This is a genomic window from Bacillus sp. 2B09 (genome assembly GCF_003946835.1).
Lineage (GTDB): Bacteria > Bacillota > Bacilli > Bacillales > Bacillaceae > Bacillus > Bacillus altitudinis.
This window is the reverse complement of the sequence record NZ_RPSG01000001.1, coordinates 684,646-799,988: the sequence shown is the minus strand read 5'-3', so window position 1 is coordinate 799,988 and position 115,343 is coordinate 684,646. Positions and strand designations below refer to the sequence as shown.

General features: G+C 41.0%; 112 protein-coding genes, 1 pseudogene, 1 riboswitch and 1 other annotated feature (2 of these 115 only partly in view). Of the genes and pseudogenes, 79 read left to right on the top strand and 34 right to left on the bottom strand.

The window, feature by feature from the left end:
* On the top strand, window positions 1–631 hold the 3' portion of the coding sequence (locus EBQ12_RS04120; protein WP_046526643.1) for a D-TA family PLP-dependent enzyme. Its footprint begins 476 nt before the window's first position; 631 of the gene's 1,107 nt are visible here — the last part of the coding sequence; its start codon lies beyond the left edge, outside the window; its stop codon occupies window positions 629–631.
* A 301-nt stretch (window positions 632–932) separates the two neighbouring features.
* A complete protein-coding gene (locus tag EBQ12_RS04115; RefSeq protein ID WP_017360234.1) occupies window positions 933–1,415 on the top strand; it encodes a hypothetical protein in 483 nt (160 codons plus the stop codon).
* Between the two features lie 30 nt (window positions 1,416–1,445).
* On the opposite strand, the gene pdxR is transcribed toward EBQ12_RS04115, so the two are convergent.
* A complete protein-coding gene (gene pdxR, locus EBQ12_RS04110) occupies window positions 1,446–2,885 on the bottom strand; it encodes a MocR-like pyridoxine biosynthesis transcription factor PdxR (protein ID WP_050827116.1) in 1,440 nt (479 codons plus the stop codon).
* A gap of 143 nt (window positions 2,886–3,028) precedes the next feature.
* Between pdxR and EBQ12_RS04105 the strand changes: the two genes are divergently transcribed.
* The 7 genes from EBQ12_RS04105 to EBQ12_RS04070 all read left to right on the top strand — a co-directional run bounded on the left by EBQ12_RS04105 (window position 3,029) and on the right by EBQ12_RS04070 (window position 9,601).
* Window positions 3,029–4,198 carry an MFS transporter gene (locus EBQ12_RS04105; protein WP_125589115.1) on the top strand — a complete coding sequence of 390 codons (1,170 nt, stop codon included), beginning with the start codon at window positions 3,029–3,031 and terminating at the stop codon, window positions 4,196–4,198.
* Between the two features lie 62 nt (window positions 4,199–4,260).
* Window positions 4,261–4,539: a barstar family protein gene (locus tag EBQ12_RS04100; protein ID WP_125589112.1), complete on the top strand. Its 279-nt coding sequence runs from the start codon at window positions 4,261–4,263 to the stop codon at window positions 4,537–4,539.
* Window positions 4,540–4,697: 158 nt separating this feature from the next.
* Window positions 4,698–5,648, top strand: coding sequence for an ABC transporter permease (locus EBQ12_RS04095; RefSeq protein WP_125589110.1), 951 nt, complete (start codon window positions 4,698–4,700; stop codon window positions 5,646–5,648).
* Window positions 5,641–6,591 carry an iron chelate uptake ABC transporter family permease subunit gene (locus EBQ12_RS04090; RefSeq protein ID WP_125589108.1) on the top strand — a complete coding sequence of 317 codons (951 nt, stop codon included), beginning with the start codon at window positions 5,641–5,643 and terminating at the stop codon, window positions 6,589–6,591. The genes EBQ12_RS04095 and EBQ12_RS04090 overlap by 8 nt, the downstream gene beginning before the upstream one ends.
* Window positions 6,582–7,340, top strand: coding sequence for an iron ABC transporter ATP-binding protein (locus tag EBQ12_RS04085; RefSeq protein WP_081114757.1), 759 nt, complete (start codon window positions 6,582–6,584; stop codon window positions 7,338–7,340). Before EBQ12_RS04090 ends, EBQ12_RS04085 begins: the two co-directional genes overlap by 10 nt.
* A 22-nt stretch (window positions 7,341–7,362) precedes the next feature.
* Complete coding sequence (locus EBQ12_RS04080; RefSeq protein WP_125589106.1) at window positions 7,363–8,307, top strand: siderophore ABC transporter substrate-binding protein; 945 nt, start codon at window positions 7,363–7,365, stop codon at window positions 8,305–8,307.
* 337 nt (window positions 8,308–8,644) lie between these two features.
* Entirely contained in the window at window positions 8,645–9,601 is a 957-nt protein-coding gene (locus EBQ12_RS04070) for an LCP family protein (protein WP_007499147.1), read from the top strand.
* A 34-nt stretch (window positions 9,602–9,635) separates the two neighbouring features.
* Here the strand turns inward: EBQ12_RS04070 and EBQ12_RS04065 are convergent, their stop codons facing one another.
* Window positions 9,636–10,070 (bottom strand): hypothetical protein, encoded by a 435-nt coding sequence (locus tag EBQ12_RS04065; protein ID WP_008348634.1) that lies wholly within the window; start codon window positions 10,068–10,070, stop codon window positions 9,636–9,638.
* Window positions 10,071–10,156: 86 nt separating this feature from the next.
* The gene (locus EBQ12_RS04060) at window positions 10,157–10,519 is read right to left on the bottom strand and encodes a YhjD family protein (RefSeq protein WP_017360224.1); all 363 of its coding nucleotides are present in this window, start codon (window positions 10,517–10,519) and stop codon (window positions 10,157–10,159) included.
* A 159-nt stretch (window positions 10,520–10,678) separates the two neighbouring features.
* On the opposite strand from EBQ12_RS04060, the gene EBQ12_RS04055 reads away from it, so the two are divergent.
* Together EBQ12_RS04055 and lepB are read left to right on the top strand one after the other, a co-directional pair.
* On the top strand, window positions 10,679–11,296 hold the full coding sequence (locus EBQ12_RS04055; RefSeq protein ID WP_017366969.1) for a TVP38/TMEM64 family protein: 618 nt from the start codon (window positions 10,679–10,681) through the stop codon (window positions 11,294–11,296).
* Window positions 11,296–11,808 (top strand): signal peptidase I, encoded by a 513-nt coding sequence (gene lepB / locus EBQ12_RS04050; RefSeq protein WP_007499139.1) that lies wholly within the window; start codon window positions 11,296–11,298, stop codon window positions 11,806–11,808. Before EBQ12_RS04055 ends, lepB begins: the two co-directional genes overlap by 1 nt.
* Before the next feature lie 35 nt (window positions 11,809–11,843).
* Here the strand turns inward: lepB and EBQ12_RS04045 are convergent, their stop codons facing one another.
* Window positions 11,844–12,986 (bottom strand): AbrB family transcriptional regulator, encoded by a 1,143-nt coding sequence (locus EBQ12_RS04045; protein ID WP_048002596.1) that lies wholly within the window; start codon window positions 12,984–12,986, stop codon window positions 11,844–11,846.
* Window positions 12,987–13,260: 274 nt separating this feature from the next.
* Here EBQ12_RS04045 and EBQ12_RS04040 point away from each other — a divergent pair, with 274 nt between their 5' ends.
* Genes EBQ12_RS04040 through EBQ12_RS04030 form a run of 3 tightly spaced genes read left to right on the top strand, consistent with a single transcriptional unit; the run spans window position 13,261 to window position 14,983 of the window.
* Complete coding sequence (locus EBQ12_RS04040; protein WP_007499135.1) at window positions 13,261–13,683, top strand: BlaI/MecI/CopY family transcriptional regulator; 423 nt, start codon at window positions 13,261–13,263, stop codon at window positions 13,681–13,683.
* Entirely contained in the window at window positions 13,676–14,515 is an 840-nt protein-coding gene (locus EBQ12_RS04035) for a M56 family metallopeptidase (protein WP_035392496.1), read from the top strand. Before EBQ12_RS04040 ends, EBQ12_RS04035 begins: the two co-directional genes overlap by 8 nt.
* Window positions 14,516–14,572: 57 nt before the next feature.
* A complete protein-coding gene (locus tag EBQ12_RS04030; protein WP_008348626.1) occupies window positions 14,573–14,983 on the top strand; it encodes a DoxX family protein in 411 nt (136 codons plus the stop codon).
* 191 nt (window positions 14,984–15,174) lie between these two features.
* On the opposite strand, the gene EBQ12_RS04025 is transcribed toward EBQ12_RS04030, so the two are convergent.
* Window positions 15,175–15,621, bottom strand: a complete 447-nt coding sequence (locus tag EBQ12_RS04025; RefSeq protein WP_007499129.1) for a ferritin-like domain-containing protein — start codon at window positions 15,619–15,621, stop codon at window positions 15,175–15,177.
* A gap of 166 nt (window positions 15,622–15,787) precedes the next feature.
* Here EBQ12_RS04025 and addB point away from each other — a divergent pair, with 166 nt between their 5' ends.
* The 5 genes from addB to EBQ12_RS04000 are packed head-to-tail and all read left to right on the top strand — an operon-like array spanning window position 15,788 to window position 27,889.
* A complete protein-coding gene (gene addB, locus EBQ12_RS04020; RefSeq protein WP_125589101.1) occupies window positions 15,788–19,297 on the top strand; it encodes a helicase-exonuclease AddAB subunit AddB in 3,510 nt (1,169 codons plus the stop codon).
* The gene (gene addA, locus EBQ12_RS04015; RefSeq protein WP_125589099.1) at window positions 19,275–22,979 is read left to right on the top strand and encodes a helicase-exonuclease AddAB subunit AddA; all 3,705 of its coding nucleotides are present in this window, start codon (window positions 19,275–19,277) and stop codon (window positions 22,977–22,979) included. Before addB ends, addA begins: the two co-directional genes overlap by 23 nt.
* 25 nt (window positions 22,980–23,004) lie before the next feature.
* On the top strand, window positions 23,005–24,180 hold the full coding sequence (gene sbcD, locus EBQ12_RS04010) for an exonuclease subunit SbcD (protein ID WP_008348619.1): 1,176 nt from the start codon (window positions 23,005–23,007) through the stop codon (window positions 24,178–24,180).
* On the top strand, window positions 24,177–27,572 hold the full coding sequence (gene sbcC / locus EBQ12_RS04005; RefSeq protein ID WP_125589097.1) for an exonuclease subunit SbcC: 3,396 nt from the start codon (window positions 24,177–24,179) through the stop codon (window positions 27,570–27,572). Before sbcD ends, sbcC begins: the two co-directional genes overlap by 4 nt.
* Before the next feature lie 17 nt (window positions 27,573–27,589).
* Window positions 27,590–27,889, top strand: coding sequence for a hypothetical protein (locus EBQ12_RS04000; RefSeq protein ID WP_017360217.1), 300 nt, complete (start codon window positions 27,590–27,592; stop codon window positions 27,887–27,889).
* A 47-nt stretch (window positions 27,890–27,936) separates the two neighbouring features.
* Here the strand turns inward: EBQ12_RS04000 and EBQ12_RS03995 are convergent, their stop codons facing one another.
* From EBQ12_RS03995 to EBQ12_RS03960, 8 genes are all read right to left on the bottom strand, one after another.
* Entirely contained in the window at window positions 27,937–28,155 is a 219-nt protein-coding gene (locus tag EBQ12_RS03995) for a spore germination protein (RefSeq protein WP_003211468.1), read from the bottom strand.
* Window positions 28,156–28,177: 22 nt separating this feature from the next.
* Window positions 28,178–28,612, bottom strand: a complete 435-nt coding sequence (locus tag EBQ12_RS03990; RefSeq protein ID WP_057079723.1) for a spore germination protein GerPE — start codon at window positions 28,610–28,612, stop codon at window positions 28,178–28,180.
* Window positions 28,612–28,788 carry a germination protein GerPD gene (locus EBQ12_RS03985; RefSeq protein ID WP_003210893.1) on the bottom strand — a complete coding sequence of 59 codons (177 nt, stop codon included), beginning with the start codon at window positions 28,786–28,788 and terminating at the stop codon, window positions 28,612–28,614. The genes EBQ12_RS03990 and EBQ12_RS03985 overlap by 1 nt, the downstream gene beginning before the upstream one ends.
* Window positions 28,785–29,399, bottom strand: a complete 615-nt coding sequence (locus EBQ12_RS03980; protein WP_008348607.1) for a spore germination protein GerPC — start codon at window positions 29,397–29,399, stop codon at window positions 28,785–28,787. Before EBQ12_RS03980 ends, EBQ12_RS03985 begins: the two co-directional genes overlap by 4 nt.
* A 31-nt stretch (window positions 29,400–29,430) precedes the next feature.
* On the bottom strand, window positions 29,431–29,664 hold the full coding sequence (locus EBQ12_RS03975) for a spore germination protein GerPB (RefSeq protein ID WP_017360215.1): 234 nt from the start codon (window positions 29,662–29,664) through the stop codon (window positions 29,431–29,433).
* A gap of 14 nt (window positions 29,665–29,678) precedes the next feature.
* Window positions 29,679–29,900, bottom strand: a complete 222-nt coding sequence (locus EBQ12_RS03970; RefSeq protein ID WP_003211745.1) for a spore germination protein — start codon at window positions 29,898–29,900, stop codon at window positions 29,679–29,681.
* 127 nt (window positions 29,901–30,027) lie between these two features.
* Window positions 30,028–30,189, bottom strand: coding sequence for an aspartyl-phosphate phosphatase Spo0E family protein (locus tag EBQ12_RS03965; RefSeq protein ID WP_008348605.1), 162 nt, complete (start codon window positions 30,187–30,189; stop codon window positions 30,028–30,030).
* A gap of 122 nt (window positions 30,190–30,311) precedes the next feature.
* Window positions 30,312–31,406, bottom strand: coding sequence for a CotH kinase family protein (locus EBQ12_RS03960; protein WP_007499119.1), 1,095 nt, complete (start codon window positions 31,404–31,406; stop codon window positions 30,312–30,314).
* A gap of 202 nt (window positions 31,407–31,608) precedes the next feature.
* On the opposite strand from EBQ12_RS03960, the pseudogene EBQ12_RS19680 reads away from it, so the two are divergent.
* From EBQ12_RS19680 to EBQ12_RS03940, 4 genes and pseudogenes are all read left to right on the top strand, one after another.
* Window positions 31,609–31,659: pseudogene (locus tag EBQ12_RS19680) on the top strand (hypothetical protein); the annotation flags it as partial.
* A 328-nt stretch (window positions 31,660–31,987) separates the two neighbouring features.
* Complete coding sequence (locus EBQ12_RS03950; RefSeq protein ID WP_125589093.1) at window positions 31,988–32,314, top strand: hypothetical protein; 327 nt, start codon at window positions 31,988–31,990, stop codon at window positions 32,312–32,314.
* A gap of 18 nt (window positions 32,315–32,332) precedes the next feature.
* Complete coding sequence (locus EBQ12_RS03945) at window positions 32,333–33,238, top strand: fumarylacetoacetate hydrolase family protein (protein ID WP_125589090.1); 906 nt, start codon at window positions 32,333–32,335, stop codon at window positions 33,236–33,238.
* A gap of 91 nt (window positions 33,239–33,329) precedes the next feature.
* Window positions 33,330–33,698 (top strand): YisL family protein, encoded by a 369-nt coding sequence (locus EBQ12_RS03940; RefSeq protein ID WP_007499115.1) that lies wholly within the window; start codon window positions 33,330–33,332, stop codon window positions 33,696–33,698.
* Window positions 33,699–33,736: 38 nt separating this feature from the next.
* Here the strand turns inward: EBQ12_RS03940 and EBQ12_RS03935 are convergent, their stop codons facing one another.
* Window positions 33,737–34,264, bottom strand: coding sequence for a DUF2777 family protein (locus tag EBQ12_RS03935; RefSeq protein WP_025207116.1), 528 nt, complete (start codon window positions 34,262–34,264; stop codon window positions 33,737–33,739).
* A gap of 156 nt (window positions 34,265–34,420) precedes the next feature.
* Between EBQ12_RS03935 and asnB the strand changes: the two genes are divergently transcribed.
* The 4 genes from asnB (at window position 34,421) to EBQ12_RS03915 (ending at window position 40,231) form a co-directional block, all read left to right on the top strand.
* Window positions 34,421–36,262, top strand: coding sequence for an asparagine synthase (glutamine-hydrolyzing) (gene asnB / locus EBQ12_RS03930; RefSeq protein ID WP_024720029.1), 1,842 nt, complete (start codon window positions 34,421–34,423; stop codon window positions 36,260–36,262).
* A 147-nt stretch (window positions 36,263–36,409) separates the two neighbouring features.
* Window positions 36,410–37,927, top strand: coding sequence for a phytoene desaturase family protein (locus EBQ12_RS03925; protein WP_008348593.1), 1,518 nt, complete (start codon window positions 36,410–36,412; stop codon window positions 37,925–37,927).
* Window positions 37,924–39,399 (top strand): phytoene desaturase family protein, encoded by a 1,476-nt coding sequence (locus EBQ12_RS03920; RefSeq protein ID WP_125589088.1) that lies wholly within the window; start codon window positions 37,924–37,926, stop codon window positions 39,397–39,399. Before EBQ12_RS03925 ends, EBQ12_RS03920 begins: the two co-directional genes overlap by 4 nt.
* Window positions 39,392–40,231: a phytoene/squalene synthase family protein gene (locus EBQ12_RS03915; RefSeq protein WP_024720032.1), complete on the top strand. Its 840-nt coding sequence runs from the start codon at window positions 39,392–39,394 to the stop codon at window positions 40,229–40,231. The genes EBQ12_RS03920 and EBQ12_RS03915 overlap by 8 nt, the downstream gene beginning before the upstream one ends.
* A gap of 245 nt (window positions 40,232–40,476) precedes the next feature.
* Here the strand turns inward: EBQ12_RS03915 and EBQ12_RS03910 are convergent, their stop codons facing one another.
* Window positions 40,477–41,853, bottom strand: a complete 1,377-nt coding sequence (locus EBQ12_RS03910) for an MATE family efflux transporter (protein WP_125589086.1) — start codon at window positions 41,851–41,853, stop codon at window positions 40,477–40,479.
* 113 nt (window positions 41,854–41,966) lie between these two features.
* On the opposite strand from EBQ12_RS03910, the gene EBQ12_RS03905 reads away from it, so the two are divergent.
* The 3 genes from EBQ12_RS03905 to EBQ12_RS03895 all read left to right on the top strand — a co-directional run bounded on the left by EBQ12_RS03905 (window position 41,967) and on the right by EBQ12_RS03895 (window position 43,747).
* Entirely contained in the window at window positions 41,967–42,833 is an 867-nt protein-coding gene (locus EBQ12_RS03905; RefSeq protein ID WP_125589223.1) for an AraC family transcriptional regulator, read from the top strand.
* Window positions 42,834–42,847: 14 nt separating this feature from the next.
* Entirely contained in the window at window positions 42,848–43,408 is a 561-nt protein-coding gene (locus EBQ12_RS03900) for a GNAT family N-acetyltransferase (RefSeq protein ID WP_035392472.1), read from the top strand.
* 63 nt (window positions 43,409–43,471) lie between these two features.
* Window positions 43,472–43,747 carry a hypothetical protein gene (locus EBQ12_RS03895; RefSeq protein WP_008348576.1) on the top strand — a complete coding sequence of 92 codons (276 nt, stop codon included), beginning with the start codon at window positions 43,472–43,474 and terminating at the stop codon, window positions 43,745–43,747.
* A gap of 168 nt (window positions 43,748–43,915) precedes the next feature.
* Here EBQ12_RS03895 and EBQ12_RS03890 read toward each other — a convergent pair whose 3' ends face one another.
* On the bottom strand, window positions 43,916–44,452 hold the full coding sequence (locus EBQ12_RS03890) for a serine O-acetyltransferase (RefSeq protein ID WP_125589084.1): 537 nt from the start codon (window positions 44,450–44,452) through the stop codon (window positions 43,916–43,918).
* A 387-nt stretch (window positions 44,453–44,839) separates the two neighbouring features.
* Between EBQ12_RS03890 and EBQ12_RS03885 the strand changes: the two genes are divergently transcribed.
* Genes EBQ12_RS03885 through EBQ12_RS03860 form a run of 6 tightly spaced genes read left to right on the top strand, consistent with a single transcriptional unit; the run spans window position 44,840 to window position 53,150 of the window.
* Window positions 44,840–46,186 carry an aspartate aminotransferase family protein gene (locus EBQ12_RS03885; RefSeq protein ID WP_017360200.1) on the top strand — a complete coding sequence of 449 codons (1,347 nt, stop codon included), beginning with the start codon at window positions 44,840–44,842 and terminating at the stop codon, window positions 46,184–46,186.
* A complete protein-coding gene (locus tag EBQ12_RS03880; RefSeq protein ID WP_125589082.1) occupies window positions 46,173–47,669 on the top strand; it encodes a pyridoxal phosphate-dependent decarboxylase family protein in 1,497 nt (498 codons plus the stop codon). The genes EBQ12_RS03885 and EBQ12_RS03880 overlap by 14 nt, the downstream gene beginning before the upstream one ends.
* Window positions 47,666–49,447, top strand: a complete 1,782-nt coding sequence (locus tag EBQ12_RS03875; RefSeq protein WP_125589080.1) for an IucA/IucC family protein — start codon at window positions 47,666–47,668, stop codon at window positions 49,445–49,447. Before EBQ12_RS03880 ends, EBQ12_RS03875 begins: the two co-directional genes overlap by 4 nt.
* On the top strand, window positions 49,444–49,998 hold the full coding sequence (locus tag EBQ12_RS03870; protein ID WP_125589078.1) for a GNAT family N-acetyltransferase: 555 nt from the start codon (window positions 49,444–49,446) through the stop codon (window positions 49,996–49,998). Before EBQ12_RS03875 ends, EBQ12_RS03870 begins: the two co-directional genes overlap by 4 nt.
* The gene (locus EBQ12_RS03865; RefSeq protein ID WP_017366992.1) at window positions 49,973–51,322 is read left to right on the top strand and encodes a lysine N(6)-hydroxylase/L-ornithine N(5)-oxygenase family protein; all 1,350 of its coding nucleotides are present in this window, start codon (window positions 49,973–49,975) and stop codon (window positions 51,320–51,322) included. Before EBQ12_RS03870 ends, EBQ12_RS03865 begins: the two co-directional genes overlap by 26 nt.
* 13 nt (window positions 51,323–51,335) lie before the next feature.
* On the top strand, window positions 51,336–53,150 hold the full coding sequence (locus EBQ12_RS03860) for an IucA/IucC family protein (RefSeq protein WP_125589076.1): 1,815 nt from the start codon (window positions 51,336–51,338) through the stop codon (window positions 53,148–53,150).
* A gap of 45 nt (window positions 53,151–53,195) precedes the next feature.
* On the opposite strand, the gene EBQ12_RS03855 is transcribed toward EBQ12_RS03860, so the two are convergent.
* From EBQ12_RS03855 to EBQ12_RS03835, 5 genes are all read right to left on the bottom strand, one after another.
* Complete coding sequence (locus EBQ12_RS03855; protein WP_125589074.1) at window positions 53,196–54,053, bottom strand: GNAT family N-acetyltransferase; 858 nt, start codon at window positions 54,051–54,053, stop codon at window positions 53,196–53,198.
* Between the two features lie 149 nt (window positions 54,054–54,202).
* Complete coding sequence (locus EBQ12_RS03850) at window positions 54,203–55,138, bottom strand: anti protein (protein WP_125589072.1); 936 nt, start codon at window positions 55,136–55,138, stop codon at window positions 54,203–54,205.
* A gap of 117 nt (window positions 55,139–55,255) precedes the next feature.
* A complete protein-coding gene (metH, locus tag EBQ12_RS03845) occupies window positions 55,256–58,684 on the bottom strand; it encodes a methionine synthase (RefSeq protein WP_125589070.1) in 3,429 nt (1,142 codons plus the stop codon).
* Window positions 58,668–60,509 carry a bifunctional homocysteine S-methyltransferase/methylenetetrahydrofolate reductase gene (locus EBQ12_RS03840; RefSeq protein WP_008348554.1) on the bottom strand — a complete coding sequence of 614 codons (1,842 nt, stop codon included), beginning with the start codon at window positions 60,507–60,509 and terminating at the stop codon, window positions 58,668–58,670. The genes metH and EBQ12_RS03840 overlap by 17 nt, the downstream gene beginning before the upstream one ends.
* A gap of 78 nt (window positions 60,510–60,587) precedes the next feature.
* Window positions 60,588–60,706, bottom strand: a riboswitch (SAM riboswitch).
* An 81-nt stretch (window positions 60,707–60,787) separates the two neighbouring features.
* Window positions 60,788–61,279, bottom strand: coding sequence for a YajQ family cyclic di-GMP-binding protein (locus EBQ12_RS03835; protein ID WP_076821901.1), 492 nt, complete (start codon window positions 61,277–61,279; stop codon window positions 60,788–60,790).
* Window positions 61,280–61,505: 226 nt separating this feature from the next.
* Here EBQ12_RS03835 and EBQ12_RS03830 point away from each other — a divergent pair, with 226 nt between their 5' ends.
* The 3 genes from EBQ12_RS03830 to EBQ12_RS03820 all read left to right on the top strand — a co-directional run bounded on the left by EBQ12_RS03830 (window position 61,506) and on the right by EBQ12_RS03820 (window position 65,135).
* On the top strand, window positions 61,506–62,354 hold the full coding sequence (locus EBQ12_RS03830) for a CvfB family protein (RefSeq protein WP_017360190.1): 849 nt from the start codon (window positions 61,506–61,508) through the stop codon (window positions 62,352–62,354).
* A 157-nt stretch (window positions 62,355–62,511) separates the two neighbouring features.
* On the top strand, window positions 62,512–63,489 hold the full coding sequence (locus EBQ12_RS03825) for a BMP family lipoprotein (protein WP_125589068.1): 978 nt from the start codon (window positions 62,512–62,514) through the stop codon (window positions 63,487–63,489).
* The gene (locus tag EBQ12_RS03820) at window positions 63,486–65,135 is read left to right on the top strand and encodes a methyl-accepting chemotaxis protein (protein ID WP_125589066.1); all 1,650 of its coding nucleotides are present in this window, start codon (window positions 63,486–63,488) and stop codon (window positions 65,133–65,135) included. The genes EBQ12_RS03825 and EBQ12_RS03820 overlap by 4 nt, the downstream gene beginning before the upstream one ends.
* Before the next feature lie 41 nt (window positions 65,136–65,176).
* On the opposite strand, the gene EBQ12_RS03815 is transcribed toward EBQ12_RS03820, so the two are convergent.
* Window positions 65,177–66,034: a DegV family protein gene (locus EBQ12_RS03815; protein WP_008348544.1), complete on the bottom strand. Its 858-nt coding sequence runs from the start codon at window positions 66,032–66,034 to the stop codon at window positions 65,177–65,179.
* 142 nt (window positions 66,035–66,176) lie between these two features.
* Between EBQ12_RS03815 and EBQ12_RS03810 the strand changes: the two genes are divergently transcribed.
* Both EBQ12_RS03810 and EBQ12_RS03805 read left to right on the top strand, forming a co-directional pair.
* A complete protein-coding gene (locus tag EBQ12_RS03810) occupies window positions 66,177–67,019 on the top strand; it encodes a YitT family protein (RefSeq protein ID WP_007499067.1) in 843 nt (280 codons plus the stop codon).
* 14 nt (window positions 67,020–67,033) lie between these two features.
* Window positions 67,034–67,489: a BsuPI-related putative proteinase inhibitor gene (locus EBQ12_RS03805; protein ID WP_125589064.1), complete on the top strand. Its 456-nt coding sequence runs from the start codon at window positions 67,034–67,036 to the stop codon at window positions 67,487–67,489.
* 40 nt (window positions 67,490–67,529) lie between these two features.
* Here EBQ12_RS03805 and EBQ12_RS03800 read toward each other — a convergent pair whose 3' ends face one another.
* The 3 genes from EBQ12_RS03800 to EBQ12_RS03790 all read right to left on the bottom strand — a co-directional run bounded on the left by EBQ12_RS03800 (window position 67,530) and on the right by EBQ12_RS03790 (window position 68,771).
* On the bottom strand, window positions 67,530–67,721 hold the full coding sequence (locus EBQ12_RS03800; protein ID WP_008348541.1) for a DUF3813 domain-containing protein: 192 nt from the start codon (window positions 67,719–67,721) through the stop codon (window positions 67,530–67,532).
* Window positions 67,718–67,870 (bottom strand): hypothetical protein, encoded by a 153-nt coding sequence (locus EBQ12_RS03795; protein WP_008348539.1) that lies wholly within the window; start codon window positions 67,868–67,870, stop codon window positions 67,718–67,720. Before EBQ12_RS03795 ends, EBQ12_RS03800 begins: the two co-directional genes overlap by 4 nt.
* Before the next feature lie 88 nt (window positions 67,871–67,958).
* Window positions 67,959–68,771, bottom strand: a complete 813-nt coding sequence (locus tag EBQ12_RS03790; RefSeq protein WP_039167379.1) for a Cof-type HAD-IIB family hydrolase — start codon at window positions 68,769–68,771, stop codon at window positions 67,959–67,961.
* A gap of 137 nt (window positions 68,772–68,908) precedes the next feature.
* Here EBQ12_RS03790 and EBQ12_RS03785 point away from each other — a divergent pair, with 137 nt between their 5' ends.
* The 13 genes from EBQ12_RS03785 to EBQ12_RS03725 all read left to right on the top strand — a co-directional run bounded on the left by EBQ12_RS03785 (window position 68,909) and on the right by EBQ12_RS03725 (window position 83,382).
* A complete protein-coding gene (locus tag EBQ12_RS03785) occupies window positions 68,909–69,694 on the top strand; it encodes an alpha/beta fold hydrolase (RefSeq protein ID WP_125589062.1) in 786 nt (261 codons plus the stop codon).
* Window positions 69,695–69,740: 46 nt separating this feature from the next.
* Window positions 69,741–70,049, top strand: coding sequence for a metal-sulfur cluster assembly factor (locus EBQ12_RS03780; protein ID WP_003211530.1), 309 nt, complete (start codon window positions 69,741–69,743; stop codon window positions 70,047–70,049).
* Between the two features lie 117 nt (window positions 70,050–70,166).
* Window positions 70,167–71,612 carry an FAD-binding oxidoreductase gene (locus tag EBQ12_RS03775; RefSeq protein WP_035700263.1) on the top strand — a complete coding sequence of 482 codons (1,446 nt, stop codon included), beginning with the start codon at window positions 70,167–70,169 and terminating at the stop codon, window positions 71,610–71,612.
* On the top strand, window positions 71,609–72,157 hold the full coding sequence (locus tag EBQ12_RS03770; RefSeq protein ID WP_008348533.1) for an MFS transporter: 549 nt from the start codon (window positions 71,609–71,611) through the stop codon (window positions 72,155–72,157). Before EBQ12_RS03775 ends, EBQ12_RS03770 begins: the two co-directional genes overlap by 4 nt.
* A gap of 138 nt (window positions 72,158–72,295) precedes the next feature.
* On the top strand, window positions 72,296–73,333 hold the full coding sequence (gene argC, locus EBQ12_RS03765) for an N-acetyl-gamma-glutamyl-phosphate reductase (RefSeq protein ID WP_206428009.1): 1,038 nt from the start codon (window positions 72,296–72,298) through the stop codon (window positions 73,331–73,333).
* A 20-nt stretch (window positions 73,334–73,353) separates the two neighbouring features.
* Complete coding sequence (gene argJ / locus EBQ12_RS03760) at window positions 73,354–74,574, top strand: bifunctional ornithine acetyltransferase/N-acetylglutamate synthase (protein ID WP_007499060.1); 1,221 nt, start codon at window positions 73,354–73,356, stop codon at window positions 74,572–74,574.
* 14 nt (window positions 74,575–74,588) lie between these two features.
* The gene (gene argB / locus EBQ12_RS03755) at window positions 74,589–75,365 is read left to right on the top strand and encodes an acetylglutamate kinase (RefSeq protein WP_017360181.1); all 777 of its coding nucleotides are present in this window, start codon (window positions 74,589–74,591) and stop codon (window positions 75,363–75,365) included.
* Window positions 75,362–76,513: an acetylornithine transaminase gene (locus EBQ12_RS03750; RefSeq protein WP_125589058.1), complete on the top strand. Its 1,152-nt coding sequence runs from the start codon at window positions 75,362–75,364 to the stop codon at window positions 76,511–76,513. Before argB ends, EBQ12_RS03750 begins: the two co-directional genes overlap by 4 nt.
* A gap of 69 nt (window positions 76,514–76,582) precedes the next feature.
* Window positions 76,583–77,644: a carbamoyl phosphate synthase small subunit gene (locus EBQ12_RS03745; RefSeq protein ID WP_017360179.1), complete on the top strand. Its 1,062-nt coding sequence runs from the start codon at window positions 76,583–76,585 to the stop codon at window positions 77,642–77,644.
* On the top strand, window positions 77,637–80,717 hold the full coding sequence (locus EBQ12_RS03740) for a carbamoyl phosphate synthase large subunit (RefSeq protein ID WP_125589056.1): 3,081 nt from the start codon (window positions 77,637–77,639) through the stop codon (window positions 80,715–80,717). Before EBQ12_RS03745 ends, EBQ12_RS03740 begins: the two co-directional genes overlap by 8 nt.
* A complete protein-coding gene (gene argF, locus EBQ12_RS03735; protein WP_125589054.1) occupies window positions 80,714–81,664 on the top strand; it encodes an ornithine carbamoyltransferase in 951 nt (316 codons plus the stop codon). Before EBQ12_RS03740 ends, argF begins: the two co-directional genes overlap by 4 nt.
* A 103-nt stretch (window positions 81,665–81,767) precedes the next feature.
* Complete coding sequence (locus EBQ12_RS03730; RefSeq protein ID WP_008348517.1) at window positions 81,768–81,947, top strand: YjzC family protein; 180 nt, start codon at window positions 81,768–81,770, stop codon at window positions 81,945–81,947.
* Between the two features lie 169 nt (window positions 81,948–82,116).
* A complete protein-coding gene (locus EBQ12_RS03725; protein ID WP_007499050.1) occupies window positions 82,117–83,382 on the top strand; it encodes an MFS transporter in 1,266 nt (421 codons plus the stop codon).
* Window positions 83,383–83,501: 119 nt separating this feature from the next.
* On the opposite strand, the gene EBQ12_RS03720 is transcribed toward EBQ12_RS03725, so the two are convergent.
* The gene (locus EBQ12_RS03720) at window positions 83,502–83,696 is read right to left on the bottom strand and encodes a YjzD family protein (protein ID WP_008348514.1); all 195 of its coding nucleotides are present in this window, start codon (window positions 83,694–83,696) and stop codon (window positions 83,502–83,504) included.
* A 212-nt stretch (window positions 83,697–83,908) separates the two neighbouring features.
* Between EBQ12_RS03720 and EBQ12_RS03715 the strand changes: the two genes are divergently transcribed.
* The 4 genes from EBQ12_RS03715 to EBQ12_RS03700 all read left to right on the top strand — a co-directional run bounded on the left by EBQ12_RS03715 (window position 83,909) and on the right by EBQ12_RS03700 (window position 86,565).
* The gene (locus EBQ12_RS03715) at window positions 83,909–84,649 is read left to right on the top strand and encodes a hypothetical protein (RefSeq protein ID WP_125589052.1); all 741 of its coding nucleotides are present in this window, start codon (window positions 83,909–83,911) and stop codon (window positions 84,647–84,649) included.
* 75 nt (window positions 84,650–84,724) lie between these two features.
* Window positions 84,725–85,300, top strand: coding sequence for a nad binding enzyme (locus tag EBQ12_RS03710; protein ID WP_125589050.1), 576 nt, complete (start codon window positions 84,725–84,727; stop codon window positions 85,298–85,300).
* A gap of 90 nt (window positions 85,301–85,390) precedes the next feature.
* Complete coding sequence (locus tag EBQ12_RS03705) at window positions 85,391–86,356, top strand: BMP family ABC transporter substrate-binding protein (protein ID WP_125589049.1); 966 nt, start codon at window positions 85,391–85,393, stop codon at window positions 86,354–86,356.
* A gap of 11 nt (window positions 86,357–86,367) precedes the next feature.
* The gene (locus EBQ12_RS03700; RefSeq protein ID WP_008348507.1) at window positions 86,368–86,565 is read left to right on the top strand and encodes a ComZ family protein; all 198 of its coding nucleotides are present in this window, start codon (window positions 86,368–86,370) and stop codon (window positions 86,563–86,565) included.
* A gap of 11 nt (window positions 86,566–86,576) precedes the next feature.
* Here EBQ12_RS03700 and EBQ12_RS03695 read toward each other — a convergent pair whose 3' ends face one another.
* Window positions 86,577–86,810, bottom strand: coding sequence for a hypothetical protein (locus tag EBQ12_RS03695; RefSeq protein WP_008348506.1), 234 nt, complete (start codon window positions 86,808–86,810; stop codon window positions 86,577–86,579).
* A gap of 169 nt (window positions 86,811–86,979) precedes the next feature.
* Between EBQ12_RS03695 and EBQ12_RS03690 the strand changes: the two genes are divergently transcribed.
* The 9 genes from EBQ12_RS03690 (at window position 86,980) to EBQ12_RS03650 (ending at window position 96,822) form a co-directional block, all read left to right on the top strand.
* Window positions 86,980–87,918, top strand: coding sequence for a beta-ketoacyl-ACP synthase III (locus EBQ12_RS03690; RefSeq protein ID WP_007499042.1), 939 nt, complete (start codon window positions 86,980–86,982; stop codon window positions 87,916–87,918).
* A 21-nt stretch (window positions 87,919–87,939) separates the two neighbouring features.
* Window positions 87,940–89,181 carry a beta-ketoacyl-ACP synthase II gene (gene fabF, locus EBQ12_RS03685; RefSeq protein ID WP_060780964.1) on the top strand — a complete coding sequence of 414 codons (1,242 nt, stop codon included), beginning with the start codon at window positions 87,940–87,942 and terminating at the stop codon, window positions 89,179–89,181.
* A gap of 77 nt (window positions 89,182–89,258) precedes the next feature.
* Window positions 89,259–90,050: a DUF2268 domain-containing putative Zn-dependent protease gene (locus EBQ12_RS03680; RefSeq protein WP_060780965.1), complete on the top strand. Its 792-nt coding sequence runs from the start codon at window positions 89,259–89,261 to the stop codon at window positions 90,048–90,050.
* Window positions 90,051–90,223: 173 nt separating this feature from the next.
* Entirely contained in the window at window positions 90,224–91,204 is a 981-nt protein-coding gene (locus EBQ12_RS03675) for an ABC transporter ATP-binding protein (RefSeq protein ID WP_017367010.1), read from the top strand.
* Between the two features lie 23 nt (window positions 91,205–91,227).
* The gene (locus EBQ12_RS03670) at window positions 91,228–92,223 is read left to right on the top strand and encodes an ABC transporter ATP-binding protein (RefSeq protein ID WP_029575386.1); all 996 of its coding nucleotides are present in this window, start codon (window positions 91,228–91,230) and stop codon (window positions 92,221–92,223) included.
* An 85-nt stretch (window positions 92,224–92,308) separates the two neighbouring features.
* Window positions 92,309–93,943 carry a peptide-binding protein gene (locus EBQ12_RS03665; RefSeq protein WP_125589047.1) on the top strand — a complete coding sequence of 545 codons (1,635 nt, stop codon included), beginning with the start codon at window positions 92,309–92,311 and terminating at the stop codon, window positions 93,941–93,943.
* A gap of 77 nt (window positions 93,944–94,020) precedes the next feature.
* Window positions 94,021–94,971, top strand: coding sequence for an ABC transporter permease (locus EBQ12_RS03660; protein WP_007499031.1), 951 nt, complete (start codon window positions 94,021–94,023; stop codon window positions 94,969–94,971).
* 33 nt (window positions 94,972–95,004) lie between these two features.
* Entirely contained in the window at window positions 95,005–95,904 is a 900-nt protein-coding gene (gene opp4C / locus EBQ12_RS03655; RefSeq protein ID WP_017360169.1) for an oligopeptide ABC transporter permease, read from the top strand.
* 165 nt (window positions 95,905–96,069) lie between these two features.
* Window positions 96,070–96,822, top strand: a complete 753-nt coding sequence (locus tag EBQ12_RS03650; RefSeq protein WP_025207150.1) for a YjbA family protein — start codon at window positions 96,070–96,072, stop codon at window positions 96,820–96,822.
* A 35-nt stretch (window positions 96,823–96,857) separates the two neighbouring features.
* On the opposite strand, the gene trpS is transcribed toward EBQ12_RS03650, so the two are convergent.
* Entirely contained in the window at window positions 96,858–97,853 is a 996-nt protein-coding gene (gene trpS / locus EBQ12_RS03645) for a tryptophan--tRNA ligase (protein WP_008348488.1), read from the bottom strand.
* A gap of 53 nt (window positions 97,854–97,906) precedes the next feature.
* Window positions 97,907–98,125, bottom strand: a binding site (T-box leader).
* 44 nt (window positions 98,126–98,169) lie between these two features.
* Window positions 98,170–98,433 carry a DUF3899 domain-containing protein gene (locus EBQ12_RS03640; RefSeq protein ID WP_223255625.1) on the bottom strand — a complete coding sequence of 88 codons (264 nt, stop codon included), beginning with the start codon at window positions 98,431–98,433 and terminating at the stop codon, window positions 98,170–98,172.
* A 449-nt stretch (window positions 98,434–98,882) separates the two neighbouring features.
* Here EBQ12_RS03640 and EBQ12_RS03635 point away from each other — a divergent pair, with 449 nt between their 5' ends.
* The 8 genes from EBQ12_RS03635 (at window position 98,883) to spxA (ending at window position 106,305) form a co-directional block, all read left to right on the top strand.
* Window positions 98,883–100,541, top strand: a complete 1,659-nt coding sequence (locus EBQ12_RS03635; protein WP_035392439.1) for a peptide ABC transporter substrate-binding protein — start codon at window positions 98,883–98,885, stop codon at window positions 100,539–100,541.
* A gap of 109 nt (window positions 100,542–100,650) precedes the next feature.
* Window positions 100,651–101,580, top strand: coding sequence for an oligopeptide ABC transporter permease (gene opp3b / locus EBQ12_RS03630; RefSeq protein WP_035392438.1), 930 nt, complete (start codon window positions 100,651–100,653; stop codon window positions 101,578–101,580).
* Window positions 101,580–102,608: an oligopeptide ABC transporter permease gene (opp3C, locus tag EBQ12_RS03625; RefSeq protein ID WP_035392435.1), complete on the top strand. Its 1,029-nt coding sequence runs from the start codon at window positions 101,580–101,582 to the stop codon at window positions 102,606–102,608. The genes opp3b and opp3C overlap by 1 nt, the downstream gene beginning before the upstream one ends.
* A gap of 18 nt (window positions 102,609–102,626) precedes the next feature.
* Window positions 102,627–103,688, top strand: coding sequence for an ABC transporter ATP-binding protein (locus EBQ12_RS03620; RefSeq protein ID WP_035392433.1), 1,062 nt, complete (start codon window positions 102,627–102,629; stop codon window positions 103,686–103,688).
* A complete protein-coding gene (locus EBQ12_RS03615; protein ID WP_373467165.1) occupies window positions 103,657–104,607 on the top strand; it encodes an ABC transporter ATP-binding protein in 951 nt (316 codons plus the stop codon). The genes EBQ12_RS03620 and EBQ12_RS03615 overlap by 32 nt, the downstream gene beginning before the upstream one ends.
* 105 nt (window positions 104,608–104,712) lie before the next feature.
* Entirely contained in the window at window positions 104,713–105,000 is a 288-nt protein-coding gene (locus tag EBQ12_RS03610; protein ID WP_074042100.1) for a hypothetical protein, read from the top strand.
* A gap of 137 nt (window positions 105,001–105,137) precedes the next feature.
* Window positions 105,138–105,716, top strand: coding sequence for a GNAT family N-acetyltransferase (locus tag EBQ12_RS03605; protein WP_024720065.1), 579 nt, complete (start codon window positions 105,138–105,140; stop codon window positions 105,714–105,716).
* 193 nt (window positions 105,717–105,909) lie between these two features.
* Complete coding sequence (spxA, locus tag EBQ12_RS03600) at window positions 105,910–106,305, top strand: transcriptional regulator SpxA (RefSeq protein ID WP_003211421.1); 396 nt, start codon at window positions 105,910–105,912, stop codon at window positions 106,303–106,305.
* Window positions 106,306–106,345: 40 nt separating this feature from the next.
* Here the strand turns inward: spxA and EBQ12_RS03595 are convergent, their stop codons facing one another.
* Window positions 106,346–107,011 carry a TerC family protein gene (locus EBQ12_RS03595; protein ID WP_007499010.1) on the bottom strand — a complete coding sequence of 222 codons (666 nt, stop codon included), beginning with the start codon at window positions 107,009–107,011 and terminating at the stop codon, window positions 106,346–106,348.
* Window positions 107,012–107,275: 264 nt separating this feature from the next.
* Here EBQ12_RS03595 and mecA point away from each other — a divergent pair, with 264 nt between their 5' ends.
* The 4 genes from mecA to pepF all read left to right on the top strand — a co-directional run bounded on the left by mecA (window position 107,276) and on the right by pepF (window position 112,911).
* Entirely contained in the window at window positions 107,276–107,941 is a 666-nt protein-coding gene (gene mecA / locus EBQ12_RS03590) for an adaptor protein MecA (RefSeq protein ID WP_008348474.1), read from the top strand.
* Window positions 107,942–108,026: 85 nt separating this feature from the next.
* Window positions 108,027–109,547, top strand: coding sequence for a cardiolipin synthase (gene cls, locus EBQ12_RS03585; protein WP_008348473.1), 1,521 nt, complete (start codon window positions 108,027–108,029; stop codon window positions 109,545–109,547).
* 162 nt (window positions 109,548–109,709) lie between these two features.
* Window positions 109,710–110,870 carry a competence protein CoiA gene (locus EBQ12_RS03580; RefSeq protein ID WP_074042168.1) on the top strand — a complete coding sequence of 387 codons (1,161 nt, stop codon included), beginning with the start codon at window positions 109,710–109,712 and terminating at the stop codon, window positions 110,868–110,870.
* A 214-nt stretch (window positions 110,871–111,084) separates the two neighbouring features.
* Complete coding sequence (gene pepF / locus EBQ12_RS03575; RefSeq protein WP_282900478.1) at window positions 111,085–112,911, top strand: oligoendopeptidase F; 1,827 nt, start codon at window positions 111,085–111,087, stop codon at window positions 112,909–112,911.
* Window positions 112,912–113,142: 231 nt separating this feature from the next.
* Here the strand turns inward: pepF and EBQ12_RS03570 are convergent, their stop codons facing one another.
* From EBQ12_RS03570 to EBQ12_RS03555, 4 genes are all read right to left on the bottom strand, one after another.
* On the bottom strand, window positions 113,143–113,316 hold the full coding sequence (locus EBQ12_RS03570) for a hypothetical protein (RefSeq protein WP_008348466.1): 174 nt from the start codon (window positions 113,314–113,316) through the stop codon (window positions 113,143–113,145).
* Window positions 113,317–113,612: 296 nt separating this feature from the next.
* Window positions 113,613–114,524, bottom strand: a complete 912-nt coding sequence (locus EBQ12_RS03565; protein ID WP_007499002.1) for a ClpXP adapter SpxH family protein — start codon at window positions 114,522–114,524, stop codon at window positions 113,613–113,615.
* Entirely contained in the window at window positions 114,521–114,919 is a 399-nt protein-coding gene (locus EBQ12_RS03560) for a globin domain-containing protein (RefSeq protein ID WP_007499001.1), read from the bottom strand. The genes EBQ12_RS03565 and EBQ12_RS03560 overlap by 4 nt, the downstream gene beginning before the upstream one ends.
* A 277-nt stretch (window positions 114,920–115,196) precedes the next feature.
* On the bottom strand, window positions 115,197–115,343 hold the 3' end of the coding sequence (locus tag EBQ12_RS03555; protein WP_008348461.1) for a lytic transglycosylase domain-containing protein. The gene runs 618 nt beyond the window's last position; 147 of the gene's 765 nt are visible here — the last part of the coding sequence; its start codon lies off the right edge, out of view; it ends in the stop codon at window positions 115,197–115,199.

The following is a 115,343-nucleotide window of genomic DNA, read 5'->3' as shown; positions in this document are numbered from 1 at the left end:
TGCCGTTCATTTAAAGGGGATTTTTTCTCATGATGGCCATACATATCAAGCGGAAAGTAAAGCACATTGCCGGACATTATACAAGGAGGCTGTAAATCGAACGCTCCGTTTTGCGCAGATTGCAGAAGAAGCTGGTATGCCGATAGAGGTCGTCAGTATTGGATCAACACCGCCATTTTTATTTCAATTTGATATCCCAAAAGGAGTCACAGAAATACGGCCAGGCACATACATCTTGATGGATGCTTCCCAGTCCAATGTAATCGGCACATATTCACATTGTGCAGCATCTGTGCTGACGACGGTCATTAGTAAACCGACAGAGCGCCGGGTGATTACAGATGTAGGGGCCAAGGGGCTGACGGCACAAACACGTACAAAAGGGCTGACCAAAACAGAGGGCTTAGGCAAAGTGAAAGAATATGATGATGTATTTGTTTCAAGCGTATTTGACGAGCATGCCATTATCTATCATGAAGGCTTTCGTCAAAGTGTACAGATCGGTGAGAAGGTGCAAATTATTCCGAATCACATCTGTCCTGCTGTGAATCTTCATGAAAAAGCATACCTCATTCAAGATGGCGAAGTGGTAGAAGAGCTGGAGATTGCTTGTAAAGGAAAGCTGCAATAAATGGGTAGGATCATAAAAGGCGCCGAAAGGGGTCTTTTTTATTGGAGAAAAAATGGCGAAGATGAATTAGATTGAAACCAAATGTGCCTTTCTCGTCGTCTATTGACTGTATCATCATGAAATGGCAGGGAAATGTGAACCATTAGAAGGATTTTCATTCATTTCCGCATAAATCACAGAAGTGATACATGCGGTCTGTTACAATAAAAATAAGTCATTTCTTGCAAGGTGTTCGTATGAGGTAAAAGTTGATCATATTTGACCGATATGAACAAATGGGAAAGAGAAATGGGGGCCGTGTATGAAAAAACGATGGCATTTGATGCTGCTATTTACCGTGACAGTGACACTACTCACGGCCTGCAATCAAGCAGGTCAGCCGCCTTCAAAACAAAACACAAAAGAAGCTGCGTATGAACAATGGGTTCAGCGTTATATGGATGAGTTAAATGAAGCATATGAAAACATGACCGATCAATTTATTTCGGATGGACATGGAAAAATTCAAGTCAATGACAAATTGACAAAAGCAACGAAAGCATTCGACCGTGTCATTCAAAAAGGGCTTACTCATCAAGAAGTGCCAGCTGTGTATCAAAAGGCAGACAAACAATTAAAGACAGGTCTTGCTTCATTTGAAAAAGGAATGAGCAAGGTAGAGCAGCTGTTGAAGCGTCCTGATCAAGAAAAGCTGTTTATGTCAGCCACTCAATATTTTCAAGATGGATTGCAAGAGACAGCCTCTTTCATTGAAGAAGTAGGAAACGTTCAGCAATCACAATGAAAAGCCTGGAAGAGAGACTTCCAGGCTTTTTTAGATGTGCAGTGTTTGCTTTAATCGGCGTACACCTTCTTGAATCATGGCTTCATCCGTACAGGCAAAACCAAGCAGCAACCCTTTCCTTTTGCTTTCATAACAATAGGGGCTTAATGGATAAATGCCGACACCTGCCGCTTTTGCGGCCTCAATCGTACCTTGTTCATCAAAGTCTGATGTTCCTTCCAAAAAGACGTGAAGGCCTGTATCGGTTCCATATAAACGGAAGTGTTTGTCAAAGTGATGTGTCAAAAGAGCATCCATCATCGCTGCCTGCCGTTTTTTATACACCTGTCTCATCCGCCTGACATATCGCGTAAACTCGCCTTCTCTGAAAAAAGAGGCAAGGGTGATTTGCTCCATGATCGGCAGCTGTCTTTGAATAAGTGATTGCAGTGCAGCGATTTCTTTGATGACTGCTTTGGAGCCGATGATGGCAGCAAGGCGGATGCCTGGTGCAAGCACCTTGGAAAAACTGACAATATAGATCACATGATCGGGTGCTTCTGAAAATAAAGAAGGAAGCGGTCCGCCATGATAACGATAATCCCCATCAAAATCATCTTCTAATATGTAAGATTGAGCCTTCGCAGCAAACTGCAACAGCTCCCGTCTTCTATTGACGCTCATACAGACACCGGTTGGCCGCTGATGAGAGGGCGTTACAGCGATCAGCTTTGTACGTTCTGGCAATGTATTCACCATCATTCCTTCTTCATCGACTGGTGCGGGGTAAATATTCATTTCGCGATGTAAAAAGGACAACCTAGCTCCAGGAAAACCAGGATCTTCAACAGCGACTGTATCTCCTTTTTTGAGCATGACTTGTGAAATCAAGTCAATGGCTTGTTGTGTTCCCCCTGTTAACACCATTTGGTCTTCTTCTATATCAATGCCGCGTTCAACGGATAAGTATTGGCGAATTTCTGAACGCACTTCCCATAATCCATGCGGAGAAGAATAGCCCCAATCTTTCATATTTAAACGCTGTAATGCTTTTAGAAGCGAGCGTTTCCATATGTTTTGAAAATGGTCGTCGATGGCTGGTTCTTGATGGCGGAAATCAATCTCAAGTGTGTCATGAAATTGATTGGCCGAGAGCCAGTGATCCATTTGTTTTTCAGCCTCGTCAAAGTGAGGTCTTGTCGGAAGTGCAAAAGGCGGTTCGTTTTGATGTGGGGGAGAAGCAGCATAGTGATCACTTGAAATGACCTTTGTTCCGCCTCTTCTAGAGGTGCTGACATAGCCTCTTGCCAGCAGTTCATCATAGGCAAGCTGTACGGTGGATCGAGATACGTTGAGCTCTTGTGCCAATACTCTTGTCGGAGTCAACTGATCATCAGGATTCAGTGTGTTTGTATGAATTTTTTGAATGATGCCATTGACGATTTGCTGCCAGAGCGGGGTAGAGCTGGAACGGTCTAAATGAATGTACACAGTGCACCTTCTTTCCTTTGTCATGTCATCATTGATGATGACATGGAATTATGGACTGGTCAATAGCTTCATTTTTGGATGTGGGAAGAAATCCAAATGATGTGTACACTGGTTCATATCATTTACACAGAGGAGAGAGTCCCATGATTCCTGCATCAAAAGAAGAAACAGCACAGCTATCCATGATTCCGTTTGTGTTCGTTTTATTTAGCCTTTTTATGATTACAACAGCAGTGAACCTGCAAGTCCCTCTTTATACGGAATATGCAGAGCAGGCAGGATACGGAAAGGCGTCAACAGCCCTTGTGTTTGCTGCGTATGTTTTCGGACTGATTCCAGTATTACTGTTACTTGGCGGCATGTCTGACCGGGCTGGACGAAAACCGATTTTATTGATCGCACTTTGTTTTTCATTATGTGCCACCCTGCTCATGATCGTGCATCCGACCATACAAATGCTCTTTGTCGCCCGGCTGCTGCAAGGAGTGGGACTTGGGTTAAGTGTTGGCACATGTACTGCCTACTTGATTGCTTTATATCCAGAGAAATCGGGCTGGATCCCAACGTTTATCGCATTATGCAGTTCAATTGGATTTGGAGGAGGTGCTCTTTTTACAGCGATTCTTTCTTTTGAGCGAGTGTCACTGACGCCTCTTAGCTATTGGATTGTGTTGGTCTTGATCATGTTGACGATTGTTGCTGTATTCTTTTTGGTGCCGCCTGTACAAGGGGATGCAAGTAAACCGCTCATGAACATGCCGAGGTTTCCAAAAGGAACAATGCCTGCGAACATAGCCATTGCTATCGCATGGTCTGTGTGCGGTCTTGTCATTTCGATTTTGCCAGCACAGCTTAAATTAAATGGCTATGAATTGTGGGTAGGCCCGGCGCTGTTTTTTATTAATATGGCAGGTGTTCTGATGCAGCCCTTTGTCCGAAAGATGAATAGCAGTGCAGCGCTTCGTATCGGTTTTATTTGTCTTCCGTGCGGATATGGCCTGCTGTTATTCGGTGCTAATAGCGGGTCTATATTCCTTGTCCTTGCTGGAACTCTTTTAGCGGGTACAGCTTGCTATGGATTTACTTACTTAGGCGGTCTCCAGCTGATTGTTGAGAAAGGGAAGAAGGAAGCGGCTAGAGCCGTTGCTGGGTATTACTTGTTTGCGTATCTAGGTCTTGGCATACCAAGTGTGTTCGTTGGTCTCTTTGCTGATATGTACGGTACTCAGACAGTGTTAACGCTCTTTTTCATGCTCGTGCTGGCTGCCTGTCTGATCTTGCTTAGTTTAAGTTTCACAGAGAGGCAAAAGTGAAATGGATTCTTTCTCTTTCCTCTCCAATTCGTTTAAAATAAAGACAGAAGAGGGGGAGGGAAATGAAAAAAGTACAGCTAAATGGTGCGATGTGCAGATCACAAGAGGAGCTTCATGATCAACTAAAAACAGTGTTACAACTTCCTGATCATTACGGGAAAAATCTTGATGCCCTTTGGGACTGTTTAACAGGAGAAGTGAGCTTGCCTATAGAGCTGACATGGATTCATTATCAAGCAAGCAAAGACGAGCTTGGTGATGATGCAGAGAATTTGCGGCAGTTATTTCAAGAGGCTGAAGAGGAACTGCAAGGGCAGTTTCAATTGAATATTGAAGCGTAAAAAAGCAGCTGATCCTAAAAGCTGTTTTTTTATGCGGTTTTCACCCTTTCTCATTCTACTATTGAATATTTCACTAAATATGATAATATATGAACTGCCGTTAATTGATAATGATAATCATTTGTGGCAGAGAGCTTGATAGAAAGTGTGAACCCTGTATGAAGTTGTACCAATTAAGTTTGTTGTTTGTGTGTTTGGCATGTGCGTCGCTGTTTGTCGGAGTACAGGACCTGTCTCTTTTACAGTTGTTTCATCTATCAGATGAACAAATGAACACCTTATTTTCAAGTCGCATCCCGCGGCTGATGAGTATTGTGCTTGCTGGCATGAGCCTGAGCTTATGCGGTTTTATCATGCAAAGCATGACGAGAAATAAATTTGTCTCTCCAACGACTGCAGGAACAATGGATTGGGCCAAGCTGGGTATTTTAACCGCCATGCTTGTTTTTACACAAGCAAGCCCGCTGATGAAAATGGTGATTGCGTTTTTATTTACGTTAGCTGGCAATCTATTATTCTTAAAAATTCTACGCCATATTAAGGTGAACGATACGATCTACGTACCGTTAGTCGGCTTAATGTTTGGCGGAATTGTTAGTTCAATTTCCACGTTTATAGCCTATAAATATGATTTGATCCAAAACGTATCCGCATGGCTGCAAGGGGATTTTTCTCTTATTGTTCAGGGGCGTTATGAACTGCTCTATGTGAGTGTTCCTCTATTGATCATCGCGTATTTATATGCTGACCGCTTTACAGTGGCTGGTATGGGTGAGAGCTTTGCCGTCAATTTAGGTTTAACGTATAAACGTGTCATGGCAGTTGGTTTGGTGATTGTTTCGATGATTACTTCTGTAACGATTTTGACTGTTGGCATGCTACCTTTCCTCGGCTTAATCATTCCGAATATTGTATCGATCTACCGAGGGGATCACTTGAAAAAGAGCCTGCCGCATACGGCTTTATTAGGGGCCATTTTTGTGCTCATATGTGACGTGCTCGGACGGGTGATCATTTATCCATATGAAATATCTGTCGGGCTTATGGTCGGCATCATTGGAAGTGCGATCTTCCTGTACATGTTATTAAGGAGGAAGCGCTATGCATAAGATACGAACATTATTTCTCATTGCAGCCATTGCAGCCGTATTCGTTGTCATCTTCGTCACCTTTCAAATGGGGTACTGGGAGTACACAGTGCCGAGCCGTTTAAAAAAGGTGCTTGCCATGACTTTGACAGGAGGCGCGATTGCCTTTTCCTCTGTTGTGTTTCAAACATTGACCAATAACCGAATCTTAACGCCAAGCATTTTAGGGTTAGACGCGCTTTACTTGTTTTTGCAAACGGCGATTATTTATCTTTTTGGATCGACCAATTTGATGATCGCGAATAAGAACCTGAATTTCTTTCTCTGCGTTGGATTAATGATTCTGTTTTCTGTGCTGCTCTATACGGTCATGTTCAAGCGCAAAAACAAGCATATTTTCTTACTCCTGCTTGTCGGGATTGTGTTTGGAACATTGTTCAAAAGTCTTTCTTCCTTTATGGAAATGCTCATTGACCCGAATGAATACCAAGTCGTACAGGACAAGTCCTTTGCCAGCTTTAATCACATGAACACAGATATTTTACTCTTCGCTTCTCTTTTATTTGCGGTACTTTGTCTTTATATATGGACCTTCCGCGCGAAATTAGATGTCATGTCGTTAGGAAAGGAACAGGCTGTGAATCTCGGGATTGACTATGACAGGATCACAAAAAAGATGCTGATCGTCATTGCCGTCCTTGTTTCTATTGCGACGGCCCTCGTCGGCCCAATTACGTTTCTTGGCTTACTCGTTGTAAATGTGGCAAGAGAGCTGTTTCGTACATATCGGCACACGTACTTGCTATTAGGCTCGTTTTTCATTAGTGTCATTGCGCTTGTAGGCGGGGAATTTCTTGTGGAAAAGGTATTTACGTTTCAAACACCGCTTAGTGTGCTAATTGATTTAGTCGGCGGACTGTATTTTATTTATCTACTTTTAAAGGAGAGTCGTTCATGGTCGTGATGAAGGGAGTCAGTAAGACATATAACGGAAAAACAGTGCTTCACGAAACAACTGTCAGTGTAAAAAAAGGACAGCTGACCTCTCTCATTGGTCCAAATGGCGCAGGCAAAAGTACGCTTTTGTCCATCATGAGCCGCCTGATTCAACCTGATACTGGGGAAGCTTGTTTAGAGGACAAACCTTATCGTGCCTACTCTCCTCAGGAGCTTGCGAAAAAAATGAGCATCTTGAAGCAGTCGAACCACATGAGTGTGCGTCTGACCGTTCGTGAGCTTGTCAGCTTTGGCCGCTTTCCTTACTCTCAAGGCCGCTTGACAAAAGAAGATGAGAACATGATTGATGTGTCGCTTCAATACATGAGACTCGTCGAAATCCAGCATCAATATTTAGATGAACTAAGCGGCGGACAAAGGCAGAGAGCCTTTATTGCCATGGTGCTGGCTCAGGATACGGATTATATTTTCTTAGATGAGCCTTTAAACAATTTAGATATGAACCATTCAGTTGAAATGATGAAGCTGTTTCAGCAGCTCGTGAAAGATCTTGGAAAAACGATTGTTGTTGTTCTCCATGATATTAACTTTGCATCTGTCTATTCAGATCACATCGTCGCCTTAAAAGAGGGTCAGGTGGTCAAAGAAGGAAGCGTTGATGAAGTGATTCAAACAGAAGCACTTGAACACATTTATGACATGCGCATACCGATCGAAGTCATTCGTGGTGAGCGTATTTGCTTATATTTTTCTTGAAAAAATGAAGAGGTGATCAATCATGAAAAAATGGATTTGGATGATAACAGTATTAACAGCGATTGCTGTCCTTGCTGCCTGTGGTAACCAAGGAAAAACAGCGGGAACGAATGAGGAAACCGTAACAGTAAAGGATATGTTGAATAAAGACGGTGTGAAGATCAAGAAAAACCCGAAAAAAGTCGTCGTTTTTGATATGGGAAGTCTCGATACACTTGATAAGCTTGGTGTCAACGTGACAGCCTTACCAAAACAAGTGATTCCTCACTATTTATCTAAATATGAAAGTGACAAATATGAGAATGTCGGCGGGTTAAAAGAGCCAAACTTTGAGAAAATTGCAGAGATGAAGCCTGACTTGATCATTATTCAGCACCGTCAAGCAGATGCATTTGATGAATTTTCTAAAATTGCTCCGACGATTTATATGGATGTAGATAACGCAAACTATATGGAATCATTTAAAAAGAATGCTGAAACATTAGGAAAGATTTTTGATAAGGAAGACAAAGTCAAAAAAGAACTTTCTGCCATTGACCAAAAAGTGGCTTCATTAAAGAAACAAGCCAAAGAGTTAAAGAAAAATGGACTCGTCATTATGGCGAACGACAGCAAAATGACGGCATTTGGTCCTAAGTCAAGATATGGTCTGATTCATGATGTATTTGGGATTACACCAGCAGATCAAAAGCTAGAGCCATCTGATAAACATGGACAAAGCATTTCGTATGAGTATATGGTCAAAACGAACCCAGATTACTTATTTGTCGTGGATCGCGGCGCGGCAATTGGAGAAGAAACGTCTGCGAAACAGCTTGTTGAAAATGATTATGTGAAATCAGTCAAAGCGGTTAAAAACAATCATGTGGTGTATTTAAACTCTGACATGTGGTATTTAGCAGGCGGCGGCCTTGAATCATTGAATGCGATGATTGATGAAGTGAAAAAAGGAATTGAACAAAAGTAATGGTTGAAAAGCTGCTCATTTTGAGCAGCTTCAGCGTGTAGACAAACCCTCGCATTCGGTGTCAGTCCTGCGTGCTGGTGCTCACGAATGTGAAATTCGCTCCGCGCCAGTACTCGTCCTTCCTAGACTGCAAAGGTTTTCTATCACGATGAAAAGAAGACAAAGGGCTAAAATCAAGTTCATTTTAGCCCTTTGTCAGCAATCTGAAGCTGCTCATTTTGAGCAGATTTTTTATTGTGGATACATAAAAATATGTTGCATGCAGGAAACTTTCATCAAAATATGTTATAGTGGAACCTACATTGTGAGACTAAGATAGAGTGAGGGTTCGGAAAGGATGAAGGAGAAAACAAGATCAAAAAGAAGGCTAAGACCTTGGGTGAAAGTCGTGCTGTTTATCATGGCATTTGTCATGATCATGGCAGTATCTGTCACAGGATACGCATACTATAAAATTTCAAAAGCGTCGAATAAAGCGCAAGTATCTTTAGAAAGAGGAGAGACCTCGCAAAAGCGTGTGAAAGCTTTTGATCCAGGAAAGGATAGCTTTTCGGTGCTGCTCTTAGGGATTGACAGCCGTCCAGGTGAAACGGTAGACGAAGCAAGAAGTGATGCGGTCTTACTGGCGACGGTGAATCGAACAGACAAAACGATCAAGCTCCTAAGTATTCCTCGTGATTCTTATGTTGATATACCGGGGAGAGGATATGATAAAATTGCTCACGCCCATGCGTTTGGGAGTGCAGATTTATCAGTCAAAACGGTAGAGAATTTGTTAAACATCCCGGTAGACTATGTGATTGCAGGAAACTTTAAGGCGTTTCAAGACATTGTCGATGAGCTAAATGGAATTGACGTAACGATTGAAGATGAAGGCATTGCAAAACAAATGGAAAAGGATTCAAAAGGAAAAGTTCATGTGGAAACAGGCACGCATACGCTCAGTGGTGAAGAAGCATTAGCGTTTGTGAGAACGAGAAAGGCAGATAGTGATCTCATGCGCGGAAAGCGCCAAATGGAAGCACTTCAAGCCATCTTTGAAAAATCCAAATCCATTTCTTCCATACCGTCTTATGACAACATCATTGATACACTTGGGGATAACGTCTCCACCAATTTATCCATGAAGCAGTTGATCGGTCTATTCCCTTTACTGAGTTCATTAAAATCAGTGGATACCATTCAGTTAAAAGGGCACGATTACCAGCCTGGGAATGTGTATTACTTTGAGTTAGATGGACCAGGATTAGAAGAAGTGAGACAAGAGCTGAGAAAACAGCTCGAATTGTCATAATGGAGAAAGAGCCTGCCACTGTGGCAGGCTGTTTTTAATAATAGAGGGTTGCAGGCATCGTTGGGTACCACACACCATTTAAAGCAAGCGCCCAGCCATACACCTTTTGACCTGATTCAATCTTGTCCTTTACCGAAGTGAGCGCTTCGTATGAAGAGACTTGATAAGCCTGTCCGGTTTTTTTAGCGACAATGACCGATAGAATATTGTCATTGAATACACTTGGCTCTTCGTCCGTACTCGTCCAAGCAATTCGATTATAGTAATTCATGTTAAAAGGATTTTCGAGTGCTTTCACTTCAAACTTCACTCGTTTTCCAACGATAGAAACCGTTGTATAGGCTACACTTGTTATTTGTGCAGATGTTGCTGGGGCTTGTTTTCCTGTTTGCAGTGGTTCTAATGCTGACACTGTGCTTGGCACAAGTAATCCTGCTGCTAAGGTGAGTGCTGTTATTTTTTTGAACATTAGTTTTTAACCTCCTAATTTTTGGTATAATAATCAATTCGCCAAAAACTGAAGAGTTCCTTCTATAAATGTAAAATATAACCATATTATTTTCCTGAATGGAGGAAATAATGGGTGAGCATTTCTTCTACACGATGACGTATACGGGGATTAAAATATTTATGCTTTTCTTCATAGCCATTGATCAGAAATAAATATGTCGTAAATCCTTCATCGTGTTCAATTTGCTGTACGTTCATTTTTTCTTTACGCAACTGTTGTTTCAGTTGATAAAGGGCTTTTTGTGCTTCTTTTAATGAAGAGGTGACTAGCTGAATATATGGTTCATTTAGTTTGAATGTTTGATGTTTTTTAAGGTACGTCAAATCACGATTGAGGATGGAGATGACCATTGGAAGAAAGATGGCTTGTTCCATCATCTGAAGTTGTACGCTTGATAATCTCGTCATGTCCATGCCTGCTTTCTTTATATATAGAACATTTGTTCTTATTTATTATATCGGATGAGTTAAAAAATCTCAAGGGGGGGCTGAGAGGGATTCATTTGTATATTTTTATGTTTTCCATGTAAAATGAAAGATAGACAAACCTTGAAGGAGTCAAACAAGTTGCCATTATTTCTTTCTATATTTACTCATGAAAATATCACATCATTTTTTGAAAGCTACAAGGCTTTTGGACCCATTGTGGCTATATTACTCCCTTTAATAGAAGCATTTCTACCGTTTTTACCTCTCGTGGCATTTGCGGTGGCCAATGCAAATGCTTTTGGGCTATGGGAAGGCTTTTTATTGACCTGGATTGGTGCAAGTGCAGGGTCTATCCTTGTCTTTTTACTGATCAGAAAATTTGGACAGATGAGGATGTTGAACTTTATTAGCAGACACCCTTCTATTCAAAAGCTAATGCTTTGGGTTGAAAAGCGGGGATTTGGTCCGTTGTTTATTTTACTCTGCTTTCCTTTTACACCGTCTGCTGCAGTTAATGTCGTAGCAGGTCTATCAAGAATCAGCGTCTGGCAGTTCTCATTAGCTGCTTTATCAGGGAAGTGTGTCATGCTCTTTATTATTAGTTTTATCGGCTATGACATTTCAGCTTTAGTAAAGAATCCGTTAAGAAGTGTTTTTGCGGTTCTAGTCATTGCTTTATTATGGTATGTTGGAAAGAGAGTAGAAAATAGGTTGAATATTCGGATGAGTCAGCGTGAGGACAAAGGAGGCTCTTAATGAAAAAGAAGCCATTGCTATGGTTCATGATTATTACATGCATCGTCTTGTTGTTCCAAGTAAAGAATTTCATGTTTGTCACGTACAAAGTAGAAGGGGTTAGTATGGACCCGACATTTACAGATGGAACAGAATTATTAATTAACAAGTTCTCGCCAAAACTCACGAAAATTAGCCGGTTTGACTATGTATTATTTCATGGCCCTAAAAATCAAATCTTGATCAAACGGGTCATTGGGCTTCCAGGAGAAACAATCAAATATGAAGATGATCAACTGTTTGTTGATGGTGTAAAGTGGAAAGAGCCGTATTTAAAAGAGCAGAAAAAACATAAAATGGGCAACGTCCTAACAGGTGATTTTCAGCTGAAAGCCATCACCGGTCGTCAGAACATACAAAACAATCATTACTTCGTGATCGGAGATAATCGAATACATAGCTTTGACAGCCGGCATTTTGGAACCATCTCAAAGGATCAAGTAGTCGGTGTAAAAAGGAATCATGATGAATAAAAAAGAGCCGCTCTGCATAAGTAGAGCGGCTTTTTCTATTTAGCGGTTTTATAATCAGTCTGTCTTTTTGCCCAGACATGATGTAAGAAACGAAAAAACGGTGGCAGCATGGCGATGACCAAAATAATTCTGACGACTTGTACAGCCACAACAAAGGTGGAATCCTCATGAAGTGTAACAGCTGTTGTGGCCATTTCTGCAATACCGCCAGGCGAAAAAGCAAGAATGGCCGTAATGACAGAAATACCTGTTATTTCTGCAATGGCAATTGAACTGAGAACGGTCGCAGCAATCAATCCGGCTGAGCTGACGACGGCCACAATCAAGGTATTTTTTAACCCGACAAACATTTGTTTATTCATTTTTGACCCGATGGTTGCCCCTAGAAATACCTGTGACGCAATGTTCGCTTGGGCTGGCCAGTAAGGAATCAAATCATGACCTGTCAAGGCGCCTGCCCCTACTTGGAGAGCTGCCACACCTAACATACTGCCGATGAGCCAAGGGGCGGGAAAGTGAAGACGCACGGCTAGGCGTGACATCAGCCATGCCCCTAAAATGAGTGCAGCAGTCCAAGAAATGTTTGATATTGTGAAAACGCCTGATGAGAAGGCGCTGCCTTGGGCGACTACCACATCTGATTGGCTTTTTGTATTTAAATAAAATACCGTAAATGGAATGGTCAGTACGACCATTAACACACGTATCGTTTGTACGAGACTCACTACAGCTGTATTTGCTCCAACCTCTTGGGCGATGCCCGGCATAGCGGAAAGACCGCCGGGGGCAGTGCCGACAAAGCTAGTCAGCATATCTGTTTTACTCAGCTTCCATAAGACAAACCCGGAGAGCATGGCTAATAAAATAGAAAAGACGAGCATGAAACTCACGGGAAGCCAATTTTCAGCGAAAATGTGAAGGACTTTCATGTTCATTTTTTGTCCTAGTTCGATTCCGAGAATGAATTGACCAAGGAGTAGCCATCTGCTGTGAATACGTAAGGTATTCTTTCCTTTACGCTGAAACAGGGCGGGACGGCGCAGGGCAATAAATGCAGCTGTCATTAATGTGCCAATCATCCAGCCGATAGACATCCCTGTTAGAGATAAAAGGAATCCACCTAAACCGCTTACCGCAATCAAAATGAGATCGGTTCGAAGGCTGTTTCCTTGCTTCATCACGTATAAACCTTCTTCCTGTATATTTGTTCAGTAAGTGAAATGTTGTTATCTTCACTATAATACAAAAGTCTCTATAAATAAAATACGAATTTTTTTAGTATTTTCATAAGATTATCTTATGGTTAACTCTGTTAGAAAAAATTGTTTTTGATATAAATGTCATATAATTTTTGTCAAAAACAAATACAATATACAACGATTTTCCCCTATTTTTGTTATCGGTTGACTATCATTTTCAATTACACTACAATGCTTAGTGTGAGGTGATGACATGAAAATTCCTTCTTTTAAATATAATGAAAAGGGATTGAACCGCTTTTTCGGTCCTTTAGAAGGAAGGATTATGGAGATCCTTTATCAAGGTGAGGATATGCCGATTAAAGAGGTACAGCAGAAGCTGTCAGATGAGAAGCCAATTAATTTCAACACGGTCATGACGGTACTCAATCGATTAACCGAAAAAGGAATTGTGGAAAAGAAAACAAAAGGGCGTTCATCTATCTATAACCCTGTTTTAACAAAAGAAGAATTTTTAAATGAGCAAACGAAATGGATTACTCAAGGACTGATGGATGATTTCGGCCCCCTTGCAGTCAATCATATGGTGGACGCAATTGAAAGTGCTGATCCTGAATTACTGAAGGTACTCGAAGCAAGGCTTGCATCCAAAAAAGAGGAGAAACGACATGATTAAAATGAAGTCGAGTCTGCTGTTTTTAGGCGGTATATTGATTGGCTTAGTGATCTTTTACCAGATGGGCTATTATGTACTCTCAAGTTTTTTTGGCTGGAATCAAGCATATAACCTGATCCATGTGTGTCAATCTGTTCTCGAATTTTATGGATTCACTCCGTTAAAGTATTTTCTGGATGCGTTCGTCTTGTATACGCTTGGTTTTGCCGTTTTCTATATGACGAAGCAGGTCAGAAAGTATCTTCATTTCAAAAGAAATATGATGATGGCAGTCGATCAACATTCAACGCAAAGTCTATCAGACAAGTATAGAAATGAGATCATTGTGTTTCATTGCCATGAACCGCTTGCTTTCGCAATGGGGATGCTTCGGCCAAAAGTGTATCTCTCAACAGCGCTTATAGACATACTGGATGAAGGAGAAATCGATGCTGTTGTCTATCACGAATTACATCACAAATACAGCTACGATCCTTTAAAGACTTTCACTTTCTCTATGCTCACAAAAGTGATTTGGTACATTCCTGTGTTAAAGCATATGAGACAAAGTTACTCCGTTTTTCGTGAAGTCATTGCAGATGACTATGCCATTCAGCAGACAGGGACTGAGCTTGGAGTAGGGCAAGCCCTTTTGAAACTCATTAAAAATAGAACCCAGTTTCAAAAACAAACGAAATTTGCCGTGTCCTTTGGAGATAGAGCATTGAATTTAAGAATCCAAAAAATCTTAAACCCAACATACAACATACCGTTCAATGTACCACTTATCCCAATTGTGACATCAACCATCCTCATGTTGGTCTTAATGATTATGCTCAACTTAAATTACTAATTTTTTTTACGAATGAACATTACATGATGTAGTGTAAAAATGGGAGGAAATCACTATATGAAAACAAATCAAGAAATAGGAACACTTTTTGTACGCGTCATCTTAGGCATTATTTTCTTTTTACATGGACTTCAAGCATATCAAGGTGGACTAGGAGGCACTGCGGCATTTTTTGGTCAAATTGGTGTTCCTGAATTTATGGCCTATATTGTCAAAACAATTGAACTGGTTGGTGGAATTGCCCTGATTCTAGGTTTAGGCACACGTCTTTTCGCAGCTTTATTTGTGCCAATTATGGCTGTAGCCATTATCACAGTTGGTTTTGCAAGAGGATTTGTGGGCGGTTATGAATTTGAACTTTCTTTAATGGTCATGGCGCTTTACTTGACACTTAGTGGCAGCAAGATGCTTTCGATTGATGGATTGTTAAAACAACAGCAACAAAGCAATGAAGCAAAATTTCATTAAATAACAAAAAACTCCTTCTGCGATTTGTAGCAGAGGAGTTTTTTTATGGTCAAAAGGTCGTTTTATCATTAAAAAAGGAAAAGCGAAGAGTCGTTTTGATGATGACAGCCCTTTATTTCACATATTGAATGAGCAAAAAAGCAATTTCATTTTTTGACGGAACATACGATCTCCTATTAAAATAGGGGTAACTAAGAAACATGGTGCGTTAAAAGATATAGAAACCAGACAGCATGCTGCTGTTCATCTTGAGCAATACGCTTCATTAATTCCTTTGTTCCTTGATCACGGACATAGTCTGATACCGTTAAGTAAAAATCGACTGTTTTTTGTTCGTCTTTAAAGGCAAATAAGAGACCTTCCCTAAATTGGTCTGGACAAGGCTCTGTTATGCTTGGTTTGTGGTTTTTACCAGTCAAAGAATAGTATAGCTTTGTAAATAGCTGATAATGTCTGACTTCATCCTGACGTATTTCTTGAATGATTTTTTTCGCTTCAGGATTTTTTGCTTTTTGTGCAAGTTTTTCATAGCATTGGATCGCAGAATATTCGCCATTGATGGCCTTTTCAAGGTCTGCAATGATCCTTGTGTTTTGGCGCATGTCATATGGCGAGTAGTCATAATAACCGTAATACATGATATTGCCAGCCTCCTTTTAGATCATGATGGTTTATGATATGAAAAGAGTCGGGAAAGGTGCCTATTTTCTTTTCAATCGGAGGAGAAAGGGAAGGTGATAGGAAAATAGCTATTTACCTTTATTTTCGCTAGAATATGAGTACATAAGAAAGGTGTTGTGGAACGTGGAGATTCAGTTTTTAGCAGGCAGATCAGGGAGTGGAAAAACGACTGCAATTCTAGAAGAAATCAAAGAACAACTTCGGCTTGATCCGCTGGGTCCGCCAATCATTTTTTTAGTCCCGGATCAAATGACATTTTTAATGGAATATGAGCTTGCAAAAACATCTGAAGCTGGTGGAATGATCAGGGCCAAAGTCTTTAGTTTTACTCGGCTTGCCTGGTCTATATTACAGCAGACTGGCGGTGCGAACCGTCAATTTGTCACAAGCACAGGAATTCAAATGCTCTTAAGAAAAGTAATAGAAGAACAGAAAGACAAGTTTAAGGTATTCAAAAAGGCGAGTGATAAACCGGGATTTGTTGAGCAAATAGAAAAGACGATGGCTGAATTCAAAAGGTACTGTATGATGCCGGAGGATATTGAAAAAATCTCGGCATCCAGTATGCATTCAGAGTATACAGAAGAAAGACGTGCGGCGGAAAAATTGCATGATCTTCATGTTCTTTATCAGCAGATGGAGCAGCATCTGCAAGATGAGTATGTGCACTCAGAGGATTACTTGACACTTCTGGCTCAGCAAATTCCTTTATCAGAAGAATTGAGAGGGGCACACATTTATATAGATGGTTTTTATCAGTTTACCCCCCAGCAGCTTCTTGTCATTGAACAGCTTTTGCTACATGCAGAAAAAATAACAGCTGCATTCACAGTGGATCGTTCCTATCATGACACGCAGCCAAATGAACTTGATTTATTTCGCATGACAGGTAAGACATATTCCCAGCTTTATCAGTTGGCCAAAGAGTGCGGAGCGGCTATTTCTGAGAACATTTTGGAGAGAAATAAGCGGCATCTTCATACCCCAGATCTAGCTTATTTAGAAAATCAATATGAACAGAGACCTTTGCAGCCGTATCAAGAAGAAACGCCTCACCTTACCGTATCGAAAAGTGCAAATAAACGAGCTGAAATTGAGGGAGTAGCGAGAGATATTCTTGATTTAGTAAGAGGGGAAGGTCTTAGGTTACGAGACATCTCAATTGTTGCAAGACATGTAGACGACTATAAAGATACGTTAAAAGAGGTGTTTCGAGATTACGATATTCCTTTCTTTATTGATGGAAATGAATCGATGCAGTATCATCCGCTCATTGAGTTCATTCGTTCGAGCCTCGATGTCATAAAAGGGAACTGGCGGTATGAGGCGGTGTTTCGCTGCGTGAAAACGGAGTTCTTATTTCCGCTTGAACTCGCTAAAAACAAAGCAAGAGAACAGGCGGATCAGCTTGAAAACTATTGTATTGCTTACGGTGTAAAAGGTGAACGCTGGACGAATGGTTCACGATTTCATTATCGCCGCTTCCAATCACTAGATGAAGATTTTGGACAAACCGATCAAGAAATAGAAATGGAGCAAATGCTGAATGATGTAAAAGAATGGATTGTTCCGCCTCTCTTTCAATTGCAAAAAAGATTGAAAAAAGCGCAAAAGCTAAGAGACATGGTGGAGGCAGTGTATGTCTTTCTAGAAGAAGCCCAAGTGCCAGAAAAGCTTGAAAAGGCAAGGCTTGAGGCAGAAGAAGCAGGCAGGTTAGCTGAAGCGATGCAGCATGGGCAAGTGTGGGATGCTGTCATTCAATTGATGGATGAATTTGTTGAAATGCTGGGCGAGGAGGAGCTCTCATTTCCATTATTTCAACAGATGATAGATACAGGACTGTCCTCTCTTAAGTTCGCTTTGATTCCCCCTTCACTTGATCAAGTGTTTATCGGAAGTATGGATTTATCCAGAATGTATCAAGTAAAGTGTACGTTTGTCATTGGAGTAAATGATGGGGTTATACCTGCACGGCCCTCTGATGAAAGTGTATTGTCTGAAGACGACCGGGAATGGTTAAAACGGGCAGGAGCAGAGCTGGCAGAGACAGGGAAGGAACGGCTGCTGGATGAACAATTTTTGATATATCAAGCGCTGTCCAGTCCATCGCACTACCTGTATGTATCCTATTCAGCTTCAGATACGGAAGGGCGGTCTCTTTTGCCTTCGACCCTCATCAAGTATTGTGAGGAACTGATGCCAAACCATCAGCAAGCCCTCTATGTGTTAGATCCAGAGCAGTTGGATGATCAGGAGCAATTAAAATTTGTAACAAACGAGCATGTCTCGTTATCCTATACCGTTTCGCAGCTGCAACAATGGCTCAATCAATATCGGATCAGCGGCGTATGGTGGAGTGTATATAATCATTTGATGACCTCGTCCAACCGCGACGTATCAAAAAAAATCATGTCCAGCTTGTTCTTTACAAATAGAGCGAAACGTTTAAATCCGAATGTCACAAAAGAACTTTACGGTGACCATATTCAGGGCAGTGTTTCAAGAATGGAGAAATTCAATGCATGTGCATTTTCTCATTTTGCTTCCCACGGGTTAAAACTAAAAGATCGACAATTTTACAAATTAGAAGCACCTGATATCGGCCAGCTCTTTCACTCGGCTTTAAAACTGATTTCAGATACGCTTGTTGAACAAAAAAAGGATTGGAAAAACTTAACGAAGGAAGATTGTGTGACCTACTCAAGGCATGCAATTGAACAGCTAGCTCCACGTCTACAAAAAGAAATTTTATTAAGCTCTAATCGGCATGCTTATATAAAAGAAAAGCTTCAAAAAATCCTCATCAGGGTGTCTTCTATATTAAGCGAACATGCAAAAGTGAGCGGATTCTCTCCGGTTGGACTTGAGTTAGGTTTTGGAGGTCAAGGACCTCTGCCGCCGTTTACTTTTCAATTAAAAAACGGCTGCACGATGGAGCTTGTTGGAAGGATTGACCGAGTGGATAAAGCAGAAGGATCAAAAGGACTTCTTTTAAGAATTGTCGACTATAAGTCCAGTGAGAAGGGGCTTGATCTAGCAGAAGTTTACTACGGTTTAGCCTTGCAAATGCTCACTTATTTAGACCTGACCATTACGTATTCTAAAGAATGGCTTGGCATGGAAGCGACACCGGCAGGAATTTTATACTTCCATATTCATGACCCGCTGATTCAAGCGCCTATTCCGCTTGGAGAAGATGCAATTGAGCAGGAAATATTGAAGAAATTTAAAATGAAGGGTCTATTGCTCGAAGATGTGGAAGCAGTGAAGTTGATGGATCAAACACTCGAATCAGGAAGATCACAAGTCATCCAAGCTGGTTTGAAAAAGGATGGTTCTTTCCGATCTGACTCTGCGGTATTAAGTGAAGATCATTTTCACATTCTCACAAAACACGTTCGGCGAACCTTTGAAGAGGCAGGAGAAAGAATTACAAGCGGTGAGGTAGAGATAAACCCATATAAATTAAAGGATCAAACCCCTTGCCGCTTTTGCTCCTTTAAGTCTATTTGCCAATTTGATGAATCAATAGAAGATAATGAATTTAGGGTGCTCACCTCTGAGAAGGATGATGTCATGTTAGACCGGATCAAAAAAGAAGGGGATCAGTATGCAAATACCAAAACCGAATAACAGTACTTGGACAGATGACCAATGGAACGCCATCGTTTCAGAAGGACAAGATATTCTTGTTGCTGCGGCGGCAGGGTCAGGGAAAACAGCGGTCTTGGTTGAACGGCTGATTCGAAAAATGACTCGGCCTGAGCAGCCAGTTGATGTGGACAGGCTGCTCGTAGTGACTTTTACCAATGCTTCAGCAGCAGAAATGAAGCACCGGATCACTGAAGCACTTGAAAAAGAACTATCTAAAAACCCTGGATCACTTCATATGCGGAGACAGCTGTCACTTATGAATCGTGCCAATATTTCTACCTTGCACTCTTTTTGTTTGCAAGTTCTCCGTACCTTTTATTATGAGATTGACCTTGATCCAGGTTTTCGTTTGGCTGATCAAACAGAAGGAGAATTATTAGGAGATGAAGTGTTAGATGAACTGTTTGAGGATGAGTATAAGGCTGGAAAGCCGTCATTCTTTGAACTCGTTGATCGTTACACATCTGATCGGCATGATTTAGATCTTCAATGGCTTGTCAAAAGAATTTATGAGTTTTCTAGGTCACATCCAGCTCCCGAACAATGGATGCGGGCATTCCTTTCTCTTTATGATGTGGATACACAGACAAAGGTAGAAGAATTACCCTTTTATCCATATATCAAAGAGGACCTTTCTCTCGTTTTAAGAAGCTGTCAGGAACTGCTGGAACAAGCGCTCACTTTATCAAAAGAGCCGGGCGGTCCAGCACCGAGAGCAGAGAATTTTATAGATGATTTAGAGCAAGTAAATGAATTAATAAGGCATCAAGATGATTTTGGGACACTTTATGAGCTTTTGCCAAACATCAATTTTAAAAGGTTAAAGACTTGCAAAGGGGATGACTATGACCCGGCTCTGTTAGAAAAAGCAACAGATGCACGCAATCAAGCCAAAAAACAATTAGAAAAGCTAAAAGATGAATACTTTATGCGCAGTCCCGATCAGCATTTAAAAAGCTTGGCTGAAATGAAGCCAGTTGTAGAAACACTTGTAGAGCTTGTGATTCAATATGGAGAGCGTTTCGAAAGAGCAAAACAAGAAAAATCAATCGTAGACTTTTCGGATCTAGAACATTATTGTTTGCGCATTTTAGCGAAGCAGGACGCAGAAGGAAATCTCATTGAAACAGAAGCGGCTAAATACTATCAACAGCAATTTGAAGAAGTACTCGTGGATGAATACCAGGATACAAACCTTGTCCAAGAAACGATTTTAAAGCTTGTGTCTAAAGGGAAACATCCTGCCGAAGGCAACCGCTTTATGGTTGGTGATGTGAAGCAGTCCATTTATCGCTTTAGACTTGCAGAGCCGATGCTCTTTTTAAATAAATATAAACAATTTAAAGCAGACAGCAATGAAACAGGTAAAAGAATTGATCTAAATAAAAACTTCCGTAGCCGGGCTGATGTATTAGACAGTACCAACTTTCTGTTCAAACAGCTGATGGGAGAAACAGTTGGAGAAATTGAATATGACGAACAAGCTGAATTAAAGCTTGGAGCGAGTTATCCGCAAAGCGAAGACACGACGTCAGAAATGCTTCTTGTTCATTTAGATCAGCACGACACAGAAAACGATGAAGAACGAGAAGAGTTAGAGACGGTACAATTTGAGGCGAGAGTGATTGCGAAGAAAATAAAAGAACTTGTAGAACAGCCTTTTCAAGTGTACGATGCAAAACAGCAGCTGACCCGCAACTTGCAGTATCGAGACATTGTGATCTTGCTTCGCTCAATGCCGTGGGCTCCGCAAATGATGGAAGAGTTGAAGAAGCAGGGAATCCCTGTTTATGCGAATCTTTCCTCAGGTTATTTTGAAGCTACAGAAGTATCTGTCATTCTTTCTTTGTTAAAAGTGATTGATAATCCATATCAAGATATTCCGCTCGCTGCTGTTTTAAGGTCACCTCTTGTTCATTTAGACGAAAATGAGATGGCACTGATTAGAACAAGTGATAAAAAAGGCACTTATTATGACGCTGTGAAGGCATTTATGAGTGTGACACACTCTGATCATCCGACATGCAGAAAGCTGGAGCGTTTCTTCCTTCAATTACGCAAATGGCGTGATTTTTCGATTCAGCATTCGGTAGCAGAACTGATTTGGGAAGTGTACCGAGATACACAATATCTAGATTATGTCGGCGGGATGCCAGGAGGTAAGCAAAGACAGGCAAACCTTCGGGCTTTATATGATCGAGCGAAACAGTATGAAAAGGCTGCATTTAGAGGGCTGTTTCGATTTCTTCGATTTATTGAAAGAATGCAAGAGCGTGGAGATGATCTTGGAGCGGCAAAAACGTTCAGTGAAACAGAGGATGTTGTCCGCATGATGACCATTCATAGCAGTAAAGGACTCGAATTCCCTGTTGTGTTTACTGCAGGACTTGGCAGGAACTTTAACATGATGGATTTAAACCAGTCCTATTTGCTCGATAAAGAATTAGGTTTTGGCAGCAAATATATTCATCCTGAGCTGAGAATTAGTTATGCAACATTACCGCTGATCGCGATGAAAAAAAAGATGAGAAAAGAACTATTATCTGAAGAACTGAGGGTTCTATATGTGGCGCTCACAAGGGCAAAGGAAAAATTATTTTTAGTCGGCTCTGTCAAAAATCAAGTGAAAGCTTTAAGCAAGTGGCAAAATGCCGCAAACGGAGACGACTGGCTTCTTCCTGATTTTGAACGATATCAAGCGAGAACATACTTAGATTTTATTGGCCCAGCTCTTATCCGTCATCAAGCGATGTCTTCTCTTTTAGAAGAATCGAGAGAAGTCGTTCTCTCGCATCCATCATCATTTTCTATCACCTTTCATCAAGCGTCCGATCTTCTACAAGAAGACATATCACTTGAAAAACAAAAACAAGACGAAGTGGTACAAGCATTAATGGAAGGTGTGCCTGTTCAAGGATATGGCGATTACGAGGAGGAAGTAAAAGAAAGACTTTCATGGCGTTATCCATATTTAGCGGCCTCCCAAGTAGGGACAAAGCAGTCAGTTTCTGAAATCAAAAGAATGAAAGAAATACAGGATGAATACAGTGTGCCTTCTTCCATTCGAAAAGCTCATGCGACACTGTACGAACGACCGGCTTTTATGAAGAAAAAAACACTCACAGCCGCAGAACAAGGGACGGCCATGCATACAGTTATGCAGCATATCCCTCTTCCTTCAAATGAACCATATGATGAATCTCGTGTAGAAGAGCTGGTCCATTCTTTAAAAGAGAAAGACTTACTAACAGATGAACAAATCCAGTCCATCAATCGAGAAGGAATTGTGGCCTTCTTTTCTACTGCTATTGGTCAAAAACTGCGGAAAGCGGACTGGGTGAAACGAGAAGTATCGTTTAGTATGGTTTTACCGGTTAAAGAGGTATACAGCCATATTGATGCAGAAGGTGAACCTGTGCTCATTCAAGGAATGATTGATTGTTTATTTGAAGCAGATGGCAAGCTCTATTTACTTGATTATAAAACAGATCGAGTGACTGGCAGATTCTCAGGTGGATTTGAGGAAGCAGAAGCGATGTTAAAAAAACGCTATGAAACGCAAATATCGTTGTATACAGCAGCGGTAGAACGTTTAACAAACAGAACATTAGAGGAAAAAATCCTTTATTTTTTTGATGGAAATCTAGAAATTTCTTTATAGGTGGAATGAATGAGAGGTGAATCACATGAGGATTCTGCATACAGCGGATTGGCATCTAGGGAAAACCCTTGAAGGCCGAAGCCGGCTTGAGGAGCAAGCTGAGTTTTTAGATGAATTAAATCAAATCGTCAAGGATGAACACATTGATGTCGTTGTGATGGCTGGAGATGCCTTTGATACAGTGAACCCTCCTGCTCGCGCAGAACAGCTTTTTTATGAAAGTCTGTCTGCATTATCTGATAAAGGAAAGCGTCAGGTGGTTGTGATCTCTGGCAACCATGATAACCCAGACCGTTTATCAGCCGCATCTCCTTTAACGAATGAGCAGGGGATTCATTTAATTGGATATCCGACAAATGATTTAATTCATGTCGATGTTCCTTCTGCAAGTGAACGTCTATCTATTGCAGCACTCGCTTACCCGTCCGAAGCAAGGCTAAACGAAGTGCTGGCTGAAACATTTGAAGAGAAACTGCTTCGTGATCAGTACAATTTAAAAATACAACAAATGTTTCAACATTTAAGCAGCCAATTTCAGGCGGATACGGTCAATATCGCAACAAGTCATATTTATGTGGCAGGTGGCAGTCAAACGGATTCGGAAAGGCCGATTGAAGTGGGAGGCGCATATACCGTTGCGGCCGAAAGTCTGCCTGAGGCGGCTTGTTATGTCGCATTGGGGCATTTACATCGCCCCCAAACCATTAAACGTGCCAAAACGATTGCCCGCTATTCTGGATCTCCACTTGCATACAGCTTTTCTGAAGCAGGCTACGCCAAATCAGTCACCATTGTGGATGCAAAACCGAATGAAACAGCAAGCTGGAAAGAAGTGTTTTTATCAAGCGGTAAACCACTTATGAAGTGGAAGGCGACTGAAGGACTGAGCCAAGTACACAGTTGGCTGGATGAAAAGCGGGATCTTCAAGCCTGGATTGATTTAGAGATTCACTTAACAGATCAGCTGTCGATCGAACAAATTCATCAGCTTAGAAAACAGCATAGTGGATTTGTCCATATTAGACCAAAGTTTAAAGAGTTACAGCAAAAAGAAGAACAAAAACAAGTGGAAAAGCTCTCGATTGAAGAGCGGTTCGTGAAATTTTATGAGCGTCAGACAGGTGGAGGTCTACCTGATGAAAAAACCGTCAAGCTATTTTTAGAGCTTGCCAATGACATGCAAGAGGAGGAAGCGAATTGAAGCCGATCACGCTAACCATTAAAGGACTTCATAGCTTCAGAGAAGAGCAAACCATTGACTTTAGCTCCTTATGTGATGCAGGTGTGTTTGGTATTTTTGGACCGACTGGAAGCGGAAAATCGTCTATATTAGATGCCATGACACTAGCACTCTATGGCAAGGTCGAACGTGCACTCAATAATACGCATGGTATTTTGAACCAAGCTGAAGAAAAGCTGTCTGTCTCCTTTACGTTCGCTTTGCAAAGGGAACACCATATTTCTTATAAAGTGGAACGTGCCTTTAAACGGGCAGATGAAATGAAGGTTAGAACGACGTTATGCCGATTGATTGAAATTGGTGATACGCAGACAGTTCTTGCAGATAAAGCAAGTGAGGTCAATCGTAAAATAGAAGAATTACTTGGTTTAACCATTGACGATTTTACGAGAGCGGTTGTTTTACCCCAAGGAAAGTTTGCGGAATTCCTTTCATTGAAAGGAGCCGACAGACGCCAAATGCTGCAGCGTTTGTTTAATTTGGAGAAATATGGTGATCAGCTCGTCAAACGTTTACGCGCAAAGGCTCAAAATCACTATGGTCAGAAAAACGAACTGCTGGCTGAACTGACTGGATTAGGAGAAGCTGGTCCAGAGGCATTAGCGAAAGCTAAAGAAGCAGCTGCGCAGGCGCAAGCTATTTTTCTTGAGAAAAAACAAACGCGGGACGAAGCGTTCACTACTTTTACAAAAGCGCAAGCCATCTGGCAGTATCAAAAGGAACAAGAAGCGTACGAGAAGGAACAAAACAAACTCAATCTACTGGCACCAACGATGGAAGAGAAAAAGAATCAACTTCGCATTGCAGAGCAGGCAGATACATTAAAGCCTTATGCGGATGCATTAACAAAGGCTGAAAAGCAGCTCTCTCAAGCATCAAAAGAGAAGCAGGAAGCAGAAAAACATTTACTTCATCAACGAACGATCTATGATCAAATGACGCAGGAGTATGAGCAAACACGGCAAAAGAAAATGGAAAATGAGCCAGAGCTTCTTCAAAAGAAAGAGCAGCTGATTCAATTAAAAGAAATTGAACGAAAAAAAGAAACAGCTCTTCAGGAAAAGACCGTACTAGAGCAGCAAAACCATGAAAAAGCGCAGCAATTGACTCAAAAAAAAGCGGAAGCCGAAAACGTGCAATCTTTATTAGAGCGTGCGCTTGCGAAACAAACACAGTTGAAGCATGAGCTGGAACAATTACAAGTCTCTGTCAAAGAGCGAAAACTTGTACAAGACGCACTTCGTTTCAGTGAAAATGTTCAAAGAATGAATGTGAGCATTCAAAAGGAAGAACAAAAGATTGAGGAGCTAAGACAGCGTTCAGCACAGGCGACACAATCGTATGAAAAGCTTCAAAAACAGCAAAAAGATCATCATGAAAAAATAAATCAATCGTTTCAAGCGATAGAACAATTGTATTTTTATGTATGTGAATTTGAACGAGGTCTTACAGAATGGAGTCATAAAGAGCAGGACAAAAAACAAGAAAAATTAAAACAGCGTGATGTTGTCAGATCGGCAGAATTAAGAAAAGAATTAGCGGCAGAGCTAGTAGACGGTGAACCATGTCCTGTTTGTGGATCGATTCATCATGATCCAAAGGCTGTGATAGACAATGTTCATGAAGAAACGGTGGCCCAAATTGATGAATGGATTGTAAAAATAGATAAAGAGCTCAAGCTGGCAGAGGAATATGCTAGAGACATGTTTGCTGCAAAGCAGCTGCTTGAAACGCATGCCAATCAATTAGTTAAACAGTTCTCCTTTTTATCTCAAAAAGCCCCCGATTCGGAAGTAGCTGCAGCAGTAGAAGCAGTACAGAATCCGCAGTCTTTGCACCAGCTGATTCAAGAATGGAAAGGCGTAAAACAAGATATTCAAGCAATCGAAAGCAAACGAGCTCGTTTAATGGACGTCACTTATGATCAAGCGGCAGAAATGAGCAAAGTCAAAGATCAACTGACATTTGAGCAGCAGCGCATACAAGAACTAGACATGCTGATCAAGGAGCTTCGATCTGAGCTTTCCGAACAACTGACGCAATTTGAACAGACCTTTCCTCACCTGACAATCAACCAAGTGCAGGAAATGCAGCAACAAATTGACGAAAAGGATCAACAAGCGGAAGGTTATCAAGAGCGTATTGAGAAGAGTATTTCTTTTCTAGAGGAAAAACAGCAGGCAAAAGAGCATCTGCAAACAGCCATATACGATCTAGAGAAGGAACTCGATAAGCTGGCGCATAAGCTCGGAAGCCAGCAACACCTGATCGATCAATATGAAACAGATTTACAGCGATATCCTTTAAAAGCCGCTTCTCTTTCTGATGAACTGGACGAAGTTCAACAATCTCTTGCTCATCTAAATGAAAAAGAACAGCAATCGTACGAGCAATTTAAGCATGCACAGCAATTATTTAGTGAGGCGCAAAGCCATTTCTCAAGCAGTGAACGTCAGCTCCAAGAGGCTAAGCGGCGAAAACAAGAAGCTGAGAAAGCGTGGCAAAAAGAAACAGCATCTACTCCTTTTGCTCATCCTCAGGAGATAGCACCTGCTTTAATGGATCGATCTGTACGTCTTACAGTCAAACAGGAAATTGATGAATTTGAGGATAAAAGAAAGCAATGTGCAGCAAACTTAAAGCGAATTTCGGAACTGTTAAAAGGTGAGTCGCTGGATGAAGACGAGTGGACAGACATTCAACTAAAAAAAGAAGCGGCGGAAAAAGCGCTTGAAGAAGCGACAGCGCTGAGTGGATCTGCACAGGAGCATCTGCGAGTGATTGAAGCAAACCATCAGCGCTTTGCAAGCATTCATGAACGCCTTGAAGAACTGCAGCAAGAAATTGACCGGCTGGATAAGCTTCAAACTGTGTTTAAAGGGAATACATTTGTTGAGTTCCTAGCAGAAGAACAGCTAGAAAGTGTCAGCCGTGATGCTTCTCATCGTCTTGGGATTTTGACAAGACAAAGGTATGCCATTGAAGTCGATTCAGAGGGCGGTTTTGTGATGCGGGATGATGCCAATGGAGGTGTCAGACGTCCGGTATCCAGCTTGTCTGGGGGAGAAACTTTCCTGACGTCTTTAGCACTTGCCCTTGCTCTGTCTGCACAAATTCAGCTGAGAGGTGAGTTCCCGCTGCAATTCTTCTTCTTAGATGAAGGATTTGGTACACTCGATCAAGACTTGTTAGATACGGTGATTACAGCATTAGAGAAGCTACAATCTCAAAATTTAGCTGTTGGTGTGATCAGCCATGTGGAAGAATTAAAGATGAGACTGCCAAAGAAACTGATTGTCCACCCAGCAGATCCAAGCGGGAAAGGAACAACAGTCTCGATGGAATTAATGTAAAGTGAGGTGATCTCAGGATGGCAAAGCAAACGATTGGATTATGTGAGCTGTGCGGAAGACAAGAGGTCGTCCTTACAGAACATCACTTAACGCCAAGAGAAGAAGGAGGGGCCTTTCTACCGACTGCCTTCCTGTGTATCCCTTGCCATAAACAAGTACATGCTCTTTATACAAACCAGGAGCTTGCCGCACGTTTGAATACGCTGGATGCCCTAAGACAAGATGAAAAGCTTGTTCCGTACATCAAATGGATTCGAAAGCAGCCGGCAAGCAAGCTGGTCAAGACAAAGAAATCAAGACAACGCAGAAAGAAATAAGCATAAAAAAGCGCTCCTCTAAATGAAATGAGTGTAGAGGAGCCGCTTTATGCATTGCCTACCATATTCTGATCATTTAAGTCAGGATCCACATAGTTGGTGGCGCTAATGCCATTATTTAAAATCAAGAAATCTCCGGTATTCCCCGCTCCAGAGCCTAAAGCAGATTTTGAAGAACTTTTAGGCGAAAGATAAAATGAGTCACCGACGTTTACGACGCCCCCAGAAATCGAGTTAATGTAAATGGGTCCGACAATTGCTGGCATAATCGACATCCTTTATTCGAAGTCATATCACCATCATATGCGCAGGTAGGTCCAATTGTGAGTTTGGCGGATGTTCGTCATTGTTGCTAAATAACTCTCGAATATGCTTCACTCGCGCAACGGCATTTATTCCGCACGTAGAGCCAATTTGATAGATAGAGGAGGAAGAGACCCCTTCTACATGAATGGACGACACTTTAATGAGAGGCTTTTCATGATAAAAGGCCGTTCTAACCGCTCGTTCTGGCAGCATCAATGGGAGCGGCTCATAATACACTTCAAATTCTTTTGCATCTAGGTTTTCAGCTTCATTTCCATAAAACAAACTAATGGTTCGCTGAACAGCTAACACCTTCACGTTCGGACATAGCTCTTGTGTATCACCAATTTGAACAACACTCGCAATCCCGACAGAATTCACCTTCGAGAACTTCACTTGAGATGTGCGCTTGATCATTATCGAGGGGCTAGAGGAACAAACGGGCCAATAATTAAAGATTCTGGCGGTGTATCGAAAATCGATGACAGTTGTACATGGTCCGTGTCCCCGATAATAAATAGGGAAGAGGACGATACCCCAACTACTTTAATGCTTCCGGTTTCGATGTTGCGATTGACGACTGTGAAATTCATCCGTTTTCCTCTCCTTTCGTTTCATTTGGAATATGGGCTAAAAAGTGCTCGATTGCCCGTTTGACATCATGTTTCACGTATTCAGCAATTTGCTCGGAACGTTGAAGCGGGGTCATATCTTCCCTTTGTGGCAGCTGCCCCGCATAATATTTGATTCTGCTGTCTATTTGTTTTCGAATGTCCTCAATGATATGGTGTTTGTTGCTTTCATCAAGCGAGCCTTCGTATCGCTGCTCTAGTTCTTCAAGAAGCTGCGGTGCTTCTTCATTTAAGAATGCATCCACAAGCTGGCGTGTTTGATTGAAAAATTGATCAGCCATTTCTTGCTGCATCATTCCAATTCCCGGGGTTGTTGTTTGGCCCACTTCAAAATTTTGAACACTATTTGGATCAGATGGATTGAGGCCGATATTTAATGTGCCTTCCAGCCGCTCGATTTTCAGTTGATCAAATTGATAATCAATCCGTTCAATCGTTGTTGTCGGTTTATCTTTGATCATTTGCATTTCCTGCTGAAGCTCGTTAAGCCTTTTTTCAAGCATCATGATTTGCTGTGTTTGCTTTTGAATGATGCCATACATTTGTGAAGCGCTGTTTTGATAGTCATACATATGCATACACCTCCGGGGATTGCAGATGAACTTATGTTGTTGGTGACTGAAGCGGTACAAAAGGTGCCGTGCTTGCGCCCTGAGCTTCTTGAATTCCTTGTGTGCCTGCTGCGGCAGGTGCTGCTTCTACGTAGCTACCAGTGTTATACAGATTGGAGAGTGCTTTGATTGATCCAGCACTGCCGATTTGCAGAACGGATGAGTTACTCACAGACTCCACACGTAAGTAATTAATTTGTATCGCTTGATTAATATAGAAGTTCAACGGATTCTCACTCCTTACAAGTTACCAACAAGCGGTTGATCAATGACATCACTATCATACGTATTTGTCACACTTTTATAGTTGCTAATGCGTAATTGATCACCAGTGTTAAAACTGCCTGCGCCGGCAAACGTTTTAACCTGACTATTTGGAGAAATGGTGATGCAATCTCCAACATGAACGACTCCGCTCGTTCCGACGGCATTTACTTTAAAGGCTCCAACAATAGCCGGCATAGCGGTGCACATCCTTTAGAAAAATAGGGCACTTCGTTTTTGGGCGTTTCACCATAGCTTATGATGGGTCTTTTAATATGTGATTGTCTTTTTGAAGAACTTTGATGAGAGGAATGAAGTGTATGGTTTACCCTTTATTCGAGCATTCTTTAGAGGTGGTTTTGATGCCTTTATTTAAGAGTGTGTCAAGCTCTTGACTGCACCTGATGGTTTCTTCGGCATTCATTCCGAATTTTTTTGCGGTCTCAATTAAATGTAATCTTTTTTGTTCAATTTCATAATTGATCATAACGGACGCCAACTCTCACATTTTTTATCAAATAGAAGGATATGGTTAGTATACCCTATTTTTCTATAAAAAAAGCTCTTTCGTCAATATGAGAACTAAAGTGACAAAATTCGAAAGTGTCTTTACAGGTGCGATGTCTCTTTTTTAATCTCAGTTTGTAAATAACGTCGTCTTTTGTTGATATACTGTCGGATTAATTCTCGCTCTGAACGCAGCATGTCTTGTCGGTTTTTCGTATATGGATCATCTCCAATTCGCTGCTCAATCGAAGCATGCCATGTCTCAATGATGGGGAGAAGTCGTTTTTCTAAAAAATGTGTATCTAGTACGTGCTGGAAAAGGGCATAATAGTCTCTTTTAAATGCAGGGATGTCTAGTAATCTAGCGGTTAATGTATTGAAACCGCTGACTGGAATATAATCAAACGCCATTTCTTCTCCGTGAATATCACGACCCCAAGTCGCATCATAATCCCAAGGCATTACTTGAAACCTTCCTTGATCATTCACATAAAGGGCATAGTTATGAACAAAGCCATCAAAATTTTGGGTACACACGACACCGATGAGCCAGCGGAAATATTGTGTCACATCAAGATACTGCTCAATCTTATTTGCAAACGTGTCGTCCCTTGCGGTGTTCAAAAAGTAAATAAATTCACTCAGCTGCTTGTCGTGTTCAGGTGTTCCTGTTTTTTTCTCATAACCGAGAAGAAGATGTTTTTTAGGCTTTTTATCAAATGAACTTAAAAGAGAGAAATTGGCGTCATCATCTACAGCATAATAAATGCCGCCTCCATGCAGCTGTCGTTTTTGGAGGAACAGCTCATCTACAGATTCTATTTTTAAATAAATGCCTTCTTTTCTTCCATTAATGGTCAGAAACACATGAGAAGCGGACGGGCTGAACACACCCATTTGTTCAAAGAAATAAAAAGACAGCCTGTTGCGAATGAAAGAAGGATCATTGTACTCTGCATTTAAGTGAAAAAGGGATTCGCCTTGTCTTTGCTTTGGTTTTCGATATTCAATTTGATAGGATTTTTTCTTGAGTTTTCGGATGTGTGATCCTCGGTATGAGGCATAAATATGTGACTTCGTTTGGCCGGTTTTCAGAATGGCCTCGACGGGTTCATCGTTCCATACGTCCTTTTTTAATTCCATGAGATCTTTTGGATGAATCCAGATATCCAGTTGTTTTAAAGGTTCTGTGTCCATGCATTCATCACCCTCCTATTCTCCTCCACTATATGAAATTGAAGGAATGTCCTGTACCTTCTGGTAGGTATTCATGGAGTTTTCTAAGAAAGAGGCATTCGCCAAGAACACTTGTCTATCGAGTCTCGTAACATAAAGCAGAGAAGATAAACAGCTTTGTCTGTTTGTTTTGTCAGAGCACAGTTTGGGAGGGGAATTGTTCGTGAGCACATTTGATCATTCGCATATTGAACATGCAGTTGATTCACTTCGAAGCGAGGGGCGTGATCATCACTTAGATCGTGAACCAGAATCGGGACATTCACACAAATCATCTCGTTCTCGTCATTCAAATCGCCGTCACTGGTTCTTTGGTGGAGGAGGCTGCCGTAAGTCACATCGCAGCAAAAAAAGCCATAAAAGCTATCGTTCTAAGAAAAGCTATCGCTCTAAAAAAAGTCGCTGCTCAAAGAAAAGTGTAAAGAGCAAGAAATCATGCAAAAGTAAAAAGTCGTACCGCAGCAAAAAGTCGTATAAAAGCAAAAAGTCATGCCGTAGCAAAAAGTCGTATAAAAGCAAAAAGTCATACCGCAGTAAAAAGAGTGAACCAAAAAAATCATGCCGCAGCAAATACAGATCTCATCATAAGAAAAGCTGCCGTAAATCACACCGCAGCCATCGATCTAAACGTTCTCATCACCACAAACGGAGTCACTCTTGCCGAAGATGCGGAAAGAAAAAACATCATTCCCGCCATCAAGGAAATGTTGATCGTAAATGGGATCAAGGGAATATGTGGGAGTATCGACGCTACCGCTAAATGTCAGATCTTCATTTTTGAAACCCTTTTTAAAAGAGAGTATGATAAAAAAGGGTTTTTTTTATTTCGTAGAGAAATAAAAATGAGACATCATAATGTAGTGAAATGAAGATTGTGAGGGGAAGACATGAAGTTTTTTACAGGTGAGATACATAACAGATTGTTTATCGGGGTCGTCATTGATGATGAATGGGTGATGGACGTCAAAAAGGCAGAAGCAAAACTATTTGAGCTGGAGACATTGCCAAACTCTTTATCTGAATGCATTAACATGGGGGACAAGTTTGTCGAACACGTCAAACAGCTTCTTGATTGGGCGGAGAAAAAAGAAGAAGACCGCGGCTCTTATGTCTATCCGCTTTCGGACGTGACACTCCATGCACCGATTCCAAAACCAACGAAAAACATCATGTGTGTTGGGAAAAACTATCAAGATCACGTCATGGAAATGGGAAGTGCGGCAGATATTCCTAAAGACGTGATGATCTTTACAAAGGCGCCTACCTCTGTTGTAGGGCATGAAGCGGACATTCTTCTCCATGAAGATGTGACAAGTGAATTGGATTACGAAGGGGAGCTTGCCATTGTCATTGGCAAAACAGGAAAGAATATTGCTCTTGAAGAGGTCCGCGATTACATTTTCGGTTACACCATTTTAAATGATATAACGGCAAGAGATTTGCAGAAAAAACACAAACAATTTTTCATAGGAAAAAGCTTAGATACAACTTGTCCAATGGGACCTTATATCGTTCACAAGTCAGTGATCGAGGATCATGGAGCACTCCATGTGGAAACAAAGGTAAACGGAGAGGTTCGTCAGTCTGCCAGTACGGAATTAATGATCTTCCCAATTGAAGACATTGTGTCAACTCTTTCAAAAGGGATGACGCTGGAAGCGGGAGACATCATTGCAACAGGTACACCTTCTGGAGTCGGCAAAGGTTTTGAACCGCCAAAATTTTTAGCCTCAGGCGATCAGATTGAAGTAACAATTGAACCAATTGGGACGTTATCAAATCGTGTCAAATAAAGGCGTGTTGACACAGGATTGTCGCTTTGTGTTCGACTTATTTCGTGGTACGATGAGAAGGTAATTGTTCTGATAAAGGGGGAAATCACAAATGGGAACACATTTACATATTACAGCGTGGGTGCTAGGTATTATTTTATTTTTCGTTGCCTTTGCATTAGCAGGTAAAAACGATAAAGGCGCTAAAATTGTGCATATGATCGTAAGACTGTTCTACTTGATTATTATTGCAACAGGTGTAGAGCTGTATGTTCGCACAGGAATGAAAATCCCGGGTTACGGGGGCGAGTATGTTGGAAAAATGATACTTGGTATTCTTGTGATTGGTTTCATGGAAATGGTCCTGGTACGCAAGAAAAAAGGAAAATCGGTGACGGGTGTATTCATTGGTTTTATCGTGGTTGCTATTGTGACCATTCTTCTCGGCTTACGTCTGCCGATCGGTTTCCATATCTTTTAAGATAAAAAGGGCATTGCTTATCAAAAGCAGTGCCCTTTTTATGTGAGATCAAACTGAGACATCAGCCGGTGACCGTCAGACGTCGTCCATTCCAATTGAACTTGATTTGCGTCCGAATGATGGTGGCATTGAAGGGCAAGTGATTGCATGTCTCCTGAAAACTGAAAAAAAGACACGCGATGAGAAGGATGGAAGGAAGAGAAGACACAATCATAGACGGAAAAGCCAAGCTGTTCTACATAGTCAATGATCTGATAAAAGACGCTTTCCGGTACGAACATGAGCAAATCAAGCCACCCTTTAGAAAGAGACGCTGTATATTGAATGCGTTCACCGCCTTTTACCTCCATCAACTTCCCATTCTCACAAAGAACGACAGACCCGAGCAATTCTCCTTTTGTCCATCGATCCTTTTCTTTCAAACAGATCATAGAACTTTGAAGGCTTTCAGGCATCATGATGTCTCCTTCTTCGTCTTCAATCAGACAATGACCGTTTTCCATCAGTAAGTATCCGTTACACCATTTTGGGTGGTTTTGCTGAAGATATGTCATGCGGTTCTCCATTCGCAAAACCTCCTTTCCTCTTTCTTTTCTTACCAAATGAAGCTTGTCCTATACACAGGAGGAAAAAAGGACAAATCAACTATCAAGGAGACGATGCATAAACTAAGAAAGGCTAAATGAGAACACTTGATGAAAAACGGATGGGAGCTGATGATGATGTGTGGAATAACAGGCTGGGCAGACTTTAAAAAGCAGCTCATCCAACAGGATCATGTAATCAATCAAATGACAGATACATTATCTAAACGAGGGCCGGATGATACAAATACGTGGAAAAGTGAGCATGTTCTTTTCGGCCATAAACGGTTAGCCGTTGTCGATGTTGAAGGCGGAAAGCAGCCGATGACATATACCCATCAACACCATGATTATACGGTGGTATACAATGGAGAACTCTATAACACAGAGGATATACGAAAAGAATTATTTAAAAGGGGGCACCGCTTTCTTGGGCATTCTGATACAGAGGTTCTTCTTCACGCCTATACAGAATGGAAGGAAGAGTGTGTGACCCATTTTAATGGAATTTTTGCATTTGTCATTTGGGATAGTGAGCGTGAATTATTATTTGCAGCGAGAGACCGGCTCGGTGTCAAGCCATTTTTCTATACAGAACGTCATCATTCCTTTTTGTTTGGTTCAGAAATCAAAGCACTTCTGGCTCATCCTGAGATGAAAGCCAAAGTCGATCATGAAGGCTTATCAGAAATTTTTGGCCTAGGGCCGTCTAGAACACCAGGGCAAGGCGTATTTAAAGGGGTGAAAGAGCTGAGGCCGGCACATGCCCTAACCTTTTCAAAAGATGGTTTGCGTGTGTGGAGGTACTGGAATGTCAAAAGCAAGCAGCATACAGACTCGCTTGATGACACCGCTCAGCACGTGAAGGAACTCTTTACGGATGCCGTTACAAGACAGCTCGTCTCTGATGTGCCTGTATGTACGTTTTTATCGGGCGGAGTGGATTCTAGTGCCATTACGGCCATTGCCGCCAAGCACTTTGAGAAAATAGGGAAAGCCCCGCTGCATACGTATTCCGTTGATTACGACGGAAATGATCAATTCTTTGAAGCAAGTCAATTCCAGCCCAATGCTGACGGGCCGTGGATTGATCGAATGACCAAAGCGTTTCAAACGAATCATCACAGCTGTATCATCGGGCAAAAAGAGCTGGCTTCTTATTTGAAAGAAGCGGTTGAAGTGCGAGATTTGCCGGGGATGGCAGATATTGATTCTTCCTTACTATGGTTCTGCCGAGAAATTAAAAAGGATTTTGTTGTTGGTTTATCAGGTGAATGTGCAGATGAAATTTTTGGAGGTTACCCATGGTTTCACATGGCAAGCGAAACCAATGGATTTCCGTGGATGAGATCAACGGAAGCACGCATTCAGCTTCTTCAAGACTCATGGCAAAAGAAATTATCACTGAAGGAATATGCGCAAAGCAAATATGAAGAAACCGTGGCAGAAACCCCTCTTTTAGATGGAGAAACTGGAGTAGATAAAGCCCGAAGAGAACTTTTTTACTTAAATATGATTTGGTTTATGACAACACTGCTGGATCGAAAAGATCGTATGAGCATGGGGGCGAGCCTTGAGGTACGTGTACCATTCGCAGATCATCGTCTTGTTGAGTATGTATGGAATATTCCTTGGGAAATGAAAATGTATGGAAATCGGGAAAAAGGGGTTTTGAGGAAAGCATTAGAGGGAATTTTACCGAATGAAGTGCTTTATCGCAAGAAGAGCCCTTATCCGAAAACACATCATCCTGCTTATACTCAGGCGGTAAAAGAGATGTTAACAGATTGTCTCGCGCAAAAGGATTCTGTGCTTCATGAATTTTTAGATCCACATCAATTAAAACAGCTGATTGAAACGGAAGGGGCTTCTTTCCAGGTCCCTTGGTATGGTCAGTTAATGAAAGGCCCACAGCTCATTGCCCATTTGGCACAGATTCATCATTGGTTTGAAACATATCGAATTGATATAGAAGCATAACAAAGGGTCGGCTTTCTTGCACTTGTTGAAAGGAAGTCGGCTTTTTTGATACATAACATGAGACTTTTAGAGCACATCAAAAGTTGAACTAACAGTTTTAATTTGTATAATTAACTTAAAGTGAATTAATTTGGAGGAAAAAGGATAATGAAAATCATTGTGATCGGAGCAGGACCAGGGGGACTTGCAGCAGCTATGATGTTGCAAAGCAAAGGACATGATGTTCATATATATGAAAAACAGTCCTTTGTTGGCGGACGTAACTCTAAGTTTCAACTTGGTGATTTCACGTTTGATACAGGTCCTACTTTTCTCAGTATGATTCATATTGCAGAGGAACTATTCACCTTTGCCGGTAAAAATCTCTATGATTATATAGATGTGATTGAATTAAAAGAAATGTATAGATTAATCTTTCAAGATGAGAAGCTTGATATGATTCGAGATCGAGACGAAATGTACAAACGACTAGAAGCCTTTGCACCTGGTGAGGGCGAAGGGTATGTACGTTTTATGAATGACACAAAACGAAAAATGGACCGCCTAACGCCGATTCTACAAAGTAAAATGGATCGTTTCCATCATTATTTGCGTCCAAAAGTCATCAAAGCACTTCCTCAGCTCTCATTAAATAAAAGCTTATATGATGTGCTGTCGGATTATTTCTCAAATGAATCAGTGAAATATGCCTTTACATTCCAATCAAAATATTTAGGGATGTCACCTTGGGAATGCCCAGGAGCGTTCTCAATTCTTTCCTTTATGGAGCATGACACAGGCGTTTATCATCCGAAAGGCGGAGTGAATCAGCTGTCAGAAGCGATGGCAAAGGCAGCTGTTGAATCTGGGGCTACCCTTCATCTATCAACTGGAGTTGAGAAGTTGCTGACGGAAGGCAGGAAAGTGAAGGGCATTCGCTTAGAAACTGGTGAAGAAATACAGGCAGATGAGGTCGTCGTAAATGGTGATTTTGCACACGTGATGACAAAGCTTGTAGAGCCGGGTCTTTTAAAGAAATATAGCGAGAAGAAACTGAAAAAGAAAAAATTCTCATGCTCCACCTTTATGCTGTACCTAGGTTTAGATACGATATATGATGAGCCACATCATACCATCGTTTTTTCCGATGACTATGCGAAGTTCGTCAAAGAGATTACGAAAACCTTTGAGCTGCCGGATGATCCGTCCATTTATATTCAAAATGCAAGTGTGACAGATGATTCGCTTGCGCCAAAAGGCAAGTCCGCTCTTTATGTGTTAGCACCCGTTGCCAATAATCAAAGCGGTATTGACTGGGAAGCGCATCAAGAAGAATTTAGAGAGCTTGTGCTGGATACACTGGAGCGGAAAACGGGCTTTAAGAATATCAGGCAGCATATCGAAGTCGAGCGAATGATCACGCCGAAGCATTGGGAAGAAGAGCTGTACGTGTATGAAGGAGCTACATTTAATCTTGGTCACCAGTTGACGCAGATGATGGTACTCAGGCCGCATAATGAATTTGATGAGTTGAAACACTGCTGGCTCGTCGGTGGAGGAACCCACCCAGGGAGCGGATTGCCAACCATTTTAGAATCAGCGCGTATCACGACAAATGCGATTCTGTCAAAAGAGAAACATACGCACAAAAGAGTGCCACATGAAGAAAAGGGGAGCGCCTCATGAAAAAACATATATTGATTGCTGGCGGCGGTATTGGCGGAATGATCTCAGCTCTCTATTTAAAAAAAGCTGGACATGATGTCACCCTTGTTGAAAAAAATGAACGGCTCGGCGGGAGACTTGCTTTTGTACGTGAGAAAGGATATAAAGTAGATGAAGGACCGACCATTGTCCTACTTCCTGATATGTTAAAAGGCATTTTACATGACGTAGGCATTGATGAAACATCTCTTGATCTCTTGCAGCTCGATCCGCTGTATACGATCCACTATCAAGATGGAACCTCCTACACGAAATACTCTGATACACGGCGACAACTAGAAGAAATCAAACGTGTATTTCCAAAGGAAGAACAGGGATATTTAAAATTTATGCAAGAAATGACGGATCGGTTTCAAGAAGGGCAGGAAGCTTTTCTAGAAAAATCATTTCATGAAAAACGAACCTTTTTTACAAAAGCGAACATGAAGATTTTAATGAAATTAAAAGCATATCGAACCGTTCAAAGTTCTCTCAAAAAATATTTTTCGGATGAGCGCCTCCGAGATGCATATGCACTTCAAACCCTCTATGTCGGAGGAAATCCGTATGAAGCATCCGCCATTTATTCGCTTGTTTCATATAGTGAGCACGCACACGGAATTTACTATTTAAAAGGCGGATATGCGAGTTTAGTAGATATATTGGAGAGACAGCTCTTAAAGACGGGTGTACACATAAGAAAAAGTGAAGAAGTCGCACAATTTGAGTTTGAGGGGAAACGTGTGGTCAAGGCAAAAATAAATGATGAGCACATAGCAGCTGATGCATTTGTGATGAACGGAGATTATCCAGCGGCGTTAAAACAGCTTGGTTTAGGTGAACAAGACCGGCGTAAATACGTTCCATCCTCCGGCTGCGTGATGGTGTATCTAGGGTTAAACAAAGTATACGATGAAGCACCTGTTCATCAATTTTTCATGGGAGAACACTTTGATCAGCATATGAGAGAGGTGTTCCAAACGAAAACGATACCTCAAGATCCATCATTTTATACGTTTAATCCATCGACCATCGATCCATCCCTTGCCCCAGAAGGCAGCAGTGTCCTATATATGCTCATTCCTGTTCCATCAGGAGATCACATCAACTGGGAACAAGAGACAGACTTTGTGGATAAAATGGTGGAGCGTCTCGAGAAAAGAGGCTTTCCACAGCTGCGAGAGGCGGTTGTCTGGCAAAAGGTGAGAACACCGAATGATTCAATGCGAGAAGGATTGTTTGAAGGCGGCAGCTTTGGACTCGCTCCTAATTTGTTTCAATCAGGTGTGTTTCGCCCGCAAGTAAAGGTTGCAGATGTAGACAATCTATATGCGGTAGGTGCTTCCATCCATCCCGGCGGCGGTGTACCGATCGTGATGCAAAGTGCAAAGCTCATGGCTTCTGTACTGCTTAAAGAGCTGAACAACAGAAAGGAAGTGAAGCTAAGTGGTTGATGTGCAAACAGCATTGAAAATATGTGAAGAGACCATTCAAACCCATTCAAAAACGTTTTATCGTGCCTTTTCCATGCTGCCTAAAAAGAAAAGACAGGCTGTTTGGGCTGTTTATTCCTTTTGTAGGAGAGCGGATGACATTGTAGATGAGTCTCCTTCACCAAAGGAAGAACTGGCGTCTTTTCAGGAGGCATTTGAACGTTTCTTGCAAGGAGAAGTAGATCGTGATGATCCAATGTGGGTGGCGCTGGAGTATACATTTCAACAGTTTCGTATGGATGAATCCCCATTCCGTGACCTGCTGCGAGGACAGGAGATGGATTTAGAGCAGCACCGGTATGAAACGTTAGATGAACTGCTCATCTATTCCTATCATGTCGCAAGTACAGTTGGATTAATGCTGCTTCCGATCATTGCACCGCGTAAAAAAGAACAGCTAAAAGAAGCAGCGATTTCCCTTGGGATTGGCATGCAGTTGACCAATATTCTTCGAGACATTGGTGAGGATAAGGCGGAAAGGAACCGCATTTATTTGCCAAAACAAGTCATGGATCAATTTGGGTATACAGAGCAAGAATTACAAGAAGGGATCGTCAATCAAGCCTTCCAGCACGTATGGGAATATATTGCGTTTGAGGCAGAGGCGTACTATGAGGAATTTTTTGACCATCTACATGAATTCCCACTTTATTCAAGGATACCGGTGAAAGCAGCTGCTCACTTTTATAAGGCTATTTTAGATAAAACTAGAGAAAACGAATACCGCGTCTTTACGAAGCGGTCATATATTTCAACACAAGAAAAAGCACTTATTTTAGAAGATATTACGTAATGAAAAGAAGACAAAGGGGTAAAATAAAGTTCGTTTTAGCCCTTTCAGCGTGTAGACAAACCCTCGCATTCGGTGTCAGTCCTGCGCTTCGGTGCTCACGAATGTTAAATTCGCTCCACGCCGATGCTCGTCCTTCCTAGGGCTGCAAAGGTTTTCTATCACGCTGAAAAGAAGACAAAGGGCTAAAATAAAGTTCATTTTAGCCCTTTGTCAACAATCTGAAAGGACTGCACCCGCAGTCCTTTTTATGTGGAAGTAAACCGATACTCCGTCCACACCCTTGAACGCCACCGCCTATACATGAAGATACCTCTTACCCATTCATCCACGATAAAAGAAATCCAAACCCCGATCAGGCCCATCTCAAGTTGAATGCCTAATAAATAAGCGATCGGAAGGCCGATGCCCCACATTGAAATCATCGCCATATAGACTGGAAACTTCGCGTCACCAGCTGCCCGCAAGGAGTTGATGATGACCATATTAAAAGAACGTCCAGGCTCTAAAATAATCGTCAATATGAGGAGGAGGCTCGCGATTTGAATGATCTCACTGTTGCTAGTGAAAAAAGTAAGTAAATGCGTCGATGATAAAGATAAAGCAGTAGAAGAAAGAAGCGAGATGGCAATGGCCCAGTATAAGCTTTTCATGCATCTTCGATAGGCCGCATCAAATTCTTTCGCCCCGATCAGGCGCCCAATTAAGATTTGCGTTCCTTGGCTAATGGCGGCACCAAATAACATAATGAACATCATCAAATTCTGGGTATAGACTTTTGCTGCCAGTGCTTGCGTGCCCATAAATGTGATAAACAGCGTAATAATCATTTGAGAGCCATTATAAGAAAGCTGTTCTCCAGCAGAAGGAATGCCGATTTTTAGCAGTTTTTTCAAATGCGTTCGCTGGATGTAAAACATTCGCTTGAATGAAAACCGCAATCCAATGCGGTGTCGAACAATGAGAATCATGGCTGTTAGACCGATTAACCGTGCAAATGATGTGGAAAGAGCAACACCCATGACACCTAATACAGGGAAGCCAAATGGTCCAAAGATGACCAAATAATTACCAGCAACGTTTAACAGATTCATACCGATGGTGACATACATCGTATCTCTCGTGAATCCATAGCTTTTTAAAATAGCACTATAGGTCATAATGAGCGCCTGAATAAAAGAAAGCAGGCCGACAATCTGTAAAAAGACGGTTGCATCTGGCATGAGCTCGCTAGATAATCCCATCATAGTCAGGATGGGCACAGCTAACACAAACATAAGAAGACTGATCACAAAGCTAATGAGGAAGTTAGTGCCTAGTGATACATAGGCAACTTGGGTCGCTTCCTGCTTGCGGCCCGCTCCTAAAAGCTGCGCAATGACAATCGTCGTCCCAGTCGTAATGAAGCTGAACATCACAATCAATAGATTTAATAGCTGATTACTAACCCCTACTGCGGCAACACTATTGTCAGAATACTGGCTGAGCATCAGTGTATCTGCGCTCCCCATCAGCATATATAAAGAGATTTCGATAAAAATAGGCCAAGTTAATGCAAATAATGAAGGGTGGAATTTTTCACTTTTGGCTTGAACCTTTTGTATTGTGAGTGCTTGTGGTTTCATCACATCACCTTCTTTCGTATAAATCCGATTTATAGTGTACCTTGCATCGACTATAATAAGAAGAGATGAAACCGAAACTTATTGGAGAAATCCGACTTCATAAGGGGATGAATATGGGTCCGTTTATTACATTTACTGTACCGCCATTTCCAGTCTATATTGCTTCAGGCAAAGGTGTATTCCATCCAGGAGAACGACATATCTCCAGAATTTTCACCGTATTTGATCTTCTTTATGTCACGAAAGGTGAACTGTGGATCACAGAAGACGAGGTGCCTCATCACGTAAAAGAGGGAGAATATATCATTTTATCACCGGGACTTGCCCATGGTGGACATCTTCCATGCAAAGAAGAAACACTTTATGAGTGGCTGCATTTTTCAATTGATTCATTTGAGTTTACAGATCGGCCGAGAGAACACTGGTTTGACATGAAGCAAAATCAAGCCACTTTTGAAAAAGTAGCAAGCTATGAATTTCGTCTGCCCCGAAAAGGAAAAGTGAAAGGGGGAAGCGTGCTACAGAAGCATCTTTCAGCGATGCGCGCTTTAAATGATGATGCGTCTGAACTTCAGCTCAAAAAGCAGCTTCAATTTGAGGAAATGCTCATTCATTTACAAAAAGAAGCATTTCATATTCCAAGTGCAAAGGAGACTGTCGCTTCAGAAGTGGTTCACTATCTTGAACGTCATTTTACGCAAAAATTACAGATGGAGAAGCTGGCAGAGATTCTCCATTATCATCCTGATTACATGACAAGGTGCATGCAGACCGTGTACGGACTGACGCCGAGCCAGTACATCAATCGACTCAAAATTGAAAAAGCCAAAAGCCTGCTTGCTTCAACGAATGAAAAAATAGCTCTCATTGCAGAACATGTAGGCATTGATGACCCTACTTATTTTTCAAAGCTGTTTCGGCAAAATGAAGGCATGAGGCCTATCGAGTATCGTCATCTTGCTAAAAGAACGACAAAGTAAAGGAACGTGAACAGATGAAAGGAAAAAAAGAAGAGATTGTGAGCATACGTCCATTAGACGAAACCGATTTAGAAGTGGTATGGCATTTAAGGTTTAAAGCACCAGATCAGGCCTATCGAAAGTGGAATGCTCCGTATTTTATTGAACATGACATATCGCTTGCTGCATTTAAAAAACGCTATTTACAGGATGATTCTGTCCTGCCAAAACTATTTGGCATTGATGTCGGAGGTGAATTAAAGGGCACAGTTTCTTATTATTGGGAGAATGAACGCACACGCTGGCTGGAGTGTGGGATTCTTATTTATGACTCACGTTTTTGGAATGGGGGCGTTGGTACAAAGGCATTGCGTCTATGGATCGATGAACTCTTTTCACACATTGATATCCCACGCATCGGCCTGACCACCTGGTCTGGAAATGAACGCATGATGCGTTGCGCAGAGAAATGCGGGTTTATCCTTGAGGGAAGACTGCGTAAGGTACGTTACTATCAAGGGGAGTATTATGATTCGATGCGGTATGGGATGCTGAGAGAAGAATGGCAAAGCCTTCCGAATCATTCATTTGAATAGTTGTTTTTAAGATTAGGAAAAAAGTATAGTAAGATTCAATAAATTGAAAAAGAAGGGTGGCGGATGAATGTGAAATGGATTACAGGTTGGTTTGTATCCATCTTAGTCGCAATCTACCTATTCGTTGATGCACCAAAACACGGGAAAAATAAATGGTTATGGGCCATCTTAGGTCTTTTACTCGGGCTCTTCACACTTGGAATATATCTCATTCAAACAGGAAGAAAAGGGTTGGGCTGGACAGTACTGATTGTGTCCATTCTCATCTATGCGATTGCCATCCTCGTCTTTGTCTTGTACTTTCTCATGCTGGTCTTCGGGTACTCCAACGCAAATTAGAGAGTACGGCTGTGGCGATTTTTTTCACTTCAAGTTGCTACCGATTGATGGTTTGATGGCGCCATAGCATCATAAGGATAAAAGGTGTTGGGCTCAGGCATGATGATCCTCATGTTTAACCATCTTATTTTATCTCATGTGGCTCACTGTTTTGATCAAGTAAGTCCTTCATAAAGAAGGGTTTTTTTCTTTTATTTTTTGAGCAGGGACACCTGCAATGACAATCCGTTCTTCATGAAAGGAGCGATTCACTACAGCATTTGCTCCGATGGAAATATGATTCGCAATATAAATGTTTCCAAACAGTTTAGCGCCAGGGCCGATCCATACATGATCTCCGATGACGGGCACATCTTTTTCATGATGGTTTTGACCGATATTCACACCTTGATGAATATCACAAAACGCTCCGATTTTGGCATGCTTGTTCACAATCAACAGCCCAGTATGGTTGATTCTGAGCCCAGGTCCAAATACACCAATTGGGATATCAAAGCCAAGCTGCATGCCTTTCTTTTTATGTAAGTAACGATAAAACCATTTGCGCAACGTAGCACCGCTATTCGTATAGTACTCATATTTTCGTAAATATCTTTGATATTTCCAAATATCATCCCCAAGCCACTTTGGTCTTTTTCGATTGATGGCAAGTGCTTTCTGATCTTGTGCCAAGTAGTGGTGAAGGTCATGCTTCGTTAAAATCATCAGATCTCCCTCGATTCCCTTTCGTTTCAGAGAAATTATACCACCATAACCATTTATATCAAGATAAAATAACGTTCATTTTTTGTTTTACTGCATTCATTTCATTCGGCCGTCGCGTATCAAGCAAGGGAGCTACAACGCATAGAGCAAAAGAACCAGGAGAATTGTTTTGTAATTTTTTTCAATATTTTTCATACTCAAACGTTACATCGCCCTTATGGCTGTAGATGTTTGTAAAAAATACACGAAATTACTCGTTAAAAAGAGAATATAGCATTCATATGCTTTTAGAATCATCTTTTTGAATACAATTGACTTTCGTATCTTACATCCTCTAGGCTAGTAAATGAAAATGATAATCTTTATCAATTGGAGGAGTGTTTTATTATGTCCATCAAAACCGTTTCTAAAAATCAGCAATTTTTAGAGCAACAAAGTCAAAGAGAATCTAATGCAAGGTCTTACCCGAGACGGTTCCCATTAGCCATGCAAAAAGCCGAAGGTATGATCGTGACAGATGCAGATGGTAGAGAATTTTATGACTGCCTAGCAGGTGCAGGAACACTTGCCCTTGGTCACAATCACCCGGTTGTTATAGATGCTATTGAACGTATGCTTCATGAAAAAAGACCGTTGCATACGCTGGACATCACTTCAGAGATTAAAGAAGAATTTGTGAATGAGATTTTTTCTCACTTGCCAGAAGAGTTTGCAAAAAGAGCAAAAATTCAATTTTGTGGACCAACTGGTGGTGATGCTATAGAAGCAGCAATTAAATTAGTCAAGACAGCGACGGGAAATCGTTCCATTCTATCATTCCACGGAGCATATCATGGTGCTACGCATGGCACGATGTCATTAAGCGGCAACTTATCGCCAAAAGAAAAAGTACAAGGATTAATGCCAGATGTTCACTTCCTGCCTTATCCGTATGAATACCGCTGCCCATTTGGAATCGGCGGTAAAGACTCACATCGCATTTCCAGTTCTTATATTGAGCGTGTATTAAATGATCCTGAGAGTGGAATTCTTCCGCCAGCAGGCATGATCTTTGAAGCGGTGCAAGGGGAGGGCGGCTCCATCCCGGCATCAATTGAATGGATACAAGAAATGAGACGAATCACAAAAGAAAAAGGAATTCCACTTATTATTGATGAGGTTCAATCAGGCATCGGCCGAACGGGTAAGATGTTTGCCTTTGAACATGCTGGTATTGTGCCAGATGTCATTGTGTTATCAAAAGCAATTGGGGGAAGCCTTCCGCTATCCGTTGTGATTTATGACAAAGACTTAGATCAATGGAATCCAGGTGCACACATTGGCACGTTTAGAGGAAATCAAATGGCGATGGCAGCTGGAACTGCTACGCTTAAATATATAAAAGAAACCAATCTGCTTGATCATGTAGAAGCGCTTGGTCAGCGTATGCAGGCGAATCTAAAAGACATTCAAAAACAAGTGCCTGCTCTCGGTGATGTGCGAGGAAGAGGATTAATGATTGGTGTTGAAGTTGTGAATCCAGATGAGAAACAGGATGTGGACGGCAGTTATCCAGCAAATCCAGAGCTAGCCAGTCTCATTCAAAAGAATTGTTTTGATAAAGGCTTAATTGTGGAGACAGGAGGCCGTTTTGGAAGTGTGATTCGATTCTTACCGCCTTTGATCATGACAGAAGAACAGCTTGAAAAAGTCATCACGATTTTTAAAGAGGCAGTTTACGATGCAGTCAACTAAACCGTCTGTCGATTCATTATTTATTCAACAAAGCCAGCTTGGGAGGGAGTCCTTCCAAGCGGCACTCTACACATCCATCGATAGCTTACTGGCAGAGTGGCAAACAAGCAGAGGACCGTATAGCGGAATATTGCCTGGGAAATTAGCGGCTCATGTCGAATCGTTATTCCAGATTCAACCGGCTGGTGAATCCATTGAGTCTGTTTTTCAAGATATAAAAAATCACCTTTTACCGCATTTAGTGGATGTGTCACATCCTAAATGCCTGGCACATTTGCATTGCCCACCTCTAATCCCTGCTCTGGCAGCAGAGGTGATCGTAAGTTCCTTTAACCAATCAATGGATTCCTTTGATCAAAGCGGCATTGCATCTTTGGTTGAGGAGGAAATCCTCAAGTGGTTATGTGAAAAGTTTTCTTATGGAGAACGAGCAGATGGGACCTTTACGAGCGGTGGAACCCAATCTAACTACATGGGACTGCTTTTAGCAAGAGATGCATTTTGCGAAAACACATGGCAATGGAATGTACAGCAGAAAGGGTTGCCGAGCGAGGCAAACCGTATGCGGATTCTTTGCTCCAAGAATGCCCACTTCACTGTGAAAAAATCAGCATCTCAGCTAGGTTTAGGTGAACAGGCTGTTGTGTTAGTTGAGACGGACGAACATCACCGAATGGACCTGCATGATTTGCAGAAGAAGCTTATGGAGCTTAAGGAGCAGGATTTGCTTCCATTTGCAGTCGTGGCGACTTGCGGGACAACTGATTTTGGCAGTATTGATCCTGTACATGACATATATGACATGGTGAAGCCTTTCGGTTTGTGGATTCATGCAGATGCTGCCTATGGAGGAGGGCTTGTATTAAGCAAAACGTTCCGAGGAAAATTAGATGGCATCGAGCTGGCTGATTCGATCACGATCGACTTTCATAAGCAATTTTATCAGCCGATCTCCTGCGGGGCATTTCTACTAAAGGATAAAAGACATTTTGGTTTGATTGATTACCATGCAGATTATCTCAATCCAAAGGAAGATGAACTGGAAGGCATTCTGCATCTCGTGAATAAATCTGTTCAGACGACGCGCCGGTTTGATGCGCTAAAACTCCTTCTCTCTCTGCGTATGATTGGAGAAGAAGGATTTGCAAGTATCATTGACCATACCATCCATTTTGCGAAAGATGTGGCTACGTTGATTGAGAAAAATGAGCATCTTGAGGTGATCAATCCTGATCCAGAAATCAATGCAGTCGTGTTTCGTTTTATAGATGATCATCAAGCAGAGGACATCAATAAAATCATTCATCGCACACTTTTCCAAACAGGAACGGCTGTCGTAGCAAAAACAGTAGCCGATGGTCAAACTTGCTTAAAATTCACTTTGTTAAATCCGAGAACGACTATTACACATATTGAGGAAATCCTTTCTGACATTGTTGATATCGGGATCGCTCATATTCAATCCGGGAGGGTACTACGTTGAGTCAATATAAACAAATGGCTGAAAATGCAACGATGCAAAGCTTTTTAAACTGTTTTTTACGTGAAACAGGAATTGATCGATCTGCAAAGAAAGAGACAAAAGCAGACGGCTCACTTGTATTTGTAGCAGCATTAGCAAAACAAGATCTTGAGCTTGTCATTCCGATTCGATATTTTTCGCCTGTAGGCCGTCATCTCTTTGATTTTCCCGTTCGCTTTCGCCCGCACGGCAGTGAGCAACAGGGAACGATCATCGATTACACCACACTTGTTGCTTTATGTTCAAAGGAACTTCTCATTGAATATGGCCGCACAGATGCAGAGGATGAGTTCATGCTTCGCATCATTTTAAGCTGCCGGAATATTGAACGATTCATCAGAGAGAGAGAAAGTGATCGAGCGGCTCTTTCTTCAGCTGATTTTGAATATATTGAAGCGGAGCAGTCACTTCTTCTTGGGCATTTAACGCATCCTACACCAAAAAGCAGACAAGGAATGACAGAAGAGGAGGAAGCTATTTATTCTCCTGAGCTGAAAGGCTCTTTCCAGCTTCATTACTTTAAAGCACATCCTTCAATTGTGCTTCAGGATTCTTCTCTTTCACAATCTGCGGCAAGTCTCATGTTTGAGGAGCTCATGCGCCAGATGCCAGAAGAAAAAGAGAGACTGACGACGTTAACAGAAGGCGGTGAATATGTCCTGATTCCGATTCATCCGCTACAAGTCCAAGTGGTCATGGAGAAAGCGTTCGTCAAGCGTTATATAGAGGACGGGATGTTGACGTATTTAGGGCCGCTAGGATCTGAATACACAGCGACATCTTCCTTTAGAACGGTCTATCAAAAAGACTCTGCGTACATGCTTAAATTCTCTGTCCCTGTAAAGATCACAAACTCTTTACGCGTTAACAAACAAAAGGAACTTGATCGTGGAGTTGAGATGTCTCGTATCTTAAAAACAGAATTAGGCGTTTCTTTATATGACAAATTCTCTGGATTCCGTGTGATTGAAGATCCTGCGTATCTATCTATTCAAGGGGATGAGGCGGAATCTGGCTTTGAAGTCGTCATTCGTCAAAATCCATTTTTGCATCATGAAAAAGGGGCAAGCTTAATTGCAGGGCTATGTCAGGATCATGCATACGGAGGAAAATCAAGGCTTTCAGGCATTATCAATGAATTAGCCGATGCTGAAGGCAGATCAACAGAAGATGTCAGCCGTGATTGGTTCACACAATATTTATCGATTGCGTTAGAGCCGATGCTTTGGTTGTTTGAAACGTATGGACTTGCCCTTGAAGCCCATCAGCAAAATGCTGTCGTACAGCTAAAGAATGGATATCCACACACATTCTATTATCGTGACAATCAAGGCTACTATTATAGCGAATCGAAAAAGGATCAGCTTGCGAAGCTTGTTCAAAACTTAAGCGTCAGAAGTGAAACCATTTGTGCAGACGATGTAGCGGTTGAGAGACTGCGTTACTATTTCTTCTTTAATCATTTGTTTGGTCTTGTGAATGGTTTTGGTACAGAGGGGCTTGCAAAAGAAGAAGATTTATTAGCCCTGATTAGAGACACACTGCTTGCGCATGAAGAGACATATGGTGCATCTGAGCTGACGAACAGTCTTCTTCGGTCACAGGAGCTGCCTTCAAAAGCGAACTTACTCACGCGGTTTGAAGATATGGATGAGCTGACCGGTTCTTTAGAAACTCAATCCAGGTACACGTCTGTGTTGAATCCGCTCTTTTTACATAAGGAGGCGCTGATTGGATGAGGCATCGAATTGGGTTCATTCGCGCTGAATATGAACGGGACGTCCAGCTTGTCCACAAGTGGATGCAAGAAGAGTATGTCTACCCATTTTGGCATTTGAATATTCCATTTCCTGCTTTTGAAAAGCACTTTTATCAGGCCATTCATGATCCGCATCAAACCCTTTATTTAGGAACCATTGATGGCACGCCGATGAGCTATTTTGAAGCATACAATGTGAAAGGGGATATCATTGAATCGTACTATCAGCCTTCTCCGCATGATCAAGGCATTCACCTGTTAATTGGAGAGCCAGATTATGTAGGGAAAGGATTTGCGGCTCCGCTGCTTCAAGCCATGACAGCATTTCAGTTTGAGCAGAACAAACGAACAGAAAAAATCGTGGCTGAGCCAGATATTCGGAACGAAAAAATGATTCATGTCTTTGAAAAGTGTGGATTCGAACGTGTGAAACCAGTCACTTTACCAGATAAAACAGGTCTTTTGATGTTTTGTCATCGAGATCCATTTGAAAGGAAGTATAACCATGACGCGGTTCAACAAGCAAAATAATGTAGTGGATGTCATTGGGATTGGCATTGGACCATTTAACCTAGGGCTTGCTGCATTATCTGAAGAAGTAGATGAAATTGACGCTTTGTTTTTTGAAAGAAGTGAAGCGTTCCACTGGCATCCAGGTATGCTCATTGAAGGGACAACACTTCAAGTCCCTTTTTTAGCGGATCTTGTCAGTATGGCAGATGTGAAAAGTAAATATAGCTTTCTCAACTATTTGCAGGAACAAAACCGTTTGTATTCATTTTACTTTCTAGAAGACTTCCATATCCCGCGCAAGGAATATAGCCATTATTGCCGCTGGGTCGCGGATCAATTAGATTCTTGTCGATTTGGCATGAATGTCGAATCTGTCTCCATCGTTGAAAAAGCTGGAGAAAAACGATATGAAGTGCATGTCCGTCATGTGAAAGATCAAACGGTAGAGGTGTTTGAAAGTAAGCATCTTGTTTTAGGTATCGGCACACAGCCTGCGGTACCAGCACCTCTTCAGCCAGCTTTAGGGGATCGGGTGTTTCATTCTGCTGATTACTTGAAACGAAAGAAAGAAGGCTGTTTTAAAGGAAAATCCGTGACGGTCATCGGTTCTGGTCAAAGTGCGGCAGAAGTATTCTATGACATTTTATCAGACGATGAGGCGAAGGATATTCATTGGTTTACACGCTCTAAAGGGTTTTTCCCAATGGAATATTCAAATTTGGGTCTTGAGTATTTCTCTCCAGACTATATTGATTTCTTTTATGAGCTTCCTCAGCCTAAAAAAGATGCGCTATTAAAGCAGCAAGATTTGCTGTATAAAGGCATCAGCTCAGCGATGATCCGAGATATTTATCACTTGCTTTATGAACGTTCTGCTTGCGGAGAGCAGCTGAACACCGTGCTGCAGGCGATGACGGAAGTCAATTTGATTGAGGAAACGAGGGACGGCTTATCGCTTTCATGCAATCAATGGGTCAAAGAGGAATCCTTTACGCATGAGACAGACATTGTCGTCTTGGCAACGGGCTATCAATCTGTATTACCGCCATTTATTGATCCGATTTCCCATCATATTCAGTGGGATCATCAAGGACGCTTCCAGGTTGAACGTGAATATCGATTGAAAACAAACACATTAGGTGAAAATGATATTTTTGTACAAAATGCAGAGCTTCATACACATGGAGTAGGCGCACCAGATTTAGGGCTAGGGGCGTACCGAAACAGTGTCATTATCAATGAACTGGCTCGTCGACCTGTGTATCCACTTTATCAAAAGCATGTTTTCCAGACATTCGGTACACATAAACACGCAAATACATTTGAAGAAATCAAAGGGTAAGGAGGATGAACCGATGAGTGTACAAGATGAATTGAAAAAAGCGGTCAATCCTGCTGCTTGGAAAAAAGCAAACCAACGAATGGTGGCAAAAATGCTGTCCGAATATATGTATGAGGATATGCTTCATCCCGTTCAGCTAAATCATCAGGATGGCATCGCCCAATATGAATTAATCATTCACGAACAGAAGAAATATCGTTATCTCGCAAAACCTCGTTTGTTTGATAGTTTTGATACGATTGCGGAATCGATCGAGTGCTGTCAAGACGGAACGTGGACAAAGGATGTTAGTGCCATTGTGTTTTTACTAGACATTCAGCCCATCATCCCAATGTCTTCTGAAACAACTGGTCATCTGATCAAAGAGCTTCACCATACCTTGTTAGCGGATGTTCATTTGCTGTCGAAAAAAGCACTTCATGCAGATGAGCTAACAGATACAGATTACGCATGGATTGAAGGCGAGATGACTGGTCATCCGTGGATCGTCTATAACAAAGGGCGTATTGGATTCAGCTACGATGATTACTTAGCCTATGCACCTGAAAGGCAGGAATGTGTGCAGCTGTCTTGGATTGCTGTTCACCGAGAGCTTGCGACATTCCATGCGGTCGATCATGAGAACTATGAGCACATCATTGCCAAAGAATTAGATGAAGTCACGATTCGTCAATTCCAACGTGTGTTAAAGGATGAAGGGCTAAATGCGGCTGATTATTATATGATGCCTGTTCATAAATGGCAGTGGACGCATATGATCATCCAGCATTTCCCCGAAGATTTGGCCATGCGCCGTATCGTGTATTTAGGAGAAGGGCTGGATCAATATATTCCACAGCAATCGATCAGAACCTTTACGAACATCTCAAATAAAGGCAAGCATCATATTAAACTGCCAATGAGTATTTTAAATACGCTAGTGTACCGGGGGCTCCCATCAGAACGTACGGTGATTGCACCTCGTATTACAGCACATATTAAAGGAATCGCCGATCAAGACGCCTTTTTATCCGATGTATGCCGCGTGATTTTACCAGGTGAGAATGCGAGTATCAATGTTGATCATCCTTATTACAGCAAGCTACCTGGTGCGCCATATCAATACCTTGAAATGCTTGGGGTCATTTTTAGAGAAAGCATTTATACGTATTTAGATGAAGGGGAGAGCCCTGTTACGCTGGCGGCACTGACGTATGAGGATCATGAAGGCGAGCCTTATCTGAAGCAGCTCATTGAAAAATCGGGTCTGTCAGCAAAAGAATGGATGGCGTCATTCTTCCATGTTGTCATGCCGCCGCTTCTGCACTTTATGTATCAATATGGCACGGTGTTTTCACCGCACGGACAAAATACAATTCTTGTATTAAAAGATCACAAGCCGCATCGTTTGGCGATCAAAGATTTTGTTGATGATGTGAACATTAGTGATCAACCGCTGCCTGAATTGGCTTCATTAGAAGAAGATCTAAAGGAAGTGCTGCGTAGTGAGCCGCCTGAGGGTCTTGTACAATTTATTTTTACGGGCCTGTTTATTTGCAATCTTCGTTACGTGTCAAACGTGTTAGACAATCACAATCTGTTAGATGAAACGACGCTTTGGCGCTTGCTTGCAGAAGAAATTCAGCAGTATCAAAAGCAATTTCCACAGCTAAAAGATCGTTTTGCTTTATTTGATCTATTCCAGCCTCAGCTGACAAAGCTTTGTTTAAACCGTAATCGCATGATTGATTATGGCTATGGAGATGGAGATGACCGGCCGCATGCATCAGAGCATGGCAAGGTCACAAATGCACTCGCTCAAGTTCTCTCATCCGTAGGCGAAAAATAAAAAAGAAAAGCTGTAGACAACATCTGTCTACAGCTTTTTGATTTTTTATGAAAATGCTTGTGAGGCCAGGAAATAGAGAAGCGCCGGATCGTTCTGCTTTTCGATCCCACGAATCATCATAAAATGTGCGACGTTTGTTTTCGTAAATCCTGCTTCTACAAGTGATGCATGCAGGCGTTCAGCTGTTTCTTCCTGCATATCTATACGAAAGGCGCCAGAATAAGACGTGAGAAGTGATTGAATGAGTAATAGCGCCGTTTGTTCATCGTTTGCTGCAAGCGGGCCAATCATCAGATTAGCTGGTGTTTCCACACCAAACGCGAAGCCGGTGATTTCGTGGTGTTCATCCTTTGCGATCAGTTTAAATGCTGCTCGCTCCATTCGTTTTATTAAGAAGTTTGATCGATTGGTTCCTGCGCCTTTTTCATCCAGTCTTTCAATAGACGGGAGGTGCGTTTCATCAGCGGGAAAAAGATGAATCTGATGTGACGGATGAAGCGCACTAGGGTTTGTTTTTTGTGCTTTGTATGTATGAATATAACCGGCTGTCTGAAAGCCGATTTTTTCATAGACTGGCTGTCCTTGTACAGTAGCCGTTAAAACGACAGGGACACTTGGATCACTATGACGAAGCAGTGTGTCAATCATTTGACGGGCAAGACCGAGGCCTCGATGTGTCTCAGATACAATGACCGCTCCAATTGATGCCACACTGTCATACTGAAAAAGTCCAGCGCATGAAATGACTTGTCCGTCAGTTGTTGTAAAACCGGTAAAATGTCCATTTGTTAAAAGAGATGTGAGCTCTTCCGCATTGTAATCAGGCCAATCGACCTCTTTTGACAATGCGACAAGGTCTGGTATGTCATCAAGGGTTAAAGATCGTTGAATAACGTTTGGCAATACACGCAACTCCTTCTTAGCTGATTTCTCTCTATGTATCGTACCATAAGAACGCATAAGAAAAAGGAAAAGGGGATACCTTTTCCTTCACCGTGTAGACAAACCCTCGCATTTGGTGTCAGTCCTGCGCTTCGGTGCTTTTGTATAGTTTAATAATTGAGGTCACGGTTGTATTCATATTCAAAGGTGAGCTGTAAGTTTTTAATTGAGACAACGCCTACTTTGATTAACCGTCCACCGATCAATTGAGGAACCTCGGTTGCATTAAAAGAAACAAAAAAGCGGTCTTTTGCCGGCACTTGACTTGTTTTATAAGAAGAGATGTCAACTTTTTGACCGTTCCAAGGTACGTTCACTGTTCCGCCTTTTAAGGAAGAGACGGTGAATACATAATTATATGCATTTGTACTACCTTTTTCAGCTTCTAATGACAGGCCAGTGACAACGGCATCCTGCGGCAAGCTGCTTAAATCAAAAGAAGAATTGGGAGATCCGGCTTCATTGAAACTATTCAATGTGGCAGGTGATCCATATCGTTTCGTTGTGCCTTTTTCAATACTTTTATCAAAGACAATACGATACATGTTGTCCTCTTCATTTAATAATTGCTTTGGTTTGACGGCTAAATAGTAGTCAGTGCTTGCGGCAATTTTCGGCATATGGATGATTTCATTTTGGTTGTTTGTTCGCACAGAGGAAGACACGAGTGACCCGCTCTGATTGTAAAGATAAAGATCGAAATCATTTCCAGCTTTCACATTGATGAGTTTGATAGAAAAGCGGCCATCTGCTCCATCAAATTTAGAGCTGGTGAACCTATAAAAATCAATGTCATTCATAGAAGAGATACTACCTTCGTGATATAAATAGGTCTTGTTTAGATGAAGAGAGTGCTGTAAGAATTGAGCTTTGTCCATCGTATCATTGTTTGCATAATCACTGTCTGGATACAGATGCTCCAATTCTTCTGTATAATATTTTGTTTGTTTCGTAGACGTTTCACTTGCTTGAGCAGGTGATTGGAAAAGAGGGCTAGCAATAAAGAGACCTGTAAGCAATAAAACCCCGATCTTCTTTTTGAACATGACAAACATCTCCTTTTAAGTAAATGACTTTCATTTATAATATCGGTAAATAAACTTAATTTTTCATATTTATTCCATTTTTATTTATAAAAAGAACCTCCAATTCAGGAGGTTTTTTTAGTGAACGTTAAAATATCGAGCTTCAGGATGAGAAACGACAATGGCTGAAACGGATGCTTCAGGCTCCATCATAAACCCTTCTGTGAGATGAATCCCGATTTTTTCTGGCTGCAGCAGATGGAATAGTTTTTCTTGGTCTTCTAGATTAGGGCACGCTGGATAGCCAAAGGAATAGCGCTGACCTTGATATTTGGCTTGGAACCGTTTCTCCATCGTGAAATCGACTGGGTCTGGGAATCCCCATTTATCACGAATTACTTGATGCGTTCGTTCAGCCAAGCCTTCTGCAAGCTCAAGTGCTAAAGCTTGGACCGCATGCATTTTTAAATAGTCACCCTCTTGTTTAAATTGCTGCGCAACTTCTCGTATGCGGGCACCAGCCGTCACTGCAAATAAGGCGATATAATCTTTCTCGTTCTCTCCGCTTTTCCGCACATAATCAGAAATAGACCGGTACGGAAGTTTTTCCTGTCTTGGAAATTGGAATGTCTCAATGACGCGGTCAGGCGCTTCTGGATCATAGATATGCAGGTCATTCCGATTTGAATTGGCAGGGAAGAATTGATAGACAAATGCAGGTGCAAACCAGTTTTTCTCTCTGCCTTCTTGAAGAAGATCTGTGATCAGTTGTTTTAACTCCAATGCTTTTGGATGCTGTTCAGCCAAGAGCTTTTTGACCTTTCCTTTTAAACCGAGATGATGGCCGATCAGCATTTGCTCATTGACATAGGGCATAATGTGGTGCAAATCAATATCCCGTACATAATGGCGTTTCGTATTTTCTGGCGTGAATATCGCTGCCTCCGGAAGTGTCGCGCGTTTTTCTAGTAATTCAATCACGGCTTTTGGCTGCTTTGTTTCTTTTTCCTTATGGAGTGTTTCTTGATCCTCTAAGGGTTTTGTTTGAAATTGAAGAGGGTTCGTTCTTAATTCATTCGCTAAAGACAGGCCGTCCATTGCATCTTTGGCGTAAAGGACGGGGCCATCATATTGAGGCGAAATTTTCATCTTCGTAAACTTCCGTGAAAGCGCCGCGCCGCCCACCAAAATGGGAACAGAGATATTTGCTTTTTGTAAATCTTGAGCGGTCAAGACCATTTGCTGTGCTGATTTGACAAGTAAACCTGATAGTCCAATCATATCTGGCTTTTCTTTTTGCACCGCTTCAATCAATGTTTGTGGGGTTACTTTGATTCCGAGATCGACGACGTGAAAGCCATTATTGCTCAAAATGATGTCGACCAGGTTTTTCCCTATATCATGGACATCTCCTTTGACGGTGGCGAGGAGAATCTTCCCTTTGCCGCTTGCGTCCTTTTTCTCCATAAATTGCTCAAGGTATGAAACAGATGCTTTCATGACCTCAGCGGATTGAAGCACTTCAGCTACAATCAATTCGTTTTGATTAAAAAGGCGCCCAACCTCTGACATTCCCTGCATTAATGGTCCATTGATGATATGAAGAGGTGATTCAAATTTCTCCAAAGCAAGGGCAAGGTCATCAATCAGGCCTTCTTTCGTCCCTTCGACGACATAGAGTGCCAGTCTTTCATCAAGCGATAAGGAGATCTTTGGTTTCTTCTCTGTTTTCTTTTTCCCGCGATAAAATTTGGTGAACTCAGCAAGGGTTTGATCATTTGTTTCATAAAGTAAAGTTTCAGCCAGCTTGATTTCTTCCTTTGGAATTGAAGCAAAGCGTTCAAGCTTTTCAGTATTCACGATCGCATAATCAAGCCCTGCTTTGACGCAGTGATACAAATAAACGGCATTCAATATTTCTCTACCAACTGGCGGGAGTCCGAAAGACACGTTACTAATGCCTAAAATGGTGAGACATTCAGGCAGTACTGCTTTGATTCGCTCAATGCCTTTAATCGTCTCTTCAGCAGCACCAATATACTGTTCGTCTCCAGTACCTACTGGAAAGACAAGCGGGTCAAAAATGATATCACTCGCAGGGATTCCATATTTTTTCGTGAGCAGGTCATGGGATCTTACGGCAATTTCAAGTTTTCGATCTGCTGTGACGGCCATCCCTGTTTCATCGATTGTTCCAACAACAAGTGCGCCGCCATATAGCTTGACAAGCGGAAGAATCTCTTCAAAGCGCTCTTCTCCATCCTCTAAATTAATAGAATTAATAATGGCTTTTCCTTGAGAATACATGAGTGCTTTTTCGATGACATGTTTATCGGTTGAATCAATGACAAAAGGAGCTTTCACTTTTTTCATGGCTTCTTTTAAAAAGCCTTCCATGTCTGCTATCTCATCACGATCAGGGTCTGCTAGACACACATCAATGACGTGAGCGCCATTTTTCACTTGAGCACGAGCAATTTCTGCTGCCTCTTCAAACTTTTGTTCTGCGATGAGCCGTTTGAATTTGCGTGAACCAATGACATTTGTGCGCTCACCAACAAAGAGGGGGCGCATCGCTTCTTCATAAATGAGGGGCTCGATTCCTGATACGGTATGCGGTGATGACTCATGCGTCATACTGCGGGGCTGAAGCGGACGTACTTCATCTGACAATGCCTGAATATGTGCAGGCGTTGTACCGCAGCAGCCGCCGACGATATTTAACCAGCCTTCTTTTGCAAAAGCGGCAATTTTTTTAGCAAGCGAAGCAGGGGATTCGTGATATTGTCCCTCTTCATCAGGGAGACCAGCGTTTGGGTAGCAGCTGACAGCCGACTTTGAGATGGAGGAGAGTGTACGGATATGGTCTGTCATAAATTCTGGACCAGTTGCACAGTTTAAGCCGACGCTGATTGGTTTCATATGCTCAAGTGAGATATAAAAGGCTTCAATATCTTGGCCTGCAAGGGTAGTGCCCATCGGCTCAATCGTACCTGACACCATCAGTGGCAGCTCAATACCGGTCGCTTGAAAGGCTTCTTGAATGCCTTTAAATCCAGCTTTGACATTCAGCATGTCTTGACTCGTTTCTAAAAGAAGAGCATCACATTTCCCATCAATCAGGGCGCGGGCTTGTTCTTCATAATTTGCAACGAGCTCTTCAAACGTTGTGCCGCCTGTTACGGATAATGTTTTTGTAGTGGGCCCCATTGCGCCTACTACAAAGCGGGGCCATTCTGGTGTCGACAAACGGTCTGCTTCACGCTTTGCCAGCTGAGCTGCTTTTACGTTCAATTCATAGGCGAGGTGGCCAAGTCCATATTCATCGAGAACGAGCTTCGTCGCACCGAATGTATTTGTTTCAATGAGGTCAGCACTTGCCTCTAGGTATTGCCGGTGAATCGTGGAGATAATGTGAGGGGCTGTGACGTTTAAATATTCGTTACAGCCCTCATACTCTTCTCCGCCGAAATCCTCTGCTGTGAGATCGGCGTTTTGAATCATTGTGCCCATTGCACCGTCAAGGACGAGGATGCGTTTTTTGAGCTGTTCAGTGATAGTTGGCATGGATGTTTGGCTCCTTTTCTTTCTGATGGATGTAAGTTGTCAGTTCTGCTGTTAAATCTGATCGAAGGAAAGGGGTAATTAAATAGATACCATTAAACAATTCGCAAGCTGTATCTAATAAAGAGCGGGCAATCGCTAATCCTTCTGTCCGCTGCTTTTCTTTATCTTCGCCTGCCTTGGCCATAATCTCACGAATCGAGTCAGACAATTTAATGCCGGGAATTTCATGATGAATAAACTCAGCATTTCGGCTGCTTGTTAGCGGCATAATACCGATGTAAATCGGTTTATCCAAATGTCGGCTTTCTTCATGAATCTTCACAAGCTGTTCTTCAGAATAAACAGGCTGTGAGATAAAGTAATCGGCACCGTATTCGATTTTCTTCTCGAGGCGTTTGACCGCTTTATCAATATGACGGACATTTGGATTAAATGCGCCAGCCACTGAAAAATTGGTCTTTTTCCCGAGCGGCTTCCCAGAGAAAGATAGTCCCTCGTTAAATTGTTTGATCAGACGGATCAAATCAAAGGAGGTTAAATCATACACAGATGTCGCACCTGGGAAGTCTCCAATTTTAGACGGATCGCCTGTGATGGCTAAAATATCGGTTAGTCCAAGCGTGTCCAGTCCCATTAAGTGGGATTGGAGTCCAATCAAATTGCGATCACGACATGTGATATGGACAAGTGAACGCATATCAAGCTGCTGTTTTAATAAAGCGCCGCATGCCACATTGCTAATACGCGGGGTAGCTAGAGAGTTATCGGCCAGTGTGAGGGCATCAATGCCCGCACTTTTTAATTCGTTCGCTGCGACGAGGAATTTTTCAAAGTTCAGCTTCTTCGGCGGGTCCAGCTCGACGATAATCGAACGTTTTTTCACAGCCAGCTCGTCAAGACCTGGTTCTGTCCGTTGATCTTGGATGGAAATGATTTCTTCTTTTAATACTTTCACTTCTTTTTCGGTGATAGGTGCTAAATCTTTGACCGCCTCAGCCATGGCGCTAATATGCTGAGGGGTTGTTCCGCAGCAGCCTCCAATGATTCGTGCGCCCTGATTTCTAAACTCAAGTGCACTTTTTCGGAAATAATCATTATCTGTATCATAGACGAGTCTGCCTTCTTCAAGGGAAGGAAGACTACTATTTGGATAGACAGATAAATGCGAATTTTGCAAAAGTGGAACGCCTTCAAGTGCCTGAATCATATGATAAGGGCCTAATCGGCAGTTAATGCCGACGACATCAGCGCCAAGTGAGGATAATTCAGATAAACCGTCTTTTAGCGGTGTACCGTCCTGCAATACACCTTGCTCATGCATGGAGACGTTCATGACAATCGGAAGCGCTGTTTCTTTGCGAGCAATCTCAAGCACGGCTTTTGCTTCTTCAATATCGTAATATGTTTCAAGCAGTAACCCATCAGGCTCTTCATTTAAAAGGATATAGAGCTGTTCTCTAAAGCTCCGTTTAATCTCGTCTAAAGAGTAGGCATTTTTGTTAAATGTTCGAATGCCGCCGATCGTTCCGAGGACATAAGCTGAGCCAGCGGCTGCTTTGGCAATTTGTACAGCTTTTGTGTTAATGCGTTTTGTTTCTTCTTCTAAACCGTAGCGGGATAGTTTAATATAATTCGCACCGTATGTGTTCGTTTGAATAATGTCCGCTCCAGCTTGCACATATGCTTCGTGCACTCTTTTGACTTCATCTTCTTTTGATAAATTTAATTCTTCAAAGCAGCGGTCAATGCCATAAGAGTATAAAAGTGTTCCCATTGCTCCATCAGCAATCAGTACGCGATTTTGTAAGTCTTGTAATAGGCCCATTGGTTTCCTCCTTATTTCTATGTAACAAAAAAAGCCTTCTGATAAGAAGAAGACTTTTTGGCTGTATTGAAATTCTTCTCCTTATCTTCCAAGCAGTTGCTTGCTGGATTTAGCACCTTGGTCATAGAAAATAGATTTCTACTACACCGGTTGCTGAGGCTTCACAGGGCCAGTCCCTCTGCCTCTCTTGATAAGAAAGCGATATGAACATGTCAATGAATTGAACTTCCATCAACTGTATCGAAAAAATCGGAAATAATCAATGGAAAATTTGAAATTTATCGAAAATTTATAAATTGGACGTCAATCGGTAAATCTGCCTTGCGCATGAGCGCCATCACTTCTTGTAAATCATCTTTATTTTTTCCTGTCACACGCACTTGGTCATCCTGAAATTGCGACTTTACTTTTATACCAGATTGTTTAATCAAGGCATTGATCTTTTTGGCATTGTCCTTATCAATCCCGCTAATCAGCTTTGCACGCTGGCGAACGGTTCCACCTAGGGCATGTTCTGTTTTTCCATAGTCAATGTTTTTAGTCGGTACGTTTCGTTTAATCAGTTTTGTCACAAGGACATCCTTTAGCTGCTCCAGCTTGAAGTCATCATCAGAAATGAGAACGAGTTCTTCTTTTTCTAGTGAAATATCACTTTTACTTCCTTTAAAATCATAACGGTTTTTAATTTCTTTCAGTGCTGCTTGAATGGCGTTTTGCACCTCTGGCAGCTCCACCTTCGATACAATATCAAATGAACTTTCTTTTGCCATCACATATGACCTCCAACTATAGATATTGCGTCTATTTTATCATGCCCATAGGGGAAGGAGAAACTTTATCGAAGAGAGATCAGATATATGCGGTATAATTCAAGTACAGTTTGTCCACTTTAGCTAACAGAACTAGAGATGTTCATGATGACAGAAGTATAGTAGAATAAAGTGAATCAAAAGATGAACGAACGCTCTTTTAAGGGCAGATAGGAAGGAAGAGAACATGAGACCAGGTGAGCAACTGACCTTGCAAATAGATAACGAGATGGAATACGGCTACTTTTTAACAGATGGCGAAGATTCTGTTCTCCTACATCGCAGTGAGATGACAGAGGATATTGGAGATCGTGATGAAGTAGAGGTCTACTTATATGTAGATCATGAGGAAAGACTGGCAGCGACGATGAAAATTCCTAAAATCAATGCACATACATACGATTGGGTAGAAGTCGTAGACGTTGTAGAAGATATGGGTGCTTTTGTCGATATAGGTTTGTCAAAGGATGCACTTGTTGCAACTGAACACCTCCCGCCTTTTGAGGAAGCGTGGCCGAAAAAAGGCGACAAACTATACTGTATGCTCAAAGTGACAAGTTACGGGAGAATGTTCGCAAAACCAGCCACTGAAGATGTGATCAGTGAATTATTTACTGAGGCGCCAGAAACGTTAATGAACAAAGAAATTACTGGAACGATTTATCGCTTAATTGCGACAGGTTCTTTTATGCTGACAGATACAGGCGTGCGTGGGTTTATCCACCGCACGGAACGAAAGGAAGAGCCTAGATTAGGATCGACCGTGACAGGACGCGTCATTGCAGTGAAAGAGGACGGAACCGTGAACGTTTCTCTGCTTCCTAGAAAACAGGATGCATTATCTGTCGATGCAGAAGAAATCTTAACTTATATGAGAACGAGAAACGGCGCAATGCCTTACGGGGATAAAAGTGATCCAGAAGATATCCGGGAAAGATTTCAAATGAGCAAAGCAGCCTTCAAACGAGCATTAGGTCATCTGATGAAAAATGATCTTGTTTACCAAAAAGAAGGATGGACATACGAGAAAAAGTGAGCATTTGCTCGCTTTTTTTATTTTTATCATAAATAATGGTTTTTTTCAGTGAAAAAAGTCATGAAAAAAGCTGAAAATCCTTCACTTTATCATTGAAACAATGTCTCTCAAATCCGATAAATAAGGGGTAAGGATGATAAAAGGAGTGTGTTTTTGGATGAAAGTGAAGATTTCATTACTTCTGATGGCAGCGATGATCATGGTACTCGTCTCATGCAGCAATCAGCAGGGAGGACCCCCGGTATCAAATGCGAAGCATATTGGTGTCATGCTGACGGATGATGGTCTTGGTGATCAATCATTTAACGATTCATCATTTAAAGGATTAGAAAAAGCACGTGATGAGCTTGGCATTGAATTCGATTATAGAGAAATTGCAGAAACCGATACATATGAAAAAGGGCTGACCGAGCTTGTGAAAGATGGAAATGACCTGATCATCGGTGTAGGTTTCAGTATGCAAGAAGACTTAGAAAAGGTAGCGAAAAAATATCCGAAAAAGCAATTTTTACTCATTGATGCTGTGTCTGAACTGAAAAATGTCACATCAGTGACTTTTAAAGAAGAGCAGGGCAGCTATTTAGCGGGAGCACTTGCTGCCATGACAACAAAAAGTGATGTCATTGGTTTTGTGGGCGGAGTCGATGCAGAGGTGATCCACCGATTTGAACAAGGCTATCAAAAAGGCGCAAAATCTGTGAATCCGAAAATCAAGGTCGTATCCACGTATGCTGGCACATTTAGTGATGCAGGTAAAGGCAGTAAAATAGCGAAAGACATGATCAAAAAGAAAGCAGATGTTTTATATGCCGCAGCCGGTTATACGGGTGTTGGTGTATTAAAAGAAGCGCAAACGCAAGGCAAATATGCAATCGGCGTGGACAGCGATCAGTATTATACAGCTGAAAAAGCCGTTATTTCGTCTATGGTCAAAAAAGTAGATGAAGTCGTCTATCAATTCAGCGAACAGCTCGTCAAAAGCAGCAAAATCAAAAGCGGGCATATCGTTTATGACTTAAGTAATGACGGAATCGATATGGCAAGAATCCGGGTGCTCAAAGATGCTGAGAAATTGACCAAAAAATTAAATGGACTGAAGCAGACACTTCTGAAAGAAGAGGGGGCAGCATCATGAGCTTACGCATCAAAATTTTGCTCAACTCACTCATTTCACTTCTTTTAGCGGTTGGCGTAATTGCCTTTATTATTGTGAGCATGACAAAAATTCAGTCATCAAGCGAAACAGAAGTTCAAACCTTACTGAACGTACAAAAAACGAAGGCCAGCTTTGAAAGTGTCGAACAAGCCATGACCAATTATTCCATGACCCTTTCAGATGAACAACTAGAGGTCGTTCAAAGCGATATATCGACAGCGAAAAAACAGCTGCAAACGTTAAACAAAAACGCAGGAAATATGAACAAAGAAGCCCTAACACGGTTAAATTCAAAGTTTGACACATGGACGCAAGAAGCAAACAATGCCATTGGTGAAAAAAATGCCTCTGATGCCAGACGAGTGGCTGCCAGAATTGACGGTGTTTTAAACGACGTGCATACGATGAATAAAAGAGCACAAGAAGCGTATGAATACCATTTAGAGGAGGCGGCAGACAATGTGCAATGGATCATCACAAGCGCATCTGTCGCAGCCCTCACACTGATTGTCATCGCCGTCTTTTTAAATATTGGTTTAACGAGATCCATTGTGACACCAATCAAATCCCTTTCTTACCGGGCAAAACAGATTGCCGAAGGAAACCTCGCTGTGGAGCGGATGAACATCAAGCGGAAAGATGAAATCGGCGGATTAAATGAGTCGTTCAATCAAATGACGGATCAGCTGATTAGCTTGATTCAAGAAATCAGCCATGTCTCAAGTCAAGTGGAATCATTCTCGATTCAGCTAGATGATGAAAACAAAAAGCTTATGGAATCGGCCAATCAAGTGTCTGTATCGACAGACGAAATGGCGAATGGTTCACAAGCGATTTCAGAAGACCTTCAGAATGGCGTTAGTTTGATTGAGAAAATGGATTCACATGGCCGTAAGAATTCCGAAAGATCACATACAGTCATCCGTAGTACAGAGGATGCCATTGAAGCGGTGGAAAGCGGAAAGCACACGTTAACAGAAACAAAAGCAGCCATTGAAAAAAATACACGTGCGACGAGACAAATTGAAGAGTCTGCAGGAGAATTCACTCAGTACGCAAGCGGAATCTCCGCAATGGCCAAAACGGTTTCTGATATTGCGGACCAGACAAACCTCCTTTCGCTCAATGCGGCGATTGAAGCGGCAAGAGCAGGAGAAGCAGGCAAAGGGTTTGCCGTCGTAGCGGACGAAATCCGTAAGTTGGCAGATGAATCGTCTCGTGCAACAAGACAAATTTTTGACATGGTGAGTCATATTGAAAAAGGCATTCAATCCATTAGCCAAACTGTACAAGAAGGGGTCAAGCTATCACTTCAGCAGCAAGATGCAATGGACAAAACCTCACACTCCTTTGAAGATATAGAAACAAAAGCACAACATATTAAGCAAGAAATGGCGGTCTTAAATGACCAAATTATTCAATCAACAGAGCTTGGCGGACAAGTGCTGCACTCGATTGAAAATATTAGTGCCGTTGTAGAAGAAACGGCAGCGGGCAGCGAAGAAATTTCTGCCTCGGCAAACGAACAGCTGCAATCTTTCCATCAAATGAACAAACAAGTAGAAGAACTGATGAGTATGACAGCAAGGTTAAACGAAACCGTTCACCGATTTAAGCTATCATAAGAAAAGCACCCTTCCCGTGATGTTTCAGGGAAGGGTGCTTTTTATGATGGGCTGCCTGTAAAGAAGATGGCAAGTGTGCTAGGGCCTGAGTGGGACCCAACAGCCGCGCCGATGACCTGGATGTCGATTTCTTTTGGGTGAAATTCCGCTTCGATTAATTGTCTCATTTCTTCTGCAAGTGCAGGGTCATCTCCATGACTAATGCCAACAGTTTGACTAGACCAGTCAGATCCGCGTTCTTTCATCAGCTCGATAATGCGTTTCAATAATTTTTTACGGCCACGAATTTTTTCAAGGGGTATCAGTTTTCCATCCTCAACGTGTAAAATGGGTTTAATACTTAACAATCCGCCAACAAATGCGGACGCTTTACTGATTCTTCCGCCTCTTGCTAAATACGATAAATCGTCTACAGTAAAAATATGTTGTAAAGATTCACAAAAATGCTTTACAGACGTTTCAATTTCTTGTATTGTATTTCCGTCAATGGCAAGTGATTGAGCGTGTTTGACAGCTAGTCCATAACCAAGTGAAGCACATTTAGAATCAATGATTCGTAAATCGAAATCAGGGTATTCTTCCTTCACTTCGTTTGCCATCATCACAGCGGTTTGGTATGTACCTGAAAGCTCTGATGAAAAGGCAACATAAATAGCCGATGTATGGGTTTGGGCCGCAGAAACAAAGGCTTCTTTGATCCGGTTCGGTGAAGCTTGTGATGTTTTTGGACTTGCACCTTGTCTCATCGCATCAAATACTTGTTTTGGTTCAATGGTGATCAAATCCTCAAATTCCTGCTCGCCGAGTAACACACGCAGCGGAATGAGTGTCATGTTTTGTTCATCATAATAAGAAAGAGGCAGATCAGCAGCACTGTCTGCTATGATATGAACAGTCATCAAAATCCCTTCTTTCTAAAAAAAATCAACCATATTTTACATCTTTTTAGCCTAACTATATCATAGAAAATCATTTTTTCGTGTTCAAATTCTAAATTTTAGGGAAAACCATAGAGAGAATGGTAAGTGGAGGAATGACAACATGTTCATTGGAGAAGCAAAAAAATTCATCGTCGTCGTCATTGGTGCCTTACTCAATGCGATTGGGCTGAATTTATTTTTAATCCCTGCTGACGTATATGCAAGTGGTTTTACAGGGGTTGCCCAGCTGTTATCTAGTTTAATCGATCAATATGCACCGTTTTATTTATCAACAGGGATCCTATTATTTATTTTAAACATTCCGGTCGGCATTTTAGGCTGGATGAAGGTTGGTCGTTCCTTTACTTTGTATAGCATTATTAGTGTGGCACTGACAACGATTTTCCTCGGCATTTTACCAGAGACAAGTGTTTCTGAAGATATTTTATTAAATGCTGTATTTGGCGGAGTCATTTCTGCACTTGGCATTGGGATTACACTGAAATATGGGGCCTCTACAGGCGGCCTTGACATTATTGCGATGATTTTAGCGAAATGGAAAGACAAACCAGTGGGCACGTATTTCTTCATTTTAAACGGAATTATCATTTTTACAGCAGGATTGTTACAAGGTTGGGAGAAAGCTTTATATACCCTTGTCACATTATATGTGACGACTAGGGTAATTGATGCCATCCATACGAGACATGAAAAGCTGACTGCCATGATTGTGACAAAGAAAGCAGATGAAATCAAAGAAGCCATTTATGGAAAAATGGTCAGAGGGATTACGACTGTTCCGGCAAAAGGGGCATTTACCAATGAACAAAAAGAAATGATGGTCATTGTCATTACAAGGTATGAGCTGTATGAACTTGAACAAATTATAAAGGAAGTCGATCCAAAAGCCTTTACAAATATTGTTCAAACAACCAATATTCTTGGATTTTTCAGACGAGATTAAAAGGTGGGTAGAAGATGAAAAAAAGGTTAGTGCTTTTTCTCGTTCTATTGGTTTTAACAGCTTGTGGACAACAAAAAAAGGATGAACCAGACAAGGAGGTATCCGGTCAAATGGGAGAAAAAACCGTTGTACTCACAGTAGACCCCGTCCAAAAAGGTTCTTCGGTTCAATTTCATATGTCACTAAAAAATGAATCAGATCGAGATATTGAATTCACGTTTAACACAAGCCAAAAATTCGAATTGAGTGTGTACGATGAAGACGGTAATGAAAAATACCGTTACTCGAAAGACCGTATGTTCACACAAGCCATCCAATCCTTTGTGCTGAAAGCAGATGAAACATATGACTTCCAAGATACGTGGTCAAACGGTGTGGAGCCGGGAACGTATGAAGCGGTCGTCACATTTAAAGGAAAAGCAGAAGGGCTAAAGCAAATCACTGAGAAGAAAACGTTCCAAGTGAAATAAGCATAAGAAAAGCTGTCCACAAAGCGGACAGCTTTTTTCGTTAAAGATCATCAAGCAGGTCTTGGAACGTATGCAGCTGGTTTCTTTCTGCATCTGTCGAATTAGCAAATGCAGATGATACGGCGTTTTTAGCTCGCTGAACTGCTTGTTGACGCTCTAAACCAGATGGAAATGAAGAAGTAAGGGCTTCTTCAGTAAATGATTTGGCTTGATCAAAAAGTTCGTTTCTCACAATGAACCTCCAGAAGCATCAGTCTTCATATTTCCCCTGTCCTCCGCAGCTTCTTCAAGTGTGGAACGATACGGAAAACGTGCGTCATGCAGACTGACTGAATCTTTACCTTGTTGTATAAAGCGTTTCGATTTGCTTCTTTTACCCATTCGGAATCCGCCCCTTTACACAAGCTGACAGGACAACCTGTCTAACGATAGTATGCCCGTTTCGACCTGTTATGTATGAATGGAAAAATTAAAGCGAGAAGTAATTCGTTAGGAATTTTGCAATCCCATCTTGTTCATTCGTATCTGTCACTTCATTAGAGACACGTTTCACTGCATCAATCCCGTTGCCCATGGCAACCCCGCATCCAGCAAATTCAAGCATCTCTAAATCATTGTCTTCATCTCCGAATGCCACAATCCGCTCCTGAGGTACCCCGTAATAATCACTGATCTTTTGCAGTCCAACGGCTTTGTTCATACCTGTTTTAATAATTTCAATGACATGCCACGGAGCAGCCCAGCGTCTGTGGTCAATCACTTCTGCATGAACATCTGTCAAATAGCTCCGGATCGCTCCGACGTCTTCTTCTTTTGCGTGAATTAAGACGCTTGTGACATTCTCTCCAAGATTGTCCCGAAGGTCTCCAACGGTCACTTTGTTTGCATTCATATTAAATATATCAATGAGCTTTTCATCATGATAATGGAAATACAAATCGTCTAGCACTTCAGCTAACACATTGTGCACTTTATATTCCTCACTAATATCCACAAGCTGTTTCACGACTTGAAGATCAAGTGATGTGTGAAATCTGCCCCATTTTTCATCAAGAGGATGATGGACAAACGCTCCATTAAAGTTCACAATCGGTGAATCGAGCTGCAATTGCTGATAATAAGGAGAGCTGGAACGAAATGGCCGGCCAGTTGAAATACAGACATGATGCCCGCTGTCTTTCACTTTTTGAATGACATCAAGTGTGTGTGCTGAAATCGTTTTATCGTCTTTTAATAACGTGCCATCCAGGTCAAGTGCGATTAGATAAGGTTTAGTCTCCATAAAATCTCCTTTGATCTGTAAGTAATAGGAGGCAGCTAGTGCGGGTGCCTCCACCTATAGTGTATCTTTATCACATCTTCGTTGTCTACATGTTAAAATAAACAAAGACGGGAATGATAAAGGAGGATTCATAGGCTGTGATCACCATTGATGAGCAAATGACGCACGATATTCCATTTTTACATATCGTAAAAGCTGAAAATAAAGACAAACCACTGCCACTTGTATTTTTTATACATGGATTCACAAGTGCACGCGAGCACAACTTACACTTCGCCTTTCATTTGGCAGAAAAAGGCATGAGAGTCATTTTGCCTGACTGTGCTTATCATGGTGTAAGATCAGAAAACCTCAGCTTAGAGGAAATGGCATCAAAGTTTTGGGAAATCGTCCTGAACGAAATCCGAGAAATCGATATACTTAAGACACATTTTCAAGAAAAACAATTGATTGAAGCCGATCTAATAGGTGTTGCGGGTACATCTATGGGAGGGATCACGACCTTTGGTGCACTCGCAAAACATGATTGGATTAAAGCGGCAGTCAGCTTGATGGGCAGTCCGAAATATACGACATTCCTACAAGCACAAATTATGGACATGCGGCACAAAGGGTTGATGAAAGAGATTACAGATGAAGAGGTTCATCAGCAATTAGACGCGCTGCGTCCCTATGATCTAACGCTGCAAACAGATCGATTAAACAAAAGACCGCTGTTATTCTGGCATGCAGAAAACGATCCAGTTGTCCCTTACAGACATGCAAAAGCTCTTTATGACGAGTTAGCAGAAACCCAATATAAAGAAGATCCTCACCTGATTCGTTTTATCACAGATGGACAGGCTGGCCATAAGGTCTCAAGACAAGCGATGTTTGAAACCATTGACTGGTTTGTGACACATCTGAAAAGCAGAAACGTTTAGCCAAAAGGAAAAGTACGTTATACTAGTTGAAAAAGGAGTGGATATCATGGATGAAGCATTGAAAGAAAATATTTTAGGCGCCCTAGAACAGGTGATTGACCCTGAGTTAAACGTAGACATCGTCAACCTTGGACTTGTCTATGATGTCGATCTTGATGAGAATGGAAAAGCGGATATCACAATGACTTTAACATCAATGGGGTGTCCCCTTGCACCAGTTATCGTGGATGAAGTGAAAAAAGCATTAAGCGACTTGCCTGAAGTGAAGGAAACTGAAGTTCACATCGTCTGGAATCCACCTTGGACACGTGACAAAATGTCAAGATACGCAAAAATTGCGCTTGGTATTCAATAAGTAAATACGACCTGGTATGAGTTGAACTCATGCCAGGTTTTTTTTATGAAAAATTAAGGTAGAGGAGGAGTATGGAATGATATAATGGATGTAATTTTATAGAACGGAGTACCTATAATGAAGCGAAAGTGGATATGGATCGTCCTTTTGATGGGATATGGTGCTGCCTTTTTTGCATCAGTCTCTATACGTGAAGGTCAAGCACACAAAAGACAAGGACTTGAGGCGTTTACAGATGTGAGTCACCTCATGCCGGTCAAAATAAAAAAAGTCGTGCAAGGAAAAGAAATAGAATCTTTAAAAGAAGTATTAGAAGAAGCAAAAGAGAAGAATCTGCCCATTTCAATCGCCGGAAAGCAGCATAGTATGGGTGGCCACACGTATTATGAAAATGGCATTGTACTAGACATGACGAAATTTCGCCGAATCGTATCATTTAATGAAAAAAAGAAGACCATTCGGGTCCAAAGCGGCGCCACATGGGATGATATTCAAAAATATGTGAACCCATATGGTCTTGCAGTAAAGGTGATGCAATCTCAAAACATCTTTACGATTGGTGGCTCGTTAAGTGCAAATGCACATGGACGTGACATTCGCTACGGCTCACTTATTGACACTGTGCGCTCTTTCACACTGTTAAAAGCAGATGGAGAGATCATCACAGTAAAGCCTAGCGATGATTTATTTACTGCCGTGATTGGAGGATACGGCTTATTCGGTGTCATTTTAGATGTTGAGCTTTCCTTAACAAAGGATGAATTATATAAAATGGAGACAACCTCTCTACACTACGATGAATACACTGATTATTTTCAAAAGCATGTAAAGAACAATAAAGAAGTGCGCATGCATCTCGCAAGAATCTCTACAGCGAAAACAAATTTTTTGAAAGAGATGTATGTGACGAATTATTCACTTACTTCTGATCAACAGATCGATCCATACCGCGAGCTCAAAGAAGATCAGCTCGTCATCCCTTTAAAATTTATGCTCGGCCTTTCGAGAAGATTTGATATGGGGAAAGATTTGCTATGGAACTTGCAAAAGAAGTATTTTCAAAGTCAAAATGACCAGCTGATCACAAGAAATAACGTGATGCGGTCTGATTCTGCTTTTTTAGAATATGAAAATGAGTCAGATACCGATGTGCTTCAAGAATACTTTGTTCCAGTTGATCGTTTTCGTGCGTATATCGATGACATGAGAAGCTTTTTACAACAGGAAGAATTGAATTTAATGAACATCACGATCCGTTACGTACAAAAAAATGAAAAAGCGGATCTCTCATATGCGAAAGAAGATATGTTTGCACTTGTTTTGTTAGTGAATTATGGTTTTGAGAAAGAAGAGAAGGCAGAAGCAGAGCGGGTCATCCGGCAAATGACAGATATCACCTTACGGCACCATGGAAGCTATTACTTACCATACATGCCTTATCAAACGAAAGCACAAATGAAACAAGCGTATCCAAAAACCGATCTATTCTTTCAAAAGAAAAAGCAAGCAGATCCAGATGGCAGATTTATCAACTACTTTTATGAAAGGTACAATACACAATGAATGCTAAAGCAATGAAATGGTTTGTCTATTCACAAAGTCTACTGTTTTTCGCCAGTAGTCTCATTTTCCCTTTTTATATTCTTTTTATTAAAAATGTTGGGTCGAGCTATTCTCAATTTGGTCTTGCTTATGGTCTGTTTGGTTTGAGCGGTGCGTTCATTCATTTATTATTAGGAAAACTTCCTGAAACGACCGACAGGCGTCTCTTTTTAATCATTCATTCGTTTGGTATGGCGTTTCTTCTTCTCCTTTTTCCACATATCACAGAAGTAGAGCAAGTTTATATGATTCAGCTTGCCTTAGGTGTGCTAGGTGGTGTTCAGAAGCACGGAGAGAAACTGCTCGTCACCGAACTCACAAATGAGAAGAAGCGAATGAAAGAAGTTGGGCACTATCATTTTTGGACAGCGCTTTTTTCATCTATCGCCATTATGCTTGGCGGCCTGTTTGCTGATTTCTTCACCATTCATTTGATTTTTTATGCAAGTTCCCTATTATATTTATGCAGTGCGCTTCTGGTCCTCAATATGAAGAACAATAGATAAAATCCGCATGTCTCACGAAGATATGTGGATTTTTTTATGAAAAAAAATGAAAACAAATATTAAATATACAATTGAATTAATTTTTATACATGTTATAATGTTAAATAATTTCACAAAGATCAAGAGGGTGTATTGACGTTGAAAATAGGTATTATAGGTGCTACAGGGTACGGTGGTGCGGAATTAGTTCGTATCTTTAAGCAGCATCCACATGTGGAGGAATGTATATTGTATTCATCAAGTGGTGATGGGCAATTATACAGTCAATCTTATCCGCATCTGACAACGATTACTGACCAAACATTAAAAGCCATTGATCCGGCTGGTATTGTGCAAGAAACAGATGCTGTGTTTTTAGCGACACCAGCAGGCGTTTCAAGTGAACTCACACCGAAGCTCATGAATCAAGGGGTGCCAATTATTGATTTATCAGGTGACTTGCGCATTCAAGATGGAACTGTTTATGAAGCGTGGTATAAACGAAGGGCAGCGGATGAAGCATCGGTTCAACAAGCTGTATACGGATTATCTGAATTGAATCGTGAAACCATTAAGCAAGCGGAAGTCATTGCAAACCCAGGCTGCTTTCCTACTGCAGTTCTTCTAGGTTTAGCACCGCTGATGAAACAGAATTTAATCGATGAATCTATGATCATTATAGATGCAAAAACCGGGGTGTCCGGTGCAGGGCGATCAGCCTCACTTGGCACACATTTTTCAGAGCTGAACGATAACTTTAAAATTTATAAGGTGAATGAACATCAGCACACACCTGAAATAGAACAAGTACTTAGAGAATGGAACCCGCAAACGGCGAACATCACATTTTCAACACACCTTGTCCCGATGACAAGAGGGATTATGGCGACGATGTATACACAATTGAAATCAGATGTCACAAAAGAAGAATTAATGAAACGGATGAAGAATTTTTATGAAGATTCCTATTTTGTAAGAGTGAGAGATCATGGGATATATCCACAAACAAAAGAAGTATACGGCAGTAACTTCTGTGACATTGGTTTTCATTTAGATGAGCGAACAGGCAGACTGACGATTGTATCTGTCATAGATAATCTCATGAAAGGCGCAGCCGGCCAAGCGGTTCAAAACTTCAATATCATCAAAGGCTTACATGAAGAGGCGGGCCTCACAATGACACCTCTCTATCCATAAGAACAGGGGAGACAACAAACATGATCGAATTGAATGAAAAAAGTATTGTCAAAATAGACGGGGACGTATCATCACCAAAAGGTTTTGAAGCAAAGGGGATTCATATAGGATTACGCTATTCAAAAAAAGACCTTGGCTTGATCATCAGTGAAGTACCAGCAGCGAGTGCAGCGGTATACACTCAAAGTCACTTTCAAGCTGCGCCTCTTCAAGTCACACAAAAAAGCTTGAAAAAGACGGGCAAACTAAAAGGTGTCATTGTCAATAGTGCCATCGCCAACGCATGTACAGGTGAGCAGGGATTAAAAGATGCATACGACATGCAGGCAGCCTGTGCAGACATGTTAGGGACAGAGCCTGATTACATTGCTGTTTCTTCTACTGGTGTCATTGGAGAGTGTCTGGATATGGATAAAATCAAAACAGGCATCGCTCAGCTAAAAGAAGCAAAAGCAGGAAATGGCCACTTTGAAGAAGCGATTTTAACAACAGATACAGTCATTAAAAATACGACATACTCCTTGACGATAGACGGGAAAGAGATTCTCATTTCTGGTGCAGCAAAGGGCTCTGGTATGATTCATCCGAACATGGCCACAATGCTCGGGTTTGTCACAACCGATGCAAATGTCGAACAAGAAGCTTTGCAAAATGCTCTTCGTGACATTACAGATGTGACGTTTAATCAAATTACCGTCGATGGAGAAACATCGACTAATGATATGGTGCTTGTGATGGCAAATGGAATGGCAGAAAACCAGGCACTGAATGAAGAACATCCAGAATGGCCATTGTTTAAAGAAGGATTAAAACTAGCCTGCGAAGATCTAGCAAAAGAGATTGCAAGAGACGGAGAAGGCGCAACCAAATTAATCGAAGCGAAAGTTGTTGGTGCAAAAAACAACTTAGAAGCTGGTATTATTGCAAAAAAAATCGTAGGTTCAAGTCTTGTGAAAACAGCCGTATACGGTACGGACGCCAACTGGGGCCGGATTGTCGGAGCAATCGGTCATAGCGCAGCTTCTGTCACGCCAGAAGAGGTGGAAGTTTACTTAGGCGGGCAATGTCTGTTTAAACATAATGAACCTCAGTCTTTCTCAGAAGAGGAAGCAAAAGCGTATCTAGAGCAGGATGAGATTACGATTTTCATTCAAATGAATGAAGGAAATGGTGAAGCGGCCGCATGGGGCTGTGACCTTACCTATGATTATGTGAAAATTAACGCGAGCTATCGCACATAATGAAGGAGATAGACATGGATAAAACGATCGTGTTCAAGTGTGGAGGCAGTGTCATTCGAGAACTTTCCGATACCTTTTATGAAAATGTCCGCTCACTTCAAGCTGCTGGATTTAAACTGGCTATCGTACATGGCGGGGGTCCTGAAATCACGAGCATGCTGCAAAAATTAGAAGTGAAAACGGAATTTGTAGATGGACAGCGCAAAACAACAAAGCCGGTGTTAGAGGTAGCCGAAATGGTCCTTTCAGGAACGGTGAATAAATACTTTGTTTCAGAGCTGGCAAAGCATGATATATCATCTGTCGGTGTATCTGGTAAAGATGGACAGATGCTTGTCGCCGATTTTCTCGATCAAGATGTATATGGGTATGTTGGCGAAATCAAAGAAGTTAATCCAGAGATGGCAGAAGCACTAATGGAGAAACAATTCATTCCCGTCATTGCGCCGCTATCTATGACCGAAGAATGCCAAACGTTAAATGTAAATGCTGATCTTGCAGCATCAGCAGTCGCAGGAGCTATGAAAGCTGATAAGCTCATGTTTGTCACAGATGTGGAAGGAATTTTAAAAAATGGAGAGCTGTTAGACGTTGTCACCGAACAAGAAGCTCTCAAGCTCATCGATGAAGGCATTATTTCCGGGGGAATGATTCCAAAAGTGCAATCTGCGCTAAGTGCTTTATCAGGAGATGTGGATGAAGTCATGATTGTGAATGGAAAAGGTAGTATTTTTACAGGAGATACCTTTAAAGGAACTCGAATTGTAAAACAAAAGGAGGCGGTCCTGTGAGTCATCTCTTTCAAACGTACGGACGGTGGAATGTTGAAATTAAAGAGGCAGAAGGTTCTTGGGCAGTTGATACAACTGGGAAAAAATATTTAGACTTTATACAAGGCATTGCGGTCACGAATTTAGGTCACAATCATCCAAAGGTCAATCAAGCCATCAAGAAGCAGCTTGACGAGGTCTGGCACGTATCAAATCTATTTGAAAATGGACTGCAAGAAAAAGCAGCGGAAAAGCTGGCAGCCAACAGTTCAGGAGATCTCGTATTTTTCTGCAACAGCGGGGCTGAAGCGAATGAAGGGGCTATCAAATTGGCCCGAAAAGCAACAGGTAAAACAAATATTGTGACGTTTTTGCACTCTTTCCATGGGCGCACGTATGCTGGTATGGCTGCCACAGGTCAAGATAAAATCAAAACTGGTTTTGGACCGATGCTGGAAGGCTTTCATTATGTACCGTTTAATGACCCTGAAGCGATCACAGCGTGTGAAATCGATGATGTCGCAGCGGTCATGCTGGAAGTGGTGCAAGGTGAAGGTGGAGTGAATCCTGCTACTGCTGAATTTCTAGAAGCCGTTCAAACGTTTTGCAAAAAACATCAAGCACTGCTGATTGTAGATGAAATCCAAACGGGTATTGGGCGAACAGGGACAGCATTTGCCTATGAGCAATCGGGACTTGATCCTGATATTATTTCATCCGCAAAAGGTTTAGGAAGTGGGTTTCCAGTCGGTGCAGTGATAGGGAAAAAAGCTTTAGGAGATGCCTTTTCTCCAGGCTCTCATGGCACAACATTTGGTGGCAACATGCTCGCTATGTCAGCTGTGAACGCAACCCTTGATGTAATATTCAAAGAAGACTTTCTTTCAGAAGTGAAAGAAAAGGGTGCGTACCTTTTAAAGAGACTGCAAGAAGTCAAACAGCTGAATATCGTGAAAGAAGTACGGGGCAAAGGATTAATGGCAGGGATTGAGTGTCACCAGCCAGTAGGTGATTACATCACAGCCCTTCGAGAGCAAGGTTTGCTGGTGCTTCCAGCTGGTCCGAATGTCATTCGTTTATTACCTCCACTGAATGTCAAAAAAGTTGAATTGGATCAAGCCATTGAAGCAATCATTCAAGTGTTAGCAAATGAAACAGTAACGGTCTAAATTTTTTTGCAACAAAACGTATAAACATACATTTATATTATTAATTATTCAATACGGGGTGACACAAGCATGAAAGGTTATTTAAATTTAGAAGATGGAGCCTCTTTTGAAGGAGATCTGACAGGAGAAGCTGGCATAACAGGTGAAGTGGTCTTTTTTACAGGGATGACAGGTTATCAAGAGGTGCTCACAGATCCTTCTTATAAAGGACAAATCATTGTTTTCACATATCCACTCATCGGAAACTACGGGATCAATCATGAAGACTTTGAGAGCAAAAAACCACAAGTAAAAGCGGTCGTTGTCTATGAGGCAGCTGAGCATTTTTCTCATCACCTTGCAGCCGTAAGCTTAAAAGATTATTTACAGAAGTGGAACATTCCGCTTCTTACACATACAGATACTCGCGCAGTCGTGCAGAACATTCGAGCCAATGGAACGATGAATGCAGTGCTTAGTTTAGACGAAAATGAAACGCCACCTGCAATGAAGCAAGACAATGTGGTAGAGCAGGTCACAGAAGATGAAGTATACACACAAGGCAGCGGTGAGGAACATGTAGCGCTCATTGATTTTGGCTTTAAAAAATCAATTGCGGACTCACTCGAAGCGCGCGGCTGTAAAGTCACAGTGATTCCGTACAAACAAATGGAAAAGGTATTTGATATCAAGCCAGATGCGATCCTTTTGTCAAATGGACCTGGAGATCCAAAAACAATGAAGCCATATTTAAAAACCATTCATGACATCATGATGACCTTCCCGACACTAGGCATTTGCTTAGGTCATCAATTAATTGCTCTTGCGCTTGGCGGGGATACGTATAAGCTTCCTTTTGGCCACCGCGGGGCGAATCATCCTGTACAAGATACAGAATCAAAACGTGTCTTTATGACAAGCCAAAATCATAGCTATGTGGTCAATGAAAAAAGCATGAATGACAAAGAAGTGGACGTCAAATTCCTCCACGTGAATGACGGATCTGTTGAAGGATTCATTCATAAAGAGAAGCTGATTATGTCCGTTCAATTTCATCCAGAAGCACACCCAGGCCCTGCAGAAAGTGAATGGGTATTCGATGATTTTATTGAGAAAGTGAAACAAGCAAGGAGAGAAGTCGCACATGCCTAAAGATCAAAGCATACAAACCATTCTAGTCATCGGGTCTGGTCCAATCATCATTGGTCAGGCAGCAGAATTTGATTACTCAGGAACACAAGGTTGTATGGCCTTAAAAGAAGAAGGCTACAACGTCATCTTAGTGAATAACAACCCAGCAACCATTATGACAGACGAGTCATTTGCTGATGAAATTTATTTTGAACCGCTTTCAGTTGATTCAGTGACAAGAATCATTGAAAAAGAGAAACCAGATGGTCTTTTAGCCAATCTTGGCGGACAGACAGCTTTAAACCTTGCTGTCGAGCTAGAAAAAGCCGGTGTGCTGAAAAAGCATGGGGTAAAACTGCTCGGAACGTCAGTTGAAACAATTGAAAACGGTGAAGATCGTGAGAAATTCCGTGCTCTCATGAAGCATTTGAATGAACCTGTACCAGAAAGTGAAATTGTGGATAATGCGAAAGACGCCCTTCAATTTGCAAAAGAAGTGGGCTTTCCTGTCATTCTTCGACCAGCCTACACACTTGGTGGTAAAGGGGGAGGCATCGCTTTAACTGAAGAGGCTTTTAAACCGCTGATTGAAGGTGCTCTTCTAGCGAGTCCGATTCATCAGTGCTTAGTTGAAAAAAGCATTGCTGGCTTTAAAGAAGTCGAGTATGAGGTCATGAGAGATCGTCAAAATACGTGTATCACTGTATGTAACATGGAAAATATCGATCCAGTTGGTGTGCATACAGGTGACTCGATTGTCGTTGCGCCGTCACAGACATTAACGGATCAGGATTATCAAATGCTCCGCTCAGCGAGCTTAAAAATTATTTCAGCGCTTGATGTCGTTGGCGGCTGTAATATCCAATTCGCTCTCGATCCACTCAGCAAAGAATATTTTGTCATTGAGGTCAACCCTCGGGTCAGCCGGTCTTCTGCTCTTGCATCGAAAGCAACAGGCTATCCGATTGCCAAAATGGCGGCAAAACTTGCGGTCGGTTATACACTAGATGAATTGAAAAATCCGCTTACAGGAACAACGTATGCTAGCTTTGAACCGGCACTCGATTATGTCGTGGTGAAATTCCCGCGCTGGCCGTTCGATAAATTTAAACAGGCAGACCGGAAATTAGGCACAAAAATGAAGGCGACTGGTGAAGTCATGGCGATTGACCGTAATTTAGAATCTGCCATTCAAAAAGCAGTCGCATCACTTGAAATTAAAACAAAGGGCTTCCACTTGCCTGAACTGAAAGAACATTCGACTGAACAGTTATTTGAATTAATCAAAACACCGGACGATCGCCGTTTCTTCGCTGTCATGGAGTTGCTTTCCAGACAAGAAACCGTTGAAACGATTCATGAAACGACGAAGATTGATCTGTTTTTCTTACATGTTTTCAAGAATATGATCACACTCGAACAAGAATTGAAGAATCATCAGGGGACGCTATCCAAAGACACCTTAAGAAAAGTGAAGGAAAAAGGCTTTCTTGATGAAACAATCGCTTCTCTGACGGATCGCAGTGAACAAGATATCAGACAGCTTCGCCAAGAGTATGGCATTGCCGCTTCATTTAAAATTGTCGATACATGTGCGGCTGAATTCGATGCAAAAACGAATTACTTCTATTCTACGTACTTTGGCAAAAGTGATGGAGAGCATCAAGAGAAAACAAAGCAGCGTGCACTCATCATTGGCTCCGGTCCGATTCGAATTGGGCAGGGAGTCGAGTTTGATTATAGTGCCGTTCACGGCGTTCTTACTCTACAAAAGCTTGGATTTGAAACCATCATGATGAACAACAATCCAGAAACGGTTAGTACCGATTATGAGATTGCAGATCGTTTATACTTTGAGCCGATCACGTTAGAACATATTTTAAACGTAGTTGAAGCGGAGCAAATTGATTTTGTCATCGTTCAATTTGGCGGGCAGACGGCAATCAATGTGGCGGAAGGTTTAGAAAAAGCCGGCGTTACCTTGTTAGGCACGTCCTTTGACACACTAGATGCATTAGAAGATCGCGATTTATTCTATCAGCTTCTTGATGAACTGAATCTTCCTCATGCAAAAGGAGATACAGCACATTCAAAAGAAGAAGCACTGGAGCATGCTGTAAGCATCGGGTACCCTGTTCTTATTCGTCCATCATATGTCATTGGTGGAATGGGCATGATCGTTGTTCATACAGAAGCTCAATTGGCAGAACTACTTGATCAGCCAGATCATTTACCTTATCCGATCTTAATTGATGAGTATGTCACTGGAAAAGAAGTGGAAGTGGATCTCATTTCAGACGGACAAACGACATTCATTCCAACAATCGTTGAGCATATTGAAAAAGCGGGCGTACACTCAGGTGACAGCTTTGCCATCTTACCAAGTGTCTCTATTAGTGAAGACATCAAAGAGCAGGTGTATAACGCTTCTGAACAAATCGCAAAGAAATTAGCTTTTAAAGGCATTATGAATATTCAATTTGTGATAAAAGGGAACCAGGCGCTCGTATTAGAGGTGAATCCTCGGGCAAGCCGGACTGTTCCAGTTGTAAGTAAAGTCATGGGTGTTGACATGATCCCAATGGCGACTCAGCTGTTAGCTGGTGCAACGCTTGAAGAATTGAAACCGGCAACGAAGAATAAGGGGGGCACAGCTGTTAAATTCCCAGTCTTCTCCTCACACGCCATTCAAGATATCGATTTAAAGCTCACACCTGAAATGAAGGCGACGGGTGAAGGAATGTGTGTAGGAAAGAACGTCGAAAGCGCGTTGAAAAAAGTGTTTGCACCGATCTGGAAACAGAAAGGAAGCCTCTTTATACAAGGCAGTGAATTATTCGTAGATGAAGCAAAACGAGCAGGCTTTGACGTCTGGACTGGCAGCTTTGAATCGTGGCTGCAACAAGACGATAAATCGCTTCACATTCATTTAGGTGATGATGAAGAGGCAAAAGAACAGCGTGTAAAAGCACTTACACATGGTGTTCAAGTTCTAACCGAATATGAAACAGCGCAAGCGTTCCTGCAAGGAAAAGATGGAGATGTATCACCAGTATCTCTCCACGAATTATATAAAAAGGAAGTGACGGCATGAGCCAAGTCGACGTGCAACCGGCATTATACGGAAAAGACTTTTTATCGTTAAAAGACTTTTCAATCAATGACATTGCGTACTTAATTGAAAAAGCAGAAGAAATGAAACAATATCCATATCAAGATTTATTTAAAGGAAAAACATTAGCGATGATCTTTGAAAAATCTTCAACTAGAACCCGTGTCTCGTTTGAAGCGGGCATGACGCAGCTAGGCGGACATGCGCTCTTCCTCAGCTCAAATGATCTGCAAATTGGCAGAGGAGAAACGATTGGTGATACAGCGCAGGTGCTGTCTGGGTATGTAGATGGCATTATGATTCGAACCTTTGAACATGAGAAGGTAGAAGAACTTGCAAAATACGCCTCTATTCCAGTGATCAACGGACTAACGGACTACTCTCATCCATGTCAGGCACTGGCTGATTTACTGACGATTAAAGAAGCAAAAGGCACACTAAAAGGTGTGAAAGTGGCGTACATCGGTGATGGGAATAATGTGGCTCATTCCTTAATGGTCGGCTGCGCGCAGTTAGGCTGTGACATTGCCGTTGCATCACCAAAAGGCTATGAACCTCTTCAAGAGGTGACAGAGACTGCCCAGGCGTTTGCAAAACAATCAGGCGCAGAAGTCATCGTCACAACAGATCCAGTAGCTGCTGTTCAGGATGCAGATGTCATTTATTCAGACGTATTTACAAGCATGGGACAGGAAGCTGAAACAGAGAAACGTCTAGCTGAATTTAAAGAATATCAAGTCAATGAGGAACTCATGCAACATGCAGCAGCAGATTATATCTTCCTTCATTGTTTGCCGGCACACCGCGGAGAAGAAGTGACGGCTGATATCATTGATGGACCACACTCTAAAGTATTCCAGCAAGCAGAAAATCGCCTGCATGTGCAAAAAGCGTTAATCAAAGAGCTCATGTATCAACAACCTAAATAAATCACAAGTGTCCCTGTCTCGACTGAGCAGGGACTTTTTACATGTTGGATTGGAGAGACAATGGATGGGACATAATAACATCAATCGAGAAAGGAGGATGGAAATGGGTCAACAGCATCAGTTTAAATCTGGTAATAAGGCACCTAATAATGGTGTTTATATCGAAATCGGTGAGACCGGTAGTATGGTGAAAGATCCTTTAAAGATAAAGCTTAAAGCAGGAGACGTCTTTCCGGATAACTCGAACCATAACCGTGTTTGGACTTACCAAAGAAAGCCTTAAGCAATTGACTAAGAGTCCATATGAATAAGTCTTTAGAGGCATGTGTCATGCCTCTTTTTTCTTTATAATAAAAAACAATTAAGTTCCAATTTTCAAATAAATAGTATGAAAAAAAGAAAGTTTAAGGTAAAATATGTAAGAATAGTATAAGGTTGAAAGGATTTGTGTGATGGAAAAGATGAATCTCAGTGAAAGTGTTTGGAATAAACGCTTCACCTCATTGTTCATATCAAGACTCATAAAAAATACAGGAGAAAGTTTTGCTTTTACATCCGTTCTTTGGTTATTGATTTTAAGAGGGGATGGAGCGCTCGGTACCGGACTTCTTCTAGCAGTGACAGTTCTTCCTTCATCATTGTTGGCCCCAATACTAGGACCTCTTATGAAAAGACATCATTTATCTAAATGGATGTTTGCTTCAGATGTCATTCGAGCAACCATTGTACTCATTATTCCACTACTGCATTTTTCGCACATATTGCCTCTATGGTTATTGATCTCATTAATGGTTATTCAATCGGCAACAGGTGCAGCATATAACCCGGCTTCTGTGGCCATCCTGCCTCAGATTGTTCCAAAGCATCTCATTCAAAAAGCAAATGCGATCCTGCAATCATCTTTTGAAATTGTCGCACTTGCTGCGGTGATGGTCGCTGGTCTTTTGGTCAAATTAATTGGACCTGCAGATACGCTCCTGATCACCACTGCTTTATTCATCATATCGGGCTTGTTCATTATTGGCGTTAAACTCCAAAAGTCAGATGCAGAAAAAGCAGCAGACATTAAACAAGCAAAGAATACATATCTGTATAACTTAAAAAGAGGCTTTCTAGTCGTTAAAAATCATCATATTTTATTTGCACTGACCCTTTATTGTATTTTAATGAATGTCGCTGCAGCTCCGTGGCAGGCATTATCCGCTGTATATGTAGCAGAAGCGCTGCAAAGTGATTCAATGGTGTATTCCATTTTAAGAGGTGTCGCCGCAGTTGGTGCGTTTATGATGGGCTTTGCACTGGCGAAGGTGAAAATCAAAAGATTCGGCTTGTTCTTTATTGTCGCAGGCATGATTGAAGGAGCAGCATTCTTTATCACTGGAATGAGTACATGGCTTCCAGTCGTTCTTCTAGCTTCCTTTATTTTTGGTGCAGCCGTCAGTGCAATCAATGTCCCAGAGATGGTCATTATTCAAACGTCTGTTGACCAAGAAGATCAGCCGCAAGTATATGCCGTGATCAATGCGTCATCAAATGTCTTTCTCCCGCTTGCAGCCGTCATATCGGGCGTCCTGGCAGAACGCTTTGGAGCAGGCCCTGTCATTGCGGGGGGGGGTGTGCTTGAAATTTTATCGGGCATCGCGATCTTCCTGTTCACAGGGCTAGCGAAAAGCCATTTGTCAGCAGACAAACAGAAGTCCGAAACGGTTGAGGTGTAACTCAAAAACCCCCTGTAATTGACGGCAGGGGGTTTTGGCGTGCGCTCTCAACTTCTAGTCATCATTCTGAAAAAAAGAAAAAGAGCTAATCTCAAATCATTAGCTCTTTTTCACCAATATTAAGAATGTTCTGTTGAACTTTCTGTTTCTTTCATTGGACTTACTTCAGCAAAGATGAATAAAATAACCGTAAACACTATGGCAAGAATGGAAGTTAACGTAAAATCATAAGCAGCTCCATTCATAGATGCAACGATGTAACCAGCCATATGTGTCAGCAGAAAAGTCCAAATGAGGGTGATAATGTAATGCATTATTCCACCGTCCTTTATGTAACAATCTATTGACTATCATACCATAGATACGAGTTCAGAGAAAAGACTGTTTTCCGCCTTTATGTGACCATTTTGAGACCTTCTACTATAAAAATAAAAAGAATTCTTCTGTCTTTAGGGGATTTCCTTATTCCTACAAGAGTTGTTGTTCATATCATAGAAAGCAGAATCACTGAAAGGAGGCTGGCCATATGGGTGTAAGCGAACGTTTTTTCCAGCTTGGTTCCCAGTGGAACATCATTCACCTTCCTCAAAAACCAAATGGCTTTGGCATTCTAATCCTCGGTGACCGAAATCACTTTGTGCAGGAAAATACATCATTCTGGCTTCAGCATTACGGAAGAAACCAGCTTTTAACTGCTTTAAAGGATGAAGGATATACATTGTTTAATAGTCATCTTCATGGGAATCACTGGGGATGTGAAGATGCTGTTTTTAGTGCGAAACAGCTTGTTCATCACACATTAAAACAAGAAATATTAAACCGGGAAATTCATGTGCTGGCAGAGGGAATGGGCGCACTTGTCGCCATGAGTCTTGCCGAAGAAATGCCAGAAGTGCTAAGGTCTATAGCCATGATGAATCCATGTTTACACCTGCAAGCACAAAGAGAAAGAGAAAAGGAACACAAATTCTTCTACAAACAGTTCATGAAAGAACTCGCACAGAGCTATGGGTGCTCTGCAAAGGAAGCTGAAACGTATCCACTTCCTTCTTGCCCCGTTCATTCAGCTCATGTACCGATTCATATATGGCAGAGACTAAACGGCGCACCGTATGCCTATGAACTACACGCAAAGCCTTTTATTGATCAGCATATGATGAATCCAGACCATTGTCAGATGGACCTTACTTTGCATATGTTTGATCATCCAAGAAGAATCTTTCAGTCCATTCACAAGTTTTATAAATCGCATGAAAGAGAATTGTAATGAATAGGATGATAACAGCCCTTCATGGAAAGGGCTCTTCTTTTTATTCGATATGCTAAAAAAGGGGACATGAACATGGAAACAGGACTGATCATAGGTGCAGATGAATTTTTTGGACTGACACTTTGTGAATATATGATGAAAGAGGGCATACAAGTGGATATCACATATCCTAAGGAGCAGTCAGAGGAGCAAAAAATGTTATTAGAAGAGCGGATGATGTGGCTCGGCCGCAATGATCTTGTCCGCTTTATTGATGGTCAAGATAGGAAAGAGGCATATGACCTGATCTTTTTTCAATCAGATGATTCAATGAACAGAGAGATAGACCTCGAAGCGAAGCATGGCGTATACCGCTTGTTTTACGAAGAACCCGAAAGCCATTCGCATGAACAAAGCGTTTCGGCTGTTATCCTTCCACGTATGTTTGGTCCGTGGACACTCCATGAAGAGAGACGAATAAAGGATGATCACACATTTTTTGTAGAAGATGTCGCAAAGGAGCTTTTAAAGTGGGCACGCACCGATCAAAGGCAGGAAATGATCCATCAATTAAAGGTAGAAAGACAAACAGGTGACAAACAAGCAGAAGAAATCATAGCAGAATGGAAAAGACAAAACTCAACATTTTTCGACAAAAAGCAAGAATGATCTTCCATCTTATCTTTTTTCAGTATAAAATAAACCTATATTTAACATACAGGTTCATGCCTGCGTGTTGCAAAGGGAGTTGAACATGGCATGAAGTACCAGCGGCTTGTCATGATCTTTTCGTTCCTTCTTCTTATGCTATCTGCCTGCTCGCAGGCGCCGTTAAAAGGACATATTGAGAAGGTGGGTTTACTCGTCCCCGATACGATTAATGATCAAGTTTGGGGAACGAAAGGTTATAAAGGCTTATTAAATATCCAATCAACATTTGGTGTAGATGTTTATTATAAGGAAGGGATGGTCGACAAGGAGAAAATCGTTGATGCCATTGAAGAATTTCATAAAAAAGGAGTCAATTTGATTATTGGCCATGGCAATGAATACAGCGAAATTTTCAACTTGATCAGTGAAGATTATCCGAAAACACAATTTATCACGGTCAATGGAGGCAAGCCTCAAGCTGATAATGTCACAAACGTCACGTTTAAAGGAGAAGCTATGGGCTTTTTCGGAGGCATGACAGCAGCACATATGTCCAAAACAAAAAAGATTGGTATTCTGGCTACATATGATTGGCAAAGTGAAGTAGACGGTTTTATCAAAGGTGCAAAATATCAGGACGAACATGTGCAAGTCCTAGCGGAATTTGTCGAAAACTGGGATGATGCTGACAAAGCCGTGAACCTCTATCAAAAATTGAAAAAACAAGGTGTAGATGTTGTGTATCCAGCAGGTGATGGTTATAATATCCCTGTCATTGAACAAATCAAAACCGACAATTTATTTGCGATCGGATATGTCACTGATCAATCCAACCTTGGAAGCCATACGGTGTTAACTAGCACAGTCCAGCATGTCGATAAAGCGTACAGTATCATTGCGAAGAAGTTTAATGAAGGCAAGCTAAACGAACAAGGTGAGTACTCCTTTGACTTTAAAGAAGGAGTGATCGAAATGGGGAAATTTAGCTCAACCATAGACCGCGCTTTTGTGAAAGACATTGAGAAGGATATTGCGAATTACAAAAAAACAGGCAAACTGCCAAATGAAAAGTGAGGACGTTGAACATGCAGCACGAAAAATCGATGGAGTTTTTACAAATTGCGATGAAGTATTTTCCACAAGCAAAAGAAGAATTAGATAAAGCAGGGATTCAGCTTGATCCACAAGCACTTCAGCCACTTCTCTCTTTGTTTACATCTGTCATGCAAGAGGCATATGAGCTTGGAAAAGCAGATGCAGCATCAGAAAAAGCCACAGAATAGTGGCTTTTTTTTTATGATAATTTTTTCTTGAAGGCACTAATCATAGGGCCAACATCTTTAAACACAGGCTTCAGCTCATCGATGGAGTTCATAATGTTTCCAATTTGATTCATGACATGCATGTAGTCAATGGAGTCATCACTTGAAGAAGTCTCTGCACGCTCCTCCTTTTTTTCTGTCTTGCTTTTCTCCTTTTCAAGCGGCTGACCAAACATCATTGCTGAGAAAATATCCTTTTGCGCCATATCACATGTTCCTTTCTACTATTGGTATATCATTAATCTATGAAAAAAGTGAGAGGAAAGGTTAGACGTTTGTATTGCCAAGGAGAAAAAAATAAGGTAAAATTAGTACCAGATACTAATATAAGATCACAATATCACATGCTCGTATGAGTAAAAGGAGTCTTATTCAATGAATGCTGGAATTATTGGCCTTGGCCGCTATATACCTGAAAAAGTATTAACAAATCATGATTTAGAAAAAATGGTTGAAACTTCTGACGAGTGGATTCGTACTAGAACAGGTATAGAAGAAAGAAGAATTGCATCTGATGATGTCAATACATCTCATATGGCGCTTGCTGCTGCAAAAAAAGCATTAGCTGACGCAGATGTGGCTGCAGAAGATATTGATATGATTCTTGTAGCGACAGTTACGCCAGATCAAGCATTTCCGACAGTCGCTTGTATGATTCAAGAGCAGCTCGGTGCACATAAAGCATGTGCAATGGATATTAGCGCTGCCTGCGCTGGCTTTATGTATGGGCTTGTTACTGGAAAACAATTTATCGAATCAGGCACTTACAAACACGTGCTTGTCGTTGGTGTAGAAAAGCTTTCTCGCATTACCGACTGGGATGACCGCAACACAGCTGTTTTGTTTGGAGATGGAGCAGGTGCTGCTGTACTAGGAACAGTCAGCGAAGGAAAGGGAATTCTATCATTTGAGCTTGGAGCCGATGGAAGCGGCGGGAAGCACTTGTACTTAGATGAAAAAGATCATACAATCATGAATGGAAGAGAAGTATTTAAATTTGCTGTGAGACAAATGGGCGAGTCAAGCGTAAACGTGATTGAAAAAGCTGGACTATCAAAAGAAGACGTAGACTTCTTGATTCCGCATCAAGCAAACATTCGCATTATGGAAGCAGCACGCGAACGCTTAGAGCTGCCAGTTGAAAAAATGTCGAAAACAGTCCATAAATATGGAAACACATCAGCAGCATCCATTCCAATTTCACTATGTGAAGAAATCGAAGCCGGAAAAATTCATGACGGCGATGTGATTGTAATGGTTGGTTTTGGTGGAGGATTAACGTGGGGCGCAATCGCTATGCGATGGGGCCGATAAAAGAGTGGGGTGCACAAATTAATGGATAAGAAACGAGTAGTTGTTACAGGATTAGGTGCTTTGACACCTCTTGGCAACGATGTAGAGACAACATGGAAAAATGCTGTAGCAGGTGTATCAGGTGTTGGCCCGATCACACGTGTTGATTCAAGTGAATATACAGCAAAAGTAGCAGCAGAACTAAAAGATTTTAACATCGAAGATTACATGGAGAAAAAAGAAGCGAGAAAGATGGCACGCTTCACACAATATGCAGTCGTTGCTGCTCAAAAGGCTTTAGAAGATTCACGCCTCGAAATTACAGATGAAAACGCACCTCGTGTTGGGGTATGGGTTGGATCTGGTATTGGCGGACTTGAAACATTCGAAGAGCAATTCGAAGTGTATTCGAATAAAGGAGCAAGACGCGTAAGCCCGTTCTTCGTTCCAATGATGATTCCAGATATGGCAACAGGCCAAATTTCAATTGCACTTGGCGCAAAAGGGGTTAACTCTTGTACTGTAACAGCATGTGCAACAGGAACAAACTCCATTGGTGATGCCTTTAAAGTCATTCAGCGCGGAGATGCAGATGCGATGATTACAGGTGGAACAGAAGCACCGTTAACGAAAATGTCGTTTGCTGGTTTCTGTGCGAACAAAGCTCTTTCGACAAATCCTGATCCAGAGACAGCAAGCCGTCCATTTGATAAAAACCGTGACGGATTTGTCATGGGTGAGGGAGCGGGAATTGTTGTACTTGAAGAATTAGAGCATGCGTTAAAACGTGGTGCGACCATTTATGCAGAAATCGTTGGCTACGGCTCAACTGGAGATGCATACCATATCACAGCACCTGCTCCAAACGGAGAAGGCGGCGTACGTGCAATGAAAGAAGCCATTCGTGATGCAGGTTTAACAGTGGAAGAAATTGATTATATCAATGCCCACGGAACAAGCACACCGTATAATGATAAGTTTGAAACAATGGCGATTAAAGAAGTGTTCGGAGAGCATGCGAATCAGCTTGCGATCAGTTCGACAAAATCAATGACAGGTCATTTACTTGGCGCAGCAGGCGGAGTAGAAGCGATTTTCTCTGTTCTGGCGATTAAAGACAGTGTCATTCCGCCAACGATTAACCTTGAAACACCAGATGAAGAATGTGATCTTGATTATGTAGCAAATGAAGCACGTTCAAAAGAAGTACAAGTGGCTTTGAGCAACTCACTTGGTTTTGGCGGGCACAATGCGACAATTATCTTCAAAAAATACGAAGCGTAATATGTCTTAAGAAGGTGGCGATCTATAAACAGATCGCCGCCTTTTTGCATATGATGAAAATGGAGGTGTTCAGCGGTATGGGTCTGATCAATACACAATATCTCATCCAACAATCATCATCATTTCAGGAGCTGGCGGCACGTTTTGTCCCTTATTTTAAAGGAGCGGAGAAAAAAGAAGGATCATCTATTCTCGCCCATTTACAACATCACGGAATGGTTCGATCATGGAACGCCTGCCAGGAAATGATCGACAAGCTCAAAGAAAAAGGGTATTTCAAGCTTGTGATGAAAGAATACAAAGCGCTGCAAAAAAAGTGGGGAGGTCCTGATGTCCCTGTCTTTATTTTGCCTGTTAATGAGAGCAGCAAAGAGATCAGAGAACAATTTTACTTTCAATCCGGCATGGCATTTGATGACAAAATCTTTCTTTTTTTATCCCCGCATACACCGAAGGAGCGAATCGGTACGTTGCTGACGCATGAATATCACCATGTATGCAGGTTGCATTTTCTCACGAAAGAAGAAAAAGATTTTACATTCCTTGATACAATCATGATGGAGGGGCTCGCTGAATATGCTGTGTATCATAGATATGGAGAAAGCTATACAGCAAAGTGGACGACTTTATATGACGAATCGCAGCTGCAGCGCATGTACAAGAAATGGGTATCCAGTCACCTTTATCAGAAAGTGCAGGACGACGAAAGGCTGATACAGAATCTCCTTTATGGAAAAGGGAACTACCCCAAAATGCTTGGCTATGCCACTGGATTTTATATCGTGAAAAAGTATTTCGATGAGCACCGAATCAGCGAGGAGTCTATGATTGCGGAGCCAGCGGAAACGTTTTTAAAGGCGATAGAATGATAAAGACAATCATTCACAAAAAAAGTGACATATTACAATTTTACTAAATACTTCTTGATTTCGTCATGCTGATGTAATAATATACAAATATAAATTTTGATAATTCTTTTTATTCTAAAAAGACGGAATTTTTCGATTCGGTTCATTTGATCTATGGAGAAAGGGGCGAATGCATGAGCACACTGCTTGAAGTGCAAAACTTAAAAACCTATTTTTTTCGAAAAAAGGAACCAATACCTGCTGTTGATGGCGTTGATTTTAGTATCAAAAAAGGGGAAACAGTCGCATTAGTCGGTGAGTCTGGGTCTGGTAAAAGTATTACGTCTTTATCCATCATGGGTCTGATTAATGGGACTGGTGGGAAGATTATGGATGGTTCCATTAAGCTTGATGGAAAAGACCTTGTTACATATAGTGAAAAGGAATTGTGCAGTATTCGCGGTAATGATGTATCCATGATCTTTCAGGAACCCATGACCTCACTTAATCCCGTCTTAACCATCGGGGAACAAATAACAGAAATCCTCATTTACCACAAAAAACTTTCAAAAAAAGAAGCGACCAAAAAAGCGATTGACTTGCTAAAGCTTGTAGGCTTTTCCAGGCCAGAACAAATCATCAAAGATTACCCGCACCGTTTATCCGGCGGTATGCGTCAACGAGTCATGATCGCCATTGCGCTAAGCTGTGATCCGAAGCTCCTCATTGCGGATGAGCCAACTACTGCTCTTGATGTGACCATACAAGCCCAGGTGCTGACCTTAATGAAAGATTTATGTTCGACCTTTGGTACATCTATACTTCTCATTACGCACGATTTAGGTGTTGTGTCGGAAGTAGCAGACCGCGTCATTGTCATGTACTGCGGACAGGTTGTTGAAAATGGAACCGTTGAAGAGTTGTTTGATCAGCCGCTTCACCCATACACAGAAGGACTGCTTGAATCCATTCCGGTCATTGACGGAGACATTCAGCCATTAACAGCGATAAAAGGAAATGTCCCTGCGCCAGATCAGCTTCCCGCAGGATGCCGTTTTGCGCCTAGATGCCCGAAAGCCATGGAACGATGCATAGGTGAATTGCCCAAACTGACAACCTATGAAAATGGTAGAAGCGTCAGGTGTTTCTTATATGAGGAGGCAAGCCAAACATGACACTTGCTGAAAATCAACCATACATGACAGATCGATCTGAGAAAGAAACCATCCTGGAATTAAAAAATATACGAAAACACTTTCCGATTAAAGCTGGCGTGCTGCAAAAGAAAGTAGGAGCAGTCAAAGCGGTTGACGGCATCGACTTAAACATTTATAAAGGCGAAACGTTAGGCATCGTTGGAGAGTCTGGATGCGGTAAATCCACATTAGGACGGACGATGATTCGTTTATATGAACCAACAGAAGGACAAATTCTATTTAAAGGGCAAGATATCTCTCATGTATCTGAATCAAAACTAAGACAATCAACAAGGAAAAACATCCAAATGGTTTTTCAAGATCCCTTTGCATCACTCAACCCTAGAAAAACACTTCGAAGTATCATCAAAGAACCCTACAAAACACATCACTTATATTCCTTAAAAGAAAGAAATGAAAAAGTAGAACAGCTTTTATCCAAAGTCGGTCTTCACCCAAGTTTTGCGAATCGATACCCGCACGAATTTTCCGGTGGACAAAGGCAGCGGATCGGTATCGCTCGTGCACTTGCCATGAATCCTGAAATGATCATAGCAGATGAGCCTGTTTCAGCGCTTGACGTCTCCATTCAGGCGCAGGTCATCAATTTGATGGAAGAGCTACAAGAAGAGTTTGACCTCACCTATCTCTTTATCTCTCACGATCTCAGTGTGGTCCGCCACATTAGTGATCGAGTGGGCGTCATGTATCTTGGCAAAATGATGGAACTGGCGGATAAGCATAGCCTGTACGATGATCCGCTTCATCCGTATACGCAGGCGCTTTTATCTTCCGTTCCAGTCACCCGTAAAAAAGGTCAGGTGAAAAGGGAACGGATTATGCTGCAAGGGGATTTACCAAGCCCTGCAAATCCGCCAAAAGGTTGTGTATTTCATACAAGATGTCCACATGCGAAAGAAGTTTGTAAAGAAAAAGTACCACAATTTCAAGAGTTAAAAACGAACCACTTTGTGGCCTGCCACCTCTACGACGCTTGATCACGCTTGTATGATCTCATCTTTGAGAGGGGGGATGAAACGGGCTTCTGTCATCATTTTTTAAAAAAGATAGGGGGAATTGTCTATGAAAGATAGAAAGAGAAAGTCCATTTTGGTCAGTTTGCTGCTGATCTTTACATTGATCCTTGCTGCTTGTTCTGGTGGAAATAAAACGTCTGGAGAGAGTGAAAAGAAATCCACAGGTAAACCTGTACAAGGCGGCGATCTTGTCATTGGTTCGATTGCAGAGCCTACATTATTTAACTCACTTTACTCAACAGACGTGGCAAGTTCTGATATTGAAGAAAGAATCTATAGCTTTTTGCTGCAAACAGATGGAAAGCTAAACCCACAGCTGGCGTTGGCAGAAGATATTAAAGAATCCGATGACGGCAAACAGTTTGATGTGACCATTAGAAAAGGCGTGAAGTTTCATGATGGAGAAGAACTGACGGCTGATGATGTTGTGTTTACATACAGCATTCCGATCAATAAGGATTACAATGGTGAGCGTGGATCAGGCTTTGAAGTATTAGAGTCTGTCAAAAAAACAGGGGACTATTCGGTCGAATTTAAGCTGAATAAAAAAGATCCATATTTTTATAATGTCACGCTAGGAAGCTATGGCATTTTACCAAAGCATATTTTAGGTGATGTCCCTATAAAGGATCTTGGCGAAAATGAATTTAACCGAAAAAATCCAATCGGCTCCGGCCCATTTAAATTTGCCGAGTGGAAAGAAGGGGACTATGTCAAACTAGAAGCTTTTGATGATTATTGGGATGGACGCCCATACCTTGATACAGTCACCATTAAAACGATTCCTGATCAAAATGCAGCCATGGCGCAGCTATCCGCAGGTGATATTGATTTCTTTGCAGTGCCTGGAGCAGAACTGCAAACAGCTGAAAAAGTAAGTAACATCAAAATCGAATCTGATCTAGGGCTTAATTATTCATATATTGGCTGGAATCAGAAAAACGAACTGTTCAAAAGCAAAAAAGTCCGCCAAGCGCTTACCCATGCCATTGACCGTCAAACAATTGTCGATCAAGTGTTAGATGGAGACGGGAAAGTAGCCAACATCCCAGAAAGCCCGCTGTCATGGAACTACCCTAAAAATGAAAATGTCCCAGTATTTGAATTTGATCAAGAAAAAGCGAAAAAGATGCTGAAGGAAGAGGGCTGGGAGGATACAGATGGAGACGGTTATCTTGATAAAGACGGTAAGAAGTTCTCCTTCGTTTTGAAGACGAACCAAGGAAACAAAGTCCGTGAAGATATTGCTGTCGTTGTCCAGCAGCAGCTCAAAGAAATTGGCATCGAAGCAAAACCGCAAATTGTGGAGTTCAGTGCATTAATCGAACAAACAACTCCGCCAAAATGGGATTATGATGCGTTATTACTCGGCTGGAGCTTAGCGACATTCCCTGACCAATACAGCATTTTCCATTCAAGTCAGTCTGAAAAAGGCTTAAATAACATTTGGTATAAAAATGAAGAAGTCGATAAACTGCTAGTTGATGCCAAAAACTTGAGTGATCGAAAAGAGTATTCAAAGGCGTATGAAAAAATTTATGAGCTGATTGCAGAAGACCAGCCGTATACTTTCCTTTATTATGCCAACTCACATCGCGCGATGCCATCTAATCTACAAGGCTACTCTTACCACCCGAAAGATGAATATTACAAAATCGAAAAATGGTGGATTGAACAGTAGTCTGCAAGTGAAGAAGGGGAGGTGTCTCCCCTTTTTTCATCATAGTATGGCCATCCGATGAAAAAGGAGTTGTGCACATGGTTACATATATCATTAGAAGGACACTTCTTTCTATCCCGATTTTGTTTGGTATTACGATTTTGTCCTTTGCGATTATGAAAGCAGCACCAGGCGATCCGATGTCACTCATGATGGACCCAACCATTAGTGCCGCAGACCGGGAAGCCTTTATTGATAAGTACGGCTTGAACGATCCTGAATATGTGCAATATATGAAATGGCTCGGTAATATGCTTCAAGGTGACTTTGGCACATCCATCGTAAAAAAAGGAACGCCCGTGGCTGATTTGATTTTTGCCCGGCTGCCAAATACCCTCATCCTCATGATCTTTTCTACATTAGTTGCCCTGATCATTGCCATCCCATTTGGTGTTCTTTCAGCAAAACGTCCGTATACAAAACTTGACTATGGTATTACGGTTACATCATTTATCGGACTGGCTATTCCGAATTTCTGGTTTGGTTTGATCCTTATAATGGTGTTATCAGTGAATTTAGGATGGTTTCCGACCGGGGGTGTCTCTACCTTAAATGCAGATTTTAATCTATTTGACCGGCTTCATCATATTATTTTACCTGCCTTTGTTTTAGCAACGGCTGATATGGCCGGCCTTACACGTTATACAAGGTCAAGTATGCTCGATGTGATGCGGCAGGATTACATTCGTACGGCGCGAGCGAAAGGTTTTAGAGAGAACAAAGTCATCTTCAAACATGGATTGAGAAACGGTCTGATGCCTGTTATTACGATCTTTGGACTCATGATTCCATCCTTTATTGGCGGCGCAGTCGTGGTGGAACAAATCTTCACATGGCCAGGGCTTGGGAAACTGTTTATCGATTCTGCTTTTTCAAGAGATTATCCCGTCATTATGGCGATGACTGTTATCTCTGCTGTGCTCGTGGTCGTTGGAAACTTAATAGCGGATATTCTCTATGCGATCGTTGATCCGCGTATTGAATATTAGAAGGGAGCTGAGGCACAATTGGCACAACCTAATATGGGAACACCTCCTGTTGATCTCAAATTAAAAGAAGGCCTTCCGCCAAAACCAGAGACGATGCTTCGTTTATTTTGTGAGAAATTTTTCAAAAATAAATTGGCGGTTGCCGGCTCCGCTATTTTATTGATCATTATCTTTTCGGCTATTTTCGCTCCGGTGATCGCACCTTACGCACCGGAACAGCAAGACTTATTGAAACGGCTACAGCCTCCAAGTGCAGAGCATTTTATGGGAACCGACAAGTTTGGCAGAGATATTTTTTCAAGGGTGCTATACGGAGCGAGGGTGTCTCTATTAGTTGGCTTTGTCTCGGTAGTCGGAGCCATCACCATTGGAACCGTCATTGGGGCGGTAGCGGGATACTTTAAAGGCTTTGTCGATTCTGTGCTCATGAGAATGGTGGATGTGGTATTGTCTATTCCAGATATTTTTCTCTTGATCACGCTAGTGACAATTTTTAAACCGGGTATTGATAAATTGATTTTAATTTTTGCGCTGACTGGCTGGACAACAACCGCCAGGCTGATCCGCAGTGAATTCTTGTCACTTCGCACAAGAGAATTCGTACTCGCAGCAAGAACGATCGGAACGAAAAACCATGTCATCATCTTTTCGCATATTTTACCGAACTGTATCGGCCCTATCATTGTGTCTGCTACATTGAAAGTCGGTTCTGTTATTTTAGCTGAGTCGACACTTAGCTATCTAGGGTTTGGCATCCAGCCTCCAACGGCGAGCTGGGGAAACATGCTTCAAGATGCACAAAATTTCTCCATCATGGTGCAAGCATGGTGGTATCCACTGTTCCCAGGTTTACTGATTCTACTTACCGTTTTATGCTTTAACTTCTTAGGTGATGGACTGAGAGATGCCCTTGATCCTAAAAAGCTAAAATAAGGTTCTGCTTATAGAAGATCGTGAAAGGACTCTGCGAGACGTTCTCCTTTTCCCAGGAAATAAAGCCGTCCTTCCGTCAGGGCGAAGTTTTAATAAAGTTGGAATAATTTCTCTATCCCTTGCCCATACTGTGGACAACAGTTTTTAAAAAGTGAGGGATTGGTTATGTTATTTCTTCATGACGTATGGGTGAATTGGTTTGAAGGGGAAGAGAATGGCTATAATGTGTGTCATTTTCATGAGTGGCGCAAGGAGGACAGCGTGGAGCTGTTAGATCAAGTACCTTTACTCAAGGTGCAGAGTCCTTTGTTTGATTACATAGAGAATGATCTATCAGAGCTGCCAAAGACGCTGCTAGAGACTGTATTTGAGAAATCATATATTCGAAAAAATCATGAACGCCGTAAATTAGAGTATTGCTTTGTGGTCACGGACGGGATAAGAATCATCGCTGTGGATACGATTGGTTATTCCATTCCTGTGAGAAAGAGCCGATTGATTCCAAGACAGGAGCAATTGGTATATGAAATGGTGAAAGATGTGAAGGCAGAGGAGTATGAATTCACGCCGGACAGCCTTGAATCGACGAAAGAATATCACATCCTATCATTACCACCGCAGCATATCAGCGGATTAACGAGAAAAGAAAGACAGCTGAAGCAGCTGATGTTTATGGCGTTAGATCAACTAAAGGGGCTTCAAAACCGAGCAGAAATTGCCTATTGGTATACAGAATGGAATCCGCGCATGTACAACCAGATCAAACGAATGTCTTTCGAGGAGATTTGGAACATGCTTTATAACGAAACCATTGATGGATGGTCAGAAAACCATTTAGCCTTTTGTGAAAAAATGATTAAAGGACAGCCATTTTTTGAAAAACTTTGGGAAATGGAAAATGAATCAAAAGTGAATTAGAAAAAGCTTGCAGCTGAATATGCTGCAAGCTTGTTTTATTTGCGTTTCCGGCCAAGACCCATTGCATTCTCCATTTTTTTCAGCATTTTGTTTGCTGCACGGTTTGCCTTTTCAGCACCCTCATCTAAAATGCGGTCAAGCTCATCTGACTCAATGAGTTCATAATAGCGATCTTGAATTGGTTTTAACGCATCCACGACCACGTTCGCAAGATCTCCCTTAAATTCACCATAACCTTTACCTTCGTATTTTTGTTCAAGCTCTGCAATCGATACGTTCCCTAATACAGAATAAATCGTCAGCAAGTTGGCAATTCCAGGTTTGTTTTCTTTGTCATATTTGACGATCCCTTCTGAATCAGTCACAGCACTTTTGATTTTCTTTTCAAGCTGTTTTGGCTCATCTAATAAGGTAATGAAAGATTTTTGGTTCGGATCAGATTTGCTCATCTTTTTCGTTGGGTCTGTTAAAGACATAATCCGAGCGCCTTCTTTTGGAATTTTGACTTCAGGTACAGTAAAGATGTCGTTATACTTTCGGTTAAAGCGTTCAGCAAGTGTTCTCGTTAATTCAAGATGCTGCTTTTGATCTTCTCCTACAGGAACTAAGTCCGTACCGTATAACAAAATATCGCCAGCCATTAATGGCGGATACGTTAATAGTCCTGAAACGACTGCTTCCTTACCAGCAGATTTGTCCTTAAATTGAGTCATTCTTTCTAATTCCCCAATATAAGCGACACATTGCAGCATCCATCCTGCCTGGGCGTGGGCAGGTACCTCTGATTGGATAAACAATGTTGCCTTCTCTGGATCAAGCCCCACTGCCAAATAAAGAGCGGCTAAGCTTCTAATATTTTGTCGAAGGGCTAAACGATCCTGACTCACCGTAATGGCATGCTGATCGACCACACAAAAGTAGCCGTTGTAATCATGCTGAAGATCGACAAATTGCTTCATCGCTCCAATGTAGTTCCCCAATGTCACAGAACCGCTAGGCTGAATGCCTGAGAAAATCGTCTTTTTTGTCATACTAAAACCTCTTTTCTTCAATATAAAAAGGCCCACCCATCACTTTTCAACAGAAAAGGGACGAATGAACCGTGGTACCACCCTTGTTATTTCAATACGAAATCACTCAAGACGTTGATATCGGAGACTGCTCCGTCTAAGCCTACTGACTCTGTCAAGTGTTCGGTTAGCTGCTCCAAAGCCCATTCCATACATGCCATTATCTGCTTGCACCGACCGCAGACTCTCTGTAAATGGTGAATATATGTACTCTTCTTTTTCATCGCAAAAATGTAATTTCATTCATTATAAATAAGCAAAAATCAAAAGTCAAAACCTACATATAATAAATCAAGAGCAATATTAACATTTCAATGAGTAAACTCAAACCTAATGTTCTTAAGGTTGAAAAGTTACTTTGAAAAGATGATGATAAATGTTTGTTTAAACTGTCATCAACATGGTCCTTTTGCTTATTTAAAGAATCAAACACCTTTCGGAAGCTGTAAGATATTTGATCAAAAAATCCACTTTTTAAAGTGATAAACGATAACCACACTAACAAAGTGCCAGAGGCTAAATAAAATGTGATGTTAATCATGCTTAAGAAAGATATGTGCCCATAAAAGAGAAAACTTAAAATGAAAACAAGGCCATTAGAACTAAGTAAAAGAATAAAAAATCTAATAACAATCACTCCTGCGCATTAAAACTTTACTGTACTAAAATAGCAATAAAAACATTTAATTCAAGACTTTCACTATATAAGAAAAACGAAACAAGGAACGAAGCTGTTGTTTTAATCAATTTCTTGATATCAGTTTACAATGAATCATGAATATTGCCAATTGTATAGACAGGATTACCTCTGATTAGGTATTTAAGATCACAAAATCTCAGAAAAATAACCAAATTATTTCAATTTTTTAATAAAAATATTAAAAAACAGTGGAAATATGAAAATTTTCTTAAAAAAATGAATGCACAATTACTTATTTGCTAGTATAATAGTTCCTGTAGTTCATTTATGAAGGGGAGGTCAACAACTAGATGAAAAAGTCTAAATTTTCACTGCTTTTAGTTTTTTTATTGGTGCTGACTATTTTTGTATCTGCATGTTCAGGTAAACAAAGTAGCGACAAGGGCACTGCATCCAAAGATTCAAAACAAGAGGCTACAATTTTAGAATCACAGGAAATGCCTGCAATGGATACAATCCAAGCGAGTGATACAATCAGTTTTACGACTATGAATAACGTGTTTGAAGGTTTGTATCGTTTCAACGATAAAGAAGAATTAGTGCCTGGTATGGCTGATGGGGAACCAGTTGCTAACAAAGATAAAACAGTTTACAACATCAAAATTAAAGATGCAAAATGGTCTAATGGTGACCCAGTTAAAGCTCAAGACTTCGTATATGCATGGCAACGTGCTTTAGATCCAGAACAAAAGTCTGAGTATGGCCCATATATGATGGTTGGTAAAATTAAGAATGCTGATAAGGTTTACAACAAAAAAGCAAAGCCTGAGGAACTAGGAATTAAAGCTGTAAGTGATAAAGAACTGCAAATTACACTTGAAAAACCAATTCCTTACTTCCAATCTCTGCTTTCATTCCCAACATTCTATCCAGTGAATGAAAAATTCGTTAAAGAACAAGGTGACAAATATGCGAAGACTGCAAAGAACCTTGTATACAACGGACCATTTGAACTTTCTTCTTGGGATGGCCCACAAGCAACTACTTGGGAATACAAAAAGAATGAAGAATATTGGGACAAAAAGAACGTCTCTATGACAAAACTTACTTTTAAAGTATCTAAAGATCCACAAGCAGCTGTTAACGCATTTGAAGCGGGAGAAGCTGATATTACACCTAAATTATCAACACCTGCCATCATCTCTCAATACGAAGGTGATAAGCGGATGAAAAGATTACTAGAACCTACTGTGTTCTGGTTGAAAATGAACCAAGGAAATAAATCTTTAAAGAATGAAAACGTTCGTCGTGCAATTGCAACAGCAATTGATAAAGAAGCGTTTGTAAATGATGTATTGCAGAATGGTTCAGTTGCTGCATACTATCAAATTCCAAAAGATTTCGTACATGATGAAAGCGGAAAAGACTTCCGTGATGGAATGCCTAAATACTTAGAAACTAATAAAGATGAAGCGAAAAAGCTTTTTGAAAAAGGGTTAAAAGAATTAGGAACGTCTAAAGTAACGCTTAATTACTTAGGTGATGATTCTGAGACAGCTAAAACAATCGGTGCTTTCATTAAAGATCAGCTCGAGAAAACTTTACCTGGCTTAGATATCAATATTCAAAGTGTTCCTTTCGCTACTCGTATTGATCGTGATAAGAAAGAAGATTACGATCTTCAGATGGCTGGATGGGGTCCAGATTACCTTGATCCGATCACGTTCTCTGACTTGTTCATCACAGGTGGCGGAAACAACCACATGGGTTACTCAGATAAAAAATATGATCAGTTGTTAAAAGATGCATCTGGCAAATTAGCTGCAAAACCTGAAGAACGCTGGAAAGCTTTACAAGAAGCTGAAAAAGTATTATTACAAGATGACGCAGCACTTTCACCAATTTATCAGAGAGCAACTAACTATCTGATTAATAACAAAGTAAAAGGATTTGTCATTCACAAAGTTGGACCTGAATTCAGCTACAAATGGATGAAAATTGAAGGATAATTAACAATCTTATAGAAAAGAGAGTGTATTCTCTGAATATACTCTCTTTTTCACTGAGAGAAATATGTCGAAATATACAGAAAAGTCAGTTTTATCAGGAGGTGCAAGTATGCTGAAATACTTAATTAGACGGGTTGCCTACATGGTTGTTACCCTCTTCATCATTGTTTCAATCACTTTTTTCTTAATGAAACTTATTCCGGGTTCTCCTTTTGTTAATGCGCAAAAGTTGTCAGAAGCTCAACAAGCTGTACTTAATGCAAAATATGGACTAGATCAGCCAATTCCTGTTCAATATTTTCATTACATGATTAATACATTCACTGGGGATTTAGGTGTTTCATTCCAATTCAACAATACCTCCGTAACAGAACTTCTTTCATATCGAGTAGGACCATCTGCTGTCCTAGGCCTTCAAGCGATTATTTTAGGAACGATTGTTGGTATCTTTTTGGGAGTAGTTGGAGCTTTAAGACAGAACACATGGGTGGATTACTCTGCTACTTTCTTGGCAGTTATCGGTAAATCAATTCCGAGTTTTGTATTCGCTGGATTACTTCAGTACTATATTGCGGTGAAATTGGGGTTATTACCAACTCAATTTTGGAATGGGTTTGAATATACAATTTTACCTACTATAGCGTTAGCAATGTTCCCTATCTCCATTTGTGCTCGTTTTATGAGAACAGAAATGGTTGAAGTACTTGAGACAGATTACATTTTACTTGCAAAAGCAAAAGGAGCAGGCTATTTTGAGATCGCATTTAAACATGCAATGAGAAATGCTTTAATACCTGTTGTCACAGTACTTGGTCCATTGACTGTTAGTTTAATGACGGGATCACTAGTAATAGAAAAAATCTTCTCAATTCCTGGAATTGGTGAGCAGTTTGTTAAAGCCATTACAGTAAATGACTACCCAGTCATCATGGGTACAACTATCTTATTTGCCGTTCTTTTTGTAGTGGTTGTATTTATTGTCGATATTCTATATGGAATTATCGATCCTAGAATTCGTGTAGCGGGAGGTAACAAATAATGAAACAGCAAGAAGAAAATATTGATAAAAGTCTGTTTGAACCCGCTGGTGTTGATACATTATCTGCTGAAAAAATTGAAAAGCCAAGTCTAAATTATTGGCAAGATGCATGGCTTAGAATTAAAAAGAATAAAGCCGCTGTTGTTAGTATGGTGATTTTATTTTTAATTGTATTCATGGCGCTCGTTGGACCATTAATTAGTGGCAAAGACTTTAGTACTCAAACAACGTCTGAAGCGAACTTACCGCCGCGAATCCAAGGATTAGAGCATGTTAGTTTCTTACCTTTTACTGGTGAAAGAACATTAAAAAATGGTGATGTGGTCAATCCATATGAACAAAAAGGGATTGAACATTACTACTGGTTCGGTACCGATAATCTTGGGAGAGATCTATTTACACGTGTGTGGAAAGGAACTCAAATCTCACTGCTTATTGCTGTTGTTGCAGCTGTGATCGATTTAATTATTGGTGTTGCCTACGGCGCTATTTCTGGTTATTTCGGTGGGAAAATTGATAATGCGATGCAGCGTATTTTGGAAGTTCTAATGGGGATTCCAAACTTAATCGTTGTCATATTAATGATTCTCGTCTTAAAACCAGGGATTATTCCAATTATTATTGCACTAAGTATTACCGGGTGGATCAGTATGGCTAGGGTCGTGCGTGCTCAAGTCATGAAGCTGAAAGAACAGGAATATGTACTAGCCGCTAGAACTTTGGGATTAAGTAACTTTAAAATTATCTTTAAGCACATGTTGCCAAACTTAACAGGTGTGATGATTATTAATACAATGTTCACTATTCCTAGTGCGATCTTCTTTGAAGCTTTCTTAAGCTTTATTGGATTAGGTCTGCAAGAGCCGCAAGCTTCACTAGGGACATTAATTGAAGATGGGTTTAAATCAATGATCGCTTTCCCATATCAGATGGTTTATCCAGCAATTATCATTAGTGTTATCATGATCGTCTTTAACCTTGTTGCCGACGGTGTGAGAGATGCACTTGATCCAAAAATGAAAGATTAGTACGGGGCGGTGATGTTGATGAATAAACAAGAAACGATTTTAAAAGTAAATGACTTAAATATTTCATTCCACACATTTGCTGGCGAAGTTAAGGCAATTCGAGGTGTGAATTTTGAATTGAAAAAAGGTGAGACGCTTGCCATTGTTGGAGAATCAGGCTCTGGTAAATCGGTAACTTCTAAATCAATCATGGGTCTGCTTCCTAAATCTAACTCCGAAGTGAAAAAAGGAGAGATTTTGTTTCAAGGTAAAAACCTAACAAAACTTTCTGACAAACAGATGCAGAAAATAAGAGGGAAAGATATTGCCATGGTCTTTCAAGATCCAATGACATCTTTGAATCCGACTATGACAATTGGTAAGCAAATTATAGAACCCATCTTAAAACATCAAAATGCAAGTAAAGAAGAAGCTAAAAAAAGAGCACTTGAGCTTTTGAGTCTTGTAGGTATTCCGAAACCGGAACAGAGGTTCAAGCAATACCCTCATCAATTTTCTGGTGGGATGCGACAAAGGGTTGTCGTTGCAATAGCTCTTGCTTGTAATCCGAAAATTTTAATTGCAGATGAGCCAACTACTGCTTTAGATGTAACCATTCAAGCTCAAATCTTAGAACTGATGAAAGATCTTCAAAAGAAGATTGAAACATCTATCATCTTTATCACACATGATTTAGGGGTCGTTGCGAATGTAGCAGATCGTGTAGCGGTTATGTATGGTGGTCAAATTGTTGAAATTGGCACCGTAGATGAGATCTTCTATAACCCAAAACATCCATATACTTGGGGATTACTGAGCTCTATGCCAAGTCTTGATGCAAAAGAGGAGAAATTGTTTGCCATTCCAGGCACGCCGCCTGATTTGTTGAATCCTCCAAAAGGAGACCCATTTGCGGCTAGAAATCAATTTGCAATGAAAATTGATTTTGAACAGCAGCCGCCTTTATATCAAGTATCAGAAACTCATTTTGCTGCTACATGGCTTTTACATCCTAACGCGCCAAAAGTAGAACCTCCTGAATCAATTAAGCAAAGAATGCGACAATTTAATGCGCAAAAAGGGGGGGATCACATTGAGTGAAAAAGATGTTATTTTACAAGTGAAAAATCTTAAGCAATATTTTAATGTGGGTAAACCTAATGAAGTAAAAGCTGTTGATGATGTCAGCTTTGACATTTATAGAGGTGAAACATTGGGCCTTGTAGGTGAATCTGGTTGCGGGAAATCCACTACTGGTAGAACCATCATTCGTCTATACAATGCAACAGGTGGCGAAGTTATTTTTAACGGGCAGAATGTGCATGATAAAAAATCAACAACAGATCTTAAACAATTTAACCGAAAAATGCAAATGATCTTTCAGGATCCATATGCCTCCCTCAATCCAAGAATGAAAGTTGTGGATATTATTGCAGAGGGTATCGATATTCATGGTCTTGCAAAATCAGCACAAGCACGTAAAGAGCGTGTATATCAATTGCTTGAAACGGTTGGTTTGAATAAAGAGCACGCGAATAGATACCCGCATGAATTTTCAGGCGGTCAAAGGCAGCGTATTGGGATTGCTCGTGCGTTAGCTGTTGAGCCGGATTTCATCATTGCCGATGAGCCAATCTCTGCACTAGATGTGTCGATCCAAGCGCAGGTCGTCAACTTAATGAAAGAACTGCAAGAAGAAAAGGGCTTAACGTATTTATTCATTGCCCATGACCTTTCCATGGTCAAATATATCAGCGATCGTATCGGTGTGATGTATTTTGGGAAATTGGTTGAGCTGGCACCAGCGAATGAATTATATGAAAACCCGCTTCATCCATATACAAAATCATTACTATCTGCGATTCCGCTTCCAGATCCTGATTATGAACGTAACCGCAAACGGATTAAATACGATCCATCTGTTCATAAAGGAACAAATACGGAATTTCGTGAAGTTAAGCCAGGTCACTTTGTCAGCTGTACTGAGGAAGAATTCAAAGAGATCAAAGCAAAACAATAAGAACAGAGAAGAAGCACTGCGATATCAGTGCTTCTTTTTTTATTTTACAAAAAAACAAGTTGATGGTAATTTTTATGTAAAATGAGTAAACCAGGAGGAAATCAAATGTTGTTATGGAAGACGTTTCGCTATTCATGTCTTCACTTTTTTATCGTCACGATGCTTTTTTCAATATCTTTTTTAATGGAACCAAATGGAGGAAAGTGGATGATCGCATTTTTAGTGCTCATTTGCATCATTTCGTTTTCAGTTGAATTTGCTCTGTATCGGCGCACGAATAAACAGAAGGAAGAAGTCCGGCGTATGAAGTACCTTTATTTCATCATGTTTCAGATCGCCATGACACTTCTTTTGTTTGCTTGCTTTCAAATACTCATGAATCGTTCGATATAAAACTTTTTTGCTTTCTCTTAAAAAAAAGTGAAACCACCAATGGCATTGCTGCGTCTTACTAGTACAGGCGTTTAAATAGCAGGAAATCGGGAATAGATAAGGAAGTGGTTCTTAACTACATCATAAGGAGCGGATCCATGAATTGGTATGAAAAGCTCAGTGAATACTTCCCGATAGAAGAAATGAAGTCAAAAGAGCATATGGAAGCTTTATTAAAGGAAAGAAGTGATATTTATCATAAAGAAGAAGGGCCTCATCATGTGATGATGTACGCTGAATTTGATTCTTTCATCTTTATTGATTATTTATTTGTTTCCAAGGATGCAAGAGGTGAAGGCCTCGGCTCAAAGCTCATTCATAAGCTGAAGGAAAAAAGAAAACCGATCTTGCTTGAGGTCGAGCCTGTAGATGAAGATGATGCAGATACTGCAAAACGCCTAAAGTTTTATCAGAGAGAGCACTTCAAGCATGCTGAATCAATTGGTTATAAACGCAGGTCACTTGCAACGAATGAAGTGAACCGCATGGAAATTCTTTATTGGTCGCCTCGTACAGATAATGAGGAAGAAATGATGGAGGCCATGAGAAAGACGTACGAAAGAATCCATACGTATAAAGACGAAGAATGGTATGGACAATCGTATGAGGATGTTGATGATGTGCTGAAGCTCGTTGAAAATAGAAAACAAAAAAATATTTTCGATCATCTCGACTAAATGAGAATGTTCAGACTTCAAACATCAGCACAAAAAGAATGAAATTGTCTAGTTTTTGTCACAAAAATTGCAAGAAAATCTGTTCACACTTACTTTTTTATAGTATAATCACTATAAAGATTACTTATTTAGAACAATTTTAATTTAAGAATACAGATCAATATTCATTCTACAAATTGAGGAGTGAAGATTTATGGTAACATTATACACATCACCAAGCTGTACATCATGTAGAAAAGCAAGAGCGTGGTTAGAAGAGCACAATATTCCATACCAAGAGAGAAATATCTTTTCTGAGCCTCTTTCAATCGATGAAATCAAAGAGATTCTTCGTATGACGGAAGATGGTACAGATGAAATTATCTCAACACGTTCTAAAGTATTCCAAAAACTAAATGTAAATGTTGAGACAATGCCACTTCAACAATTGTATAAACTAATCAATGAGCACCCTGGTCTTCTAAGACGTCCAATTATTTTAGATGAAAAAAGACTGCAAGTTGGGTACAACGAAGATGAAATTAGACGTTTCCTTCCTAGAACGGTTCGTACATTCCAACTTCGAGAAGCTCAGCGACTTGCTAACTAATAGAGAACACGAAAAGCTGCCGATCATTTGGCAGCTTTTTTTATTTATTTTCAGCCGTTTGTTCGTAAAAGAGACTGGCTAAAATAACGGTTGCAACGGTTAAAAAGGGAAGCAACAATTCAAGTGTTGTATGCTGTGCCATAAATTCATTCAGTTTTACATCACGGACAATCATTTCTCCGCCAGTAAAAGCTAAAAGGGCACTCCCTCCGTATAAAAGAATCGGAAACTTAGTTAGTGCTGCATGAATCAGCTTACTCCCCCAAATAATAATCGGAACTGAAATCATTAAGCCAAAGGCAGTGAGCACCATGTTCCCCTTAGCCGCCCCTGCAACAGCAATAACATTATCAAGTGACATAAAAAGATCTGCAATCACGATGGTCTGAACAGCACGCCAAAGGGAGCCGCTGCTTTTAATCCGAATGGATTCTTTCTTTTGTTCAATTAACAAATTGTATCCTATATAAAGGAGAAAGAGACCGCCGATAAATTGCAAATAGGGGATGGTCAATAAATAAACGGCAGCACCAGTCATGGTGATTCTCATCAGCACTGCCAAAAGTGTGCCGATCCATATGGCTTTGTTTCGTTTTTCATTTGATAAGCTTCGACTGGCCATCGCAATGATTAATGCATTATCTCCGCCTAATATAAGATCTATGCCAATAATCATCAGTAAGGATACGATCCACTCTGTTTCCATCCAGTTCACCTCATTTCACTAAAATAGCTCGTACAACCAATATATGAGGACAATTCAAATATATGTTTCTGCAAGTTTTCTCTGCAAAAAATGCGTTTTTATTTCTTTTATTCATGTTTTATCATAAAATAGACAGTACACAGCAATACCTCATTTCTTTAAATGGTTAACATGTAGACGGAACGGGTAAAGTGTAGTAAAGTACTATTAATTGGGAGCTTGTATGTCCCTTCAACATCTTATATAGAAGGGAAGGTTGGCAAAATGGAAATCGAAAGAATAAATGAACATACAGTCAAATTTTATATTTCCTACGGTGATATTGAAGATCGCGGTTTTGACCGTGAAGAGATTTGGTATAATCGTGAGCGCAGTGAAGAGCTGTTCTGGGAAGTGATGGACGAAGTGCACGAAGAAGAAGAATTTGCAGTAGAGGGACCACTTTGGATTCAAGTACAGGCACTTGATAAAGGTCTTGAAATTGTCGTGACAAAAGCCCAACTTTCTAAAGATGGACAAAAGCTCGAATTGCCGATTCCAGAAGATAAAAAAGATCAAACAGATGAAGAAAGTTTAGATGCTCTGCTTGATGATTTTCATAAAGAAGAGCAAGATCAAGAAGATCATAATGAGAAGGACAAAAAACTTCAACTTCAGTTCGTATTGAAAATGGATGACTTTGAAGATTTGATTGCACTTTCTCAATTAAATATGCAGGATTTTACGACAAGTTTATATTCGTTTGAAAACCGTTATTATCTATATGTTGACTTCCACGAGGATTTGTCAGATGAGCAGGTGGAGAATAAGCTTAGTATTCTGCTTGAATATGCTCATGAATCAGTGGTCAGCATCTACAGACTGCAAGAATACGGTCAGCTGATTGTCAAAGAGAATGCGCTTGAAACGATTCAACAGCACTTCTCTTAACAACCAAAAGTCGATTTCTATAGAGGAATCGACTTTTTTATCTGAATGAAAAAGTAAATAAAGTGATCGGCAAGGAGAAAATGAAATGAGAAATGTAGTCAAAGTTCTATTTTTTCTTATCATTACGATAGGTGCTTATTTGATTATCCAAATTTTTGCCGGTGATCTAGCGGTAAGTGTATTAAGTTCCGTCAGTGTTCTATTCACTTTATCGATTATCTTCATCGGGTTTGTCATTTTCTTAGAAAACAGAAATCCCTCTCAAACGATTACGTGGCTTGTGCTGCTTGGGAGCTTTCCGCTTTTCGGGTTTTTGTTTTATATTTTCTTTGGACGCAATATTAAAAAGCGCAGACTTTTTGAAAAGAAAGCGGTACTAGACGAACAGCTTGTCCAGGAAGATGAACGTATCCACAGAGAAGCAATTGAAAAAATGACTCATATGGGTGACCATCAGCAGCTCTTATTTAAGCTGGCCCACAGACTTGGACATACCCCTATTACGTATCGCACATCCTCTAAAGTTCTGACCAATGGAGAAGAAACGTTCTCTCATATTTTTGAAGAAATCAAAAAAGCAACACATCACATTCACCTAGAATATTATATTCTCCGTCATGATGATCTGGGACAAGAATTAAAGGACATTTTAATCGAGAAAGCAAAAAGTGGTGTGATTGTCCGCTTTTTATATGACGATGTAGGCAGCCTAAAACTTTCCCGTCAATATATTGCTGACTTAGAAAAGGCTGGCGTGCAGATCGTTCCGTTTTTACCAGTGAGACTGCCCTTATTAAATAATAAAATCAACTTCCGAAATCACCGGAAAATCGTGGTGATTGATGGAGAAGTAGGATTTGTCGGCGGACTTAACATTGGGGACGAATATATGGGGAGAAGCAGACAATATGGATTTTGGCGTGATACCCACCTGATGATTAAAGGTGAGGCCGTTCGTGATTTGCAGCAGATTTTTATGCAGGATTGGTATTACATGACCAATGAAAGATGCTCGGGTGTGGATTATTTTAAAGATTTCAGTCATATGGAGAGTAGAGCAGAAGGCGTACAAATGATTGCTGGTGGTCCTGATAAACAGTGGGAAGTCATTAAAAATCTCTTTTTCTCCATGATTATCTCCGCCAAAAAATCAATTTGGATTGCTTCACCTTATTTTGTACCTGATGATGATATTTTGTCCGCACTGAAAATTGCTGCGTTGAGCGGAGTCGATGTGCGAATCATTGCGCCGAAAAATCCAGATAAACGCATCGTATTTCATGCGTCCCGTTCATACTTCCCCGAACTTTTAGAAGCAGGTGCGAAGGTATATGAATATGATCAAGGCTTTATGCATAGTAAGTTTATCATTGTGGATAGTGAGCTAGCATCAATTGGTACAGCAAATATGGATATGAGAAGTTTTCATCTGAACTTTGAAGTGAATGCTTTCCTCTATAAAACAAAAAGTACAGAGAAGCTGGTCAACGACTTCTTAGGTGATTTAGAGCAGTCGCATGAAATTGTTCCAGAAGAATTTGCGAAGAGACCTTTGAGGGTGAGGCTGTTTGAATCAACAGCAAGATTATTATCACCTCTTTTATAAAAATTGTATTTTCCCCCTTTTCTAAAAGGGGGATTTCTTATTTTACTAAGGGAAAGTAGGTTGAAATCGTGTTTTGATACGATAAAAATTCATTTTCGATATTCGCTTCCTGATGAGAGAAAAAGCTATAATACGGTCATCAAAGAGCAAGGGGCGAAATGTATGAATGCAGCAATCATGGAGAATGGCAAGCTGATTCGCATCACACAACATCTGACTAAAAGGCGGCTAGAGCATGTAAGAGCTACGTGCAAATTTTACTGTCCTGAATGTAGGCAGGAGGTTCTATTAAAGCTAGGTGAGCATCGTGTCCATCATTTTGCACATAAACAGCTCTCGGCATGTCCATTAGCGTCCACCGGTGAAACAGCTTATCATCAGGCAGGGAAAATGGCTCTTAAGGATTGGCTCACGCAGCTTGGATATGAGCCGTTACTAGAGAAGTATGTTTCAAACATTCAGCAGCGCCCTGATGTGACCGTTGCTATAGAAAATAAAAGCTATGCCATCGAATTTCAATGTGCAAATATTTCGTGGAAAGAGCTACATAAACGAACGGAAGGTCTCCGTGCTGCGGGGCTCTATCCTATATGGATCATAGGGGCGAATCGTTTAAAACGAATGGGTGGCCAGCTCTTTTCATTCTCCTCCATTCATTGGGGAATTTTAAGGCAGTCAAAGAATAAGAGACTCATTTTTTATTGTCCGATCCAAAATAGATTCATCCACCTGGATCAACTTCTCGTGTTTCAGCCAACGAAAATATGTGCCTCAATGACCGTTAGACCGCCTTCAGCTTATCGCCAACTACCAGCACTCTTATCTGTTTTCTCGAGCAATCATCAATTGTATAAAGAGTGGCTCAAGTGTATTCGGCAATTTAGGGAGCGGCCACCCCGCATTTTAGCAAATGAAAGCAAGCGTTTAAGAACCATTTTTTATGAGCATCATCAAACAGCATGGCCATTTCTACCGACAGAATTATTTATCCCCCTGACAGAAGCATATATCTTTTCAAGCCCTGTTTATGTGTGGCAAGGATGCCTTTATGATTGGATGATTAGAAAGGGAAAAGAACAAGTGACCATTCATCTTCTTTTAAAAGAAATTGAGCGATGTGTCCAGCATAAAGAAGTGAAGCTCCGATATACCAATGTCACAAAAGAAGAAATCAAAGGGGTGATCATTTCATATGTACGGGCGCTTGTGAATCTAGGGTTTTTATACATGACGAAAGAGGGTAATTATCAAGTAACGTCGAATCAAAAGCCTATACGAACAGCAGATGAAGCGATAAAACGAGATGCTTTCTTATTTCATTAGCATGTTTCATGCCCACTTTGATCATGATAAGAAAAAGGTGGTGCTGCTATTGAATAGAAAGAAACGCTTTTTTCTCATTTTTTTAGTTTGTTTGGTATTTATTTCTGCATATGATTTGACAAACATAGTTCAAAACAAAGAAGATAAATACAACACCAATTTCTTTCACTTTCCGAAAGGTTGGTTCAACACAACTCATGCAAGGGGGATTCATATGACTTCACAAAATAACAACAATCATTTACCAGACAGAAGCGAAGTAAAAGAAGAAAACAAATGGCGCCTTGAAGATATTTTTGAAAGTGTCGATTCTTGGAATAAGGAATTCGAAGCTGTAAAAAAAGAAATTCCGAAGCTCGCCCAATTTAAAGGCAAGCTGGCCCATTCTGCTGATGTCTTGTATGAAGCCCTAACATTTCAGGATCAACTTTCTGAAAAGCTTGGCAAGCTTTATACATATGCGCATATGAAATATGATGAAGATACAACAAATTCATCATTTCAGGCTTTAAATGATAAAGCATCCAATTTATTTACACAGCTGTCTAGTACATCTGCCTATATTGTTCCGGAGATTTTATCTATTCAAGAAGATAAGCTGCAGCAATTTATTTTGGAAAAAGAAGAATTAAAACTTTATTCTCACGCTCTCGAAGAAATTAACAAAGAGCGTCCGCATATTTTAAGTGAGGAGCAAGAAGCTTTATTAGCTGAAGCCTCTGAACCTTTATCAACATCATCCACTACGTTTAGTATGTTTAATAATGCAGATATTTCGTTCCCTTCTGTTAAGGATGAAAATGGAGAAGAAAAGAAAATTACTCATGGCAACTTCATTACTTTTTTAAACAGTGATGATCGTGAAGTGAGAAAGAATGCTTTTAAAGCCGTTTATAAAACGTATGATCAATATAAGAATACTTTGGCGTCTACACTCAGCGGCTCGATTAAAAAGGATAATTTTTATGCGAAAGTACGTCAATACAAATCGGCAAGAGAAGCAGCGCTATCACGCAACAGTATTCCTGAAGAAGTGTATGACAATCTAATTGATACAGTTCATCAATATTTACCCTTATTACACCGCTACATTGAATTGCGTAAAAAGGTATTAAAGCTTGATGAAGTGCACAATTATGACTTGTATACACCATTAGTAAAAGATGCTGGCATGAAGCTGACCTATGACGAAGCAAAGGATTATATGCTGAAAGGGTTAGCGCCATTAGGAGAAGAATATGTTTCGGTATTAAAAGAGGGACTCGAAAATCGCTGGGTAGATGTTTATGAGAATAAAGGGAAACGAAGCGGCGCGTATTCTTCTGGAAGCTATGGTACGAATCCTTATATCTTAATGAACTGGCAAAATAATATTGATAATTTATTTACGCTGGCTCATGAATTTGGTCACTCTGTTCATAGCTACTATACAAGAAAGCATCAGCCATATCCGTACGGAAACTACAGCATTTTTGTAGCGGAAGTAGCTTCTACAACAAATGAAGCATTACTAGGCGAATACTTACTCAATCATTTAGAGGACAAAAAGCAGCGCTTGTATGTGCTCAATCACTTGTTAGAAGGATTTAGAGGGACGGTATTCAGACAAACGATGTTTGCAGAGTTCGAGCACCTGATTCATGTGAAAGCGCAAGAAGGGGAGGCATTAACGCCAGAGTTTATGACGAACCTGTATTACGACCTGAATAAGAAGTATTTTGGCGACGGTATGGTTGTGGATAAGGAAATCGGATTAGAATGGACGCGAATTCCGCATTTCTATTACAACTATTATGTGTATCAATATGCGACAGGCTATAGTGCGGCTCAGGCATTAAGTAAACAAATTTTAGAAGAAGGGAAACCTGCAGTGGAGCGCTATACAGACTTCCTTAAAGCAGGAAGCTCTGACTATCCAATCAACGTGCTGAAAAAAGCTGGTGTAGATATGGCATCAAAAGAACCAATTGAGGCAGCATGTCAATTGTTTGAAGAAAAATTAAAGGAAATGGAAGAGCTCATCTCAAAGACTAGTGAGTAACGAGAAGACTTCTGTCAGATGTGTGAGTGCAAACTCACCTTTTGGCAGGAGTTTTTTCTTGAAATAAAAAAGACCAGATTGTTGACAAAGGGCTAAAATGAACTTGATTTTAGCCCTTTGACTTCTTTTTAGCGTGATAGAAAACCTTTGCACGCAGGACTGACACCGAATGCGAGGGTTTGCCTACACGCTAGACCTCGTCTATATGAACGAGGTTTGTACATTCAATGATTACGCTTTAAAACCTTTGAAGGTTTTTCGGTGATTCATTCGATAGAGTGTAAAGAGAATGGAAGCGAATAGGAGTGGAGATGTCAGGTATAGAGGCAGCATCTTCATTAAGCCTAATATATTTAAACAGAAACATAAGCCAATGGCAACAAGTCCAATGGTTGTGCTGCGCATGCAGATCCCCCCATTTTTTTGTTACTTTCACTATATGAAAGTGACAGTCCTCTTATGTTTTGTGACAAAAATATGAACATATAGTATATCGGTTGTCATAAGTCGACAAAATTTGATATACTACAGATGTGAAATTAATCACATACAAACATTACCCCTTTGTTTGACCGTGAAAAATTTCTCCCATCCCCTTTGTTGTCGTTAAGACATAGTGAAACCGCGCTTATCCCGGCGCGGTTTCTTCGTACTTATAAATAGAACAAGTGTTCTTTTGGGGGTGAAGAAAAAAACATGGGTCAGCACCCATGTTCATTCTCACAGCGGTAGACATCAAGATCTGAATGATTGTCTCCTTCTGTATAACGCCAAAACATTTCTTGATGTACTTGTACACGTTCTACCTTTTTAGCGAATGCGAGCTTTTTCATCTCGCGTTCAACTTCTTCAAGTGTCAGGTCATATACAACGGCAATTTCTTTTGCTGATGCAAATTGAAAGTAAGCGATAAACCATTCAATTGGCGGTCGTTCTGAAGGTGTTGGTTTTTCGCCAATCATTTCAAAGAGAATTTCCTCGTAAATATCATAAGAATATGCACCTGAAATCTTTAATCCTTCTTCACCATTGATCGTATTAAAAAAGGCGAAAGTGGGAAGCTCAGACACATCCATTTCAGCTGCGATTTTCATATCACATTGGAGCGCTTTGACAGCACTTTGAGAATGGATATCTCGCTGGAACTCTTCAATGTCCAGTCCAGCCGTTTTTGCATTTTCTAGCAAGACTTGTTCACTGGTGACGTCCTGCTGATGGCAAAAAAGCGATTCTTGAATGAGTCGTAAAAATTTCATTCCGCATTTTCTGCCCTGAAGTTCAGCTGCTTTTAATGCAAGAGAGGCGAGATAAGGTGATGTCACAATTTGTTCAGACAGCATTTGTTCTTTTTTGGTCTGAGTTTTCGTGGCAAATTTCCCCCACGCTTCGGTTAGTAAATGTTTTTTTCGTTTCCGGTTCAAAGCATTAATACTAGAACTTGTAACCGTTCGTAAAGTGAAGAAACGGCCATATTTCATTTTCAACTTTTTAATTGATGGCTCTAATAACCAGCAGTCCGGGCTGAGAGGATCAATGAATACATAGATTTCAATCGGCTTTTGAGGATGTCCGTGACAATGTGAGAAATATTGCTCATGCGGATTGCAGCTCAAGATCGTCCGTCCTTTTCAGGTATTTGGTTGACCATGTGACGAGCCGTCAAAGACAGCCGCTCAAATAAAAAGTCACGAATATCGCCGGTTAGTCCTACTTGATCCATTGCATCCTCCATACATTCAAGCCATGCGTCCGCCCGCTCCTCAGTAATCGGAAAAGGGAGATGTCTCGCCCGTAGCATTGGGTGACCATGCTCCTCAGTATAAAGCGGCGGTCCGCCTAAATATTGAGTTAAGAACTGTTTTTGTTTTCTTGCTGTTTCTTTTAAGTCATCCGGGAAAATAGGATGAAGCAAAGGATGACACTTTACATTTTCATAAAAAGTATCAACAAGTTGCGATAGAAGTTCCTCTCCAACCGCTTCGTAAGGTGCGTTAAACGATTGTACCATGTTGACTACTCCTTTAACTCGTAGCTAATAGGATGGCTCACCCTATTGCGAATTTCATGTATTTCAAAAGTGATATTCAGTTTGTTCTATTTTATTGTTTCTATTCTTGTATACTTATTTTAACAACCTCTACTCAATTCCACAAACAAACCGCTTTGGTCCTTTGGGAATAGTGAGGGAGACAGGTTCCGTGTTCAATTGACCATATCATAACACATTCAGTCAAAAAAGGGTGAAAAGCGACATACAAAAAACCGAAGAGGTTATTCTCTTCGGTTTAGGCGAAATATTGAGCTGTGATTTTCTTTACATAATTTTGTGTTTCTTTAAATGGAGGAATGCCTCCGTACTTATCTACATTCCCTGAGCCTGCGTTATAAGCGGCTAAGGCAAGTGAGACATTTCCATTATATTTTTGCAGCAT

Excerpts from the sequence above, each read along its gene's own strand:
- EBQ12_RS04115 (WP_017360234.1), top strand. The coding sequence starts at position 933 with ATGAAAAAACGATGGCATTTGATGCTGCTATTTACCGTGACAGTGACA.
- EBQ12_RS04105 (WP_125589115.1), top strand. The coding sequence starts at position 3,029 with ATGATTCCTGCATCAAAAGAAGAAACAGCACAGCTATCCATGATTCCG.
- EBQ12_RS04100 (WP_125589112.1), top strand. The coding sequence starts at position 4,261 with ATGAAAAAAGTACAGCTAAATGGTGCGATGTGCAGATCACAAGAGGAG.
- EBQ12_RS04095 (WP_125589110.1), top strand. The coding sequence starts at position 4,698 with ATGAAGTTGTACCAATTAAGTTTGTTGTTTGTGTGTTTGGCATGTGCG.
- EBQ12_RS04090 (WP_125589108.1), top strand. The coding sequence starts at position 5,641 with ATGCATAAGATACGAACATTATTTCTCATTGCAGCCATTGCAGCCGTA.
- EBQ12_RS04085 (WP_081114757.1), top strand. The coding sequence starts at position 6,582 with ATGGTCGTGATGAAGGGAGTCAGTAAGACATATAACGGAAAAACAGTG.
- EBQ12_RS04080 (WP_125589106.1), top strand. The coding sequence starts at position 7,363 with ATGAAAAAATGGATTTGGATGATAACAGTATTAACAGCGATTGCTGTC.
- EBQ12_RS04070 (WP_007499147.1), top strand. The coding sequence starts at position 8,645 with ATGAAGGAGAAAACAAGATCAAAAAGAAGGCTAAGACCTTGGGTGAAA.
- EBQ12_RS04065 (WP_008348634.1), bottom strand. The coding sequence starts at position 10,070 with ATGTTCAAAAAAATAACAGCACTCACCTTAGCAGCAGGATTACTTGTG.
- EBQ12_RS04060 (WP_017360224.1), bottom strand. The coding sequence starts at position 10,519 with ATGACGAGATTATCAAGCGTACAACTTCAGATGATGGAACAAGCCATC.
- lepB (WP_007499139.1), top strand. The coding sequence starts at position 11,296 with ATGAAAAAGAAGCCATTGCTATGGTTCATGATTATTACATGCATCGTC.
- EBQ12_RS04045 (WP_048002596.1), bottom strand. The coding sequence starts at position 12,986 with ATGAAGCAAGGAAACAGCCTTCGAACCGATCTCATTTTGATTGCGGTA.
- EBQ12_RS04040 (WP_007499135.1), top strand. The coding sequence starts at position 13,261 with ATGAAAATTCCTTCTTTTAAATATAATGAAAAGGGATTGAACCGCTTT.
- EBQ12_RS04035 (WP_035392496.1), top strand. The coding sequence starts at position 13,676 with ATGATTAAAATGAAGTCGAGTCTGCTGTTTTTAGGCGGTATATTGATT.
- EBQ12_RS04030 (WP_008348626.1), top strand. The coding sequence starts at position 14,573 with ATGAAAACAAATCAAGAAATAGGAACACTTTTTGTACGCGTCATCTTA.
- EBQ12_RS04025 (WP_007499129.1), bottom strand. The coding sequence starts at position 15,621 with ATGTATTACGGTTATTATGACTACTCGCCATATGACATGCGCCAAAAC.
- addA (WP_125589099.1), top strand. The coding sequence starts at position 19,275 with ATGCAAATACCAAAACCGAATAACAGTACTTGGACAGATGACCAATGG.
- sbcD (WP_008348619.1), top strand. The coding sequence starts at position 23,005 with ATGAGGATTCTGCATACAGCGGATTGGCATCTAGGGAAAACCCTTGAA.
- EBQ12_RS04000 (WP_017360217.1), top strand. The coding sequence starts at position 27,590 with ATGGCAAAGCAAACGATTGGATTATGTGAGCTGTGCGGAAGACAAGAG.
- EBQ12_RS03995 (WP_003211468.1), bottom strand. The coding sequence starts at position 28,155 with ATGCCAGCAATTGTCGGACCCATTTACATTAACTCGATTTCTGGGGGC.
- EBQ12_RS03990 (WP_057079723.1), bottom strand. The coding sequence starts at position 28,612 with ATGATCAAGCGCACATCTCAAGTGAAGTTCTCGAAGGTGAATTCTGTC.
- EBQ12_RS03985 (WP_003210893.1), bottom strand. The coding sequence starts at position 28,788 with ATGAATTTCACAGTCGTCAATCGCAACATCGAAACCGGAAGCATTAAA.
- EBQ12_RS03980 (WP_008348607.1), bottom strand. The coding sequence starts at position 29,399 with ATGTATGACTATCAAAACAGCGCTTCACAAATGTATGGCATCATTCAA.
- EBQ12_RS03970 (WP_003211745.1), bottom strand. The coding sequence starts at position 29,900 with ATGCCGGCTATTGTTGGAGCCTTTAAAGTAAATGCCGTCGGAACGAGC.
- EBQ12_RS03965 (WP_008348605.1), bottom strand. The coding sequence starts at position 30,189 with ATGATCAATTATGAAATTGAACAAAAAAGATTACATTTAATTGAGACC.
- EBQ12_RS03960 (WP_007499119.1), bottom strand. The coding sequence starts at position 31,406 with ATGGACACAGAACCTTTAAAACAACTGGATATCTGGATTCATCCAAAA.
- EBQ12_RS03945 (WP_125589090.1), top strand. The coding sequence starts at position 32,333 with ATGAAGTTTTTTACAGGTGAGATACATAACAGATTGTTTATCGGGGTC.
- EBQ12_RS03940 (WP_007499115.1), top strand. The coding sequence starts at position 33,330 with ATGGGAACACATTTACATATTACAGCGTGGGTGCTAGGTATTATTTTA.
- EBQ12_RS03935 (WP_025207116.1), bottom strand. The coding sequence starts at position 34,264 with ATGGAGAACCGCATGACATATCTTCAGCAAAACCACCCAAAATGGTGT.
- asnB (WP_024720029.1), top strand. The coding sequence starts at position 34,421 with ATGTGTGGAATAACAGGCTGGGCAGACTTTAAAAAGCAGCTCATCCAA.
- EBQ12_RS03925 (WP_008348593.1), top strand. The coding sequence starts at position 36,410 with ATGAAAATCATTGTGATCGGAGCAGGACCAGGGGGACTTGCAGCAGCT.
- EBQ12_RS03920 (WP_125589088.1), top strand. The coding sequence starts at position 37,924 with ATGAAAAAACATATATTGATTGCTGGCGGCGGTATTGGCGGAATGATC.
- EBQ12_RS03910 (WP_125589086.1), bottom strand. The coding sequence starts at position 41,853 with ATGAAACCACAAGCACTCACAATACAAAAGGTTCAAGCCAAAAGTGAA.
- EBQ12_RS03905 (WP_125589223.1), top strand. The coding sequence starts at position 41,967 with ATGGGTCCGTTTATTACATTTACTGTACCGCCATTTCCAGTCTATATT.
- EBQ12_RS03900 (WP_035392472.1), top strand. The coding sequence starts at position 42,848 with ATGAAAGGAAAAAAAGAAGAGATTGTGAGCATACGTCCATTAGACGAA.
- EBQ12_RS03895 (WP_008348576.1), top strand. The coding sequence starts at position 43,472 with ATGAATGTGAAATGGATTACAGGTTGGTTTGTATCCATCTTAGTCGCA.
- EBQ12_RS03890 (WP_125589084.1), bottom strand. The coding sequence starts at position 44,452 with ATGATTTTAACGAAGCATGACCTTCACCACTACTTGGCACAAGATCAG.
- EBQ12_RS03885 (WP_017360200.1), top strand. The coding sequence starts at position 44,840 with ATGTCCATCAAAACCGTTTCTAAAAATCAGCAATTTTTAGAGCAACAA.
- EBQ12_RS03880 (WP_125589082.1), top strand. The coding sequence starts at position 46,173 with ATGCAGTCAACTAAACCGTCTGTCGATTCATTATTTATTCAACAAAGC.
- EBQ12_RS03870 (WP_125589078.1), top strand. The coding sequence starts at position 49,444 with ATGAGGCATCGAATTGGGTTCATTCGCGCTGAATATGAACGGGACGTC.
- EBQ12_RS03865 (WP_017366992.1), top strand. The coding sequence starts at position 49,973 with ATGACGCGGTTCAACAAGCAAAATAATGTAGTGGATGTCATTGGGATT.
- EBQ12_RS03860 (WP_125589076.1), top strand. The coding sequence starts at position 51,336 with ATGAGTGTACAAGATGAATTGAAAAAAGCGGTCAATCCTGCTGCTTGG.
- EBQ12_RS03850 (WP_125589072.1), bottom strand. The coding sequence starts at position 55,138 with ATGTTCAAAAAGAAGATCGGGGTTTTATTGCTTACAGGTCTCTTTATT.
- metH (WP_125589070.1), bottom strand. The coding sequence starts at position 58,684 with ATGCCAACTATCACTGAACAGCTCAAAAAACGCATCCTCGTCCTTGAC.
- EBQ12_RS03840 (WP_008348554.1), bottom strand. The coding sequence starts at position 60,509 with ATGGGCCTATTACAAGACTTACAAAATCGCGTACTGATTGCTGATGGA.
- EBQ12_RS03835 (WP_076821901.1), bottom strand. The coding sequence starts at position 61,279 with ATGGCAAAAGAAAGTTCATTTGATATTGTATCGAAGGTGGAGCTGCCA.
- EBQ12_RS03830 (WP_017360190.1), top strand. The coding sequence starts at position 61,506 with ATGAGACCAGGTGAGCAACTGACCTTGCAAATAGATAACGAGATGGAA.
- EBQ12_RS03825 (WP_125589068.1), top strand. The coding sequence starts at position 62,512 with ATGAAAGTGAAGATTTCATTACTTCTGATGGCAGCGATGATCATGGTA.
- EBQ12_RS03820 (WP_125589066.1), top strand. The coding sequence starts at position 63,486 with ATGAGCTTACGCATCAAAATTTTGCTCAACTCACTCATTTCACTTCTT.
- EBQ12_RS03815 (WP_008348544.1), bottom strand. The coding sequence starts at position 66,034 with ATGACTGTTCATATCATAGCAGACAGTGCTGCTGATCTGCCTCTTTCT.
- EBQ12_RS03810 (WP_007499067.1), top strand. The coding sequence starts at position 66,177 with ATGTTCATTGGAGAAGCAAAAAAATTCATCGTCGTCGTCATTGGTGCC.
- EBQ12_RS03805 (WP_125589064.1), top strand. The coding sequence starts at position 67,034 with ATGAAAAAAAGGTTAGTGCTTTTTCTCGTTCTATTGGTTTTAACAGCT.
- EBQ12_RS03795 (WP_008348539.1), bottom strand. The coding sequence starts at position 67,870 with ATGGGTAAAAGAAGCAAATCGAAACGCTTTATACAACAAGGTAAAGAT.
- EBQ12_RS03790 (WP_039167379.1), bottom strand. The coding sequence starts at position 68,771 with ATGGAGACTAAACCTTATCTAATCGCACTTGACCTGGATGGCACGTTA.
- EBQ12_RS03780 (WP_003211530.1), top strand. The coding sequence starts at position 69,741 with ATGGATGAAGCATTGAAAGAAAATATTTTAGGCGCCCTAGAACAGGTG.
- EBQ12_RS03775 (WP_035700263.1), top strand. The coding sequence starts at position 70,167 with ATGAAGCGAAAGTGGATATGGATCGTCCTTTTGATGGGATATGGTGCT.
- EBQ12_RS03770 (WP_008348533.1), top strand. The coding sequence starts at position 71,609 with ATGAATGCTAAAGCAATGAAATGGTTTGTCTATTCACAAAGTCTACTG.
- argJ (WP_007499060.1), top strand. The coding sequence starts at position 73,354 with ATGATCGAATTGAATGAAAAAAGTATTGTCAAAATAGACGGGGACGTA.
- argB (WP_017360181.1), top strand. The coding sequence starts at position 74,589 with ATGGATAAAACGATCGTGTTCAAGTGTGGAGGCAGTGTCATTCGAGAA.
- EBQ12_RS03745 (WP_017360179.1), top strand. The coding sequence starts at position 76,583 with ATGAAAGGTTATTTAAATTTAGAAGATGGAGCCTCTTTTGAAGGAGAT.
- EBQ12_RS03740 (WP_125589056.1), top strand. The coding sequence starts at position 77,637 with ATGCCTAAAGATCAAAGCATACAAACCATTCTAGTCATCGGGTCTGGT.
- argF (WP_125589054.1), top strand. The coding sequence starts at position 80,714 with ATGAGCCAAGTCGACGTGCAACCGGCATTATACGGAAAAGACTTTTTA.
- EBQ12_RS03730 (WP_008348517.1), top strand. The coding sequence starts at position 81,768 with ATGGGTCAACAGCATCAGTTTAAATCTGGTAATAAGGCACCTAATAAT.
- EBQ12_RS03725 (WP_007499050.1), top strand. The coding sequence starts at position 82,117 with ATGGAAAAGATGAATCTCAGTGAAAGTGTTTGGAATAAACGCTTCACC.
- EBQ12_RS03720 (WP_008348514.1), bottom strand. The coding sequence starts at position 83,696 with ATGCATTACATTATCACCCTCATTTGGACTTTTCTGCTGACACATATG.
- EBQ12_RS03715 (WP_125589052.1), top strand. The coding sequence starts at position 83,909 with ATGGGTGTAAGCGAACGTTTTTTCCAGCTTGGTTCCCAGTGGAACATC.
- EBQ12_RS03710 (WP_125589050.1), top strand. The coding sequence starts at position 84,725 with ATGGAAACAGGACTGATCATAGGTGCAGATGAATTTTTTGGACTGACA.
- EBQ12_RS03705 (WP_125589049.1), top strand. The coding sequence starts at position 85,391 with ATGAAGTACCAGCGGCTTGTCATGATCTTTTCGTTCCTTCTTCTTATG.
- EBQ12_RS03700 (WP_008348507.1), top strand. The coding sequence starts at position 86,368 with ATGCAGCACGAAAAATCGATGGAGTTTTTACAAATTGCGATGAAGTAT.
- EBQ12_RS03695 (WP_008348506.1), bottom strand. The coding sequence starts at position 86,810 with ATGGCGCAAAAGGATATTTTCTCAGCAATGATGTTTGGTCAGCCGCTT.
- EBQ12_RS03690 (WP_007499042.1), top strand. The coding sequence starts at position 86,980 with ATGAATGCTGGAATTATTGGCCTTGGCCGCTATATACCTGAAAAAGTA.
- fabF (WP_060780964.1), top strand. The coding sequence starts at position 87,940 with ATGGATAAGAAACGAGTAGTTGTTACAGGATTAGGTGCTTTGACACCT.
- EBQ12_RS03680 (WP_060780965.1), top strand. The coding sequence starts at position 89,259 with ATGGGTCTGATCAATACACAATATCTCATCCAACAATCATCATCATTT.
- EBQ12_RS03675 (WP_017367010.1), top strand. The coding sequence starts at position 90,224 with ATGAGCACACTGCTTGAAGTGCAAAACTTAAAAACCTATTTTTTTCGA.
- EBQ12_RS03670 (WP_029575386.1), top strand. The coding sequence starts at position 91,228 with ATGACAGATCGATCTGAGAAAGAAACCATCCTGGAATTAAAAAATATA.
- EBQ12_RS03665 (WP_125589047.1), top strand. The coding sequence starts at position 92,309 with ATGAAAGATAGAAAGAGAAAGTCCATTTTGGTCAGTTTGCTGCTGATC.
- EBQ12_RS03660 (WP_007499031.1), top strand. The coding sequence starts at position 94,021 with ATGGTTACATATATCATTAGAAGGACACTTCTTTCTATCCCGATTTTG.
- opp4C (WP_017360169.1), top strand. The coding sequence starts at position 95,005 with ATGGGAACACCTCCTGTTGATCTCAAATTAAAAGAAGGCCTTCCGCCA.
- EBQ12_RS03650 (WP_025207150.1), top strand. The coding sequence starts at position 96,070 with ATGTTATTTCTTCATGACGTATGGGTGAATTGGTTTGAAGGGGAAGAG.
- trpS (WP_008348488.1), bottom strand. The coding sequence starts at position 97,853 with ATGACAAAAAAGACGATTTTCTCAGGCATTCAGCCTAGCGGTTCTGTG.
- EBQ12_RS03640 (WP_223255625.1), bottom strand. The coding sequence starts at position 98,433 with ATGATTAACATCACATTTTATTTAGCCTCTGGCACTTTGTTAGTGTGG.
- EBQ12_RS03635 (WP_035392439.1), top strand. The coding sequence starts at position 98,883 with ATGAAAAAGTCTAAATTTTCACTGCTTTTAGTTTTTTTATTGGTGCTG.
- opp3b (WP_035392438.1), top strand. The coding sequence starts at position 100,651 with ATGCTGAAATACTTAATTAGACGGGTTGCCTACATGGTTGTTACCCTC.
- opp3C (WP_035392435.1), top strand. The coding sequence starts at position 101,580 with ATGAAACAGCAAGAAGAAAATATTGATAAAAGTCTGTTTGAACCCGCT.
- EBQ12_RS03620 (WP_035392433.1), top strand. The coding sequence starts at position 102,627 with ATGAATAAACAAGAAACGATTTTAAAAGTAAATGACTTAAATATTTCA.
- EBQ12_RS03615 (WP_373467165.1), top strand. The coding sequence starts at position 103,657 with ATGCGCAAAAAGGGGGGGATCACATTGAGTGAAAAAGATGTTATTTTA.
- EBQ12_RS03610 (WP_074042100.1), top strand. The coding sequence starts at position 104,713 with ATGTTGTTATGGAAGACGTTTCGCTATTCATGTCTTCACTTTTTTATC.
- EBQ12_RS03605 (WP_024720065.1), top strand. The coding sequence starts at position 105,138 with ATGAATTGGTATGAAAAGCTCAGTGAATACTTCCCGATAGAAGAAATG.
- spxA (WP_003211421.1), top strand. The coding sequence starts at position 105,910 with ATGGTAACATTATACACATCACCAAGCTGTACATCATGTAGAAAAGCA.
- EBQ12_RS03595 (WP_007499010.1), bottom strand. The coding sequence starts at position 107,011 with ATGGAAACAGAGTGGATCGTATCCTTACTGATGATTATTGGCATAGAT.
- mecA (WP_008348474.1), top strand. The coding sequence starts at position 107,276 with ATGGAAATCGAAAGAATAAATGAACATACAGTCAAATTTTATATTTCC.
- cls (WP_008348473.1), top strand. The coding sequence starts at position 108,027 with ATGAGAAATGTAGTCAAAGTTCTATTTTTTCTTATCATTACGATAGGT.
- EBQ12_RS03580 (WP_074042168.1), top strand. The coding sequence starts at position 109,710 with ATGAATGCAGCAATCATGGAGAATGGCAAGCTGATTCGCATCACACAA.
- pepF (WP_282900478.1), top strand. The coding sequence starts at position 111,085 with ATGACTTCACAAAATAACAACAATCATTTACCAGACAGAAGCGAAGTA.
- EBQ12_RS03570 (WP_008348466.1), bottom strand. The coding sequence starts at position 113,316 with ATGCGCAGCACAACCATTGGACTTGTTGCCATTGGCTTATGTTTCTGT.
- EBQ12_RS03560 (WP_007499001.1), bottom strand. The coding sequence starts at position 114,919 with ATGGTACAATCGTTTAACGCACCTTACGAAGCGGTTGGAGAGGAACTT.